The organism is Pseudomonas sp. NFACC41-3, from assembly GCF_900109505.1.
Taxonomy (GTDB): domain Bacteria; phylum Pseudomonadota; class Gammaproteobacteria; order Pseudomonadales; family Pseudomonadaceae; genus Aquipseudomonas; species Aquipseudomonas chlororaphis.
On record NZ_FOAE01000001.1, the window covers coordinates 11631 to 126973 of the forward strand.

The window sequence follows — 115343 nt, forward strand, 5'->3', positions numbered from 1 at the left end:
GTAGCCGCTGCCGCAGGCTGCGATAAGGCCGAAGGCCTTCAGCGATCTTGAAGTCGCTGCGGCCGTTCGGCCGATCGCAGGCCTCGCCAGCGGCTACAGGGTTTCGTTTTCCCCCTAATACCCCGCCGACCGCTCTAGTACAGGCTTTTTGCCTTATTTCGTTTGGGAGTAAAAAAGTTCCGCTGTCATCAAATCTTTATCTATCGGCAACTCCCCTGAAATAACCCGCCGCCAAGATTCCCTCCCAACACAAGCGGGCCTGACTCGCGTGTTTTTTCCAGCGCTACAGACCACCAATTAGGGGAAATCTTCGATGATCCGTAAGCACTTCGCCGGTTTTGCCGCCAGCGCCCTGGCCCTGGCAGTTACCGCCCAGGCTTTCGCTGGCACCGTCACCACCGATGGCGCCGATATCGTAGTCAAGACCAAGGGCGGCCTTGAGGTCGCCACCACAGACAAAGAGTTCAGCTTCAAGCTCGGTGGTCGCCTGCAAGCCGACTACAGCCGCTTCGACGGTGTCTACACCAAGAACGGTGACACCGCCGACGCCGCTTACTTCCGTCGCGCCTTCCTCGAACTGTCCGGCGTGCTGTACACCGACTGGGCCTACACCATCAACTACGACTTCTCCCACAACACCGGCGACTCCGATAACGGCTACTTCGACGAAGCCTCGCTGGCTTACAACGGCTTCAAGCCGGTGTCGATCAAGGTCGGTCGCTTCGACCCGGACTTCGGCCTGGAAAAAGCCACCAGCTCCAAGTGGGTGACCGCGCCGGAACGTAACATCGCCTACGACATGGTCGACTGGGCCAACACCCACCAGAACGGCCTGGGCCTGCAGGCTTCCAGCACCTTCGCCGATTCCTTCTATGCCTCGGCCGGCGTGTTCAGCAAGGACACCGACGACACCGACGGCGACAGCGTCAAGCAGGTCAACGGTCGCTTCGTCTTCGCTCCGATGCACGATGCCGGCAACGTCCTGCACTTCGGTGTGAACGTGGCTTCGCGTGATGTCTCCGACACCGCATTCGACTCCCGTTATCGCACCCGCATGGGCATGCGTGGCGTCGAGACCCTGGGCGGCAACGATGCCGGCACCAACGGCAACCGTCCGGTGCTGGGCGGCAGCTCGACTTCGCCGGCCGGTTCCTTCGACCGCGACACCGCGCTGGGTCTGGAAGCCGCGTTCGCCATGGGCCCAGCCTCGATCCAGGGTGAATACATCACCCGCAAGACCAAGGCTGATTCCAACGCCTACGAAGACATCAAGGGCCACGGCTTCTACGTGCAGGGCGCTTACACCCTGACCGGCGAATCCCGCGGCTACAAGGTGGGCAAGTTCGACGCCATCAAGCCGGCCAACAAGGCTTTCGGCGCCTGGGAACTGTTCTATCGCTACGACAGCATGACCGTCGAGGACGACAACATCACCACCGCCAGCCTGACCCGCGACGTCGGCGATGCCGAAGTCAAGGTGCACAACCTGGGTGTGAACTGGTACGCCAACGAAGCGGTGAAAATCTCCGCCACCTACGTCAAGGCCAAGACCGACAAGGTTACCAACGCCACGGCCGCCAGCGGTGGTACTCCAGCCGCGCGTACCGGTGACGACGACGGCGACGGCTTCATCGTTCGCGCGCAGTACGTGTTCTAAGGTTCATTTACCGCTGTAAAGAGCTCTTCCTCATCCGTTAAAGCTCCTTTCGTTTCAGCCCCGCTCCGGCGGGGCTTTTTTTTGCCCGTCTCCCGGCTAACGCCAGACCGGTAGCAGGTCGAAGCTGAACAGCAGGTGGGCCAGGGCGTTGGCCAGGCCGAACAGCAGCACCAGAACGATCATCGGCGTGCCGCCCCAGACCCGGTACAGCGGGCTGGCGAAGCGCTTGCGCGAGGCGCGGGCGAGCAGGGCCGGGGTGATCACCGCCCAGACGGTCGCCGCCAGGCCGGCAAAACCGATGGCAAGGATGAAGCCTTCCGGCCAGATCAGCGCGCAGCCGATCGGCGGGGCGAAGGTGACCAGCGCGCTTTTCAGGCGGCCTTGGGGGCTGTCGTCGAAGCCCAGGGAGTCGGCGATGTAGTCGAACAGTCCGAGGGTGACGCCGAGGAACGAACAGGCCACGGCAAAGTTGGAGAACAGGGTCAGCAGCAGGTCGACCCGGGCGCTGTCGAGCATGCTGCCCAGGGCGCTGATCAGCACATCGATGGTGCCGCCCTGGCGGGCGATGTCCTTGAACTGCTCGCGGGGCAGGGTGCCCATGGTGCAGAGCATCCACACCGTGTACAGGACCAGGGCGATCAGGGTGCCGATCAGCAGGCAGTTGCGGATGCGCTGCGGGTCCTTGCCGTAGTGCTTCATCAGGCTCGGCACGTTGCCGTGAAAGCCGAAGGAGGTCAGGCAGAACGGCAGGGTCATGAACAGATAGGGCAGGTAGTCCGGCTGTGGGTTGCCGCGATCGAGCAAAACCTGTGGCTGCACCTGGCCGAGCAGGCCGCCGAAGGTCAGGAAGAAGGCGAGGATCTTGGCGCCGAACACCAGGGTGGTGATGCGGCTGACTGCCGCGGTGCTGAGCCAGACCACCAGGGCCACCGCCAGGGCGAACAGCAGGCCGCCGTTGCGCGAGGAAATCTCCAGGCCCAGGGTGTGGGCGGTATGACGGATCACCGAGCCGCTGGCCGAGATGTAGGCATAGGTCAGGATGTACAGGACGAACACCAGGGTGGCGCCGTTGAACAGGCTCCAGCGCCGGCCGATCAGGTCACGGGTGATGGTCGAGAAGCTCGCTCCCGGCCGGTAGTTGAGGTTGGCTTCGAGGATCATCAGCCCCGAGTGCAGGGTGCAGAACCAAGACAGCGCCAGCACCGCGAGGGAACCTTGGAACCACAGGCCCGACATCATCACCGGCAGCGAGAACATGCCCGCTCCGACAATGGTGCCGCCGATGATCATGGCGCCGCCAATGACCGAAGGCCGGCGTTCGGCGACCGTGCAGTGGGAGGGCGAAGGGGATGAAGCGATGGACGTACCGCGCATGGCAAGGCCTGCAATGAAATTGTTATTGGAGGTAGCGAGGGGGTCGCCTCGGATGTGCGGAAAACCGGCAGGCCGGCTCCCGCGCACCCGGGCGCTGAATCAGCGCAGAGCCAGCAGGCGGCCCAGTTGCTGCGCCATCTGTAGCAACTGGTGGTCCTGCCCGGGCAAGGCGTCGAACGACAGCCCGACCGGCAGGCTGCCCGGCTCGGCCACCGGCACGCTGACACTCGGCGCCGCCAGGTTGCTGGCCGGGTCGGTGTTGCGCACGAAACGCTCGAAATGCTCCTGGGCGCCGCTGTCGCTCAGCAGCGGCGCGGTGCAGCTGACGGTCGGGTAGGCGATCAGGTCCAAGCGGTGCTGCTGGAACAGCCCGGCGTATTCCCGATCCAGGCGGATCTTGCTCATCAGGGCCTGCACGTAGTCCTCGTAGGAAATGGCCGGGCTCTCCAACTGCGCCATCAGGGTCTTCTTGATCTGCGGGTCGCGGATCTGCGCCAGGATCTCGAGGAACCGCTCGCCACAGCCGGCCTTCAGCAGGAAGCGCGGGAAGTCGATGAAGAACTCGAAGATCGGCAGCGGGAACTGGATGCTTTCGTTGATCTCGCCGATCAGGCGGTCGTCCACCGGCACCATCTCCACGCCCTGATCGGCCAGGCTATCGATCGCCGCGCGGCAATCGCTGTGCACCTTGGTCTCCAGCTCGGACCAGAAGAACCGCTGGGGAATGCCGATGCGTAGGCGCTTGGGCTCGGTCGGTGCGGTGAAGGAAGTGCCGGTCAGATGCCGATGGACGAACAGCGCGTCTTCCAGGCTGCGGGTCAGCAGGCCCGGTGAGTCCTTGGTCTGGGACACCGGGACGATGCCGTCGCCGGGGTAGGCCCCGGTGCTCGGCCGGAAGCCCACCACGCCGCAGAAGGCTGCGGGAATCCGCACCGAGCCGCCGGTGTCGGTGCCCACCGCGCAGGGCACCAGGCCGGCGGCCACGGCCGCGGCACAACCACCGCTGCTGCCACCGGCGCTGTGTTGCAGGTGGCGCGGGTTGACCACCGCGCCGTAGCTCAGGTTGGCCGAGGTCACGCCGAACGACAGCTCGTGCATGTTGTTCTTGCCGGCGACCCGCGCGCCCAGCGTCCTGAAGCGCCGGACAATGCCGGCGTCCGCGGCCGGGTGGTAGTCGGCCAGGCCAGGGGTGCCGGCGGTGGTCGCCAGGCCACTGACATTGATGTTGTCCTTGAACGAAACCGGGATGCCGTAGAGCGGCGCCTGGCGCTGCTCGGGCGTGCCGGTGTCGCCGCTGAACGCCTGCGCGGCGAAGCTGATGAAGCTGTTCAGGTGCCTGGCGTCGGCGTATTGCTCGAGCAGCGCGCGGTGCCAGGAATCCAGGCAGAGGCTGCCCTGGCGAAACCCGTCAACGAGCGCTTCGATCGAAAGCTGGCTGTACATGAAAAAGTCTCAACGAAAGTCGGTAGGGGCCTGGGCTCAGCAATAGCGGAAGTGCGATTGCAGATCGAACAGCGGGTTGCCTTCGAGCAGTTCGCCGCCGAGGCTGGCGATCACCGCGCAGGCACCGTTCAGGGCGGTCTGCACCGCGCCTTCGGCCCAGCCGCCGGTAAACGAGCTGCCGCAGCCGGCCAGGTACAGGCCGGTGTCCTGCTGCGGGTCGAGGGCGGTCTTGAACTGATAGAACAGGCGCTGGGAGTACAGGTCGTCGCCGGGGAAGTTCAGCTTGAAGGCGCCCAGGGCCTGCTTGTCGGTGAGCCAGTCGTATTCCAGTACGTAACGCTGGTAGTCGCCGTCCAGCGGCACCAGGTGGCTAGCGAACTGCGGCGCGCTCATCGCCAGTTCGTCCACCAGGCGCTTGCAGCGCTGGACCTTGTCGGTCATCGAAACCATTTTGTGCGAGTCGTCTTCCCAGGTGTAACTGATCAGCACCACGCCCCAGGAGTCCGGGTCCTGCGGGGCGTAGTCCAGGCAGTAGACGCCCTTGACCAGGGTGTCGGTCTGGATGTTCTGCGCCAGGCCATGTTTGAGCCAGAACTTGTCGCGGGTCAGGATGAACAGCTTGGACGAGCCGACCATGTGGGTTTCGTTGATCGCCCGGGCCACGTCGCGATTGACGAACTGCTCGGCCTGGGTGAGGCGCATGTTGACTTGCAGGGCGCGGGTGGTGGCGGTGGTGATCACCCGGTCGCAACCATAGGTTTCACCGTTGCAGCCTTGCAGCAGGATCTGCCCGTCGGCGCCCTTGCTGATGGATTCGATGCGGGTGCGGCAGATCCGGTCGCGTAGGGCGATGCCATGGAATTCCTCGTCGGCGATCCGCTCCCAGAGGGTGGAAATGCCATTGGGCACCAGCCGCTGGTTGACTTCGAAGGCGTTGATCACCAGCCGCAGGATCTCGGTGAACGAGGCCCGGTACACCGACTGGAACCCACCCGAGCCGATGCCCAGGGAACCGAACAGGTGGAAGTCTTCCGGCTTGCGCCAGCGCTTGCCGCCCGGCGGGTTGTTCGAGGTGAAGATCTGCACCATGGCCGAGTAGAAGGAGTGGTCGCCAAAGCAGTCCAGGTAGCGTTGCCACTCCGGCTGCACTTCGGCGTATTGCTGTTTTTCCAGCAGGTCGGTGAGCAGCAGCGGCGGCGCCAGGAAGGTGCCGTCGTCCAGGCGCACGCCCTCCTTGAGAAAGGCGTTCCAGCCCTGGTGCACGGTGTTGAAGATCGGCGGTGGATTTTCCCCGGCCGGCCAATGGTGGGTTTCGCCGCGGTAGTGGATTTCGGTGTCGACCACGCCGGGGTCGGGGAAGGCCTCGGTGGTGCCGATGCCGAAGCGGTCCAGGTAATGGAACAGGCCGACTTCGCTCGGCGGGAAGCGCATGGCGCCCATCTCGGCGATGAACTGCGGTTGTGTTTCGTCGAAGCATTGGGTCAGGAAACGCCCGCCAAGGTGGTCTTTCGAGGCTTCGAACAGGGTGATGCGGGTGGCGCCGGCGCGCAGCAGTTCATAGGCCGCGATCAGGCCGCTGAGGCCGGCGCCGACGATGCCGACGTGCTTGTCGGCGATCGCCGGCGGCAGGTGACCGATGGCCTGGGTGGCACGGCGCAGGAACTGCCCATAGTCGTACAACAGGTCGATGTTGGGGAACGAGCGGGTGCCTTGGGTTTCTTCGAAACCGGAGTGGGAGGAGTTCACAGGTAAGGGTCTCGGAAATCAGATGATGAGCTGCAGGCTTTCAAACGCGCGGGAAGGGTTGAGCAGGAGGACTTTCTTGCGCTGGATCTTCCACTGGCCGGCGAGGCACAGCAGTTGGTGTTCCACGGTCACCGGGTAATGCCATTCGCTGTCGCCCCGGGCTTCGCAATACAGCATGGGGGTCCGGCAATGGGCACTCAGGCCATCCGCATCGAGGCTGATCGTTGGCCGCTGGGCAATGTGCAGGCCGCGGCTCTTGGGCTGCTGCGAGAAGTTGCGGGCGCTGGCCAGGCGGTTGATGCGCAGGGTGGTGAGGAAGCGGTCCTCATACAGCAGCGAGGATTCGCGCAACGGGCAGGGTTGGTCGTGGCGCAGCGGAATCCAGTAGTGGAAGTCGTCGCACAGCAGCTGTTGCCAGGCGTCGAAATCCTGTTGGTCGAGAAGCGCGATCTCTTGGTAGATCAGCTGTTCGAGGGGCGAGTTATCCATGGGCGGTCGATCCGTCTGGGGCCTGCATCAGTTGCTGCCAGGTGTTGTAGAAGTTGCGCATGGCCCGTTCGCTGGTGCCGGACACCACCTGGGTCTGCTCAAAGGCTTCGCCCGGTTCGAACAGGCGGGCGACATTCACCCAGTCGTTGGCCTGGCTGCGCAGCCCGTCCATGGCCCGCTCGTACATCTCCACGTCGTCGTGGGCGACCATCGAGCATGGCGAGTTGATCAGGTTGTTGTACTGCACGGTTCTTTCCAGCAACTGCACCGGCGCGCCCACCAGTTCGAAGATCCACGATTCGACCACGGTTTCGCTGGCCGAGATCGGGCGGATCACCCGCAGGGTCTGGATCGGTCCCTTGACCATCAGGTTGGGGAAATACACGGTGTTGTGCCGGGTGTCGTCGAGGATCGCCGCGGCCTGGGTTTCGCCGTAGCTCTCGACCATCAGCTCCCAGTAACCGGGAATGCTCGAATAGGCCTTGTGGATCGAGTTGCTGACACCGGTGTGGCCATGGCCGTTGGGCCAGGTGCGGATGCCCATGGCGCTGAAGAACTCGTAGGACGCCATGAACGGCGAGAACAGTTCCACGGCCATCGGCGGCTGGCCGTCGTGCCCGGTTTCCTTCCACAGGCGAATGGCTTCGCCGGCCGAGGATTCGTGGGCGACCATCGGGTGGCAGGTGTCGGTCTGGTTGTCGACCACCATCTTCCAGTTGCAGCGATGGCGGTGCAGCAAGGGCTGGCCGATGGCGCGCAACTGCCCCTGGGGCGAGCGCATGACCATGTTGTCCAGGGTTGACAGCGAGTCGCCGAAGAACTCGCTGAAGCCGACGCCTTGCTCCTTGAGGCGCACGAACACGAAGCCCCGGTAGTTCTCCATCGCCGCCACCGGCTGCATGCCCTTGTGGGCGGCGCAGCTGCTGAGGTCGCAGTCGTCGTATTCCTTTTTCACCGGGATGCTCAGCAGCTGGCCGTCGGTCTTGAAGGTCCAGGCGTGATAGGGGCAGCGGATAAAGCGCCCGACATTGCCTTGCGGCTCGGCCAGCACTTTCACGCCCTTGTGCGGGCAGCGGTTGTGCAGCACGACGATCTCGCCGTTTTTCTGCCGGACCATGGCCAGCGGTTGGCCGGCGATGTCGCCGGTGAAGAAGTCGCCGGTTTCCGGGACCAGGCTTTCATGGCCCAGGTAGCACCAGCTGGCGGCGAATACCTGTTGTTGTTCTCGCTCGAAGAGCGACGGATCAAGGAACAGCGTGCGATGCACTTCCTTGCCGTTGAAGTAGTTGTCCAACGAGGTTCTCTCTTTAGATGACCAGTTTCAGGCTTGGGCTTTTGGCCCGGGATACGCAGGGGTAGATCTTGTTGCTGCAGGCGGCCTGCTGCGGACTCATGATGAAATCGCGGTGATCGACTTCACCTTCCAGCACGTCCAGCTCGCACACCCCGCATTCGCCGCGACGGCAGTCGTAGAGCGGCTCCAGGCCGGCCTCTTCGAGGGCGTCGAGCAGGGACTGGCCGGGCTGCACCCGCAGGTCGACGCCGGAGTCCGCGGCGTGCACGGCGAAGCCGGGGTCATCCTCGGCCAGGCAGGTGTTGAAGACTTCGAAGTGGATGCGCTCGCGGGGAAACCCCAGGCTCTGGGCATGGCTGAACACGTCGTTGAGCATGGCTTGCGGGCCGCACACATACAGGCGGTCCCGGGGTTGCAACTGGCCCAGCACCGCGGCCACCGACGGGCGCCCTTCGGCCGAGTCGGAGCAGTGCAGGCTCAGGCTGTCCTGCAGCAGCTCGCGCATCTGCGCGGCGTAGGCGGCGTCGCCCGCGCTCTTGGCGAAATAGTGCAGCCGCGCCGGACGCTGCCGGGCTCGCAGATGCCCGAGGATGCCGGTCAACGGGGTGATGCCGATGCCGCCGGCGAGGGCGATGTCGGCGCCGTCGCTGTCGTCCAGCTGGTAGTCGAAGGCATTGAACGGGCCGTCGAGCCGTACCGGGTCGCCGGCCTTCAACTGGCGGATATAAGCGCTGCTGGGCGAGTCGGGGTTCAGGCGGATGGCGAACACCAGGCTGCCCGGGGGCAGCTCATGTTCGGCCAGCTCGACCCGGGAGTAGTGACGCCATTGCTCGAGCGTGGGAATCCACCATTTGAAGTGGGCCCCGGCGGTGGTCTCGCAGGGAGCCGGGACAAGAGGCTCCAGAGTGATTTCCTTGATGCTTGGCGAGAGCATCAGGCACTGGGTGATCTGGTAATTCATGGGGTGACTCGCTGTCAGCTTAACGGTGTTTCATGCAGGTACAGCCACTGGGCCGAGTGCTCATGGATGCGGATCACCACCACCGAGAGGCGCGAGGTTTCCTTCTGGTCCAGGCGATGGGTTTCCTTGTAGCGGATCGCCGCGCTGTGGCCTTCGTGCCACACGGTGTGCAGGTCGCTGACAAGGATCTCCAGGCCGGGGCGGGCACCGACGGCGCCGCGGAACATCTGTTCGACCTGCTCGCGGCTGACGATGGCGCCTGCGGTGGTGACCATGCTGAAGTGCTCGGCGAAGGCCGGCAGCAGGCGGTCGATGGCGGCGGCACCGTTGCCGTCCTGGTCGGTGAAGACCGCGTGGATCAGGTCGTGGACCGCATGGATGCTGTGTTTGGCCTGTTCAACGATTGTGTTGTGCATGACATTCCTTTTGCGTGGTCAGGTTGCTCATCTGCAACAGGGGTAACAGACCCATCACCGCCGCGATGACGAAGGTCAGGTGATAGGCCGGGGTAGACGCCAGGCGGGCGAGCAGCAGGTTGTAGATCATCAGGAACAGCGCGGCGCCGATGCTGAAGGACATCTGCCGGTTGATGTTCCAGATCACGCTGCCCTTGTGGGTATCGGCACCTTCGAAATCCATCAGCGAAGTGGTTTGCGCGGTATTGGCGCCGATGCCGCCGCCGATGCCCATCAGGCAGTAGGCGATGACGATGATCGGCAGGTCGGCGGCGCTGTCGACCAGGTAGAGGGTGGCGATGCCGGCGCTGTGCAGGAGCATGCCGAGGGTGAACAGGCGCCGGGCGCCGAAGCGGTTGTAGACCCGGCCGCAGACCAGCATGGCGATGAAGGCGCCGCTGGCGTAGAGGATCATGAACATGCCGGTCAGCTGGGCGCTGAAGTGCAGGCTGTTCTGCAGGAAGAAGATGCTCAGCAGGTTGACCCCGGTGAACACCCCGGGAATCGCGTAGTAGATGAAGATCGAGGTGCTGAGTTTCTTGCTCTTGAGCAGGCTCAACTCGACGATGGCGTTGTCGCAGCGGCGGTAGTGCAGGACATACAGCACCACGCAGGTGACCCCCAGCATCAGGCAGCTCAGGGCGGCCAGCGGCGGGTAGTCGCCGCCGTACAGCGACATGCCCATCAGCAGGCTGCCCAAGGCCGAGCTGACCAGCAGCAGGCCCTTGATGTCCGGGCGCGCCAGGCTGGCGGGCCGGGCTTCCTTGATCCACAGCCAGGACAGGGCGGAGGCGATCAGCGAGAACGGAATGTTGCTGTGGAACACCCAGCGCCAGGAGCTGCTGTCGACGATCACGCCGCCGATGGTCGGCGAAATGGCCGGGGCGATCAGCGCGACGGCCATCACCAGGGTGGAGATCTTGGCCCGCTGCGGGCCCTGGAACAGGTTGAAGGTCAGGGCCTGGCCCACCGGGATCAGCAGGCCGCCGCCGATGCCCTGGACGAAACGCCAGATCACCAGTTCATGGAAGCTGCCGGCCATCCCGCACATCCACACGGCGGTGCTGAACACCAGCATCGAGGCGGTGAGGGTTTCGCGGCTGCCGAATCGTCCGGCGAGCCAGGTGCTCACCGGAATGATCAGGGTCAGGCCGAGAATATAGGCATTGGCCACCCAGGCCACGGATGAAGTCGAGACGTGCATCTCATGGGCAATACTCGGTAAAGCCACGGCCGACATGAATATGTTTATACAGTCGATAAAGAATCCGATGAGGAATATAAGAGCCACTTTGTAGCGATAAGTCATATGATCTCCCTTTTGCGGCGGGATCATAGGAGCGATAGACCGAGGGTGTCGATACGCCTATACTTGAAACATTGTTTGGTGGAATTTGACAATGATTTACAACACGGTGAGCTACAACATGCACACGCATCTAAATCGCGTCCAGACATTCCTGGCGGTTGTCGATTTCGGTTCCTATACCAAGGCGGCCAACTACCTGTGCATCAGCAAAGCCATGGCCAGCCTGCATGTCAAGGCGCTCGAGGAAGTTTTGTCGGCGACCTTGTTGATCCGCAATACCCGCAATATATCCCTGACGGAAATAGGCCAGGACTTTTATAACGAGTTCAAGGGGATTGTCGCGGATATCGACAATGCCTTCGAGAATGTTCTGCATGGGCATAATCGTATTTCCGGAAAGTTGCGTTTCAGTTCAACTAGTGAGTATGGCGAGCGCTATATACTGCCGATTATTTCCAAGTTCACCGAGCGTTATCCGGAGATCCGTCTTTGTTATAACTTCAACTCTTCGTTGAATGATCTGGTGGCGGAAAAACTCGACCTGGTGATCCGCCTGGGCAACCTCGCCGACTCGGCTTTCAAGAGCCGCAAGCTGGCCGATTACGACATCGTCCTGGTGGCCACTCCGGACTTTCTGGCGCGTCATCCGGTGGGCGAGCCACAGGACCTGAACAACGTGCCGTGGATCGCCAACAGCAACCTGCAAGGGCCGACCAACTGGACCCTGAGCCACCCGCAACGGGGCCAGGTCGAAGTCAGCGGGCCCAATCATTTCGAATCCAATTCCTCCACCGCCATTCGCGCCATGACCCTGTCGTCCCTCGGGGTGTCGGTACTGCCCGGCTGGGTGGTCGAGGACGACCTGGCCAGCGGCCGGCTGGTGCGCCTGCTGCCCGACTACGCCTTGCCTTCGCAGTCGGTGAACGTGGTGTTTCCCAACAGTTCGCACCTGCCGCACAAGTCGCGGGCGTTCATCGATTTCCTGTTGCTGCACCTGGGGCAGTGATCGGCGATACTCGGCGCGTTCGTGGACCACACTCGCGGGGAACCCAATGCCGTTGCAATCCTTGACCAGCCTGGCCGCCGTCGATCCGCAGCAATGGGACGGTTTGCTCAGTGACGGCCAGCCGTTTCTGCGTCACGCCTTTCTCAGCGCGCTGGAAGACAGCGGCAGCCTCGGCCCGAACTCTGGCTGGCAGGCCGAGCACCTGCTGCATGTGCAAGACGGACGCCTGATCGCGGCGCTGCCCAGCTACCGCAAGTGGCATTCCTATGGTGAGTACGTGTTCGACCATGGCTGGGCCGACGCCTGCGCCCGGGCCGGCATCGAGTATTACCCCAAGCTGCTGAGCGCCGTGCCCTTCAGCCCGGTCAGCGGCGCGCGGCTGCTGGCGGCAAGCCTGGAAGACGGCTTCGAACTGCTGCAAAGCCTGCCCGGTTACCTGGAGATCGAAGGGCTTTCCAGCGCCCATATCAACTTCACCGACGCCTTCACCGATGCCGCCCTGGCCGGGCACCCCGGCTGGCTTGAACGCCTGGGCTGCCAGTTCCATTGGCAGAACCGTGGTTACCGGGACTTCCAGGACTTTCTCGATACCCTCAGTTCGCGCAAGCGCAAACAGATGCGCAAGGAGCGCGAACAGGTGGCGGGGCAGGGCATCGAGTTCGAGTGGCTCGAAGGCCGGCAACTCAGCGAAGCGCAGTGGGATTTTGTCTACGCCTGTTACGCCAACACCTATGCCGTGCGGCGCCAGTCACCCTACCTGACCCGGGCCTTTTTCAGCCTGCTGGCCGAACGCATGCCCGAGGCCATTCGCGTGGTGCTGGCCAAGCAGAACGCCAGGCCGGTGGCCATGGCCTTCAGCCTGATCGGTGGCGACAGCTTCTACGGGCGTTACTGGGGCTGCCTGGCGGAATTCGATCGCCTGCATTTCGAAACCTGTTTCTACCAGGGCATGGATTACGCCATCGCCCAGGGGGTGCAGCGTTTCGACGCTGGGGCCCAGGGCGAGCATAAGTTGATTCGGGGGTTCGAGCCGGTGATTACCCGATCCTGGCACTACCTGCGACACCCCGGCTTGAAAGCGGCGGTGAAGGATTTTCTCCAGCAGGAGCGGGTGGGCGTGCTGGCTTACGCCGAAGAGGCGAGGGTCGCGCTGCCGTATCGGCAGGCGTGACCCTCGGGGGTTGCTGTCAGCTGTCTTCCTTGCCCAGCCAGCGATAGATGCCACCGCCGACCACTGCGCCGAGAATCGGCGCCAGCCAGAACAGCCACAGTTGCTGGATCGCCCAGCCGCCGACGATCAAGGCCGGCCCGGTGCTGCGCGCCGGGTTGACCGAGGTGTTGGTCACCGGAATCGAGATCAGGTGGATCAGCGTCAGCGCCAGGCCGATGGCGATCGGCGCGAAGCCCACCGGCGCACGTTTATCGGTGGCGCCGAGGATGATCACCACGAACATCCCGGTCATCACCAGCTCGCTGACAAAGCCCGCCGCCAGTGAGTAGCCCCCTGGCGAATGTTCGCCATAGCCGTTGGAGGCCAGCCCGCTGGCCAGCTCGAAGCCGGGCTTGCCGCTGGCGATAAAGTACAGCAGCGCCGCGGCGATCACCCCGCCTATCACTTGCGCGATCACATAGGCGGGCAGTTCCTTGAGTGGAAAACGCCCGCCGACCACCAGGCCGACGGACACCGCGGGGTTGAGATGGCAGCCGGAGATATGGCCGATGGCGAAGGCCATCGTCAGCACGGTAAGACCGAAGGCCAGCGCCACGCCCAGCAGGCCGATGCCGACCTCCGGAAACGCGGCCGCCAGTACGGCGCTGCCGCAACCACCCAATACCAGCCAGAAGGTACCTAACAACTCAGTGACTGAACGTTTGAACAGCGACATAGAAGTTATTCCTTATCGATCCGATAACGCCGTTATGCAGCCGTGCAGCCTGGCTACAGGCCCTGTTCCAGAACCTAGGCTCAGTACAGCAGGCTTTTTTTACAAATCCAGTGCGAAAAAAAACGCCAGGGCCCTGTTCACGGGGCTCTGGCGTTTTCTGTAGCCGCTGGCGCAGCCTGTGATGGGCGGGTAGCTGTAGCCGCTGCCGAAGGCTGCGATCGACCGCGCAGCGGTCGTAAATCTTGCAACCTTGATCTGCCTGAAGGAGCGCATTCACCGGTTTGCGACTGCTTCGTCGGAATGCCGCCCAAGCCGATCGCAGCCTCGCAGGCTCGGCAGCGGCTACAGGGAGCGGAAAAATGTCGGGCCCTGATGTGGCGTTTTTGTAGCCGCTGCCGAAGGCTGCGATCGAGCGCGCAGCGGTCGCAAAGCCTGCAACCGTGATTTGCCTGAAGGAGCGCATTCGTCGGTTTGCGACGGCTGCGCCGCCGAGCGCAGCCTCGCAGGCTCGGCAGCGGCTACAGGTACAGGTCAGTCGATACCGACGAACCCCCCGGTCTGGTGCTGCCAGAGGCGCGCATACAAACCGCCATGGGCCAGCAGCTCGGCATGGCTGCCGGTCTCGGCGATGCGGCCTTTTTCCAGGACCACCAGGCGGTCCATGCGGGCGATGGTCGAGAGGCGGTGGGCGATGGCGATCACGGTCTTGCCCTGCATCAGGGTCTCCAGGCTTTCCTGGATCGCCGCCTCGACTTCCGAGTCCAGGGCCGAGGTGGCCTCGTCCATGATCAGGATCGGCGCGTCCTTGAGCAGCACCCGGGCAATGGCGATGCGCTGGCGCTGGCCACCGGAGAGTTTCACCCCGCGCTCACCGACGTGGGCATCGAAGCCGGTGCGGCCCTGGGCGTCGGAAAGCAACGGGATGAACTCGTCGGCGCGGGCCTTGCGCACCGCTTCCCAGAGTTCTTCGTCTGTGGCGTCGGGCTTGCCGTACAGCAGGTTGTCGCGGATCGAGCGGTGCAGCAGCGAGGTGTCCTGGGTGATCATGCCGATCCGTTCGCGCAGGCTTTCCTGGGTCACGTCGGCGATGTTCTGGTTGTCGATCAGGATGCGACCGCTCTCCAGGTCATAGAGCCGCAGCAGCAGGTTGACCAGAGTCGACTTGCCGGCGCCGGACGGGCCGATCAGGCCGATCTTTTCCCCGGGCCGGATGGTCAGGTTGAGGTCGCTGATGACCCCGGCCTTTTTCCCGTAGTGGAAATCCACATGCTCGAAACGCACTTCGCCGCTGGCCACCGCCAGGCGTGGCGCCTGCTCGCGGTCGCTGACGCTGATGGGCTGGGCGATGGTCTGCAGGCCGTCCTGGACCATGCCGATGTTCTCGAAGATGCCGTTGACCACCCACATGATCCAGCCGGACATGTTGACGATGCGGATCACCAGGCCGGTGGCCAGGGCGATGGCGCCGACCGAGATCAGCGACTGGGTCCACAGCCACAGGGCCAGGCCCGTGGTGGAGACGATCAGCAGGCCGTTCATGGCGGTGATCACCACGTCCATGCTAGTGATGACGCGCCCGGCCAGCTGGCTTTTCTCGGTCTGCTCGCCGATGGCTTCGCGCGCGTAGTTCTGCTCGAAGTGGGTGTGGGCGAACAGCTTGAGGGTGGTGATGTTGGTGTAGCCGTCGACGATCCTGCCGACCAGCTTGGAGTTGGCGTCCGAGGAAATCACCGAGCGTTCCTTGACCCGCGGCACGAAGTACCAGAGCGCACCGATGTAGCTGGCGATCCAGATCAGCAGCGGGATCATCAGGTGCCAGTCGGCCTCGGCGAACAGCACCAGGGAACTGACCGCATAGATCAGCACGTGCCACAGCGCGTCCACCGCCTGCACCGCCGAATCGCGCAGCGAGTTGCCGGTCTGCATGATGCGTTGGGCGATGCGCCCGGCGAAATCGTTCTGGAAGAAGTTCAGGCTCTGCTTGAGCACGTAGCTGTGGTTCTGCCAGCGAATCAGGCTGGTCATGCCCGGGCTGATGGTCTGGTGCACCAGCAGGTCGTGCAGGGCGACGAACAACGGGCGGAAGATCAGCGCGACCACCGCCATCCAGGCCAGTTCGAGGCCGTGGGTCTTGAAGATCTCGACATTCGGCGTGCCCTGGGCCAGGTCGATGATCGTGCTCAGGTAGCTGAACAGCGACACCTCGATCAGCGCCACGAACAGGCCGACCACCAGCAGGGCGACGAAGCTCGGCCAGACCTGCTTGATGTAGTAGAGGTAGAAGGGCAGTACGCGGTTGGGGGGAGCGGCAGTGGGAGCGTCGCGGAAAATATCGATCAGCTGTTCAAAACGACGATAGAGCATGGGATCTGACGCCCGCGTGGCGGGCTCTCCTTATCAGTAAGCAGGCGCAGCGCCGTGTCAGCGCCGCGCCGGGACTCCCGGTGACACATTAGTCGATGCGCTTGGCCGACTTGATTAGCACGGGGTCGATCGGCACGTTCTGCATGCCTTGTTTGGTGGTGGTCTGCGAGTTGACGATCTGGTCGACCACGTCCATGCCGCTCACCACTTTGGCGAACACCGCGTAACCGGCATCGCGACCCGGATCGAGGAAGGCGTTGTCGGCGACGTTGATGAAGAACTGGCTGGTGGCCGAGTTCGGGTTCGAGGTGCGGGCCATGGACAGGGTGCCACGTACGTTATGCAGGCCGTTGCTGGCTTCGTTCTTGATCGGGTCGCGGGTTTCCTTCTGCACCATCTGCGGGGTGAAGCCGCCGCCCTGGACCATGAAGCCCGGGATCACCCGGTGAAAGATGGTGTTGGTGTAGAAGCCACTGTCGACGTAGTCGAGGAAGTTCTTGCTGGAGATCGGGGCCTTGACCGGGTCCAGTTCGACTTCGATCTTGCCGAAGCTGGTGTCCAGCAGGACGTGAGGCGCCTTGGCCGGTTGGGCGGCCATCAGGTTGGCAGCGAACAGAACGGAGCCGGCGACGAGGGCGATTTTTTTCAGCATGGGTCAGTGATCCTGGGTGGTGGTGTCGACTGCGGTTAAAAACTCGAGCAGGGTTTGGTTGAAGCGTTGCGGCTGGTCCAGCGGCGTGGCGTGACGCGAATCGGCGATCACCACCAGGCGTCCGTCGGGCAGCAGTTTCACATAACTTTCTTTCAGTGCGACCGGGGTGTAGTCACGGTCGGCGCTGATGACCAGGGTTGGACAGGCGACTTGCGAAAGTCGTTCCTGGACCCCCCAGCCAACGATGGCATCGAAGCTTGCGAGATAAGCACGTTTGTCGTTTTTTGCCCAGCGCTCGGCCATCTTTTGCCGCAGCTCGGCCTGCGCAGGTAGGGGGAACAATTTGCCGGCCAGGGCAATGCCGATGGTTTCCAGGCTGAGCAGGCGCATCAGGCTCCAGCGCTTGAACCATTGCCAGGCGTCGTTGGCGCTGCGGATCTTCACCTCGGGTGCGCTGTTGACGATGCACAGGCTTTTCAGCAGCCCGGGCTGATCCACCGCGACCTGGAAGGCGATCATGCCGCCCATGGACAGGCCCACCAGATGCACCTGCGACAGGTTCAGGTGCTCCAGCAGGGCGATGAGGTCGGCGCTGAAACCGGCGATGCTGTAGGGCCCACGAGGTTTGTCGGAGCGACCATGGCCGCGCACGTCGGGCAGGATCAGGCGGTAATGGGCGGACAGCTCGGCGATCTGCTTTTCCCAGTCACGGGTGCTGGAGCCGAGCCCGTGGACCAGCACCAGCGGTTCGCCATGGCCGTATTCCTCATAGTGCAGGGTGCATCCTTCGTGTTCGAAATAGGCCATGGCTGAATTCCTGTTCAGGCGCGTGGAGGGTTCAAGTACGGGGTCAGGCTTGTTCCGGGGCGGCGAACGGCGCGTCCAGCGGCGCGGTGTCGAAGGTGCGCAGCAGCTCGACGAGGATCTGCGTGGCCGGGCCCAGGGGTTTGTCCTTGTTCGAATACAGGTAGAAGGTCGGGTGGCGGCTGCCGCCCTGGTCCAACGGTAGCACCTTGAGCAGGCCCTCCCGGAGTTCGCGTTCGATCATATGCCGCGGCAGCCAGGCAAAGCCCAGGCCGCTGCCGACGAAGGTGGCGGCGGTGGCCAGGCTGCCGACGGTCCAGCGCTGTTCGGCGCCGAGCCAGCCGACGTCCCGCGGCTGTTGGCGGCCGGAGTCGCGGATCACCACCTGCAGCTGGCTTTCCAGGTCCTGGAAGTTCAGCTCGCGGTTCAGACGGTGCAGGGCGTGTTCCGGGTGGGCCACGGCGACGAACTCCACCGAGCTCATTTCCGTGCCCAGGTAGCCGGAGATATTGAAGCCGCTGATGGCCAGGTCGGCCACGCCTTCGAGCAGCACCTCTTCGACCCCGGACAACACTTCTTCGCGCAGGCGTACCCGGCAGCCACGGCTTTGCGGCATGAAGGCGGTCAGGGCGCGGACCAGGCGCGCGCTGGGGTAGGCGGCGTCCACCACCAGGCGCACTTCGGCTTCCCAGCCCTGTTCCATGTGGTGGGCCAGGTCTTCCAGCTGGCTGGCCTGTTTCACCAGTTGCCGCGAGCGGCGCAGCAATACGCCGCCGGCCTCGGTGAGCACGGCCTTGCGCCCATCGATACGCAGCAGCGGCACGCCCAGTTGGTCCTGCATGCGCGCCACGGTGTAACTGACAGAGGATTGCGAACGGTGCAGCGCTTCGGCCGCCTGAGCGAAGCCGCCGTGGTCGACCACGGCCTGCAGCGTTCGCCATTGATCGAGGGTAACGCGGGGCGCTTTCATGAGGAGCTCCTCTTGTCCTAAGCTGGCGCTCCTTATTGGAGACTGCCGAATGAGAAAATTCTGTTGTGTGTTGCTGGCCCTGCTGCCGCTCAGTGCGTTCGCCTATCCCATCGACGTGAAGAAACACCTCGAAGGCGTGAGCATCGACTACACCGCCTACGACACCGATGCCGACATCGGTTCGATCCAGGTGAACAACTACGGCACCACCGACGCCGCCTGCACGGTGGTCTTTCGCAACGGTCCCGAAGCCCCGCGCACGCGCAAGGTGGAAGTGGCGGCCGGCAAGTTCAAGAACGCCACGGCCAAGTTCAACCGCAGCATTATCAAGCTGCGCATCGACCTGACCTGTACCGCCAAATAAGCGCAAAGCGGAGCAGGGCGCGCGACCTGCTCCGCTTATAAACGAATTTATTGATTGGTTGTAGCAGTTATTTGCGCTTTTTCATCGATATGACTCTGTTTAATCTGCGCTCCATCGACCTACAGCGTTCCCGATGGAGGCTACATCCCATGTCCCGCGTTCTGATCATCGAAAGCAGTGCCCGTCAGCAGGATTCCGTTTCCCGTCAGCTGACCCAGACCTTCATCAAGCAATGGCAAGCGGCCCACCCGGGCGACCAGATCACCGTGCGTGACCTGGCGGTAACCCCGGTGCCGCACCTGGACATCAACCTGCTGGGCGGCTGGATGAAACCCGCCGGGCAGCGCAACGAGATCGAAGAGACCTCGCTGCAGCGCTCCAACGAACTGACCGATGAGCTGTTGGCCGCTGACGTGCTGGTGATGGCCGCGCCGATGTACAACTTCGCCATCCCGAGCACCCTCAAGGCCTGGCTGGACCACGTGCTGCGTGCCGGCGTGACCTTCAAGTACACCGCAACCGGTCCCCAGGGCCTGCTCAACGGCAAGCGTGCTTATGTACTGACCGCCCGTGGCGGTATCTACGCCGGCAGCACCGCGGACCACCAGGAACCTTACCTGCGCCAGGTCATGGGTTTCATCGGGATCCACGACGTCGAGTTCATTCACGCCGAAGGCATGAACCTGGGCGGCGACTTCCAGGAGAAGGGCCTGAACCAGGCCAACGCCAAACTGGCCCAGGTCGCCTGATCCGTTAATCGCCAGATAATCGCGCAGTGGTCTAGTAGGCCCTGCGCTCCCCTTCAAGTTTGTTTGCGCATCGAACCTCCCTTTGCACTTGTTGCTCCTGAGTGCTCCTGCCCGATTGAACGCTTTGCGAGATCGGGCTTTTTTTTGCCCGCGATTTCACCTCGTTCCCGGGGCGGGCTGGCCTACCCATTCGTGACGACTCGGCCCCTGTAGGAGCGAGCTTGCTCGCGATAGCCGCGACGCGGAACGTTTGGCCCACCGCGTTATCGTTCATCGCGAGCAAGCTCGCTCCTACAGGGGCGGGATATTGTCTGTCCGGTTTTATTATTCGGGGCAAAACCGCTATCGTCGCCTCCCTTCGAGACGAGGCGAGCAATGGGCTATCTACTTTTTGTCACGCTGATCCAGGCGTTTTCCTTCAGCCTGATCGGCGAATACCTGGCCGGGCATGTCGACAGTTACTTCGCGGTGCTGGTCCGGGTGCTGCTGGCCGGTCTGGTGTTCATCCCGCTGACCCGCTGGCGCCAGGTGGAGCCGGCGTTCATGCGCGGCATGCTGCTGATCGGCGCCTTGCAGTTCGGCGTGACCTACGTCTGCCTGTACCTGAGTTTCCGCGTGCTGACGGTGCCGGAGGTGCTGCTGTTCACCATCCTCACGCCGCTGCACGTGACCCTGATCGAGGACGCGCTGAACCGGCGCTTCAACCCCTGGGGCCTGCTGGCGGCGCTGGTGGCGGTGGCCGGGGCGGCGGTGATCCGCTACGACCGCATCAGCCCGGACTTCTTCATGGGCTTTTTGCTGCTGCAACTGGCCAACTTCACCTACGCCGCCGGGCAGGTGCTGTACAAGCACCTGGTGGCGCGCCATCCGAGCGACCTGCCGCATTACCGGCGTTTCGGCTACTTCTACCTGGGGGCGCTGGCGGTGGTGTTGCCGGCTTTCCTGCTGTTCGGCAAGCCGGACTTCCTGCCCGAAGCGCCGTTGCAATGGGCGGTGCTGCTGTTTCTCGGGCTGGTGTCCACCGCGCTGGGGCTGTACTGGTGGAACAAGGGCGCCTGCCTGGTCACTGGCGCGACCCTGGCGGTGATGAACAACCTGCATGTGCCGGTGGGGCTGCTGATCAACCTGTTGATCTGGAACCAGCACGAAGAACTGGGGCGCCTGTTCCTGGGGGCGCTGGTGATTCTGGCGGCGGTGTGGATCAGCCGTCGCGGTACAAAAGCTGCTTCAGCAGAATAAGAGGGGTGATCGCCCCGGGGGACGGGGCGATCGGCAGGATTACAACGCGCGTTTTTCCGCCTCGGGGATATGGCTGGCGCCCAGTACCGCTGGCAGCAGGCCAGCGCGCAGGTCGTTGCCGCTCGGCTGTTGATACAGGCTCAGGCCGAATTCCGGCATCACCGCCAGCAGGTAATCGAAGATATCGCCCTGGATACGCTCGTAGTCGGTCCACGCCGTGGTGCGGGTGAAACAGTAGATTTCCAGCGGAATGCCCTGGGCGGTGGTCTGCATCTGGCGGACCATGCAGGTCATGTTCGGCTGGATGTCCGGATGACTCTTGAGGTACGCCAGGGCATAGGCGCGGAAGGTCCCCAGGTTGGTCATGCGACGGCGGTTGGCCGACATGGCGGCGACATTGCCCTGGGCTTCGTTCCAGCTCTTGAGCTCGGCCTGCTTGCGACTGATGTAGTCGGTGAGCAGGTGGACCTTGCCCAGGCGTGCTTCTTCCTCATCGTTGATGAAGCGCACGCCGCTGGCGTCGATGTACAGGCTGCGCTTGATCCGCCGGCCGCCGGACTGCTGCATGCCGCGCCAGTTCTTGAACGACTCGGACATCAGGCGCCAGGTAGGGATCGAGACGATGGTCTTGTCGAAGTTCTGCACCTTGACCGTGTGCAGGGTGATATCCACCACATCGCCGTCGGCGCCGACCTGGGGCATTTCGATCCAGTCGCCGACCCGCAGCATGTCGTTGCTGGTCAGCTGCACGCTGGCGACGAACGACAGCAGGGTGTCCTTGTAGACCAACAGGATCACCGCCGACATGGCGCCCAGACCGGACAACAGCAGCAGCGGCGAGCGGTCGATCAGGGTGGCGACGATGATGATCGCGCCGAACACGAACAGCACCATCTTCGCCAGTTGCACATAACCCTTGATCGAACGGGTACGCGCGTGTTCGGTGCGCGCGTAGATGTCCAGCAGGGCGTTGAGCAGGGCGCTGATGGCCAGCACCTGGAACAGGATGGTGAAGGCCAGGGCCAGGTTGCCGAGGAACACCAGGCTGGTCTTGCTCAGCTCCGGCACCAGGTGCAGGCCGAACTGGACCACCAGCGACGGGGTCATCTGCGCCAGGCGATGGAACACCTTGTTCTGGCGCAGATCGTTGAGCCAGTGCAGGGACGGCTGGCGGCCGAGCAGCTTGACCGCGTGCAGGATCAGGTAGCGCGCCACTCGTCCGACGAGCAGCGCCACCACCAGCAGGATGACCAGGGCCAGGCTGGAATGCAGGAGCGGGTGCTCATCGAGCGCCCCCCAGAGGTCTTGAACGTTGAGCCAGAGCTGTTTGAAATCCATGGGGTCAGAAGCTTCCTCTATGAGACGAGACGGATCGATTAGAACATTTAAGCCGTTGAAAGTTACCGTTAAGGACAAATCGCTGACAAAAACCAATTGTTTACCGTGGTTTGCGTGAAAGAAACTCGGCCTTCGCGCCCGAAACCGTTACCCTATGCAGCTGTTTTTTTGCATATCTTCGAGGTAGCACCCGTGTTTTCCCAATTCGCCCTGCACGAACGCCTGCTCAAAGCCGTGGCCGAGCTTAAATTTGTCGAGCCAACGCCTGTGCAGGCAGCGGCCATTCCGCTCGCGCTCCAGGGGCGTGACCTGCGGGTGACGGCACAGACCGGCAGCGGCAAGACCGCCGCGTTCGTCCTGCCGATTCTCAATCGCCTGATCGGCCCGGCGAAGATCCGTGTCAGCATCAAGACCCTGATCCTGCTGCCGACCCGCGAACTGGCGCAGCAGACCCTGAAGGAAGTCGAACGCTTCTCGCAGTTCACCTTCATCAAGGCCGGCCTGATCACCGGTGGCGAAGACTTCAAGGTCCAGGCCGCGATGCTGCGCAAGGTGCCGGACATCCTGATCGGCACCCCGGGCCGCCTGATCGAGCAACTGAACGCCGGCAACCTCGATTTGAAAGAAGTGGAAGTGCTGGTCCTCGACGAAGCCGACCGCATGCTCGACATGGGCTTTGCCGACGACGTGCAGCGCCTGGTGGACGAGTGCCCGAACCGGCAGCAGACCATGCTGTTCTCCGCCACCACCGGCGGCTCGGGCCTGCGCGAGATGGTCGCCAAGGTCCTGAACAACCCTGAGCACCTGCAGCTCAACGCGGTCAGCCAGCTGAACGACACTACCCGTCAGCAGATCATCACCGCCGACCATAACCAGCACAAAGAGCAGATCGTCAACTGGCTGCTGGCCAACGAGACCTACCAGAAGGCCATCGTCTTCACCAACACCCGCGCCATGGCCGACCGTATCTACGGCCGCCTGGTGGCCCAGGAGTACAAGGCGTTCGTCCTGCACGGTGAGAAAGACCAGAAGGACCGCAAGCTGGCCATCGACCGCCTGAAGCAGGGTGGGGTGAAAATCCTCGTCGCCACCGACGTCGCCGCCCGCGGCCTGGACGTCGATGGCCTGGACCTGGTGATCAACTTCGACATGCCGCGCAGCGGCGACGAGTACGTGCACCGCATCGGCCGTACCGGGCGTGCCGGCAACGACGGCCTGGCCATCTCGCTGATCTGCCATGGCGACTGGAACCTGATGTCGAGCATCGAGCGCTACCTCAAGCAGAACTTCGAGCGCCGCACCATCAAGGAAGTCAAAGGCACCTACGGCGGGCCGAAGAAGGTCAAGGCGTCCGGCAAGGCCGCAGGCGTGAAGAAGAAAAAGACCGACGCCAAGGGCGACAAGAAAAAAACCGCGGCCAAGGCCCCGACCAAGCGCAAGACCGCCAACCGACCGAAAAGCGATGCCCTGGTCAGCCAGGACGGCATGGCGCCGCTCAAGCGCCGCAAGCCAGCACCGGCTGCCGAATAAGCCGTAGCGCAACAGAAAAAGCCCGGACCCCGTCCGGGCTTTTTATTGGCCGGCGATCAGCTGTCGGCCTTCTTCTCGGCCGCGCCCAGCTCCTTCAGGCGCTGGTCGATCAACTGGCACTTGTCCGGCAGATCCTTGCTGGCCGTGCTCAGGTCCATCTTCTGCAACTCGTCGTTGATTTCCTTGGCCTTGGCCGGGTTCTGCTCGGTGAGCCTGGCCACTTCCTGGGCCAGTTGCTCACGCTTGGCGGTGGCCTCGTCGAGGGTGCAGGCCCAGGCGGGCAGGGTGCAGAGCAGGGTGGTGGCGATGACGAGCGGACGTACTAAAGCGTTCATGGCAGGTCTCGGCTTCAGGGCAGGGGTTTATGAAGGTTGAGGGGCCGCGCAGGTTAAAAGTTCAGAGTTTTACGGGGGCGGCCGCCCGGCTCATTCCAGCGCTGTTGCTTGCCCTGCTGGTGGTCGGGCGCCAGTTGCACAAGAACCCTAACCGCCTTGGTGGCTGACGCCTGTCGGTATGATTTACAACGCCTTCACCGGAATACAGATTTCACACTCCAATTCCCCCGTCTTCATGTCGTATTTCGCGTCCACCGGATAACGCTCGAACGCTGGCCGGGCATCGAATTGCATGCCGCTCTTGGGCAGCCAGTCGCGGCACAGTTCGGTCCAGGCGTCGGCGATGTCGGGGCCTTTGCCTTGGTAGTGGGCGATGGCGTAGAGGCCGCCGAGCAGGGTGGTGACGACGGCGGGGGCGCTGGCCTTGAAGTCGTCGGGGACTTCGACGCAGGCGTCGTAGCGGCATTTTTCGGGTGGGGTGACGTAGGGGTCGTCGTGGCCGATGCCGTAGCGCACGCGGTCCAACAGGCCGTTTTCGACCATCCAGGGGGCGACGGTGTCGCGCCAGAAGGTGCCGATACCCGGCCCGTAGGGGCCGATATAACGCAGGTAGGCGACGCGGACCGGTGGCAGTTCCTTGAGGGTGACGTTCATCAAAGGCTCCTTCAGGTGAATGAAGGCGTCAGGATCGTCGAAGGCCGGGATGTGCGTCTGATCAGGATTGCTCAATTCCCGCAGGCGCCGTTCGCGGACGTCGCTGAGGCGGCGGTGCCAGCGTTTGGGTTCGATGCTGCGCCAGGTGCTCGGGGTGACCGAGAAATGCTGCTTGAACGCCCGGGAGAACGCTTCGCCGGAGCTGAAACCGACCTCCAGCGCCACCTCCAGAATGCTCAATTCCGGATGGCTGGCCAGCTGATAGGCGGCACAGGCCAGGCGGCGTCGGCGCAGGTAGTCGCCCAGGGTTTCGCCGACCCAGGCGGTGAACAGGCGATGAAAGTGAAAGGGCGAAAAATGCGCGACCTGCGCGAGTTCCGCCAGCTCCAGCGGCTGGTCCAGGTGTTGGTCGATATGCTCCAGCACCCGGTTCATGCGTTGGGTGTATTCGTGGAGGCTGTGATAGGCGGGGCTCATGGAGCCAAGTTTAGCCGGGGGCAGGCCACGGGTTTGTGCCGGGCGGTTTTTTTCCGCCGGCCGGACGAACATGATCGCGAGCCGGCTCCTGCAGGCCCGCGATCGCGGTCCGGTGCTCAGGAGCCGCCATGGCAGCAACTGGCGGCCGGTTTGTCGTCATAACGATCATGGTGCCTGACCCAGTCCATGATCTGTTCTTCGTTGCGCCCCTTGGGCGTCAGGTCCAGGTAGTTGTAGGCCCCCACCAGCAGGTCCAGGCCACGGGCGTAGGTGGAGTAGGTGTGGAAGATCTCACCGGCTTCATTGCGGTAGAACACGCTGAGGCCGGGCAGCTCTTCTTCGGCGCCGTCGGTTTTTTCGTAGTTGTAGGTGGCGGTGCCGGCGGCGACCTCGTCGGCCCGGGCGCAGACCCCGAAGTCGTAGTTGAAATCACAGCCGGCGGACGAAACCCAGTCGAATTTCCAGCCCATGCGCCGCTTGAACGCCTGGAACTCGGCGAAGGGCGCGTGGGACACCGCCACCAGCGCGATGTCGTGGTGGGCCAGGTGCTGGTTGGCGCCGTCAATATGATCGGAGAGGAAGGAGCAGCCCGGGCACCCTTCGTCCCAGCCTTCGGCGAACATGAAGTGGTAGACCACCAGCTGGCTGCGGTCGCCGAACAGGTCGGCCAGGCTCAGTTCGCCATGGGGCCCCTGGAAGCGGTAGGGCTTGTCGATTTTCACCCAGGGCAGGGCACGCCGCTCGGCGCTGAGCTGGTCGCGTTGGCGGGTGAATGCCTTTTCGTGAATCAGGTGCTGCTTGCGGGCCTGTATCCATTGTTCCCGGGATACGACCGGATGATCGTTGAGGTGCATGACGTCTTCTCCTGCGGCAAAGGTGGCGCGGCGACAGTGCCTACACAGGCTAGTCGTTTCGCCCACGGGCAAATCGACAGCTGCCGGACGGTTCCGCCCAACGGTCGCCCGCCTGCTCGATGCTGCTGAACGGCCATAGGTGGCGCCTGTCACAACCTGGGTACAGGCATCTCTCTTTCATGAATGGAGGCAGAACAGGATGGCGACTTATAACTGGGATCTGATCGAACGATTGCTGCATGAAGTACAGAACGGCGCGGGCCACAGCTTCACGCCGCGACCCTATGCCGAGCAGCATGCCGCGGCCAAGGCGGCCGAGGGTGAATCCACGGGCAATCTGGATGAGCTGAAAAGCACCGCCGCCGAGTACGAAAAACTGTTGCTGGACCGGGGTTTCATCGAGCCGCGTCCCGAGGAGGAAGGCGGCAATGGCGAGAACTTCAGGCTGACGCCGCGCGGTTCCAGCCTGCTGTGCATGATCGACAGCTGCATTCCGGGCAACGATCACCCGCGCCAGGTGCTGGACGAACAGGCCGATGCGTTGGAACCGACGGTGTTCGATGAGTTGGCGAGCAAGGCGCAGATTGCCTGACGCGTATCACGAACATCGCGAGCAAGTTCGCTGCTGCGGGGAATATGCCTTGCAGCAGCGAGCGCGTTGGCGCAAGACGCGCGCCAGTGTTACTCCTGGCGTAGCGTCTTCATGCATTTCAACGCTTCGAACTCATTGCGCACGTTCTGCAGCTTGTTGCGCAGATGCTCGCGCTGGGCTGGCGTGCTTTTGGCCATCACGTCCACCAGCAGGCTGCGCGCCGCCTGTTCGCTGTTGGCGTAGGCCTGGCGATAAGCCGGTGTCCAGAAGCTTTCGCGATCCACCAGCAGGCGCTCGATGCGTCTGTCGAAGTCGCTTTTCTGGCGTTGCTCCAGCGCGGCGCTGAACTGCGCCTGCCAGTTGGCCCGATTGGCGAGCCAGAGCTGGTTCTGTTCGCCGAGGGACGTTGACCAGTCCGTCACCCGCTGGGCCTGCTCGGGAGTGAGGGGGCCGAGCCAGGTAGTCAGGCGCTTGTCCATTCGTTCGGCACGCAGCCTGATCTGTTGCTCCAGTGGTGGCTTGAGGTATTTGCTGCGACGTTGGCGCATGTCCTTGGCGAAGGCCGCCTTCATTTCCGCGACCTGTCGGTCGTCCAGGCCCCGCAGCAACTCGATGGCCGAAGGCGCGATCGCGCGGGCGGTCTGGGCAATGGCCTGCTTGGCTCCGCGGGTGAGCTCTTGCAGCTCGGCATCGTTGACCTGATTGCGTGCGACCATCTGCTGCAGACGGTCCAGGTAGTCCAGGTAGCCGGGCAATTGCGTGCTGCAGTGCCAGCTCAGGTGTTCCTTGAGGCGCTCGTTGAACCAGGTTTTCTGCTCGCGGTTCATTTCCAGGTAGTCATTGAGCGTCCAGGGAATGATCACATCGAGGTTGCGGTAAGCCAGGCCGACCCGATTGCAGGAGGTCAGCACCAGACTCAACAGCAGTAGCAGGGTGAGGTGTTGCAGCCGGCGCGACATGGCAAGTCCTTGCGAAGGCCTGGGTTTGTAAGCATGGGTTTCTTATCTGAACCCGGAAAGCTTCCAGCAGTTCAGCCGCTCAATAGAACGAATGCTCGGCCTTGAAGGTGAGCAGACCGTCGCATTGCGCGTTATGTCCAGAATAGGCCGAACAATCGCTGCCGTTGAGGTTGGAGTCGCTGTAGATCAGTTTCAGGTCGATGCCCATCCAGGGGCGGGAGAATTTGATCGACCAGTCGTTGAAGCTGCTGACGTAGCCGCTGCTCACCGAAACCGGGTTGCCCAGCTGATGAGTGGTGTACTTGATGCTGACGCCAATGCCGAAGGGCTGGTTGCCGCCCAGGTCGGCGAACAGGGTGCTGTTGCGCTTGTCCGATTCCTGGCTGAACGCGGCGCCGAAGCGGCTGCCCAGCAGCGTCAGGCCGCCATAGAACTCCTGGCTGTCCTGTGGGGCCAGTTGCGGGTAGTTGTACTGGATCATCCCCACCTCATAACCCAGGGTCTGATCGAAGGGGCGCTTGAAGCCCAGGTAGGAGTCCACTTCCAGGTCGCTCTCGCCCAGGCCCATGCTCGGCGACCACTGGCCGATGTACCAGCCGCTGTCATGGGTCAGGTCCAGGCCACCATGGAACGAGCCGGTGGCCGAGGGTTTGACCAGGCCCTGGGCCATGCTGCGGCTCGGGGTGCTGCTGAGCTTGAGGTCGAAGTCCCCCAGTTCGCGCTGGAAGATCTGCCCGTGGGCCAAGGGGCTGGCGAGAAGGCTGGCAAGCAGCACATGAGAGGGTTTGAGCATGCTTCACTCCATGAAACGCGAGGAGCAGGAACCGCGGAACCTACTGGAATGCTCGATCTAGACGTGTGAAAAGGATACCGGCGAAACCTCGGGGATGAGGGCCGTTCGTCGATTTTTACGGGAGAGGAGAAGTCAGAACTCTAGTCCTAGCGCTTTGAGGCTCAAAGCGCATAGGGACCAGGAGGTATTGCGGGGGATTACTTCTTGCCCAGGCTGATCTGCTTGGACGGGCCGAAAGTCTGGCCGCTGACGCCTTTGGCAATTTGCTGGATCTCGCCGCCGGATTTCAGGAAAGCAGCAATCTGATCGTTGATCGATTCGCTGGTTTCAACGGCTGGAGCTGGCTTTGCTTTGCTGTTGGATGCTTTTACACGCATGGCGGCCATTAACCTTCAGAAAATTAATTTGGCCAGCCATCATACATGAAATGCTTGACAATTGCTTGGTAAATATCCTCCTGAAATAACAGTGGAAAACTCCCGAATAATCCTAAGTTGATCTCGGGAATATCCCCATAAGCTGCTGTTTTAAATAAAGACAATGGCACAAAGAGCGGCTTGCTCGGCGGCGCTGAGGCAAAAGTCGCTGCCGGCTGGCCTGACGGGCGGAACCGGTTGCTGGCGCAAAGCCAGAAAAATCAAGGCATTCAGGAAAATATCCGCTGCTATCCGGCGACGCGGGCCAACCAGGAGCGGAAAACCGGGTAGAATGCCGCCCACGCAATGAGGGTATTGGAAATGGCTTTAGTCGGGCGCTACAACAGTTTGCAAGTGGTTAAACACACTAACTTCGGTTTATATCTGGACGGCGGGGCGGATGGCGAAATATTGCTGCCCAATCGTTATATTCCCAAGGATATTCCCAGTGAAGATGAAGACTGGTTGAATGTTTTTGTTTATCTGGATAGCGCCGACAAGTTAATTGCAACTACCGAAAAACCAAAAGTTCAAGTCGGTGAATTCGCCAGTCTTAAAGTCGTGGAAGTTAACAGTATCGGTGTGTTCCTCGACTGGGGCCTGCCCAAGGACCTGCTGCTGCCGTACTCCGAGGAAAAGCGCCAGCTGACCGCCGGCGAGTATTGCGTGGTGCACGTCTACCTCGACAAGCACACCCGTCGCATCACCGCCACGGCCCGCCTGGACCGCTACTTGGACAAGGCTCCGGTGACCTACAAGGTCGGCCAGGAAGTCGATCTGCTGGTGGCCGAGAGCACCGACATGGGCTTCAAGGCAATCATCAACAACAAGCACTGGGGCCTGATCCACAAGAACGAAGTGTTCAAGTTCCTGCGTCCGGGCAAACAGGAAAAGGGCTTCATCAAAGAAATCCGCGCCGACGGCAAGATCAGCCTCAGCCTGCAACCGGTGGGCGAAGAACTGGCCAGCAGCCTGAACGCGAAGATCCTTGCCAAGTTGCGGGAAAACAATGGCACCTTGCCGGTCAGCGACAAGAGCGATCCAACGGTGATCAGTGGCCTGTTCGGCGTCAGCAAGGGCAACTTCAAGAAGGCCATCGGTGCCTTGTACAAGAATGGCCAGATCGTTATTCATGCCGATCGCATTGAACTGACCTGATTCGTTCCTCCCTGGCGTAGTTGCGGTCGAAGAACCCTTCGGCGGCGCTAACGACCCGCTGGACTGTCCGAAAAAACCGCTGCCGGAACCGGCAGCGGTTTTTTATTGCCTTTTTTTCTGGCTGCGTTGAGGGACGTCAGAGTCGGCGTCTTCGATTGTTGTCGATGTATACAGTTTTCAGCCATTCCTGATGCACTGATATCAGGCAGTCGTGCACAGCCAGTGGGCATGCCTGCTGCTGATCCCGCCTGCTGATCATCGTTGTGTAGCCAAGGCCCAGCCCTTGATGGACAAGCGATCCGCGCCGTTCGCCTACAGTTTTTTTCGGTATGGCACGCATTCTGCGTAGCACTTCGTATACAAGTCATGCTAGCTCCCGTACGCAGTGTGGTCGCAAGGTCAATCGCGGGGGCAGAGCCTGTCCAACAAGGAGCCTTGCAATGACCGAGCAACTACCGAAGGGCTACAGCCCGCGCTTGTACAACCAGGACCTGGGGCCGCTGCCGCAGAAGTGGAACTGGTACAACATCTTCGCCTTCTGGATGAGCGACGTGCACAGCGTCGGCGGTTATGTATTCGCCGCCAGCCTGTTCGCCCTCGGGCTGGCCAGCTGGCAAGTGCTGGTGGCCCTGTTGGCGGGGATCTGCATCGTGCAACTGATCGCCAACCTGGTGGCCAGGCCCAGCCAGCAGGCGGCGGTGCCGTACCCGGTGATCTGCCGACTGGCGTTCGGCGTGTTCGGGGCGAATATCCCGGCGGTGATTCGCGGCCTGATCGCGGTGGCCTGGTACGGGATCCAGACCTACCTGGCGTCCAGCGCCCTGATCATCGTGGTGCTGCGCTTTTTCCCGGCCATGGCGGCCTATGCCGAGCCGCATTTTGCCGGGCTGTCCTACCTGGGCTGGTTCGGTTTCCTGGCGCTGTGGCTGGTCCAGGCCCTGGTGTTCTGGGCCGGCATGGAGTCGATCCGGCGCTTTATCGACTGGGCGGGGCCGGTGGTCTACGCGGTGATGTTCCTCCTCGCTGGCTGGATCGTCTGGAAGGCCGGCTGGAGCAACATCAGCTTCACCCTGGGGGAGAAGTCGCTGTCGGGCTGGCAGGCATTCGGCCAGGTGATCGTCGCCACGGCGCTGGTGGTGTCCTACTTCTCCGGCCCGACCCTGAACTTCGGCGATTTCAGCCGCTACTGCCGCAGCATGCAGGATGTACGACGTGGCAACTTCTGGGGGTTGCCGGTGAACTTCCTGGCGTTCTCCCTGGTGACCGTGGTCATCGTCTCCGGCACCCTGCCGGTGTTCGGTGAAATGCTCCATGACCCGATCGCCACCGTGGCGCGTATCGACAACGACGTCGCGGTGTTGCTCGGCGCCTTCGCCTTTGTCACCGCCACTGTCGGCATCAACATTGTCGCCAACTTCGTCTCGCCGGCCTTCGACTTCGCCAACGTCGCCCCGAGCCGGATCAGCTGGCGCACCGGCGGCATGATCGCGGCCCTGGCGTCGATCTTCATCACCCCCTGGAACCTGTTCAACAACCCCCAGGTGATCCACTACACCCTAGACGTGCTGGCCGCCTTTATCGGCCCGCTGTTCGGCATTCTGCTGGTGGACTACTACCTGATCAAAAAGCAGCAGATCGATGTCGACGCGCTGTTCAACGACGGCCCGGACGGGCGTTATTACTACAGCGGCGGCGTCAACTGGACCGCGGTCAAGGCGCTGGTGCCGGCGACCCTGGTGGGCGTGGCGATCACCTTCACGCCAGCCTTGCAGCCGATGGCCAACTTCGCCTGGTTCACCGGGTGCTTCCTCGGTGGCGCGCTGTTTTTCCTCCTCGCGCGCCGTGAGGCCTCGCCATCCCTGAGGTTGAGTCCAACGGCCTCGAGCTGACGATCAGGATAAAGGTCTTTTTCCAGGCGTCTTTTTCTGTCCGTTTGGTTGATAATCGACAGCATATTCATTCTTCGCCCCGGACCGGTTCCGGGGCTTTGTCGTTTCTGTCGAGTAACTGCCATGTCTATGAATCTGCCCGAGGGGCTGCGGTGAGCATCGAGCGGCGCAGCGCCGACGGTTTTGCACTGCAAGTGATGTTGGGGCTGTGCCTGATCTGGGGCGTGCAGCAGGTGATGATCAAGTGGGCCGCGGCGGATATCGCGCCGGTGATGCAGGCGGCCGCGCGTTCGGGCATTTCGGCGCTGCTGGTGGCCTTGCTGATGTGCTGGAAGGGCGGCTGGTCGCAGATCGGCAGTACCTGGCGCGGCGGTTTGCTGGCCGGCAGCCTGTTCGGCCTGGAGTTCCTGTTTATTGCCGAAGGGCTCAAGCTCACCAGCGCGGCGCACATGTCGGTGTTTCTCTATACCGCGCCGATCTTCACTGCGCTGGGGGTGAACTGGCTGCTGCCCAGCGAGCGCCTCAGGCCCTTGCAGTGGCTGGGGATTCTGCTGGCGTTCATCGGCATTGGCGTGGCCTTCGCCGGCGGCATTTCGCTGGATAACCTGGACACGCGCATGCTGCTTGGCGACGCCCTGGGCGTGCTGGCCGGCCTGGCCTGGGGCGCGACCACGGTGGTGGTGCGCGCGTCGCGCTTGTCCGAGGCGCCAGCGACCCTGACCCTGTTCTATCAGCTGATCGTCGGTTTTGTCGGCCTGCTGCTGATCGCTGCGCTGAGCGGCCAGGCCACCCATATCAGCCTGACCCCGGTGGCGGTGGCCAGCGTGCTGTTCCAGGGATTGGTGGTGTCCTTTTTCAGTTACCTGACCTGGTTCTGGTTGCTGCGCCGTTACCTGGCCGCCAACCTGGCGGTGTTTTCCTTCATGACGCCGCTGTTCGGTGTCACCTTCGGGGTGCTGTTGCTGGGCGAACCCCTGAGCCTCAATTTCGTCATCGGCGCGGTGCTGGTGTTGCTGGGCATCACCTTCGTCAGCGCCGAACAGTGGCTGCGCAGGCGGATTCGCAACCTGTTGTAACCCCAGGCTCAGGCAGTGGCGTGGCATTCCCGGGCCAGCGGTTGTTGCTTCGACGGCAAGACACCCGCTAGCGGCAGGCCGATCAACGGGCAGCGCTGCGGACGGGGGCCTGAAACGGGCTGGCTGATTCGGATTAATCCGGTAACAGATCATTGCTATCCGGGGGGAGCACTGGGCGAAAGTTAGCGCTATTATCAGAGCTAAGCGGCTTCAGAACCCAGCCGCCGGGCACGACCCTTAAGGGGGGCACTATGAAAGAGAAACTGCAAAACTGGCTTCACGACCTCGGGGTCGCACTGGGGCTGATCGAGCCGCCATTGCAGCCGGTGCCAATCCGTACAGACGACGAACAACGGCGTCGGCAACAGCGCCGCCGCTAACCATCGGCTCGGGAATGGGGCAGGCATCCAGCCTGCTCCCGTCACTTTTCAGCCGCGCGAGGGCAGGTTCACTCGCGAACGGTTGCCGCCTTCTGATCCAAACCCGTCCACTCGCAACCCGCCCATGGTGCTTGGTGCCATGGAGTCCTCAGTGCCGTGAAATCTTCAGCAGAAACCGGCTCAAGTCATTGGCGCTGTTCGCCGCCTTGAGCATCTGGTCTTCTTCGTGGGTGAAGGCGGTCAGTCCAAACTGATCTTCCAGGTGGAAGATCAGGTCCTCGATATCCTGCTTGTCCAACCCCAGCTCCTGCAGGCTCACATCGTCGGCAAATCCGTCGTTGCCATCGAGCAGGCGGCTGATGAAGTCATGCACGGCTTGTCGGACTTCGGCTCTTTTCATCTTGGCTCTTTTCGCCAGGGGCCTGCGCATGGTCTTTGAAGATGGCGCGATTGTGTGCAGTACAGCACAGCTTCATGGGTGCCGGCGGATCCAATCCTCGATCATCCTGCGCAGCTGCGTTCCCGAAAAACTGCCGAAATGGCCGCCATGCACAGTCCGCACCGGCAGCTCGTACAGGCGTCTCAGGCTGGCGGCGTAGTCCTCCAGATTGGAGTGGTAGGCGTCTTCGATCAGTGGACCGTCGTAGATGATGTCGCCGCTGAACAGGGTGCCGCTGACGGCTTCCCAGAGGCTGATACCCCCGGGGGAATGGCCGGGCGTATGCAGCACCTGGAGGCTACGGTTGCCCAGGTCGAGCACGTCGCCTTCCTCGATCAGGCGCGTCGCCGGGGCGGCCTTGACCCGATATTCGGCGTAGCACAGCGGGCAATCCGGGTGGGCCTCGAACATCGCATCGCCAACGAAGGCGGCCGACAAGGTATTGGCCCCGTCGGGCGCGGCGAGAATCTGCGCCTCGGCCGGGTGCACCAGGCGTTCAGGGAATTCGTGATGCCCGGCGATATGGTCGAAATGGCAATGGCTGGCCACCGCCAGCAAGGGCCGTTCGGTGAGCCAGGGCAACTGTTCGCGCAAGCTGACCAGGCCGGAGCCGCTGTCCAGCAGCAGGTCCCTGTCGCGACCCTGGATATGCCACAGGTTGCAGCGATAGAACGGCCGGATATAGGGCTCGTGGATCAGCCGAATCCCGTCGCTCAGGCTTCTGACTTCGAACCAGCGGTCGCGGCTGACAATCTTCATCGGCTTTCCTCCAGGCGAAAAAAAACGGGTGCAGCCACCGACGCTGCACCCGCCGAAGAAAAATGTACGGCGTCTGACCTGAGGTTAGATCGCGTTGGCCAGGGTTGCCGGGCGACGAGACAACAGGCTCACCACCACGAAGCTGATCAGGCCGACAGCCAGGCTGTAGTAGATCGGGGTGTTGGCATCCAGGCCGTCCTTGAACATGAACGCCAGCGCGGTGAGGAAACCCAGGCCCATGCTGGCGATGGCGCCGGCGGTGGTCGCGCGTTTCCAGAAGATCGCCCCGATCAGCGGGATCAGCATGCCGCCCACCAGCAGGTTATAGGCCAGGGTCAGGGCGCTGATTACGTCGTTGACCACCAGGGCGATGCCCAGGACCACGATGCCGGTCAGCAGGGTGAACAGACGGTTGATCCCCAGGCTCGACTGCTTGCCGCCACGCAGCTTGGGCAGCAGGTCTTCGGTCAGGGTGGTGGAGGCGGCCAGCAGGCCGGCGCTGGCGGTGGACATCATGGCGGCCAGCGCCGCGGCGATCACCAGGCCACGGATGCCGTCCGGCAGGGAGGCCTTGACGATGGCGGCGAAGGCGTTGTTGACGTTGTCCAGGTCCGGCAGCAAGACATGCGCGGCCATGCCGATCAGGGCGCAGGCCAGACCGTAGAGGATGCAGTAGAAACCGGCGACGGTGCCTGCGTATTGCGCGACTTTTTCGGTCTTGGCGGTGAACACCCGTTGCCAGATGTCCTGGCCGATCAGGATGCCGAAGAAGTAGATCATGAAGTAGGTGACGATGGTGTCCCAGCCGATGGCGGTGAAGCTGAAGCTGGACGCCGGCAGCTTGGCCACCAGCTCATCCCAGCCGCCGACGCGGTACAGGCAGATCGGCAGCAGGATGAACATCAGGCCGACGGTCTTGATCACGAACTGGACGATGTCGGTCAGGGTCAACGACCACATGCCGCCGATCGCCGAATAGATCACCACCACGCCGCCGCCCAGCAGCACCGAAATCCAGAACGGCAGGCCGAACAGCACTTGCAGCACGGTGCCGATGGCGAGGATCGAGGTCACGCCGATCATCAGCGCATAGGCCAGCATGATCACCGCGCTGGCCTGGCGGGCCATCGGGTTGTAGCGTTTTTCCAGGACCTGGGTAACGGTGAAGATCCGCAGCTTGAGCAGCGGTTTGGCCAGCAGCAGGTTGAGGGCGATGATGCCCAGGCCCAGCGCCGCGCACAGCCAGAAGCCGGAGATGCCGTGGACATAGCCCAGGCGCACGGTGCCGACGGTGGAGGCACCGCCCAGCACGGTGGCGGCCATGGTGCCCATGTACAGGGTCGGGCCCAGGTTGCGGCCGGCTACCAGGTAGTCCTCGTGGGTCTTGGCCTTGCGCATGCCGTAGTAGCCGAGCACCAGCATGCCGGCGGCGTAGATGAGTACGACGAATAGATCTAAAGCCATGATGGCGTGTCTCCGATTGTCTTTCTTATAGTGGCTTGCTGTAGATGCGAGGCTTGCTGCGATCAAGGCGACGGGGGGCTGGATCCGTCGTGTGGGGCGTGATCGCGGGCGAGCCTGCCGCTACAGGTCATGCATGAGTCAGGCGGTTTCGCGCATGACCGGTTTACCGAGCGAATCCGTGCTCTTGCTGCGTGGATCGTTGGGGCCGTAGACCGCGGCCGGCTCCGGGAACAGGTTGAGCAGGGCCAGGTACACCAGCGAGGCCAGGCCCAGGGTCACCGGCAGGCTGATATCGATGCCGTTGGCCAGGTTGCCCAGCGGACCGACGAACTGCCCGGGCAGGTTGACGAAGCACAGGCCGACCAGCGCGCTGGGGATCCAGGCCCCCAGGCCACGCCAGTTCCAGCCGTGCTGGAACCAGTAGCGGCCACCGTGCTCGCCACGGGTGAAGACTTGCAGGTCGTCCGGGCAGTAGAAGCCGCGACGCACCAGCAGGCCGATCAGCATGATCACCATCCACGGGGTGGTGCAGGTGATGATCAGCACGGCGAAGGTCGACACGCTCTGCACCAGGTTGGCGGCGAAGCGCCCGATGAAGATGAAGGCGATCGACAGCACGCCGATCAGCAAGGTCGCCTTGACCCGCGACAGCACCCGCGGGAACACGCTGGACATGTCCAGGCCGGTGCCATACAGCGAGGTGGTGCCGGTGGACATGCCGCCGATCACCGCGATCAGGCACACCGGCAGGAAGAACCAGCTCGGCGAGACCGCCAGCAGGCCGCCGACGTAGTTGTTGGCGGCGATGTAGTCGGGCGCCTTGATCGCCACGATGGTGGCGGTGGCCAGGCCGAACAGGAAGGGAATCAGGGTGGCGATCTGCGCGGCGATCACCGCCAGCATGATCCGGCCTTTCGGCGTTTCGCGGGGGATGTAGCGCGACCAGTCGCCGAGGAACGCGCCGAAGGAAATCGGGTTGCTCATGGCCACCAGCGCGGCACCGATGAAGGCCGCCCAGAAACCCGCCTGGCCGAGGGCCACGGTCCCGGCGAACTGGCTGTCGAAGGCCGGCGCGAAGGCGAAGATCCCCAGCAGGAACAGCAGGCTCGCCGCCCAGACGGCAATGCGGTTGACCCACAGCATGAAGCGGAAGCCGTAGATGCACACCGTCAGTACCAGGATCGCGAACAGGCCGTAGGCCAGGCCCAGGGTCAGGTCGGTTTCCGGCAGGTCGACCAGGCGCTTGGCGCCGCCCACCAGGGCGTCCCCCGAACTCCATACGGAGAGGGAGAAGAAGGCGATGGCGGTCAGCAACGACAGGAACGAGCCGACGATCCGCCCGTGCACGCCGAAATGCGCACCGGAAGAGACGGCGTTGTTGGTGCCGTTGATCGGCCCGAACAGACCCATCGGCGCGAGGATCAATGCCCCCAGGATCACCCCCAGCACGATCGCCCAGACACCCGCCTGGAAGGACAGGCCGAACAGCACCGGGAAACTGCCGAGCACGGCGGTGGCAAAGGTATTGGCGCCACCGAAGATCAGGCGAAACAGGTCGCTGGGCCGGGCGTCGCGTTCATGGTCGGGGATCTGTTCGACCCCGTTTGTTTCGATGCTGCTAAGGCTTTTTTCTTTGTTGTTGTTATTCATGATCTGCTCCGATCACAAAGGCGCGCTCATTGTTTGTGAGCGTCACCTGTCTGGCTAAGGGGGTGGCAGCCCTTCCGGCATTGCGGACAAATGTTCGTGGCAGGCCAGCCATAGGCCTTGTTGTTGTGTGCCGGACCCTTGTTTGCAAAAAACAATGGTCTCGCGCTCCTGGCTGAAGTGTTGCTCCCCTTGCATGCGCAGCTCGGTGGCGACGTTATGAATGAATACCGCGGTGTCCCCCTGCAGGCTGACAAACGCGTTGCTTGAGGTGCAGGACAGCACCTCGAAGCCATCCTCGCGGCGCCAGCTGTCCCACAGCGCCTGGTAGGCGTCGCGGGACAGCAGGGGCTGGGCGAGGGTGTGGAAGACGAAGCTGGCGTCGGTGCTGAATGCACCGAAGTAGGCTTCGCGATCGTTACGGGCGAAGGCCGCTACCAGTTCGGCGGCGGCTTTGAGGACCTGCTCGCGCTCGCTCATGGCCGGGCCTCAGCGACGCGCCACGCCCGGCAGCACGCAGAGCATTTCGTACAGCAGGTTGGCGCCCAGCAGCGAGGTGTTGCCGGTGGTGTCGTACGGCGGCGAGACTTCTACCAGATCGCAGCCGACCAGGTCGAGGCCCTGGCAGCCACGGACGATCTCGATCGCCTGGATGGTGGTCAGGCCGCCGATTTCCGGGGTGCCGGTGCCTGGCGCCCAGGCCGGGTCGATGCCGTCGATGTCGAAGCTCAGGTACACCGGGCCGTCACCGACCTTCGCCCGTACTTCGGCCATCAGCGGGTCCAGCGACTTGTGCCAGCACTCTTCGGCCTGCACCACGCGAAAGCCCTGCTTGCGGCTCCAGTTGAAGTCTTCGGCGGTGTAGCCCTGGGCGCGCAGGCCGATCTGCACCACGCGGTCGCAGTCCAGCAGGCCTTCTTCGACGGCGCGGCGGAAGGTGGTGCCGTGGGCGATCTTCTCGCCGAACATGTGATCGTTGACATCGGCGTGGGCGTCGATGTGCACCAGGCCGACCTTGCCGTGTTTCTTGTGGATGGCGCGCAGGATCGGCAGGGTGATGGTGTGGTCGCCGCCCAGGGTCAGCGGGATCACGTTGTGCTCGAGGATGCCGTCGTAGGCTTCTTCGATGATGCGCACGGCGTCCAGCAGGTTGAAGGTGTTGATGGCCACGTCGCCGATGTCGGCCACGTTCAGCGAGTCGAAGGGCGCGGCGCCGGTGGCCATGTTGTACGGACGGATCATCACCGATTCGGCGCGGATCTCACGGGGTCCGAAGCGGGTGCCGGCGCGCAGCGAGGTGCCGATGTCCAGCGGTACGCCGACGAAGGCGGCATCCAGGCCGGCCGGGGTCGGCACATGGGGAAGACGCATCATGGTGGCGATGCCGCCGAAGCGCGGCATTTCGTTGCCGCCCAGTGGTTGGTGGAGAATCTTGTCCACGGGATTGGCCTCATCGTTGTTTTATTTATGGGGTTTGTGGCGCGGCGATGACTGCCGGCGAAACCGAGTGGGGCCGATTCTGCGAAATGTAGTGGGCGGGAAGAATCGCTACGGGCAAATACTTAGTTCAGATTTTTCTAAACTAATGCTGGGCGTAAAGGATAGACTTTGGCCTCTGCGAGCGCGGCGTTGTTCACGCCGAGCAGGTGGCGCCCACGCCTCGCTCGTGCTTCTGCAGGAGCGAGGCTTGCCCGCGATTGGCCGCACAGCGGTCATAATCGGCGCCGCGACGCTGTTCATGAAGGAACGCCAATGAGGTCTGGATGACCCTGACACCCGATCCCCGTTGTCGATTTTCCTTGTGGAGCTCCCATGGCCAACGCTTTACCTGATCTGAAACTATTGCGCATCTTCGTCAGCGTGGTGCGGCATCAGGGGTTCGCCAATGCCCAGCACGAACTGAACCTCTCCACGTCGGCCATCAGCACCTACATGAGCCAGCTCGAGTCGGCCCTGGGGCTGGTCCTGTGCCACCGTGGCCGCGGCGGTTTCAGCCTGACCAGCAAGGGCGAGCTGTTCCATCAGGAAACCCTGCGCCTGCTGGGCGAGCTGGAGGGTTTCGAGCAGTACGCCGCGGCGCTCAAGGGCGAACTGCGCGGCACCCTCAACCTGGGGGTGATCGACTCGACGGTGAGCGACAAGGCCCTGCCGTTCGCCGAAGCCATCGGCGCCTACAGCCAGGAACACCCGGCGGTGCATTTGCATCTGTCGGTACTCAGTCCCTACGAATTGCAGCTCGGCGTGCAGGACAACCGCCTGGACCTGGCCATCGGTGCGTTCTCCACGCGCATGAGCGGGCTGGTGTACATGCCGCTGTATCGCGAGCAGCACTGGCTGTATTGCAGCAGTCGGCACCCGCTGTTCAACGAGCGGCGCATCCCCGAGCAGGTGATCACCCAGCAGCGCATGGTCGGCCGTGGCTACTGGAGCCAGGCCGAGCTGGCGCGCCACGGCTTCAAGCACAGCGCGGCGACGGTGGAGAGCATGGAGGCGCAGCTGATCCTGGTGCTGTCCGGTGCCTATATCGGCTACCTGCCGGAGCATTACGCCCAGGCCTGGGCCGACAAGGGCGATTTGCGCGTGCTGCTGCCGGCGACCTTCGGCTATCAGGCGCCGTTTTCGATGATCGTGCGCCGTGGGCGCAGCCGCGAACCGTTGATCCAGACGTTCCGTGACCTGCTCAAGGCGCAGCTCAATCAGGCCTGAGGAGGCGTCCATGTCGAGAATTCAATGCCCGCGTTGCCTGCGCCCGAAAACCCATTGCCTGTGCCCGCTGATTCCACGGCTGGACAGCCGCACCCGGATACTCCTGTTGCAGCATCCCAGCGAAGTGAACCACGCGCTGAACACTGCGCGGCTGGCGGCGCTGGGGTTGAACAATGCCGAGTTGATCGTCGGCGAGGTGTTTGCCGATCTGCCGAAGCTGTTGAACTGTCCCGGGTATCAGGCGCGCCTGCTGTTCCCGGCGGAGGACGCGCAGCCGCTGCAGGCCTATTCCAGCGTGCCGGACGAGCAGCCCTTGCTGCTGGTGGTGCCCGACGGCACCTGGCGCAAGGCGCGCAAGTTGCTGCACCTCAATCCGCTGCTGGCCGCGTTGCCGCGAGTGACCCTGGCCGCAGGCGCGGTGTCCCGTTACCGGCTGCGCAAGGCGCCCGGGCCGGGGGCCCTGTCGACCATCGAGGCCATCGTCCAGGCCCTGCAGGTCCTGGAGGCACCGGCCACGTTCGCGCCCTTGCTGAAGCCCTTCGAAGCCTTGATCGACGGACAGATCGCGGCAATGGGCGAAGACACCTACCAACGTAACCACCAACAGACAAAAGACCTGTAGCCGCTGCCGCACAGGCTGCGATCGACCGCGAAGCGGGCGCCGATCCAGGCGGCGTGGTTTTTCAGGAGGTACGCGGTGTCAGGCCCAGGGGTCGCTGCGCGCCCCGGCGCAGCCTGCGGCAGCGGCTACAGGGAGGTGGCAGCGTTTGCGTATCTTTGATCGATGGGCGGATTGCGGCGATGGGGGAGGAGCCTTGCAACGTAGGCAATGGCAGGCGAAAGACCTGTAGCCGCTGCCGCAGGCTGCGATCGACCGCGAAGCGGGCGCCGATCCAGGCGGCGTGGTTTTTCAGGAGATACGCGGTGTCAGGCCCAGGGGCCGCTGCGCGACCCGGCGCAGCCTGCGGCAGCGGCTACAGGGAGATGGCAACGTTTGCGCATCCTTGATCGACGGACAGATTGCGGCGATGGACGAGGATCCTTGCAACGTAAGCAATGGCAGGCGAAAGACCTGTAGCCGCTGCCGCAGGCTGCGATCGACCGCGAAGCGGGCGCCGATCCAGGCGGCGTGGTTTTTCAGGAGGTACGCGGTGTCAGGCCCAGGGGCTGCTGCGCGCCCCAGCGCAGCCTGCGGCAGCGGCTACAGGGGGATGTGTATCAGCGCTCGCGCATCGCCTCGGTCCGCGCCTTGAGCACCGGCTTGAGCAGGTAGTCGAGCACGCTTTTCTCGCCGGTGATGATGTCTACCGTGGCGACCATGCCGGGGATGATCAGCAGCGGCTTGAGGTCGCCGCCCAGGTGGTTCTTGTCGGTGCGCACCTGGATCAGGTAGAAGCTGTTGCCCTTGTCGTCGGCGATGGTGTCGGCGCCGATCAGTTCCAGCCTGGCGCTCAGGCCACCGTAGATGGTGTAGTCGTAGGCGCTGAACTTGACCATGGCTTTCTGCCCGGGATGGAGGAAGGCCACGTCCTGTGGCCGCACCTTGGCCTCGATCAGCAGGTTGTCCTCCAGCGGCACGATTTCCAGCATGTCGCTGCCCGGCTGGACCACGCCGCCGATGGTGTTGACCTTGAGCTGCTTGATCACCCCGTGCACCGGCGAAGTCACGGTGGTGCGGGTCACCCGGTCGTCGATGGCGATGCTCGAGGCGGTGATTTTCGACAGGTCGGTGCGTTTCTCGTTGAGTTCCTTGGCGGCATCGGAACGGAAGCCCTGTTCGGACTCGTCGATCTTGCTCCTGATTTCGTTGATCGCCGATTCCGCCCGGGGAATGGCCAGGGTCGTGGCATTCAGCGAGCCGCGGATTTCCACCGCGCTGCGTTTGAGACGCAGGATCTCCACCGGTGACACCGCGCCGGTACTCACCAGCGGCGCCGACATGTTCATTTCCTGGTTGAGCAGGGCCAGGCTGGAACTGAATTGCCCCTGTTTCGAACGGAATTCCGCCAGTTCCTGAGTCTTTTGCCGCAGCTGTTCGCTCAGGGTCCGCTGTTCGCTGGCCAGGCGGCGCTGGCGCTGTTCGTACAGCGAGCGTTCGTCCTCCGCCACCTGGGGCGCCTTGGCCACCACTTCGTCGGACGGCTTGAACGGCCGGCCTTCGGCTTCGGCGGACAGGCGTTCGACCTGGGCCATCAAGGCATAGCGGTCGGCCTCGCTTTCGCCCTTGTTCGACAGGAAACGCGTGTCGTCCAGGCGCAGCAGGGTGTCGCCCTTGTTCACCATCTGCCCTTCGCGCACGAAGATCTCGGTGACGATGCCGCCTTCCAGGTTCTGCACCACCTGCACCTTGCTCGACGGGATGGCCTTGCCTTCGCCGGTGGTGACTTCCTGAAGCACCGCGAACTTGGCCCAGAGCAGGGCGCTGATGAGCAGCCCGGTGGTCAGCCAGACGACGATGCGCGAGCCGCGGGGCGAATCCTGCAGCGAGGCGCCGGCGGTTTCGGGCATGAACTCGCTTTCCGCGCTTTTGCGCAGGCTGGCGAAGTAGCCGCGTGATTGCGATGAGGCAGGCATGGGGCGACTCCTAGACCGCCGCAGAGCCGACACGGCCCTTGCGCAGTGCATCGATGACCGCTTCTTTCGGCCCGTCGGCGACGATCCGCCCGTTGTCCAGGACCACCAGCCGGTCCACCAGGCTAAGCATCGAGGTGCGGTGGGTCACCAGCAGCAGGGTCTTGCCTTGCACCCAGGCGTGCAGGCGCTGGCGCAGGGCGTCTTCGCTGCTGTTGTCCATGGCGCTGGTGGGTTCGTCCAGGAGCATGATCGGCGGGTCCAGCAGTAGCGCCCGGGCCAGCAGCACGGCCTGGCGCTGGCCGCCGGACAGCAACTGGCCACGCTCGCCCACCGGCCGGTCGAAGCCCTGGGGATGCTGGCGGGCCAGCTCGGTGACTCCGGTCAGCTCGGCGACCTCGAGCATGCGCGCATCGCTGATGTAGCGGGCGCCGAGGGTCAGGTTGTCGCGCAGGCTGCCGGCCAGCAGCGGCAGGTCGTGGGCGACATAGCCGATCTGCTGGCGCAGGTCGGCCACGTCCAGTTGGCGCAGGTCCAGGCCGTCCAGCAGCAACTGGCCTTCCTCGGGGGCATAGAAACCCATGACCAGGCGCCCCAGGGTGCTCTTGCCGGAGCCGCTGCGGCCGATGATGCCGATGCGTTCGCCGGGCTGCATGCTGAAGCTGATATTGCTCAGGGCCGCGGCATTCTGCCCCTGATACCGGAAGGTCACCTGATTGAGCGCCAGCGCGCCTTGCAGTTGCGTGCGCTCCAGGGGGCGCTGGCGGGCATCGCGTTCCTGGGGCAGGGCCATCAGGGCGTCGGTGCTGCGCATGGTCAGTTGCGCCTGCTGGTAGCGGGTGATCAGCCCGGCGATCTGCCCCAGCGGCGCCAGGACCCGGCTGCCGAGCATGTAGGTGGCCACCAGCGCGCCGACGCTGAGGTTGCCGGCGATGATGCTGTAGACCCCGGCGACTATGGTCGCCATGCCGCAGAACTGCTGGATGAACAGGGTGCCGTTGGTGGCCAGGGCCGAGAGATTGCGCGCGTGGCTGTCGAGGCGGGTGAGGGCGCCGTGGGTGCTTTCCCATTTGTGCTGGCGTTCGCTTTCGGCGCTGCAGGCCTTGAGGGTTTCCAGGCCGCCGAGGGTCTCGATCAGCAGCGCCTGGCGTTCGGCGCCCAGGCTCAGGCTCTTTTGCACGGTGTCGCGCAGGCGGGCCTGGATCAGCATGGCGAAGACGATGGTCAGGGGAAACGCCAGCAGCGGGATCACCACCAGCCAGCCGCCGAGCAGGCCGATCACCAGCAGCATCAGCACGGCGAAGGGCAGATCGATCAGGCTGGTCAGGGTCACGGCGGTGAGAAACTCGCGCAGGCCCTGGAAGTCATGGATGCTCTGGGCGAAGCCGCCGATGGTCGCCGGCTTGGCTTTCATCGCCATGCCGGTGATGCGCTCGAACAGGGTGGCGGAGAGGATCACGTCGGTGCGCTTGCCGGCGCTGTCCAGCAGATGGGCGCGCACCACCCGCAGCACCAGCTCGAAGCCGGTGCCGATCAACAGGCCGATGGCCAGCACCCAGAGGGTCGAGGTGGCCTGGTTGGGCACCACGCGGTCGTAGGTCTGCATGACGAACAGCGGCACCATCAACCCCAGCAGGTTGATCAGCAGGCTGGCGAGGATCGCGTCGCTGTACAGCCAGCGCGAGAGTTTCAGGGTGTCGCGGAACCAGGCTTCGACCCGCGGCACCAGGGAATTGCGCAGTTCTTCCAGTTCGTGGCGTGGCCGGGCGAACAGCGCCTGGCCACTGTAGTCATCGTTCAGCTCCGCCTGGCTGACCCACTGCTCGCCGCCTTCGGCTTCGCTGGGCAGGATCAGCGCCTGGCCGTCATCGCCCCAGCGGCGCAGGACCGCGCAGCGGCCATGCTTGAGGATCAGCAGCACCGGCAGGTTGAGCCTGGAAATCGCCGACAGCTCACGACGCAGCAGGCGGGCCTGCAGGCTGGCGCGGGCCGCGGCGCGGGGCAGCAGGTCCAGGCTCAGGCGTTGCTGGGCCAGGGGCAGCCCCGCGCTGAGGCTGGCCCGACTGACGGTGCAGTCGTGCAGTTTGCAGAGGATCAACAATCCGTCCAACAACGGGTCATCAAAGCTCAGGCGCGGATCGACGCCTGAGCTCCCGGGTTCCATGCTGGTCACATTGAAGTCCTCCGCGGACTTAACGCATCTCAGGCAGACGGGCTTCGCTCTTCACTTCGGTCTGGGCGATCGCTTCGGCTGGCACCACGACTTTTTCCTTGTTCAACAACTCGCCCATGTTCGCCAGCACGCGATACATCGAGAACTCCTCGGTGTAGCGCACCTCGGTGTAGCGGCGGTTGGCGTTGTACAGCTCGTTTTCGCTGTCCAGCAGGTCGAGCAGGGTGCGCTGGCCGAGACCGAACTGGTCCTGGTAAGCGGCCCGTACGCGGGTGGTGGTTTCAGCGTATTCGCGAGCGGTGGGGGTCTGCTTCTTGGCGTTGAGCATGGCGTTCCAGGCCAGGGTGATGTTCTCGTTGAGCATGCGCAGCGCGTTGTTGCGGATGTCCATGGCCTGGTTGATCTTGTGCGCGTCCGATTGCAGGCGGGCCTTGTCGCTGCCGCCGCGGAACAGGTTGTAGTTCATCACCACGCCCACTCGCCATTCATTGTCGTGGCCCTTGTCGCCCTGCACGTTGTCGTTGGCGCCCACCGCGGCCTCGGCATCGAAGCGTGGGTAGAACGGCGACTTGGCGACCTCGTACTGGCTCTCGGCCGCTTGCACGTCGGCCTGGGCCGATTTCAGGTAGGGGTTGTTCTCCAGCATGCTCTGCCGGGCATCCGGCAGGCTGGCGGGGATCTCGCCACGCACCGAAGGCAGGCTTTCCAGTTCGTCGGGCATACGGCCCACGGCGCTGAAGAAGTTGGCCTCGGCGTCGGCCAGGTCGACCTGCGCCGTGTCGTAGTTGTTTTCCGCCAGGGCGCGACGGGCCTTGGACTGGTCGAGGTCGGCGGTGCTGCCGACGCCGCGTTCGCTGCGCAGGCCGATCTGGTCGTTGACCCGCAGGTGCGCCTGCAGGTTGTTCTTGGCCAGGGTCACCAGTTCGCGGCGCTTGAGCACTTCCAGGTACACCTCGATGGTGCGCAGGGCCAGGCTCTCGGCGGTACCGCGGGTGTAGTAGGCCCGCGAGTTGGAGACCGACTGGGTACGCCCGACTTCGTTGGCGGTATTGAAGCCGTCGAAGAGCATTTGCCGCAGGCGCAACTCCGACTGGGTATAGGTCAGGGTCTCGGTGTGATGGTTGCCCAACGCGCGCGTGGTGGTGTTGTCGCTGTAGCCACGGCCATAGGCAGCATTCAGGTCCAGCGATGGATAGAAGCCCCCTTTGGCGACCTTGACGTCCTCATCCGCCGACAGACGGTTGTTCTGGCTCGCGCGCAGTTCCGGGTGGTTGTCCAGCGTGCTTTGAATCGCCTCCGTCAGAGACATGGCTTGGGCCTGATGAATGCAGGCCATGGCTAATAAAATCGCGCTACTGAGGGGGGTAAAAACGCGCATGAGGTACATCTCCCTGGTCCATGTATGGTGCTTTGCAGTCGCCAAAAAAATGACGAAATTTGAAGGTCAAACCGTTTCAGGCTTGTAACAACAGAGCTAAGAACATCCTGAGCGCAAGCTAAGAAGAATTTCTCATAAGCCTTATGCTGAAAAAAACTTATGCACTCTGTGAAATCCAGCACATTGTTCAGTTCGCAAGCCCCGTATTTATAGGCTCTAGGGAGCTTTTCAGGGACTTCAAAAGGTTCAACAAAATTTGCGACATAGGGCGGAAGAGGAGCGGTGGGGAGGGTGCGATACGGATTTCAATGCGACATTTTTTTGTCACTCGCAGTGTTTGAATCCGTGTCGCGACTTTCGCGGGAGGGCTGTCCGAAGCCTGGATGCGTTTGATTGCATTCGGTTTTACCTTCGGCAGAAACAGCAGGCCAGCGAGGGACGAGCGAGAGGGAAGGCCGGTGCGCAGGTTCGACTGAGCAAAAGTCAGCGAACCTTCAGGCTGGCGTTTCCCGTCGGTGACCCGATAACGCCATAGCACTTTTCCGTGCAACCAGATGCCGATAGCGGTCGGCAGCGGAGGAAGTGCTCATGGCTAGGTTAATCGGTGTCGTCAGTAAGGTAATCGGGCAGGTGGTAGCGGTCGCGGCGGATGGCAGCCGGCGCGTTCTGGTAGAAGGCGATCGTCTGTTTGCAGGGGATCAACTGGTGACCGGTGCGCAAGGCGCGGTAGCCGTGCATCTGCAGAACGGCCAGGAACTGACCCTCGGGCGCGACAGCAGCCTGCAATTGACCCCGCAACTGCTGGCGAACCAGGCGCCCCATGTGCAGGCTCCTGAAGCCGTGACCCCCAGCCAGGCGCAACTGACCGATGTCGAGCAACTGCAAAAAGCCATCGCTGCCGGCGCCGACCCGACGCAGACCGGCGAAGCCACCGCGGCCGGCCCCGGTGCTACGGGTGGCACCGCCGGCGCCCTGGGTGGCGGGCATACCTTTGTACTGCTTGAAGAAGTCGCGGGTCGGGTCGAGCCGATCATTGGTTTCCCCACCGCGGGCTTCAACGGAATCCCTGAGTTCGTGCCTGAGCGGATTGCCGCGGTACCGCCTGGCGACGACGGCGGTATCGCGCCGCCACCTCCACCGAACAACCCGGTCACCCTGGGCGGCCTGTCGGTCGCCAATGGCGAGTTGACCCTCAGCGAAGCCAATCTGCCCCAAGGCTCGGCGAGCAATCCGGCGGCGCTGGTGCAGAACGGTACCTTCAGTGTCTCCGCGCCCGACGGGCTGCTCAGCCTCAGCGTGGGCGGGATCGCTGTGGTCAGTGGCGGGGTGGCCGCCGGCTTCCCGCAGTCTATTACCACCGCCCTCGGCAACACCCTGACCATCACTGGTTTCGATCCTGCCACGGGTACGGTCAGCTACAGCTACACCCTGGTCGGCAACGACATCCATTCCGCCGCCGACGGTGCCAACAACCTGAGCGAACATTTCACCGTGGTCGCCAGCGACAGTAATGGCGATTCGGCGAGCAACTCGCTGGATATCAACATCACCGACGATGTGCCCCAGGCGTTCAACGACAGCAATGGCGTCGCCTCGGAAAGCCAACTGACCCTGAGCGGCAATGTCCTGACCAACGATGTGCAAGGCGCCGACCGGGTGCCCAGCGGACCGATCATCGCCGGTACCTTCAACGGCACCTACGGCACCCTGGTGCTGGCCGCCGACGGTACCTATACCTACACCCTGCACCCTGGTGATTCGGCGTTCCTCGCCCTCCAGGGCGGCGGAAGCGGCACCGAGACCTTTACCTACACCCTGACCGATGCCGACGGCGACAGCAGCACCGCCAACCTGGTGTTGCAGGTGCACAACAACGACGACACGGTGGTGATTCAGGGCCTCAATGCCGAAGGCGGCGAAATCACGGTCTACGAGAAGAACCTGACGGACGGCAGCAGCCCGGATGCGGGCGCGTTGACCCAGAACGGCATCTTCACCGTGACGGCGCTGGATGGCCTGCAAACCCTGACGGTGGGCGGGATCAACGTGGTAACGGGCGGGGTGGCCGCAGGCTTCCCGCAATCGGTGACCACGGCCCTGGGCAATACCCTGACCATCACGGGCTACAACGCCGCCACCGGGGTGATCAGCTACAGCTACACCCTGGCCGACAATGAGGCCCACCCGACAGCCAATGGCGCCAACAGCCTCAGCGAACACTTCAATGTGGTCGCCACCGATGCTGATGGCAGCACGGCCAGCGGTTCACTGGATGTGAATGTGGTGGACGACCTGCCAACGGCGGTCAACGACAGCAATGGTGTCGCCTCGGAAAGCCAGTTGGTGCTCAGCGGCAATGTATTGACCAACGACATCCAAGGTGCGGATCGTGTGCCAACCGGTCCAGTCACACCCGGCACCTTTACCGGTACCTACGGCACCCTGGTCCTCGCAGCCGATGGCACTTACACCTACACCCTCAACACCGCGGACGCCGACTTCAAGGCCTTGCAGGGCAATGGCAGCGGTACCGAAACCTTCGCCTACACCCTGACCGACGCCGACGGCGACCCGAGCACCGCCAACCTGGTGCTGAACATCCATAACAACGATGACGGCGTGACCCTCGATGGCCTGGATACCAACGGCGGCGAACTGACGGTCTACGAAAAGCATCTGTCAGATGGCAGCAGCCCGAATGCCCCGGCCCTGACTCAGAGCGGCACCTTCACCGTTACGGCCCTGGACGGCCTGCAAACCTTGACGGTGGGTGGCATCACTGTGGTCAGCGGTGGAGTCGCCGCCGGTTTCCCACAATCGATCACCACCGACCTGGGCAACACCCTGACCATCACCGGCTACAACGCCGCCACCGGGGTGATCAGCTACAGCTACACCCTGGCCGACAACGAGGATCACCCAACCGCCAATGGCGCCAACAGCCTCAGCGAACACTTCAATGTGGTGGCCACCGATGTCGATGGCAGCACCGCCAGCGGTTCGCTGGACGTGAACGTGGTGGACGACCTGCCAACGGCAGTCGATGACAGCAATGGCGTGGCCTCGGAAAGCCAGTTGGTGCTCAGCGGCAATGTGTTGACCAACGACATCCAAGGTGCGGATCGTGTGCCAACCGGTCCAGTCACACCCGGCACCTTCACCGGTACCTACGGCACCCTGGTCCTTGCGGCCGATGGCACTTACACCTACACCCTCAACACCGCGGACGCCGACTTCAAGGCCTTGCAGGGCAATGGCAGCGGTACCGAGACCTTCGCCTACACCATCACCGACGCCGATGGCGATCCGAGCACCGCCAACCTGGTGCTGAACGTCCATAACAACGACGACTGCGTGACCCTGCACTGCCTGGATATCGAGGGCGGCGAGCTGACGGTCTACGAGAAGCACCTCAGCGATGGCACCAGCCCCAACGCCCCGGCCTTGACCCAGAGCGGCTTCTTCCTGGTCAACGCCCCGGACGGCCTGCAAACCCTGACGGTGGGCGGGATCAATGTGGTGACCGGCGGGGTGGCCGCGAGCTTCCCGCAATCGATCCTGACGGCCTTGGGTAACGTGCTGACCATTACCGGCTACGACGCCAGTATCGGTGTCGTCGCCTACAGCTACACCCTGCTCGACAATGAGAGCCATCCGACGGGGCTGGGGGCCAACAGCATCGCCGAGCATTTCACTGTGTTCGCCAGCGATGGCGATGGCAGCAGTGCCTCCGGGGTACTCGATGTGAATATCGTCGATGACCTGCCCACCGCTCATCCCGATGTGGCGATGGCCGATGAAGGCACGACCATCAGCGGCAACGTGCTGGGTAACGACATTGGCGGCGCCGATGGCCCGGCAATCACTGGCGCGGTGGTCGGCGTGCGCGCCGGTAGCGACACCTCGACCTCGGCCATTGGCGGCTTGAACACCACCATCAACGGCCTGTATGGCACGCTGACCCTGGACGCCTTCGGCAATGCGACCTATCACAGCTATCCAAACTCGGTCACCGCTCACGATTCGCAGGATGTGTTCGTCTACACCGTGCGTGACGCGGACGGCGATGAAAGCACCACCACCATCACCATCCAGATCTGCGACACCGAGCTCAGGGCCGTCAATGACCAGGATGTCACTGTCTTCGAAAAAGCCCTGGACCTGAACAAGGACGGCCAGGACCTGGCGGCCGGCACGGTGATCGGCAGTGACCCGGGCAACACCGGCGAAACCGCCACCGGCACCCTGGTCGGCTCGGTCATCGGCGGCAGCGGTGCGATTACCTACACGCTGGTCGGCAGCGCCACCGGCACTTACGGGCAGATCCTGCTCAACCCCGACGGTACCTACCGCTACACCCTGACCTCGGCGCCAAAAACCGCGCCGACCGCCAACGACGGCCCCAACGTGCTGAGCGAAAGCTTCACCTACAAGGCCACCGACGCGGTGGGCAATACCACCACCAGCACCATCCAGATCAGCATCGTCGACGATGTGCCCCAGGCGGTCGCCAGCGAGCGGGCGGTCACCGCGCTGGAGGTCGATTCCAACCTGCTGCTGGTGATCGATGTCTCCGGCAGCATGGCCGACCCGTCGGGCGTCCCCGGCCTGTCGCGCCTGGAACTGGCCAAGCAGGCGATCAGCACCTTGCTCGACAAGTACGACGACATGGGCGATGTGAAGGTGCAGATCGTCACCTTCAGCAGCAGCGCCACGGACAAGACGCCGATCTGGGTCGATGTGGCGACGGCCAAGTCGATCATCGCCTCCCTGACCGCGGGCGGCGGCACCAACTACGATGCGGCCGTGGCCGCGGCGAAGCTGGCGTTTGTCACCAGTGGCCAGATCAGCGGGGCGCAGAACGTCGGTTATTTCTTCTCCGACGGCAAGCCCAACGATGGCCAGGAAATCGGCACCGCCGACGAAACCGCCTGGAAAGCCTTCCTCGACGCCAACGGCATCAAGAACTATGCAATCGGCCTGGGCAGCGGCGTCAGCAACAGCAATCTCGACCCGCTGGCCTATGACGGCAGTACCCACATCGATACCAATGCCGTGGTGGTCACCGACCTGAACCAGCTCGACTCGGTGCTGGCCGGTACGGTACAGGGCACCCCGGTCACCGGCAGCCTGCTCGGCGAAGGTGGCTCGTTCGGCGCCGACGGCGGTTTCATCAAGACCCTGGTGGTCGATGGCACCACCTATACCTATGACCCCAACGGCAATAGCAACCAGGGCTCGCTGAGCTTCAGCGGCGGGGTCAACCATGGCACCTTCAATACCCTGGACAACAGCCTCAGCATCGCCACCAACAACGGCGGCACGCTGGTGGTGAAACTCGACACCGGCGATTACACCTACACCTCGCAGAAAGTCACCAGCGTGGTGCTGACCGAGACAGTCGGCTTCACCGTCAGCGATAACGACGGCGACCTGGCCAGCGCGACCCTGGTGGTCAAGGTCAATCCGAACGCGGCGCCGGTGGCGGGCGACGACCACATCATCACCAACATTCTGTCGGGCACTATCGTGGTGCCGGCCGATGCCCTGCTGGCCAACGACAGCGACGCCAACGGCGATCCGCTGACGGCCGCGCCGACCAGCTTCAACACTGGCTGGCAGTCGCCTGGCTCCGACTTTGCCGCCGCCAGCCTGCAGACCATTGCCTTCACCGGGGGTACCAGCCAGACCCTGAGCGTCGCCCGGGCCTCCTTCAATGCCAATTCCCTGGCCATGACCGCCGTGGTGGTGGTCAGCGGCTTGCTGGGCAGCATCAACAACGGCAATGACAATGACGAGGATGTGATCAGCGTCAGCCTGAAACAGGGCGAGACCCTGACCCTGGATCACAACGTGGTGGCGGGCCGGGTGGGCATGGAGTACGCCTTCAATGGCGGGGTCTACACCGCGATCGCCGATGGCGGCTCGTTCACTGCGGGGGCGGACGGGATCTACCAGATCCATCTCATCAACTTGCCCAACCCCAGCGGCAGCAACGCCAACGGTTCGGAAAACTACCAGCTGACCATGACCGTCAACTACGCGGGCGGCCAGGAGTCCACGCCGGATTACCACGGCACCTACACCGCCAGCGACAGCCATGGCGGCAGCGACAGCGCGGCGGTGAGCATCAGTTATCAGGACGGCCATACCCTGACCGGCACCGCTGGCGACGATGTGCTGCTGGCCGGCAGCGGCGATAACCTGATCAATGCCGGCGACGGCAACGACGTGCTCATCGCCGGCAGCGGCAACAACACCCTGCACGGCGACGCGGGTAACGACCTGCTGTTCGGCGGGCCGGGCAACGACCTGCTCGACGGCGGCACGGGCAACGACACCGCCAGCTACGCCCATGCCAGTGCCGGGGTCACGGTCGACCTCTCGCTGCTCGGTGCGCAGAACACCGGTGGCGCCGGGACCGATACCCTGACCGCCATCGAAAACCTGATGGGCTCCAACTACAACGACACCCTGACCGGCGACAACAACGCCAACATCATCACCGGCGGCCTGGGCAACGATGTGCTCAACGGCGGTGGCGGTGACGACCTGTTGATCGGCGGGATGGGCAACAACACCCTGACCGGTGGCAGCGGCAGCGACACCTTCCAGTGGCAGCAGGGCAACAGCGGGCATGACCTGGTCACCGACTTCACGCCGGGCATCGACAAACTCGACCTGTCGCAACTGCTGCAGGGCGAGAACGCCAGCAGCGCATCGCTGGATGATTACCTGCACTTCACGGTCACTGGCAGCGGTCCGTCGCTGATCACCAGTATCGACGTCAGCGCGGCGGCGGGGGCCTTGCCGAGCCAGACCATTGATCTGGCCGGGGTCAACCTGGCGGAGCACTACGGGGTGACACCGGGCGCAGGCGGAGTGATCGCGGGTGGCGCGGATACCGCGACCATCATCAACGGCATGCTCAACGACCATTCGTTGAAGGTCGATACCGTCTGAGGCCCGGCGGGCCTGGCGCCAGCCTCGACCGAGGTTGGCGCCGGGGCTGTGCGGGGAAGGGGCTACATCGGTTCCGGTGGGCCGATCAGTCGCCCCATGACCCCGAACAGGCCCAGGGCCTTGAGGGTGTCCAGTTCGCCCTGGGTCTCGACCCGTTCGGCGATCAGCGGCAGGTCGATGCTGTGGGTGGCGCGAAATATCGCCTCGATGAACAGCTGTTTGTCGCTTTGCCGGTCGATGTCGCGGATGTAGCTGCCATCGACTTTCAGGTAGGCCAGGCCGAGGTGGGCGAGGTTGCCGATCTGGCTGAAGTTGCCGCCGAAATGTTGCAGGCCGATACGATAGCCGCTATCCCGCAGGCGCTGGCTCAAGTGCTGCAGCTCGCTGGCCGAGGGCAGTTGGCGTTCGTCGATCTCCAGGGTCAGTAACTTGGCCAGGTCGGGCAGGGCCTTGAGCTGGTCGAGGATCCGCCGCAACGCGTCGGGGTCGCGCAGGGTGCTGCCAGACAGGCTCAGGGCCAGCGGCCAGGTATGCTCGAGCAGATAATCCAGGGTGTGTTCGAGCATGGCCAGGTCGAAGCGTGCCGACCAGCCCAGGCGCTCGATCCACGGCAGGAAATGCCCGGCGGCAATGGCTTCGCCCTGCGGGTCGAGCAAGCGCGCCAGCACTTTGTGATGCAGCACCTCGCTGGTGTCGGCGCACTGCACCACCGGCTGGAAATACAACTTCAACTTGCCGTTGCTCAGGGCGTCGTCGATCCAGGCGCGCCAGTCATGCTGCGGCTGGCTGGGGCCGGCGGCGAACTCCTGCAGCAATGCCCAGGGACGCTCGGGGTGCTGCTGGGCCTGCGCCAGCGCCTGGTCCAGGCGCAACCATACGCCGCTCAGCGGGTCGCCGGGCCGGTAGGCGACTATGCCCAGGTGCGCCACCGGTGTGCAGTCGCTGGCCCCGGTCAGGCGCAGGTTCTCCAGGGTGGCGCTGATTTCCATGGCCAGGCGCTCGGCGCCGCGGCTGTCCAGGCCCGGTGTCAGCAGGCTGAATTCGCCGCCGCGATTGCGCGCCGCCAGCCAGTGGCGTCGGTCGGCCTGGGCGCTGATGCGCTTGAGCAGATCGCCGATGCTCTTGATCAGGGCGTCGGTGCGCTGGCCGCCCAGGCGCTGGTTCAGGCCACTGAGGTCATTGACCCGCAGCATCAGCAGATAACCATCGCCACTCTGCTCGTTGAGCAGCAACTGATCGCCGAGCTGTTCGTCCAGCAGGCGCCGGTTGGCCAGGCCGGTCAGGCTGTCCTGATAGGACTCGGCCCGCAGTTTCTCGCTGCGCGCGGCCTCTTCGGCGAACAGGGCTTTGAGTTTTTCCACCATCTGGTTCATGGCCAGGACCACCCGCTTGAGCTCGGGCGTGCGCGGCACCGTCGGCAGGCTGAGGAACTCGCGGTGGCTGATGGCTTCGGCCTGCCTGACCATGGCGTCCAGCGGTCGCAACTGGCGCCGCAGCAGCCAGCCGCCGAACACCGCGCTGAGCAAGCCGCACACCAGCAGCCAGAGCAGGCTGCCGACGCTGCTGTCCCAGAGCCTGGCCAGGGCGAACTGCGGGTTGCTCAGCACTTCCACCCGCGCCACCTGTTCCCAGCCACGCATGACCAGGGCGTCGCCACCTTGCGGGCGCAGGCTCACCAGCCTGACGAACCACTGGGGTATGCCCTCGATCCTGGCAGGCACCGAACGCTCCAGCAGAATGCTTTCGTCTTCGATGTTCACCACCCGGATGCTGTTGTAGTAGCCGCTGTCGAAGATCGAACTGACCATCAGTTCCATCATCGCCGGGTCGTCGACCTGGCTGGTCAGGGACAGGCCCAGGGCGGTGGCCGCATCCTGGGCGTGGGAGCGCAGCTGGTTGAGCATCTGCTCGCGGGAGCTTTCCAGGCTGACAAAAAAACTGCCGCTGAAGGCCACCAGCAGGAACAGGCAGATGGCGATGAACAGTTGCTTGAGTAGCGACATTCGGCACTCCTTGTCGGATCAGCCATTACCCACCGTGAAGCCCTCGTCCCGCATCTTTTTCAGTACGTCCTGCCAGCGCGAGAGTTTTTTCGGGTCGATGCTGCGCGTGTCGCCAGCCACTCCGGGCAGGTACAGCCCCTCGGCATTGAAGGCGTATACCGGGTTCGGATCCTGGCGCTGGGCGGCGGAACGAATGTCGCTGCTGAGGTTGTCCAGTATCAGCGGTCCGGCGCCGGGGCTGGGGTAATAGGCCAGGACCATGTGCGGCCGGTTGCCGCGCCTGGCCTTGACGTAAGTGAGGCGCAGTTTGTCGCTGGAGACCCCCAGGCTGCGCAGGCTGAAATACTTGGCCAGTGCATAGTCCTCACAATCCCCGGCGCCCTTGAGCAGGGCCTCGATCGGCGTGGCCCAATAATCGCCCTGCTGCCAGGTGCGCTGGTCCTCCTTGAAGCTCAGTTGCTGGTTGAAGAAGCGGTTGATGGCATTGAGTTGTTCGTATTCCGGTCGCCCAGTCAGGTCCTGCAACAACTGGTTCCAGGCCTCGAGACGCTCCCGGGCCGGGCCCAGGACCTGATGACGGTACTCGAAGGTGCTCAGGGCAGAAACGAATTCCCAGTTCGCCCGCACATTGCCCGGGTCGGTCCACAAACAGACCAGCAACAGCGACCAGCCGGCCAGCCGAAACCGGAGCAGTGTCCACTCGGGGCGACGCGAACGTGCGGGCATGGCGGGCTGCTCGAATGCAGGTGTCTGAAGTCTAGGCGGTATTTTTCGCGAGCATGGGCAGCTGGTCGGGTTGCCACGAACGGAGGAAGGCGGCGCGCAGGGCCGGGTTCAAGGCTTGTGCAGGGTCTTCTGGCGCAGGATGTAGATCGTCACCAGCACCGCGCTGGTCAGCATGAAGCCGCGGGCCCAGGGCAGGGGCACCAGATAGCAGGACAGACCGATGCTCAGCCACATCAGACCGATGGCGTAAACCTTGCCTTTGAGCGGGATACCGTGGCCGTCCAGGTAATCGCGGATCCACGGGCCGAGCCGCGGATGTTCCACCAGCCACCGATAGAAGCGCGGCGAACTGCGGGCAAAGCAGGCGGCGGCCAGCAGCAGGAAGGGGGTAGTGGGCAATACCGGGAGGAAGATGCCGGTCACCCCCAGCACTACGCTCAGCCAGCCGATGGCCAGCAGAACGTAACGCAGGATCAGGGGGCGGTTGCCTATGGGCTTGGCCATAGGCGGTGACTCAGTGGTGACGGGGCTTGAGAATGGCCGGTTTTTCGTCCGGCGCGTTGCACAGCAGGTACAGCGCAGTCAGGGCTTCCGGGATCTGCACGATCATGTCGTCCATCAGGTTGGCATCGCTGGCGATGTCGGAGAACTCGGGTTGTTCGTCGAACAGGCCGGAGCCGACCATGATCGGCAGGAGCATCTCGCTGACTTCTTCCTCGGCGGTTTCGAACCAGGCCGCTTCGCGCAGGAACACGCCTTCCATGAAACCGATGCACCAGCCGCGCAGGTCGGAGTCGTCCGGCTCGTCGCCGAGGTCGAGGTCGCACGGCAGCTCGAACTCTTCGTCGGAAGCCAGTTGGCGGGCGATGTGGGCCTTGAGGGCAATCAGGGTGGACTCGATCTCTTCGCGCTGGGCGGCGTCGCTGTAGTGCGGCTCCTCGGCGAACAGGGCGTCGATCCACTCACGGTCGGGAACGCTTTCGGAACAGATGGACAGCGCAGTCAGGTAGCCGTGGGCGGCCACATAGTCCAGCGCCTCGTCATGCAGCTCATCGGCGTCGAGGAAGGCTTGCAGGCGGGTTAATTGCTCAGCGAAGGACATTGAAGGACTACCTTGGGAATAAACGATGCTGAATTCTAGGCTTTCTTGAGCGCCCAGGCCAGCCGCCGCGCAGATTTGCGCGCTTCTAAAGGTTACCAGCGGTCCATTGTCGGCACCCTTCGCCGGCAAGTGCTCGGGTATACTTGCGCGTTTTGTGATGCCCGGCAGGCGTCATGACGGTCCAGGAAAAGTCCGCTAACGGATTTGTCAGTGAAAACCGTGGTCTTTTCGGCCAGCCTGCGCACAGGGATTTCAGCGATTTTTGGAGTTTTTCATGCTCGAACAGGCTCAACGCGTCCTCAAGGACATCTTCGGCTACGACAGTTTCCGTGGCCGCCAAGGTGCGATCATTGAGCGTGTGGCCAGTGGCGGCGACGCCCTGGTACTGATGCCTACCGGCGGCGGCAAGTCGTTGTGCTTCCAGGTCCCGGCCCTGCTGCGCGAAGGCCTGGCGGTGGTGGTTTCGCCATTGATCGCGCTGATGGACGATCAGGTCGCGACCCTGGAGGAACTCGGGGTCGCCGCGGCGGCGCTGAACTCCACCCTGAGCGCCGAGCAGCAGCGTGACCTGGCCGCGCGCATCCGGCGGGGCGAAGTGAAGATGCTGTACCTGGCGCCGGAGCGCCTGGTGCAACCGCGGATGCTGGCGTTCCTGCAGAACCTCGACATCGCCCTGTTCGCCATCGACGAGGCGCATTGTGTGTCCCAGTGGGGGCATGACTTCCGTCCGGAGTACCTGCAGTTGGGCCAGCTGGCGGAAATGTTCCCCCAGGTGCCGCGCATCGCCCTGACCGCCACCGCCGACAAGCGCACCCGCGAGGAAATCGTCAATCGCCTGCACCTGCAGGATGCCGAGCGTTTCCTCTCCAGTTTCGACCGTCCGAACATCTTCTATCGCATCGTTCCCAAGGAGCAGCCGCGCAAGCAGCTGCTGGCGTTCCTCAGCGAACGGCGCAGCGACGCCGGCATCGTCTACTGCCTGTCGCGCAAGAAAGTCGACGAGGTGGCCGCCTTCCTCTGCGAGCAGGGCTTTCCGGCGCTGCCGTATCACGCCGGGTTGCCCAGCGAGCTGCGGGCCTATCACCAGAAGCGTTTCCTCAATGAGGAAGGGCTGATCATGGTCGCGACCATTGCCTTTGGCATGGGTATCGACAAACCCAACGTGCGCTTCGTGGCGCACCTGGACCTGCCCAAGTCCCTCGAGGCCTATTACCAGGAAACCGGGCGTGCCGGGCGTGACGGCCTGCCTGCCGATGCCTGGATGGCCTACGGCCTGCAGGACGTGCTGATGCTCAAGCAGATGCTGCAGAATTCCGAGGGCGACGAACGCCACAAACGCCTGGAGCAGCACAAGCTCGACGCCATGCTGGCGCTGTGCGAGGAAACCCGCTGCCGGCGCCAGACCCTGCTGGCCTATTTCGACGAAGACATGCCACAGCCATGCGGCCATTGCGACAACTGCGTCGACGGCGTGCAGACCTGGGATGCCACCGAGCCGGCGCGCCAGGCGCTGTCGGCGATCTATCGCACCGGCCAGCGGTATGGCGTCGGCCACCTGGTGGACGTGCTGCTGGGCAAGGACACGGAAAAAGTCCGCAGCTTCGGCCATCAGCATCTTTCCGTGTTCGGCGTGGGCAAGGCGCGCAGCGAAGGCGAATGGCGCTCGTTGTTCCGCCAACTGGTGGCCCGTGGCCTGGCCGACATCGATCTGGAAGGTTATGGCGGCTTGCGTCTGAGCGACAGCTGCCGACCGCTGCTCAAGGGCGAGGTGAGCCTGGAGCTGCGCCGCGACATAAAGCCGCAGACCGCCGCCAAGAGCAGCACCAGCCAGGCCAGCCAACTGGTACGTGGCGAAGAGCGCGAACAGTGGGAAGCCTTGCGCGCCCTGCGGCGCAAGCTGGCGGAAGAACATGGCGTGCCGCCCTATGTCATTTTCCCCGATTCCACCCTGCTGGAAATGCTCCGCAGCCAGCCCGGCTCCCTGGCGGAAATGGCCCGGGTCAGCGGCGTCGGCGCGCGCAAGCTGGAGCGCTACGGCGAGGCCTTCCTCGAAGTGTTGGGCGGCCAGGTGGAAGCGCCGAAAGTGGTGGCCGACATCCGCCACGAGCTGATTACCCTGGCCCGCGCCGGCATGACGCCACTGCAGATCGCCGGGCAATTGCAGTGCTCGGAAAAGAACGTTTACACGATGCTCGCCGAAGCCGTGGGCAAGCAGCAGTTGTCCCTGGAGCAGGCGCTGGATCTGCCGGAAGACCTGCTCGGCGAGATCCAGGACGCTTTTCTCGACGGCGAAGGCGAGCTGCCCTCGGTGAGCGAAGTGGCCGAGCTGTTTGCCGGTCGCGTGCCGGAAGGTGTGCTGTATTGCGTGCGTGCGGCGCTGGAATCGGAATTCGAGATGTGAGTTGCCCGACGGCAAGATGTAACGATTCAGTTCATGGCAAACCTTGCCACTCGGCAACTGTCATGCTTAGCTGACTAATAATTAGTTTTTCTTAATTTTCAGTCTACTAACTCATGAGTTGTTTATGCCGTTAACCGATCAACACCGTTTTGGCATGCAGTTGGCGCAGATGTCCCGAGGCTGGCGCGCCGAACTGGATCGCCGTCTGGCTGGACTTGGCCTGTCCCAGGCCCGCTGGCTGGTGCTGCTGCACCTTGCCCGTTTCGATGAAGCCCCGACCCAGCGTGAACTTGCCCAGAGTGTCGGCGTCGAAGGACCGACCCTGGCGCGGCTGCTCGACAGCCTGGAAACCCAGGGTTTGGTGCAACGGCAGTCGGTGGTCGAGGATCGCCGGGCGAAGAAGATCGTTCTGTGCGCTCCGGCGCTGCCCTTGATCGAACAGATCGAAACCATCGCCACAGCCCTGCGCAGTGAATTGTTCGTCGGTGTCGATGAAGAGGATATGCGGGTCTGCATGCGGGTTCATGCGCACATCCTGGCCAATCTGGAAAAGTCTTGAGGCATAACTAGCGCCGCGGATTTTTGAGCTACCGACACCGGCGGACTATAAGAAATACCAGGTCCACAGCGGCATGCGCAGCCAGCGTATCGCCGCTGTGGTCGCTTTCGGTCCTCAAAAAGGGTGCTCATGTTCCAGAGTCTGCTGGCCGCTCTGCGCGGTTTCGTCGGGTCGTCCTGGGTGGCGAAGAATCGTTCCTTGTTCCTTCTGCCGGTGCTGGCGGCCCTGTATTCGTCCCTGGCCTCGGCGGTGGGCCTGGGTGAAATCACCGTGCATTCGGCGCTGAACCAACCGCTGGAGGCGGAGATCGCCCTGGTGCAGGCACAAGCTCTGGAGGAGGGCGAGTTGTCGGTCAGCCTGGCGACGGCCAGCGAGTTCAAGCAGGCCGGTATCGAGCGCTTGCCGTTTCTCGAAGACTTGCGTTTTACCCAGGTTTTGCAGGGCGAGCGCAGGGTGATCCGGGTAGTGTCGAGCAAGCCGGTGAACGAGCCGTTCCTGGATTTCCTGCTGCAGGTGAACCAGGCCAATGGCCGGCAGTTGCGCGAGTACACGCTGCTGATCGATCCCCCGGGAAGCCCCGAGATAGTGCCGGCCCCGGCCAGGGACATAGCAAAACCCGAACCGGCGATCGCCACCCAGGCGCCACCTGCGGCCCCCAAGGCGAGCGATCCTGCGGCCGGACAATTGGCGCAAGCCCCGCAGGCCAACCAGCAATTGCAGGACCAGGCCCAAGAGCTGCGCAACACATTGCAGCAGCGGGACGAACAACTGGCGCGCCAGCAGCAACAGCTGGTGGAGCTGCAACGTCAGTTGGTCGAAGCCCGGAGCAAGCCTGCCGATAATCCTGCCCCGGCTCCCGCGGCCGCGACACCCACCGCCGTTAGCCCATCCCAGCCAGCCGAACAGGCCCCAGAGACTGATGAAGGCTCGAATCCCTGGCTGATGCTTGCTGCCTTGCTGCTGACGGCCTTGCTGGTGGTGTTGGTCATGCGTCGCCGTCGTCAGTCCGCCGCCGTACCGGAGGCACAGACGGCCCCCGAGAGTCGGCCCACACGAACGCTGGCCAGTGCCGTGACGACCGTGGCAGCCCGGGAGTCGTTCAGATCAACGCCCCCTGTTGCTCCGGTACAGCCCGTGGCAGGAGATCGGTTGGCTGATCGCGAGCCGTCGATCGATGTCGACTGGGACCTGATCGCACCTTCCGAGCCCTCCAGCGCTCCGCCGTCTCCTACCGCAGCACCGGCGCCATTCAATACCGATTCGATCGTCTGGCGCCTGGAGGAGCCAGACGAACCGGGCTCCGGCAGCCAGGCCGAAGCCGAGTCGGACGCCAAGCCTCAGAACGTCTGGCCCAAGTTGAGGTAGACCGCTTTCTGGTTGTCGTCGTTGATGCCGTAACTGAAATTCAGCGGCCCCAGCGGCGTGTCGAAACCAAGGAAGATGCTGGCGGCGTTGATGTAGCCACTGTCGAACTCGTTGTCGTTGTTCCAGGCCCGCCCTCGCTCCAGGGAGCCGCCGATATACAGCGGGAAGTCCAGGGGCAGGTAGGAGCGGGGTGTCAGTCGCCGGTAGTAGACGCCCCGCATCAGGCTGACGTTCTGGCCCGAGAGCGCATCCTGGCGGAAGCCCGACAGCTGGCGGGCGCCGCCCAGCACAAAGCTTGAGGTCACCACTTCGGCCTCATCCAGGGTCCGGCCATACCGACCGCCGAGGATAAAGGTGTTCGGGCCGCTGCTCAGGGCCTTGTCCAGCTTGAACTCCCACTGCCGGTAGCGCTTGTCCGAGCCCAGGCTGGGTTCGAACTGGCGCAGCGACAGGCCGATGTCCTCGCCCGCGTGGGGGAAGTAGACATTGTCCAGGGAGTCGAACGAGTAGCGCAGTTCGTAGTAACCCTCGTTGAAGCTTTCGCTGGGCAGGTCCTGGTCGCCGACACGGACATCGGCCTTGCCCCAGGCCTCGCCGACACCGAAACGGATCTCGCCGCTGTTGCCGATCTGGCGCCCGATATTGAGGCCGAAACCATAGCGTTCCAGGCGGTACTCGGCGATCGGGTCGTTATCCAGCACGGCTTCGATGTTCTGTGATTCAAGACCGATATACGGCGCGATGAAGTAGCGCGAGCCGACGTCCAGCGGCTGATAGAACTCGCTGTAGAGCTCCTGCTGATCACCGATCTGCACCCGGGTCAGCCATTCGGCGCCGAGGCTGTTGATGCCGTTGACCCGGTAGCTGGCACCCAGGTTGAAAGCACTGTCGCCGCGCATGTCGTCGGACAGGTTCAGCCCCAGGCGCAGGTAATCGGTGCCGCTGCGTTTGCCCCGGGCGTTGATCACCAGGGTGTGGTCATTGCCCTTGTGGACCACGCGGTATTGCACCTGCTCGAAGTAGTCCAGGCCATACAGCGTGCCCATGTCGGTCTGCAGCCGGCCCAGGTCCAGAGGCTCGCCGATGTGCTGGCGGATGTAGTAACGGATCACGTCGTCGCTGACCTTCGAATCGTTTTCCACCCGGATCGCGGTGATGATCGGGGTGCGCTGGCTGGGCGTGCGCGCGGCGCTGAGTTCGGCATCCATCGGTTCGGCCCGGCGCAGCGGCGCCAGGCGGGCGTCGAGGATGCGGGTGGCGCGATAACCGGCGTCGATCATTTCCTGGGCGCGGCCGAAGTCGGTGACCCCGAAACTGGCCAGGGGCGGCTGGATCAGCACGTCATTCTTGTGCAGGGTCGCCAGTTGTTCCTCGGAGTTGCGCCGGGTCATCAGGGTGATGGACTGGTTCAGCACATCGACCACGGTCGCCAACTGCTGGCGCGAGCGCAGCGGGGTGCCGATGTCGACCACGATGGCGATGTCCACGCCCATGTCGCGGGCCACATCCAGCGGAATGTTGTCGGTCATGCCACCGTCCACCAGCAGCCGGCCATCCATTTCCACCGGGGCGAACACCGCCGGGATCGACATGCTGGCGCGAATCACCCGGGGCAGGTGGCCCTTGCGGAACACTACTTTCTCGCCGCTGGCGATGTCGGTGGCGACTGCACGGAAGGGGATCGGCAGCTTGTCGAAGTCCCGGGTATCGCTGGCATGGGCCAGCATGCTTTCCAGCAGCAGCGCCAGGTTCTGGCCCTGGATGACCCCCAGCGGCAGGCCGAGGCTGCCGTCGTCGCGGAAGCTGAGTTTCTGTTTCACCAGGAAGTCGCGGTCATCCTGCTTGCGCCGGAACGGTATGTCTTCCCGGGGCGGCGCGTCGGACAGCGCCTGTTGCCAGTCGATGCCCAAGGCCAGTTTTTCCAGCTCCTCGATCTTGTAGCCCGAGGCGTACAGCCCGCCAATCACCGCGCCCATGCTGGTGCCGGCAATCGCATCGATCTTCACGCCTTGCTCCTCCAGGGCCTTGAGCACGCCGATATGCGCCAGGCCACGGGCGGCGCCGCCGGACAACACCAGGCCGATCTTCGGCCGTGGCGCTTCGGCGGCGTGCAGGAACACGGGGAGCAAACACAGGAGCAGGCAGGACAGCAAACGACGCATCATGGATCTCGGGGCGAGCGATAAAGGCGGCTATTATAACGACGCCCTTGAGCCCAGGAGTCGGCAGCACCATGTCAGAACGTAAACCCGAAGTGGTCATTACCTATTGCACCCAGTGCCAGTGGCTGCTGCGTGCTGCCTGGCTGGCCCAGGAACTGCTGAGCACCTTCAGCGACGACCTGGGCAAGGTGTCCCTGGAACCGGCCACCGGCGGCACGTTCCGCATTACCTGCGACGGCGTACAGATCTGGGAGCGCAAGGCCGATGGCGGTTTCCCCGAAGCCAAGGTGCTCAAGCAGCGGGTGCGCGACCAGATCGACCCGCAGCGCGACCTCGGCCACAACGACCGCACTCAGTGAGACGCGGCTTCCGCCACTGGCGCTTTTTTGCTTGAGCCGGACAGGCTGCTGGAGACCACGATGGCGAGGATGATCAAGACGCCGCCGATCAGCATGCGCAGCGTCGGCGTCTCGTTGAACAGCAGCCAGGCCACGGTAATCCCGTAGACCGGCTCCAGGGCGAACACCACCGCCGCGGTGCGCGCCTTGATCACTGCGAGGCTGGCGACGAACAGGCTGTGGGCCAGACCGGTGCAGAAGATGCCGAGCAGGCTGATCCACAACCAGTCGATGGCCCGGACCTCGCTCAACCCCGGCGCCGCCACCGGCAGCAAGCACAAGGCAACCACCACGTTCTGGCACAGCGCCGCCTGCACCGCCGGGATGCGTGCGGAACTGGCGCGATTGTTCAGTGACAGCAGGGCGAACAGCAGGCCCGATCCCGCGGCCCAGAGCAGCCCGATGGTGGCTTGGCTGGCGAGGTCGAAGTCCGGCGTGACCAGCACCAGGCCGACGCTGACCAGGGCCACCAGGACAATTTCGTTGAGGCGGATCCGCTCACGAAAAATCAGCCCTTCGAGGATCACCGTGAAGGCCGGGAAGCTGGCGAAGCCCAGGGTGGCGATGGCCACGCCGGCGACTTTCACCGCGATGAAGAAACTCACCCAGTGCCCGGCCAGCAGCAGGCCGCTGAGCAGCAGGCGCCACCCGTCCGTGGCCTGCAGCCGTTGCCAGCGGATGCTGCTGGCGCAGCGGGCGAAGAACGCCAGGGCGAGCACCGCGAACGCCGCGCGACCAAAGACGATGATGGCCGGCGAAGCGGCGGCGAGTTTGCCGAATACACCGGTGAGGCCGAACATCAATGCGCCGATATGCAGGGCGCCAAGGGCAGTACGCGGAGTCATTTCAATCCTTCAAAACGGTTGAGCGGAGCGGTGCCAGTCTAAAAGCCTGGGCAGGACCCGGTCTGTCGCGATCCTCGCGTTTTTTGTCGACAGCCTAGCGCTGGCCTGTCGCGCGCCGCAGCTTGCCGGGGGAGACACCGAACTCGCGCAGCACCGCGGCGGCGAAAGCGCTCTGGGAGCTGTAGCCGACGCGGCTGGCGATTTCGCTGATGGGCAGTGCCGAATCGCGCAACAGCCCGGCGGCCATGTGCAGGCGTCGGCTGCGGATATAGTCCATCGGCGTCTGCCCGCATTCGGCGACAAACCGCGCATGCAGGCGAGCGCTGGACAACCCGGCGATTTGCGCCAGGTCGGCCACTTGCAGCGGATGGGCGGCGTGTTTATCGATATGGGCATTCAAGGCGGCATAGGGCAGGCGTCGGCCGCCGACGCTGGCGGGGCTGGCCTGGTTGAGGCTGGCCAGCAACAGCACGGCGCCTTGCTGGGCAATCAGCGGGTCGTTGACCGGGCTGCCGGCGAGCCAGTTGACCAGTTGGCTCTGCGCCGTATCCAGGGGCAGGCGCCCAGGGTTGTCGAGCAGGCGGCGACTGGCATCGGCGTGATCGCCCAGCGACTGCAGCAGCCAATGTTCGTCGGGCACATCGAGCACCAGGCAGCGACTGCCGTTGGGGCTGCCGCAGGCATGATGGGCGCCGGAAGGCACTACCACGAAGCTCTGCTGGACCACCTGGCTGCCCTGGCCGTCGACCTCGAAGTCGAGCTGGCCCGACAGGCCGAACACCAGTTGCGCGTGTTCGTGGCTGTGGACGATCAGGTCGTGGCTGTATTGGCGTAGCGTGAGGATCGGTCTCATCGCAGTCTCCTTGGCAGAACGGCAGTCTACACCGGCGGCCCGGGCTTCAGCGTTGTCATCGGACTGCCGTATTTCTGTCACAGGCAATTAATCGCTGGGGTGCAAGCTCGCAGAAAATGCAGGAGCGTGCCCATGACCAGTGCCGAACTCGCCAGACCCAGCCGTAAACAACGCGTGCGCACCCTGTGGATTTCCGATGTGCATCTGGGCACCCGGGATTGTCAGGCGGAGCATCTGTCGCAGTTCCTCAAGGGCTATCACGCCGACCGGATCTACCTGGTCGGCGACATCATCGACGGCTGGAAGCTGCGCGGCGGCATGTACTGGCCCCAGGCACACACCAACGTCATCCGCCGCTTGCTGACCATGAGCAAGCGCGGCACCGAGGTGATCTATGTCACCGGCAACCATGACGAATTCCTGCGCCGTTATTCGAAGCTGATCCTGGGCAATATCCAGTTGGTGGACGAGGCGGTGCACGTCACCGCCGACGGCCGGCACCTGCTGGTGATCCATGGCGACCAGTTCGATGTCATCACCCGCTACCACCGCTGGCTGGCCTTTCTCGGCGACTCGGCCTACGAGTTCACCCTGACCCTCAATCGCTGGCTGAATCACTGGCGGGCGCGCTACGGCTACGGTTACTGGTCGTTGTCGGCCTACCTCAAGCACAAGGTCAAGACCGCGGTCAGCTTTATCAGCGACTTCGAGGAAGCCATCGCTCACGAATGCGTGAAGCGCGAGCTGCACGGCGTGGTGTGCGGGCACATTCACCATGCCGAGATCCGCAAGGTCGGCGAGGTGGACTATCTCAACTGCGGGGATTGGGTCGAGTCGTGCACCGCCCTGATCGAGCATTGGGACGGCACCATCGAGCTGTATCGCCTGGCCGACGCCCAGGCGCGGGAGGCGCAGCGCAAGGCTGAACTGGCCAAGGTCGCGGAGCTGGCCTGAAGAGTATCGCGAGCAAGCTCGCTCCTACAAAAACCAGAGATCCCCCCTGTAGGAGCGAGCTTGCTCGCGATGGCCGCGCAGCTGTCCTCAGGCCGGCGCGTGTTCCTTCATGGCGGCCTTGTAGATCGAGTTTTTCGGCTGGGCGAACAGACGTTCGAGCATGGGTTCGAAAAAGCTCAGGGGCAGGCTGTCGTAGCGTGGATCGAATGCCGCGGCGTCGTACTTGGCACAGAATTCGGCGGTCTGCAGATACAGTGGGTGGTCCTTGAATTGCTCGCGCAGGTGCCGGTCCATGCCCAGGTGATGGAAGAAGTAGTAGCCCTGGAAGATCCCGTGCTTCTCCACCATCCACAGGTTCTCGGGGCTGACGAAGGGCTTGAGGATCGCCGCGGCGATGTCCGGGTGATTGTAGGAACCCAGGGTGTCGCCGATGTCGTGGAGCAGGGCGCAGACCACGTATTCCTCGTCGCGGCCGTCATGCCAGGCCCGGCTGGCGGTTTGCAGCGAGTGGGTCAGGCGGTCCACCGGGAAGCCGCCAAAATCGCCCTCGAGCAGCTTCAGGTGCGCCACGATGCGCGCTGGCAACTGCTTGGCGTAGGCGCTGAAGTCCGCGGCGATGATCGCCCAGTCTTCCTGGGTACCATCCTTCATGTGGGTGAAACGGGCGTGAGCGTTCATCGGCCATCCTCTTGTTGTTTTTGTGCGCAACGATGGGAGTCTATGCCTTGGATCCAATCCTGCACTGGCTGTGCAGGACGCCTTGCTGTCCGGCCAGGCCTAGAACGGCACCTTGCCGGTCAGCATGTCGCGGTACATGACGAAATCGCCCAGAAGGCTGTAGAGCGGATGCTGAAAGGTGGCCGGGCGGTTCTTCTCGAAGAAGAAATGACCGACCCAGGCAAAGCTGTAGCCGGCCACCGGCAGGGCCAGCAGCAATAGCCAGGCGCCTTTGCCGATGGCGAAGGCGAGGATGAAAATTACCAGGGTCGTGCCCACGAAGTGCAGGCGGCGGCAGGTGCTGTTGCTGTGCTCGCTCAGGTAATACGGATAGAACTCGGCGAAGCTATTGAATTGCTTGATGTTATCCACGACTGCGATCTCTGTGGTTGTTGTTCTGCCAGCGGGATGCTCTGCGGGGAGCTTATTTGAGTCTAGAGTCATCAATGGCTGGGGCCAGTGACAATAGGCGCCACTTTAGTATCCTTGGGAAATCGGCCGTAGCATGCGGCTCATCATGTAAAAGAACCCACCATGAGCGAACGAACGACTTCTGCAAGCTGGGCGATGGGAATTGTCAAAGCTCTGGAGATGGACGGCCTGGATTGCCGTGCATTGTTCAAGCAGATCGGGCTCGACTATGCCGCGCTGGACGACCCGGACGCACGCTTCCCCCAGGACTCGATGACGCGTCTCTGGCAGCGTGCGGTGGAGCAGTCCGGCAACCCGGCGATCGGCCTGAACATGGGCAAGGTGGTGCGACCGGCCTCCTTCAATGTGGCCGGGTATGCCCTGATGTCCAGTCGTACCCTGGCCGAGGGTTTCCAGCGTTTGGTGCGCTATCAGCGGATCATCGCGGAAAGCGCTGATCTGAGTTTCCGACTTTTACCTGAAGGTTATGCGTTGATTCTGACGGTGCACGGCGATCATCTGCCGCCGACCCGGCAAAGTGCCGAGGCCTCGCTGGCCTGTGCGCTGGCGCTGTGTGGCTGGTTGACCGGGCGTACGCTGCAGCCGCGCCAGGTCCTGATGCAGGGGGCGGTGCCGGTCGATCTGGAGCCCTACAAGCAGGCGTTTCATGCGCCGCTGGTGTTCAACGCGCCTTACGATGCGTTGATTTTCGAGCGGGCCGATATGGAAGCGCCGTTGCCGACCGCCAATGAAGCCATGGCGCGGCTGCATGACCGCTTCGCCGGTGAGTACCTGGCGCGCTTCTCCGAAAGCCGGGTGACGCACAAGGCGCGCCAGGCACTGTGCCGGTTGCTGCCCCAGGGCGAGCCGAAGCGCGAAACCGTGGCCCAGACCCTGCACCTGTCTCAGCGCACCCTGCAACGGCGTCTGCAGGAGGAGGGCACCAGTTTCCAGACCCTGCTCGACGACACCCGTCGTGAACTGGCCGAGCAGTACCTGGCGCAGCCGAGCATGACCCTGCTGGAGATTGCCTATCTGTTGGGGTTTGCCGACCCGAGCAACTTTTTCCGCGCTTTCCGCCGCTGGTTCGATGCCACGCCCGGCGAATACCGAGCGCGGTTGCAGGAATCCGGGGCCGCTGTCAGTGACGCCAGAATGCCGGAATACACAGCACGAATACGGTGATGATCTCCAACCGGCCGAGCAGCATGCCCAGGGACAGAATCCACTTGGCGGCGTCCGGCAGGGTGGCGAAGTTGCCGGCCGGGCCGATGGTTTCGCCCAGGCCCGGGCCGACCCCTGACACCGTACTGGCCGCGCCGGTCAGGGCGGTCATCCAGTCCACCCCCAGCAGCGACAGCGCCAGGGCGATCACGCAAATGGTGATGGCGAAGAAGAACGAGAAGGTCAGGATCGAACGGACGATTTCCTCGTCGAGGCGGTGACCGTTGTATTTCTGCTTGATCACCGCGCGCGGGTGGATCAGCTGGTTCAAGTTGGCCTTGAGCAGGATATAGGCGACCTGGAAGCGGAAGATCTTGATCCCGCCGGCGGTCGAGCCGGAACAGCCGCCGACGAAGCCCAGGTAAAAGAACAGCATCAGCGAGAAGTTGCCCCACAGGCTGTAGTCGCCCAGGGCGAAACCGGTTGTGGTGACCACCGAGGTGACGTTCAGTGCGACGTGACGCAGGGCCTCCAGCCAATGCAGCTGGGTGGTCCACCAGTACCAGGTGCCGAGCACCAGCCAGGTCACCAGCAGCATGCCGAGCAGGCCCTGGACCTGCTGGTCCTTGATCAGCGCCCGGCGGTTGCCGCGCAGGGTGGCGACGTACAGGGTGAACGGCAGGCTGCCGAGGATCATCACCACCACCGCCACCCAGTGCACCGCCGGTTGCGGCCAGTGCGCCAGCGAGCTGTCGGAGGTGGAGAAGCCGCCGGTGGAAATCGCCGACATCGCGTGGTTGATCGCGTCGAACAGGCTCATCCCGGCCCACCAGAAGGCCAGGCTGCCGAGAATGGTGATGCCGACATACGCCGCCACGATCAGCCGCGCCACCATGTGCGAACGCGGCATGACCTTTTCCGAGCGGTCCGAGGATTCGGTCTGGAACAGGCGCATGCCACCGATGCGCAGCAGCGGCAGGATCGCCACCGCCATGCCGATGAAGCCGATGCCGCCGAGCCAGTGCAGCAGGGAGCGCCACATCAGGATGCCCGGCGACATGTTGTCCAGGCCGCTGAGCACGGTGGCGCCGGTGGCGGTGATGCCGGACATGCTTTCAAAGAACGAGTCGGTGTAGCTGATGTGCTGGGTCAGCAAAAACGGCAGGGCGGCGAAGATGCACACCACCAGCCAGCTGGACACCGTCAGCAGGTACATGTCCCGCGGACGCAGGTGCACATGTTCCGGACGCCCCGGTATCACCAGGGCCAGGCCGGCGACGAAAGTGATCATGCTGGCCCAGAGGAACGACGGCAGGTCGCCGGTGCGTTCGAACAACACCAGCGTTGCCATCGGAATGACCATGGCGATGGCCAGGGTGATCAGGAAAATGCCGATGATGAAACCAATGATCCGTAGGGTCGGCAACGCCATGAGGTCCGCTCGGGGCTGATAAGGAGGGCGCCATTCTACCTGCGGCGCAGAGCATGTAAACCGGCACCCGGAAGGCACTTCCCGGTAGAATGGCCGGACATTTTTTTCAGGAGGTGGCCGATGGAGGCTCTCGACGCATTGCTCAACCGTGTTTCCGTACCGCGTCTGGTGGACCCGGCGCCGACGGCGGCGCAACGCGAAGCGCTGTTCGCGGCGGCATTGCGCGCCCCGGATCATGGCCAGTTGCGGCCGTGGCGCTTTCTGACGGTGGAAGGTACGGCCCGCGAGCAGTTGGGCGAGTTGCTGGTGGAAGCGGTGCAATTGCAGGGGGGCGAAGTGACCCAGGCGGCCCTGGACAAGGCCCGTGCCATGCCGCTGCGCGCGCCGTTGGTGGTGGTTGTGGTGGCTCGCCTGCAGGAGCACGTCAAGGTGCCGAAGTCGGAGCAACGGCTGGCGGCCGGCTGTGCCGCCCACGGCATCCTGCTGGCGGCCTATGCCCAGGGTATCGGTGCAGTGTGGCGTACCGGCGAGCTGTCCTATTCACCCCATGTCGCCCAGGGCTTTGGCCTGGGCGAAGGTGAAGAAATCATCGCCTTCCTGTACCTGGGCACGCCGCTGAACGAGCCACGGGTCGCGCCCAAGGTGGATACGGCGGAGTTCGTCAGCGCCTGGTCGGGCAAGGCCTGATCCTGAGGCTGCTCAGGCCTGGGCAGTAACGCCTGGCACCAACGGCAACTCCAGGCTGGCGATAAAGCCACCCTGCGGATGATTGTCCAGGGTCAGGCTGCCGCCATGGCGTTCCGCGGCGCGCCGGGCGATGGCCAGGCCCAGCCCGTGACCCGGCGCGGCCTGGCCCGGGGCGCGGTAGAAGGGTTCCCCCAGCTGGCGCAAATGTTCGGCCTCCACGCCGGGGCCGTGATCGCGGACGCTGAGTACGATCCTGTCCCCCTGACGCAATGCCTGCACTTCGATCGGCTGTCCGGCCGGGTTGAAGCGCTGGGCATTGCGCAGCAGATTGTCCACCGCCCGCTCGATCATGGTCGGCCAGCCCCTGAGGCTGAGTTGCGATTCGGCCTGGATGTTCACCGGCTGTTCCGGGCAGGCCAGTTGGGCATCCTTCTGCAGGTTATCGAGCAGGGCGTTGAGGTCCACCTCTTCGGCGCTGGCGTTGTCGGCATCGACCCGGGCCAGCACCAGGATCTCGCTGATCAGCGCTTCCAGGCGATCGCACTCGCGGGTCAGGCGCGGCCACAGGCGCTCGCGCTCCTCGGCCGTGGCGCGCTCGGCCAGCGCCAGGGCGATGCGCAGGCGCGCCAGCGGCGAGCGCAGTTCGTGGGAGACATCGCGCAGCAGCTGGCGCTGGCTGCCGATCAGGCTTTGCAGGCGCGAGCCCATGCGGTTGAAGTCCTTGGCCAGCACGCCGAACTCGTCGCGGCGGGCGGCCAGGCGGGCCAGGCTGTTCTGTTGGTAGGTGGCTTGTCCCAGGTCATGCACCGCACCGCGTAAACGGCTGAGGGGGCGGGTGATGGACAGGGTCACCAGCAGGCTGAACAGGGTCAGCACCACCAGCGCGATGGTCAGGGCACTCAGCGGCCACAGCAGGCTGTCGCGGTGCCAGGCGTCCAGTTCCGGGTGGGGGATGCGGTAGATCAGCAGGTAGGTTTCGCCGGTTTTCGGGCTGGTGTATTCGGCGGTCAGGCGCCGCCAGGGCAGGCGCCGGTCATCGTTGTTCTGGCGGGCCTCCAAGGCGGCCGCGCGGCGCGGGAAGGTGCCGCGGACCACCGGGTCGCCGGCGTCGTTCAGCACTTGCACGTTGACGTGATACTGGTGCTTGCGCTGCTCCAGGATATCCTGGGCGGCGTCTTCGCCTTGTTCTTCGTAGGTGCGCGTCCACTCTTCGGCCAGGGTATTGAGGCCCGGATGGCGACTGAGGATCCAGGCATCCTGGTTCAGCATGTGGCCAAGCAGAATCGACAGCCCTGCAACCAGGGTGATGGCCAGCCAGAAGCTGGCGAGGATGCGCCAGAACAATGAACGCACGGAAAGTCCTCAAATAAGGAAAGCCCAGTGGGGGCCACTGGGCTGGGCTGTGGGATAAGCGCTAAAGCATTATTGCGCTTTTTGCGGCTGCTGCGCTTTCCAGGCCTTGAATTCGGCCCATTCGGCGCGGCGCTCGGCGTGTTTCTTCTGGATGGCGTCAAACTCTTTCTGTTGTTCCGGCTTGAGCAGGGCGCGGATATCGGCTTCGGTTTTCTGGCGCTTGGCGGCGATCTCGTCCTTCATGGCTTTCTGGTCGGCCGGCGACAGTTTTTCCAGGTACTTCTGCACCAGCTGCTTGCGCTCGTGCATCTGCTCACCCATCAGCTTGCGGATCTGTTGGCGCTGTTCGTGGCTCAGGTCCAGCTGGCTGTAAGGGCCTTTGCCGCGCATGTGTTCGCTGTGGCGCGGGCCATCCATCGGCCCCGTGGGACCTGCGCCTTCCGGCATGGCCATGGCCACGGTCGGCAGGGCGGCGGCGAACATCAGAGCGATTAGGGTCTTGCGCATGGTGTATCTCCTTGTCTCATTCCCGGTCAGTTCCGGATGTGTGCAGATTACGCAGAGCAAGGTCAGCGGCGGTCAGCGAAGGGTAAAGCTTGGGTAAAGACGTTTTTTGGCGAAACTGACATAACGCCTGTAGCCGCTGCCGAGCCTGCGAGGCTGCGAACGAGCGGTACGCTCGCAGGGATCTTGCGAATGCAGGAGGGTCTGGCCCTATCGCAGCCTGTGGCAGCGGCTACAAGGATCAGGGATCTGTTCAGAGGCTGTAGTAGTAGCCACGGCTGCGCAGGGCGACGATGCGTGGGCGGCCGTCGGGGTGCGGGCCGATCTTCTTGCGCAGGTTGCTGACGTGCATGTCCAGGCTGCGGTCGTACAGGGTCAGCTTGCGGCCCAGGGCGATCTGCGCCAGTTCCTGCTTGTCCAGCGGTTCGCCCGGTTGCTTGAGCAAGGCTTCCAGCAGGCGGCTTTCGGAAACGGTGAGGGTGATGTCCTGTTCGTCGATGCTGACCACGCCGCGCACCGGGCTGAAACACAGGTCGCCCAGCTCCATCTGGCTGGACACCGCGGTCGGGTGGCTGCGGCGTAGCACAGCGCGCAGGCGGGCGGTCAGTTCACGCGGATCGCAGGGTTTGGCCAGGTAGTCGTCGGCGCCCAGCTCCAGGCCGAGGATGCGGTCCAGGGGCTCGCCGCGGGCCGAGAGCATCAGCACCGGCAAGTCCGGGTGGTCGTTGCGCAGTTGCTTGAGCAGTTCCAGGCCACTGCCGTCGGGCAGCATCACGTCCAGCACCACCGCCGCCGGGGCGTGATCGGCCAGGGCGCGACGGGCGCTCAGGCCATCGTGGCAGGCCCGTACCTGAAAACCTTCCTGGCCCAGCCAGCTGGTCAGGAGCTCGCAGAGTTCCTGGTCATCGTCAATCAGTAACAGGTCGCTCATGAATCACTCAATTTAGCCATTGTCGACGCTTTCTATGTCCACCACTGGCGAAGATACCGCAGAGCAGGGCCAATAGCGCTACCCCGGCGCCGGTGACGAACCACTGTTGCTGATCGGTCAGCAGGCGTGGCACGGAACTGGCCTGGGCCTCGCGCAGTTGCAGCTTGAGGCGTTGGTTCTCCTGGCGCAGGCGGCTCAGCTGGGCGCTTTCACGCTCGCTGTCGGCGCTCCGCAATTGCCGGGTCAACTCTTCACGCTGGCGCTCGCTGTCTTTGAGGCGCTGCTGCAATTCGCTGATCTGGCTGCCGGCACTCAGGGACAAAGACGTGGAATGCCCCGGGTCCGTGGTTTCTTCGGCGGAGGCGCTCGCCCCGATCGTTAACATGACCAACAACAGGCACAACAGACCTTGGCGCATCGCAACTCCTGATTCCAATCGAGTGTTGGGCAGGTTGTCGGCAGTCAAACGAGAATAATGAGCGATTGAGAGCGCGATGAACCCATAAGGTTCACCGCGCAGGAGAGGATTTACGGCAGGACTTGCTTGAACGGCTTGACCACGACGCTGGCATAGACACCGGCGGCGACGTAAGGGTCGGCGTCGGCCCAGGCCTGGGCGGCGCTCAGCGAGTCGAATTCGGCGACGATCAGGCTGCCGGTGAAACCCGCGGCGCCAGGATCATTGCTGTCGACGGCAGGGTGTGGCCCGGCCAGTACCACGCGACCTTCGGCCTTGAGCTGCTGCAACCGCTCCAGATGCGCCGGGCGCGCGGCCAGGCGGTTTTCCAGGGAGTTGGCGACGTCTGTAGCAATGATTGCGTAAAGCATGTCAGTCCTCGGTTTTCGACGTGGTGGGTTCGGTGTCGTGAAGATGGCGCGACAGGTAGATGCCCTGGCCGACCAGGAACAGCACGGTCATGCCCAGGCTGCCGAAGACCTTGAAGTCGACCCAGATGCTCTGGAAGGTGAAGGCGACGAACAGGTTGGCGGCGCCGCAGAACAGGAAGAAGGCGATCCAGGCGATGTTCAGGCGGGTCCAGACCGGATCCGGCAGGGTCAGCGCGTGGCCCATGATGCGCTTGATCAGCAGGCGGTCGCCGATGAAGTGGCTGCCGATAAAGGCCAGGGCGAACAGCCAGTTGACCACCGGCGCCTTCCACTTGAGGAAGGTCTCGCTATGGAAGGCCAGGGTCAGGCTACCGAACACCAGGCAGGCGACCAGGGTCAGCCACTGGCTTTTCTCCAGCTTGCGCTGGGAGATGAACAGCGCGCCGTAGACCACCAGGGAGCTGATGATCAACACCGCCGTGGCGCTGTAGATACCGCCTACGGTCAGTTGTTGACCGGCAATGTCGACGACTCGGGGATCGATTTTGTAGACGATGAAAAACAGGAACAGCGGGATGAAGTCGATGAATTGTTTCACAGTGGCAGCCAGAAGCAGGATGTGGCGGCATAATAACAAACATCCATGGTAGCGAAAGCGCCAGCTGACTTGAGGTTGAACAGTCCCGTGAATGTTGATTTGCACTGCCACAGCACGGCCTCCGATGGCGCCCTGGCGCCCGCGGCTCTGGTTGCGCGTGCGTTCGAGAAAGGCGTGCGAGTCCTGGCCCTGACCGATCATGACACCCTGGAAGGCCTCGACGAGGCGCGCCTCGCAGCGCAGGAGCTGGGCATGCAACTGGTCAATGGCGTCGAATTGTCCTGCACCTGGGGTGGGGCGACCATTCATGTGCTGGGCTACGGCTTCGACGTCAATGCGCCGTCATTGGTCGAAGCCATCGGCAAATTGCACGACGGTCGCTGGCTGCGGTCCGAAGAAATAAGCCGCAAGCTGGCGCTCAAAGGCATGCCGGGCGCCCTCGAAGGGGCCCGGGCGATCCAGCAGGAACTGGGCGACAGCGGCAATGCGCCGGCCCGGCCGCACTTCGCCGATTACCTGGTGCGCGCCGGTTTCGTGAAGGACCGCGCCGAGGCTTTTCGCAAGTGGCTGGGGGCCGGCAAGCTGGGCGATGTCAAGCAGCACTGGCCGACCCTCGAGGAAACCGTCGAGACGCTGCGCGCGGCGGGGGCCTGGGTCAGCCTGGCGCATCCCTGGCATTACGATTTCACCCGCAGCAAGCGTCGCCGCCTGATTGCCGACTATATTCAAGCAGGTGGCCACGCGATCGAAGTGGTCAACGGCCATCAACCCGCCGAGCAGGTGGGCAGCCTGGCCATCCTTGCTCGGGAGTTCGGTCTGCTGGTGAGCGCCGGCAGTGATTTTCATGGTCCTGGAGGCTGGTCCGAGATAGGCGAGTATCGCCCGGTTCCGGAGGATCTGCCGCCGCTTTGGTGTCGGTTCAAACATGACCCAATTATTGCCGCCGTCTGAACAGGTAGAGAATGTGAGTCAATTTTTCCAGATTCATCCGGAAAACCCGCAACCGCGCCTGATCAAACAGGCCGTCGAAATCATCCGCTCAGGGGGCGTGGTGATTTACCCGACCGACTCGTCCTACGCCATTGGCTGCCAGATCGGCGACAAGAGCGCGGTCGAGCGCGTGCGGCGCCTGCGGCAACTGGATGACAAACACAACTTCGCGCTGATTTGCAGCGACCTGTCGCAGCTGGGCCTGTTCGCCAAGATCGATACCGGCACCTTTCGCCTGCTCAAGGCGCATCTGCCTGGGCCTTACACCTTCATCCTCAACGCCACCCGCGAAGTGCCACGGCTGTTGCTGCACCCGAAGAAACGCACCATCGGCCTGCGGGTGCCAAGCCATCCGATTGCCCTGGCGCTGCTGGCCGAACTCGGCGAGCCGCTGATGAGTGTCAGCCTGATCATGCCCGGCGAAACCGAGCCGATGAACGACCCTTATGAAATGCGCCAACTGCTCGAGCATCAGGTCGACCTGATCATCGATGGCGGTTTTGGCGGCATCATGGCCTCCACCGTGATCAACCTGGCCGATGGCGAGCCGGAAGTGATCCGTATCGGCTGCGGCGACCCGGCTCCCTTCATGGTCGAGGCCTGAATGTCCGCAGTGGAACACGTCGACGACCAGGCCGGAGCGCAGCAGGAACTGCCCTTTGCGATGGTCTACGGCCAGGCGGTTATGGAAATGCCGCAGGACCTGTACATCCCGCCGGACGCCCTGGAAGTCTTTCTCGAAGCCTTCGAAGGTCCGCTCGACCTGCTGCTATATCTGATCCGCAAACAGAACATCGACATCCTCGACATCCCGGTGGCGGAAATCACCCGCCAGTACATGGGCTATGTCGAGTTGATGCAGTCGGTGCGCCTGGAGCTGGCCGCGGAATACCTGGTGATGGCGGCCATGCTGGCCGAGATCAAGTCGCGCATGCTGTTGCCGCGCTCGGCCGAGGTGGAAGAGGAAGAGGAAGACCCGCGCGCCGAACTGATCCGCCGCCTGCAGGAGTACGAGCGCTTCAAGGCCGCCGCCGAAGGCATCGACGGCCTGAGCCGGGTCGGTCGCGACGTCATAGTGCCCAAGCTCGACGCCCCGGAAGCCCGGGCGCGCAAGCTGCTGCCGGATGTCGCCCTGGAAGAGGTGCTGATGTCCATGGCTGAGGTGCTGCGCCGTGGCGACATGTTCGAAAGCCATCAGGTCAGCCGCGAGGCGCTGTCCACCCGCGAGCGCATGAGCGAGGTGCTGGAGCGGCTCAAGGGCGGTGGTTTTGTGCCCTTTGTCGAGCTGTTCACCGCAGAAGAGGGGCGCCTGGGGGTGGTGGTGACCTTCATGGCGATCCTCGAACTGGTCAAGGAATCCCTGGTCGAGCTGGTACAGAATGAGCCCTTCACGGCTATCCATGTGCGGGCGCGAGCCGAATAACGAGCTGAAACAATGAATCTGAATGAACCCCGCGAGCTGGCGCCACTGCTTGAAGCCTTTCTGTTGGCCTCGGGAAAACCCCAATCCATGGAGCGCCTGTTCGAGCTCTTCGAGGAAGGCGAGCGTCCGGACCCCGCGGTCTTCAAGAAGGCCCTGACCATTCTGGGCAAATCCTGCGAAGGTCGGGCCTTTGAACTCAAGGAAGTGGCCTCCGGTTATCGCCTGCAGGTGCGGGAAAAGTTCGCGCCCTGGGTCGGCCGGCTGTGGGAAGAACGGCCCCAGCGCTACTCCCGGGCGATGCTGGAGACCCTGGCGCTGATCGCCTACCGCCAGCCGATCACCCGGGGCGAGATCGAGGATGTGCGGGGCGTGGCGGTCAATAGCCAGATCGTCAAGACCTTGCTGGAGCGCGAGTGGATTCGGGTGGTCGGCTACCGTGACGTGCCGGGCAAGCCGGCGATGTTCGCCACCACCAAGGCGTTTCTCGATCACTTCAACCTGAAGAACCTCGACGACCTGCCGCCGTTGGCTGAGCTGCGCGAGATCGAGACCGAGCCGGTCCTCGACTTCGACGACGTGCCGGTGCCCGCCAGCCTGCAAGCCCTGGCCGACGCCAGCGCCGAACCGGAAGAACCGAAGGAAGAGACCAGTTTCCACACCTTGCTGCTGGAGCTGGACTCGATGGAGGAGGGGATCAAGACCGACTTCGACGATCTGCATCGCGATGGCGCGGTCGAGCCGTCCGGGGACGATGTGATTGCCGGCGCCGAGGTGGATGCCGAGATCAGCGCCGAAGCGCAAACTCGTATCGAAGCCGAAGCCGAAGCCGAAGCCGAAGCCGAAGCCGAAGCCGAAGTGCAAATCGAGCACGAAGCCGAACACGAGGCCGAACTCGAAGCGGATGCACGCGACGAGCGGGAGCGGGAGCAGGAAGTCGATGACGATGTGCTCGGCGTCGCCGAAGCCCGCCCCAAGCTGCTGGCCGCCGTCGCAGCGCTGGAACCGCCGGCTCCGGAACTGAGCGACGAAGAGGCCGAAGCCCTGGCGCTGGCCGAAGCCATCGAGAACGAAAGACGCCTGCTCGAAGACGATTGAGACGCCTCGGTCGCCCAGGTGCCTGCGCTGCCACCGGCCAGCGGAAAAACCGCTGAGCCGCCACTTATCGGCTAGTCTCTGATGCGCAATCGGCGCCATGAGCGTATGATTCGCGACCCTTTGGCGATCCCTTCGCCACAAGACCTGTTTTTACTACCGTTCAGGCCGCTCAAGCCTGAATCGACACACCGGGAGGTGCCCAGATGAGTGAAGATCAGCAAGACCAACAGGAAATCGGCCCAGCAGGCGAAAAACTGCAGAAAGTCCTCGCCCGCATCGGCGTCGGCTCGCGCCGTGACGTGGAATCCTGGATCAGCCAGGGCCGGATCAAGGTCAATGGCAAAGAGGCCACCCTTGGCCTGCGCGTCGACCTGCATGACGCCATCTCCATCGATGGCAAGGTGATCAAGCGCGAAGAAGCGTCCGAATCGGTCCGCCGCGTGATCATGTACAACAAACCCGACGGCGAAATCTGCACCCGCGACGACCCGGAAGGCCGTCCGACCGTGTTCGACAAGCTGCCGCGTCCGCGAGAAGGCCGCTGGATCAATATCGGTCGCCTCGACATCAACACCACCGGCCTGCTGATGTTCACCACCGACGGTGAGCTGGCCAACCGCCTGATGCACCCGTCCTATGAAATGGACCGTGAGTACGCGGTACGTGTGCGTGGCGAAGTCGACGACGAGATGATCGAGCGCCTGAAAGCTGGCGTGATGCTCGAAGACGGCCCGGCCAAGTTCACCGACATCCAGCAGGCGCCCGGTGGTGAAGGTTTCAACCATTGGTACCACTGCGTGGTGATGGAAGGCCGCAACCGCGAAGTACGTCGCCTGTGGGAATCCCAGGGCCTGGTGGTCAGCCGCCTGAAACGCGTGCGTTTCGGTCCGGTGTTCCTCAACTCCGACTTGCCGATGGGCCGCTGGCGCGAAATGAGCCAGTACGAAGTGGACGTCCTCAGCGCCGAGGTTGGCTTGACGCCGGTGGCGATGCCGCAGCTCAACGCCAAGAGCAAGGACAAGCTGGAACGCATGCAGCGCAAATCCTCGCGCCCGGTGGGCAAGAGCGAGCGCGTGCGGACCCTGCGTCCGGCCCATGGCGCGCCTGCCTCCGGTGCCCCGCGCCCATCGCGCGAGCCGCAGATCGAAGGCGAGCGTCCGGGCCGCAAGCCCGCGCCACGCCAGGATGGCGAGCGCGCTCCACGGGCGCCGCGTCCGGCTGCCGGTCGGGGTGAGTCGGGCCGCGGTACGCCAGTGGCGGATCGTCCGAGCGACACCAAGCGCCCGGCCAAGCCAGCGCCGAAGTCCAAGCGTCCGGGCATTGTCCTGGTTGACAAGGACGCACCGTCGGGCAAGCGTCGTGGCGCTCCGGCCGGTTCCGGCCAGCGCCCGGGTTTCGGTCGCCGCAAGCCTGAGTGAGGCAGCCTGAGCCGCAAGCTGTAAGCAACAAGAAAAAACGCCAACCTCAGGGTTGGCGTTTTTTTTGCCTTTATGTAGCCGCTGGCGAAGCCTGCGATCGGGCTGGGCGGCATTCCGACGTAGCGGCCGTAAAAGCCGTCAACAGAGGTCTGGCGGGCTATTCGCGTTCCGGCATCCTTGCGACTGCTACGCAGCCGATCGCAGGCTGCGCCAGCGGCTACAGGCTCAGAACACAAACCTGCCATCGAACACCGGCTGGTCGTCCAGCGCCAGCACCCCGCTGGCAAAGATCAGGTCCAGGTGATGGCTGCCCTTGGCCCCGCCGCCCAGCCCCAGGTGCAGGCCGCAATGGCGCTCCTCGAAACCCGAGTTGCGCGCGTAGAGGTCTTTCACCCCTTCGTTGGTGCCGATGCCCAGCTCTTCGATGCGCCGGTTGGACGGGTTGGCATCCAGGTATTTGTTGAAGTCGTCCGCCAGCCCCGGCACGTCGGTGGCGATGCGGCTGATGGTGGAGTTCTCGATCCACAGTTCCAGCGGCGATTGCAGCACGCCGTACTTGCGCGCGAAGGGGATGGTGCCGAGGAAGGTGCCGACGAATTTCACCCGGCCATTGATGGCCTCGCTGTGGCTGGCGATTTCTCCGGGCGCCAGGTCGTAGTTGCCCACGCCGTTGATGTTGGTCCACTTCTTGATGCTGTCCAGCGGCGCTTCGAAGTACGAGCCGTGGTCGTCGCGAAAGCTCAGGGTGGTGGCCTCGGACATGTGGCGGATCAGGGTCGCGTTGAGCTCGGCGATGCGCTGCGGCTCGACGCTGAAGGTGTCGTAGAAGTAGTCGCCGTAGTCCTTGAACAGCAGCGACTTCTTCCAGTTCTCGGCCATCACGCCCTGCAGCGCCTGGATAAACTCCGGGCCTTGCGGGCGGGGCGGCGAGAGGGTGGAGGAGTCGTAGAAGAAGATATACAGGTCGCAGTCGGCGATGGCTTGGGCCAGAGCCGAGGTGGGTTCGAGGTCGAGACGCAGGGCTGTGAAACTGAAGGGTTCACCGGCCTGCTCGATGATGGCGGCGCTGGTGGCGGCATATTCGGCGGTGTGGCCGATCAGGACCCTGGCGCTCTGGCGCTCGGCCAGGGCCGGGTGGTGTTCGAGGTAGTAAAGGAAATGCCGGATGGCAGCGGTGTTGTCCATGGATCCTCCCTGACAGACAGCGGATGGAGGCAGGGGCGACCGCCGGGCCGCTCCTGCCTGAAGGCCCTTTTTACAAAGGCCACATCGCCGTGCCGAACGGTACTACCGCATCGGCCTGCATCATTTCCACCGCGGCCTCGTGGGTCGCTGCTTCAAACCAATCGTCCAGTTGCAGTTCAGTGTCCAAGTCTTTTTCCAGTGCTTGCATCGTGAATCTCCTAGATGACTTTTTTCGGATAAAAGCAGTTTCGGATAAAAGCAGTCGATGAGACGGCTCGGGCGTTCTACGGGGAGTATTTGAAAGCCCCAACTGTTCAACGTGGCCGCTCGGCTTGCCGGGGGTGTGGTCCGGCAAGTGGCTGGAAACCTAGTCCAGGGTTTTTTGAATTGCAAAAAAATAATTGAAATATTTTTATTAAACTTTTTGTTCTGTTTTTGTGTTGAAAAATTATCAAGAAAAAACAAAAAGCTGAGCGAGCAGACAGATAAAAAAGCGCTGGCCGTCAATTTGCAGTCGCCGATGTCACTGATCTGAGGTGGAAAAAATACGTTCCGCCTTGTAAAGAAATACTTACGAAAAGTCCGCTATCGATTCATCGAATCGACCCTTGTTCGGCGCTGTAAGAAAAACCTTCCGTTGTTGCCTCGATACGGCCCGCCGCCGGGCGCCAAGCCGCTTGTTCCGCGGCCTCAAGGCAGGTGTGATGCAGCCCATGCCTGTGTGCAGGTGCATAACAAGAAGGAGGCGCAATGAACGCCGTGGCTCACCTCAACCTATTCCCTCCGAAGGGCGATTGCTGTCGTACCTTCGCCGACGACCCCGACGGGTCTGTCCCGAACCTTGCCGCCGATGCCGAGCATCGAGCAGGCCCCGTGCGATTCCGGCACCCGACGCGCTGATAAGCCGCGTCTGGCGGCAGGGAGTCAGGGGTGTACAATGCGCGGCGTTTTAACTGTGACTCAACTGCGTATCCGCGCATTTTGCGCCCCAACGACTGGTTTCGACGCGTGACGAGCCCTGGCTCGAATGCTCGAGACACGCTCCCAAGGCCAATAATCTCAAGGCTATCCGCCTTGTTCACTCCGCCACGTCACAAGCGTGGTGGGTTCGATTTCGTCACAGATAAAAACAAACAGGTGACGCATGACCGTTAAACAAACGCTGAACTCCTGGTGCCTGCGCTGGGGTTTGATCCGCGCTGCTTAAGCCTGCTGTCGGCTGCAACGTCTATCGAACATCATCAAACCTTGCGTGAGACCCTTTTCATGAGTGGACAAAACTCGCATTCAGGCGAGCTGAAGCGCGGCCTGAAAAATCGCCATATTCAACTGATCGCCCTGGGCGGCGCGATCGGTACCGGATTGTTCCTGGGCTCCGCCGGCGTGCTCAAGTCGGCCGGTCCGTCGATGATCCTCGGCTACGCCATCTGCGGCTTCATCGCTTTCATGATCATGCGCCAGCTCGGCGAGATGATCGTCGAAGAGCCGGTGGCCGGTTCCTTCAGCCATTTCGCGCACAAGTACTGGGGTGGTTTCGCCGGTTTCCTGTCGGGCTGGAACTGCTGGATTCTGTACATCCTGGTGGGTATGTCGGAACTGACCGCGGTCGGCAAGTACGTGCACTACTGGTGGCCGGACGTGCCGACCTGGGCCTCGGCCGCGGCGTTCTTCGTGCTGATCAACCTGATCAACCTGGCCAACGTCAAAGTCTTCGGTGAAGCCGAGTTCTGGTTCGCGATCATCAAGGTGGTGGCCATCGTCGGCATGATCGCCCTGGGCAGCTACCTGCTGGTCAGCGGTCACGGCGGCCCGCAGGCTTCGGTGAGCAACCTGTGGGAGCACGGCGGGTTCTTCCCCAATGGCGTCAGTGGCCTGGTGATGGCCATGGCGATCATCATGTTCTCCTTCGGCGGCCTGGAGATGCTCGGGTTTACCGCGGCCGAGGCCGACAAGCCGAAGACCGTGATTCCCAAGGCCATCAACCAGGTGATCTACCGCATCCTGATTTTCTACATCGGTGCCCTGGTCGTGCTGTTGTCCCTGACTCCATGGAACAGCCTGCTGGAGACCCTGAATGCCTCCGGCGATGCCTACAGCGGTAGCCCGTTCGTCCAGGTGTTCTCGATGCTGGGCAGCGATACCGCGGCGCATATCCTCAACTTCGTGGTCCTGACCGCGGCCTTGTCGGTGTACAACAGCGGCACCTACTGCAACAGCCGCATGCTGCTGGGCATGGCCGAGCAGGGCGACGCGCCGAAAGTCCTGGCGAAGATCGACAAGCGCGGCGTGCCGGTGATGTCGATCCTGGCCTCGGCGGTGGTGACCTTCGTTGCCGTGGTGCTCAACTACCTGATCCCGCAGCACGCCCTGGAGCTGCTGATGTCGCTGGTGGTCGCGACCCTGGTGATCAACTGGGCGATGATCAGCTACTCGCACTTCAAGTTCCGCCAGCACATGAACCGCACGAAACAATCGCCGCTGTTCAAGGCGCTGTGGTACCCCTACGGCAACTACGTCTGCCTGGCGTTCGTGGTGTTCATCCTCGGCATCATGCTGATGATTCCGGGCATCCAGATCTCGGTGTACGCGATTCCGGTGTGGGTCGCCTTCATGTGGGTCTGCTACGGCATCAAGAACAAGCGCAGCGCGCAGCACAGCCTGCAGGCGGCCAACGCTGCGCTGAAGTGAGGCTCGCGCGGTAACGGAAAACCCGGCTTCGGCCGGGTTTTTTGTGGGCGCTGCAAATCCGCAGGCGCGGTATCCTGAACGCCCTGAAAGCGGATGTCTTTTCCATGCTGGTGATTTCCAACAACGTGCATCTGCCGGATGCCGAGATCGAGTTGACCGCCATTCGCGCGCAAGGCGCGGGTGGGCAGAACGTCAACAAGGTTTCCAGCGCGGTGCACCTGCGCTTTGACATTCCGGCCTCGTCGCTGCCGCCGTTCTACAAGGAGCGGCTGCTGGCGCTGCGCGACAGTCGCATCACCAGCGACGGGGTGATCGTCATCAAGGCCCAGCAATACCGCACCCAGGAACAGAACCGCGCCGATGCCCTGGAGCGTCTGGTGGAGCTGATCCTCGACGCCATCAAGGTGGAGAAGAAGCGCCGGCCGACCAAGCCGACCCTGGGCTCGAAGACCCGGCGCCTGGAGTCCAAGAGCAAGCGCGGCAACATCAAGGCCGGCCGCGGCAAGGTCGACTACTAACGCTCGCCGCGCTCCTCGCGATACTTCGGCGCCTGGCGGTACAGGTAGAGGCTCAGCAGCAAACCGCTGCAGGCGGCGAGGGCGGCGAACAGGAAGATCGAGGCAAAACCGAAACCGGCGGCGATCGCCCCGGCCAGCGGTCCGGTGATTCCCAGCGACAGGTCGATGAACAGCGAATAGGCACCCACCGCCGCGCCACGGCTGGAGGCGGGAACCAGGTTGACCGCCTCCACCCCCAGCGCCGGGAACACCAGGGAGAAGCCGAAACCGCTCAACGCCGCGCCGGCCAGGGCCCAATGGGCATCCGGCGCCAGCCACAACAGCAACAGGCCCAGGGTTTCCACCGACAGGCAGGCGATTGCCACGCGAAAGCCGCCGAGGCGGTTGATCAGGTTGCCGAACAACAGGCGCGCGCCGATGAAGCTGGCGCCGAACAGGCTCAGGCACAGCACCGCGTTGGACCAGTTCTGGGTGGCGTAATACAGGGTGATAAAGGTGGCGATGGTGCCAAAGCCGATCGAGCCCAGGGCCAGGCCGCAGCCGTGGGGGAATACCCGGCCCAGGACATGGAGGAACGGCAGGCGCTCGCCGGCGACGATCGGCGCCGCCAGTTTCGGCCAGGCCAGCGCCAGGCCGAGGAGCGCCAGCAGAATGATGCTCACGCCCATGCTCCACAGCCCCAGGCGATCCACCAGCAGCACCCCCAGCGGCGCGCCAACGGCCAGCGCGCCATAGCTGGCGATGCCGTTCCAGGAAATCACCTTGGCGGTGTTCTGCGCGCCGACGCGGCCGATGCCCCAGCCGATGGAGCCCGAGCCCACCAGGCTCTCGGCGCTGCCCAGCACCAGGCGCCCGACCAGCAGGCTGGCCAGGCTCAGCACCGGCAGGCTGTGCAGCCATGCCGACAGCAGCATGAACACACCGCTCAGACCGCAGCCGGCCAGGCCGTACATCACTGCGCGCTTGCTGCCCAGGTTGTCGATGATCTTCCCGGCATAGGGGCGGCTGAGCAGGGTGGCCAGGTATTGCACGCTGATCACCAGCCCGGCGATCACCGCGCCGAAGCCCAGCTCGCTGTGCACGTAGCCCGGCAGCACGGCCAGGGGGATGCCGATGTTCAGGTAGCCGATAAAGGTGAAAAGGACAATGGAGACGACTTGCAGCGTGACCGCCAAGGGGCGCTGGGTATCTGGCATGGGAAAGGTCCACGGGCGCGGCAGAGATAGATAGGCTGCTTATGATACCGAGGCTTGAAACGATTCTGGTGGAGAAATCGATGTTCTGGCGCAAGTTTTTGCGCGTCGCGAGGTCAGGCTTGGGCTGGGGCCAGCAATTGCGTGGTGACCAGGGCGGCCAGGGCGTTTTCCTGGGTACCGAAGCGCGCCAGCAGGGCGGCCTGTTTTTCCGGCGTCAGGCGGTTCCAGATCTCGATCATCTTTTCGGCGGTGCCGATCAAAACGCTGGCTTGGGTTTCGCTGAAGGCGTCGGTCATGGAGGCGGTTCTCGAAAGCGGGTTTCAGGCGGTGTGGAAAGCGCATCAAAGAGCGCTTTCCACACGGTCTGGGTGTTGCGGTCAGTCTTCGCTGTCGGCCTTGTGACCGGGTGCGGCTTCTTTCGGCTCGGGCTGTTGGGCGCCGGCTTGTTGCGGGGTTGTCTGCTCAGTTTCGTGCAGGCTTGGGAAGGGGAGATTAGGAATCTCGTGCATGTTCGTTGCTCCTCGCAAGGTCTGTTTTTTAAATCGCTGGGTAGATCCGCGCTTTTAAAAAGCCTGGGCAGGATACAGCACTGGAAATGACAAAAAGATTTTTATCTGGGGTTTTGGGATGAAAGGTGTTTCATCGGGCGGGGGATCGTTGAAGAGCATCGCGAGCAAGCTCGCTCCTACAAAAGCACCTGCCTGTAGGAGCGAGCTTGCTCGCGATCAGGGTGTCACTTGCAGACTGCGGCGATGGCCTCGGCCAGCAAATCCAGGCGGGTGGCGTCGATGCCAGCGACGTTGGCCCGGCCGGAACTGACCATGTACACGCTGTGCTGATCGCGCAGTTTGCCGACCTGTTCCGGCGTCAGGCCGGTGTAGGAGAACATCCCGCGTTGCACACCGATATGGGCGAAGCGCTCGGCCAGGCCGAAGGGTTGCAGCGCCTCCACCAGGCCTGAACGCAACTGCGCGATGCGCAGGCGCATGGCTTCCACTTCGTCCGCCCAGAGGCTTTTCAGCTCCGGGTCGCCGAGGATGGTGGCGACTACAGCGGCGCCGTGATCCGGTGGGGTGGACCACAGGTTGCGGGCGATATGGGCCAGCTGGCTGCGTACGTCCAGCAGCTTTTCCACGTCCCGGGTGCAGACGATCAGCGCGCCGGTGCGGTCGCGGTACAGGCCGAAGTTCTTCGAGCAGGAACTGGTGATCAGCAGCTCGGGTAGTTCGGCCGCGAACAGCCGTACCGCCCAGGCATCCTGCTCGAGGCCGTCGCCGAAGCCTTGGTAGGCGAAGTCGATCAGAGGCAGCAGGTTGCGGCTGCGCACCACGTCCAGCACCCGATGCCAGTCGTCATGGCTCAGGTCGAAACCGGTGGGGTTGTGGCAGCAAGCGTGCAACAGCACCACGTCGCCCTTGGGCACCTGGTTCAGGGTCGCCAGCATGGCCTCGACGTCGAGGCGGTTGTCGCTGCCGACGTAAGGGTAGTGGCTGACCTGGATGCCGGCGGCGGCAAAGATGGTTTCGTGGATCGGCCAGGTCGGGTTGCTCAACCACACGCCACGGCCCGGCAGGCAGTGGGCGATGAAGTCGGCGCTCAGGCGCAGCGCGCCGGTGCCGCCCGGGGTCTGGGTGGCGCCGGCGCGGCGTTCGGAGATCAGCTGCGAATCGGCGCCCAGCACCAGTTCATTGATCACCTTGCCAAAGGCCGCGTCGCCGTGGCCGCCGATGTAGATCTTGGTGGTCTGCCGGTCGACCAGGCGCTGCTCGGCCAGCTTGACCGACCGGGGGATCGGCGTCAGGCCCTGGGAATCCTTGTAGACACCGACGCCGAGGTCGAACTTGCGTGGGTTGCTGTCCGACGCATAGGCCTCCATCAGGCCAAGAATCGGGTCGCCGGGTACTCGGCCTATGGCGTCGAAATGCATTACTTGCGTCCTTCTGCGGTCTTGGCCACTTCGTCGGTGCGGGCGGCCATGATGAAGTCGTTGCGGTGCAGGCCCTTGATGGAGTGGCTCCACCAGGTCACGGTGACCTTGCCCCATTCGGTGAGCAGGCCAGGATGATGACCTTCTGCCTCGGAAATTTCACCTATTGCGTTGGTAAAGGCCAGGGCGAACTTGAAGTTTTTGAACAGGAAGACTTTTTCCAGTTGCATGACGCCATCGCGTACTTCGATGTTCCAGTCGGGGATCTGCTTGATCAGTACCGGCAGTTCTTCGTCGCTGACTTGTGGAGCATCGGCGCGGCAGGCTTCGCAATGGGCTTGGTTGAGAGCGGTCATGGTGGGTTCCTGAAGTCGGTTCTTGTTGGAAATTACGGGTTTTATGAGCGCCGCGCGAGGGCAGGGTGCTCAGGCCGCCTTGGGTTTGGGCGGAAACTTGGGTGCGTGCAGGCCCATCTGCATGCCCTGGTGCACCAGGGCCATGATGTCTTCATGGGCCAGGTCGAACAGGCGCTTGAGGTTGGGCAGCACAAAGTAGATAGGTTGCAGGATATCGATGCGGTACGGGGTGCGCATCGCTTCCAGCGGGTCGAAGGCCTGGTGCTCGGGCACGTCCGACAGGCAGTAGACGGTTTCCTTCGGCGAGGAGAGGATGCCGCCGCCGTAGATGCGCTGGCCTTGCGGGGTGTCCAGCAGGCCGAATTCGATGGTCATCCAGTACAGGCGCGCCAGGTACACCCGTTCTTCCTTGGTGGCCTGCAGGCCGAGCTTGCCGTAGGTGTGGGTGAATTCGGCGAACCAGGGGTTGGTCAGCAGCGGGCAGTGGCCAAAGATCTCGTGGAAGATGTCCGGCTCTTGCAGGTAGTCCAGTTCTTCGCGGGTACGAATAAAGGTCGCGACCGGAAACTGTTTGCTGGCGAGCAATTCGAAGAAGGTCTGGAAGGGGATCAGCGCCGGCACCCGGGCTACCTGCCAGCCGGTGGTTGCGTCCAGCACCTTGTTGATTTCGCCCAGCTGCGGGATGCGGTCGTGGGGCAGGCCGAGTTTCTCGATGCCGTCCAGGTATTCCTGGCACGCGCGACCCTCGATCACTTTCAGCTGACGGGTGATCAGGGTGTTCCACACCGCGTGTTCTTCATCGGGGTAGTGGATAAAACCTTGCGCGTCGGGCTCGCGGGCCACGTACTGCGTCTGCTTCATGCTGCTCTCCTGTCAGGGGCTGCTTCTTGTTATCAGTTGACGCTAGAGATAACCCAAGGTTGCAGCCCATGCAGCAGGTTGACGTGAACGTAATGGGCGGATCTGGGCTGATTTCGTAAAGTTTTCGTTACGAAAACATCGCGGGGCCGCTAATACTGAGAATAGTCGATTTGAAAAGGCCGACGACTGTCACATAATCTTGACGATTATCTGCGTCACACCGCAGAAAGTTCCTGTCGGACGGTGGCAAAAACGCCGCTTTCTGGCATTCACGCCCTCCATTACCTGCCTCGGGCCTTCCTTCTATGCGTATCAAAGTCCACTGCCAGAATCGCATCGGCATCCTGCGCGACATTCTCAACCTGCTGGTGGAGTACGGCATCAACGTGGCCCGGGGCGAGGTGGGCGGCGAGCATGGTAATGCCATCTACCTGCATTGCCCGAACCTGATCAATCTGCAGTTCCAGGCATTGCGGCCGAAGTTCGAATCGATCGCCGGGGTGTTCGGGGTCAAGCGGGTCGGGCTGATGCCCAGCGAGCGGCGGCACATGGAGCTCAATGCGCTGCTTGGGGCGCTGGAATTCCCGGTGTTGTCCATCGACATGGGCGGCTCCATCGTCGCCGCCAACCGCGCGGCGGCGCAGCTGTTGGGCGTGCGGGTGGACGAGGTGCCGGGGATTCCACTGTCGCGCTATGCCGAGGATTTCGACCTGCCGGAACTGGTGCGGGCCAACAAGTCGCGGATCAACGGCCTGCGGGTCAAGGTCAAGGGTGACGTGTTTCTGGCGGACATCGCGCCGCTGCAATCGGAGCACGACGACAGCGAGGCCATGGCCGGCGCGGTGCTGACGCTGCACCGCGCGGACCGGGTCGGCGAGCGCATCTACAACGTGCGCAAGCAGGAACTGCGCGGCTTCGACAGCATCTTCCAGAGTTCGAAAGTCATGGCCGCGGTGGTCCGCGAAGCGCGGCGCATGGCACCGCTGGACGCGCCGCTGCTGATCGAGGGCGAGACCGGCACCGGCAAGGAACTGCTGGCGCGCGCCTGCCACCTGGCCAGCCCGCGCGGGCAATCGCCGTTGATGGCGCTCAACTGCGCCGGCCTGCCGGAATCCATGGCCGAGACCGAGCTGTTCGGCTACGGGCCGGGGGCCTTCGAAGGCGCGCGGGCCGAAGGCAAGCTCGGGCTGCTGGAGCTGACCGCCGGCGGCACGCTGTTTCTCGACGGGGTGGGCGAGATGAGCCCGCGCTTGCAGGTCAAGCTCCTGCGTTTTCTGCAGGACGGCTGCTTCCGTCGGGTCGGCAGCGACGAAGAGGTGTACCTGGACGTGCGGGTGATCTGTGCGACCCAGGTCGACCTGTCCGAGCTGTGCGCCCGCGGCGAGTTCCGCCAGGACCTGTATCACCGGCTCAACGTCCTGTCGTTGCATATCCCGCCGCTGCGCGAATGCCTCGACGGCCTGACACCGCTGGTGGAGCACTTCCTCGACCAGGCCAGCCGACAGATCGGCTGCGCCTTGCCCAGGCTGGCGCCGGCGGCCATGGAGCGCCTCAGTCACTACCACTGGCCGGGCAACGTGCGGCAGCTGGAAAACGTGCTGTTCCAGGCGGTGTCCCTGTGCGACGGCGGCACGGTCAAGGCCGAGCACATTCGCCTGCCGGACTATGGCGTGCGCCAACCCCTTGGTGACTTCTCCCTGGAAGGCGGGCTCGACGACATCGTCGGGCGCTTCGAAAAGGCGGTGCTCGAACGCTTGTATTCCGAGCACCCCAGCAGCCGTCAGCTCGGCAAGCGCCTGGGCGTGTCGCACACCACTATCGCCAACAAACTGCGCGAATACGAAGTCGGCAAGAACGCCGACGAAAGCTGAATCCTGTAGCCGCTGCCGCAGGCTGCGCAGCAGGCGCCAGATCTTAAGTCTGCGATCGGGTCGAGGTCATGCGTTGCCAGCCTGCGAGTCCTGCGGCCTCGATCGCAGCCTGCGGCAGCGGCTACAGGAGCAGCGGCGAGGCTGGGGAGTGCCCTGGAGGCCGAGGCTTGCCGTAAGCGGCATATCTGCGCCGGTTTTTCGTCTCTGACACAATCCCCCGATTCCCTTCGAAGGTCCTCAAGCTCCCGGATTTCCTGCCTTCGACCGCCCGAAAAACAAGTTGGTGCGCTTATTGCTTATGGCTCAGCAGTACAGCGGTGGACGGCAAACGTCCGACATGCAGAGGAAAGACTGTGGACAAGTACCTTTATGTGGCCATGACCGGTGCCAGCCAGAATGCGCTGGCGCAAAAGGCGCATGCCAACAACCTGGCGAACATCTCCACCAACGGTTTCCAGCGCGACCTGGAGCAGGCGCGTTCGATGCCGGTGTTTGGTGACAGCTTTCCGGCGCGGGCCTTTGCCATGTCCGAACGGCCGGCTACCGATTTCACCCCGGGCTCGCTGGTGGAAACCGGTCGCGACCTCGACGTGGCGGTCAGCGGCAATGGCTGGATCGCCGTGCAGACCCCGGAGGGCGGTGAAAGCTACGTGCGCACCGGCAGCCTGAATATCGACGCCCTGGGCGTGCTGCGCGCCGGCAACGGCATGCCGGTGATCGGCAACGGCGGCCCGATCGCCGTGCCGCCGGAGCAGCAGGTGGAAGTCGGCCAGGACGGCACCATCAGCATCCGCGCCATGGGCGAAGGCCCACGGGTGATGGCCGAGGTCGACCGCATCAAGCTGGTCAACCCGGACCTGAAGAACATGACCAAGGGTCTGGACGGTTCGATCCATACCAAGGACGGCAAGCCGGCAGCGGCTGACGCCAATGTGCAACTGGTCTCGGGATTCCTCGAGTCGAGCAACGTCAATGCGGTCGAGGAGATGACCTCGGTGCTGGCGCTCTCCAAGCAGTTCGAACTGCACATCAAGATGATGAACACCGCCAAAGAAGACGACCAGGCCATGGCTCGGGTCTTGCAGATCAGCTAATTACCAGTACGTCGCGCCGTAAAACAGGCGCACGAGGAGAATCGAATGCTTCCGGCTCTGTGGGTTGCCAAAACAGGTCTGTCCGCCCAGGACACTAACCTGACCACTATTTCCAACAACCTGGCGAACGTTTCGACCACGGGTTTCAAACGTGATCGCGCCGAGTTCCAGGACCTGCTGTATCAGATCAAACGCCAGCCTGGCGCCCAGTCGACCCAGGACAGCGAGCTGCCGTCGGGCCTGCAACTGGGTACCGGTGTGCGCATCGTCGGCACCCAGAAGAACTTCACCGCCGGCAGCCTGCAGACCACCGAGCAGCCGCTGGACATGGCCATCAACGGCCGCGGTTTCTTCCAGGTCCTGCAACCGGACGGCACCACGTCCTATACCCGCGACGGCACCTTCCACCTGGACTCCAACGGCCAGATCGTCACCGCCAACGGCTTCGCGCTGGAGCCGGCGATCGTCGTGCCGAACGATGCCCAGACCTTCACCGTGGGCCAGGACGGCACCGTCTCGATCACCACCGCCGGCAACCCGGCCTCGCAAGTGATCGGCAACCTGCAGACCGCCGACTTCATCAACCCGGCCGGCCTGCAAGCGACGGGCAACAACCTGTTCCTGGAAACCGCCGCGAGTGGCGCGCCGCAAGTCGGTACCCCAGGCCTCAACGGTTTCGGCACCACCCTGCAGAACACCCTGGAGACCTCCAACGTCAGCACCGTTGAGGAGATGGTCAACATGATCACCACCCAGCGCGCCTACGAGATGAACTCCAAGGTGATCTCCACCGCCGACCAGATGCTCTCGTTCGTCACGCAGAATCTGTAATCAAGTCCTGGGGCGGCCCAGCGGCCGCCTGCAACACCATGAGGTAGGGTCATGAATCGCTTTGTATCTGTTCTCGCACTGAGTGGGTTCGTCGTGCTCGGAGGCTGCGTGGCCCCGACGCCGAAGCCCAATGACCCGTATTACGCTCCGGTGTTGCCACGTACTCCGTTGCCGGCTGCGGCCAACAACGGCTCGATCTACCAGGCCGGCTTCGAGCAGAACCTGTACAGCGACCGCAAGGCGTTCCGCGTGGGCGACATCATCACCATCACCCTCAACGAGCGGACCCAGGCGAGCAAGAACGCCAACTCGCAGGTCGACAAGAACAGCAAGACCGGCATCGGCCTGACCTCGTTTTTCGGTGGCGGCCTGAGCACCAATAACCCGGTGGGCGGCGGCGACCTGAGCCTGGACGTCGGTTACAGCGGCGACCGGGCCACCAAGGGCGACAGCAAGTCCGGCCAGAGCAACAGCCTGACCGGTTCGATCACCGTGACGGTGGCCGACGTACTGCCCAACGGCATCATCGCCGTGCGCGGCGAGAAGTGGCTGACCCTCAACACCGGCGACGAGCTGGTGCGGATTGCCGGCCTGGTGCGTGCCGACGATATCGCCACCGACAACACGGTGTCCTCGACCCGCGTCGCCGACGCCCGCATCACCTATTCGGGCACCGGTGCCTTTGCCGATGCGAGCCAGCCGGGCTGGTTCGACCGTTTCTTCCTCAGCCCGCTGTTCCCTTTCTAGGTGGCTACGTTGAATTTCAAACGCCTCATGCTGGCCGCGCTGTTGCTTTCGGCGGCCTGCCACGCTCAAGCCGAACGGCTGAAGGACATCGCCAGCATTTCCGGCGTGCGTTCCAACCAGTTGATCGGCTACGGCCTAGTGGTCGGGCTTAACGGCACCGGCGACCAGACGACCCAGACACCCTTCACCCTGCAGACCTTCAACAACATGCTGTCGCAGTTCGGCATCAAGGTGCCGCCGGGTTCCGGCAACGTGCAGTTGAAGAACGTCGCGGCGGTATCGGTGAGCGCCGATCTGCCGGCGTTCGCCAAGCCGGGGCAGCAGGTGGATATCACCGTGTCCTCCATCGGCAACTCCAAGAGCCTGCGTGGCGGCACCTTGCTGCTGACGCCACTCAAGGGGATCGACGGTAACGTCTACGCCATCGCCCAGGGCAACCTGGTGGTGGGCGGTTTCGACGCCGAGGGCCGTGACGGTTCGAAGATCACGGTCAACGTTCCCTCGGCCGGTCGCATCCCGGGCGGTGCCTCGGTGGAGCGCGCGGTACCGAGCGGTTTCAACCAGGGCAACAGCCTGACCCTGAACCTCAACCGTTCCGACTTCACCACCGCCAAGCGCATCGTCGACAAGATCAACGACATGCTCGGCCCGGGCGTGGCCCAGGCCATCGACGGCGGTTCGATCCGCGTCACCGCGCCGCTCGATCCGAGCCAGCGCGTTGACTATCTGTCGATCCTCGAGAACCTGGAAATCGATCCGGGGCAGGCGGTGGCCAAGGTCATCATCAACTCGCGTACCGGCACCATCGTCATCGGCCAGAACGTCAAGGTGTCGCCAGCCGCCGTGACCCACGGCAGCCTCACCGTGACCATCACCGAAGACCCGATCGTCAGCCAGCCGGGTCCGCTGTCCAACGGCCAGACCGCGGTCGTGCCACGCTCGCGGGTCAACGCTGAGCAGGAAGCCAAGCCGATGTTCAAGTTCGGCCCGGGCACCACCCTCGACGAGATCGTGCGTGCGGTGAATCAGGTCGGCGCGGCACCGGGCGACCTGATGGCGATCCTCGAAGCCTTGAAACAGGCCGGCGCGCTGCAAGCCGACCTGATCGTGATTTGAGGTAGGGGCCATGGATATTCGCAAGAGCGGCCTGGTCAGCAGCGGCGATTCGGGTTCCTACTCGGACCTCAACCGGCTTAACCAGCTCAAGGTCGGCGACAAGAACAGCGACGCCAACATGCGCAAGGTGGCGCAGGAGTTCGAGTCGCTGTTCCTCAACGAAATGCTCAAGTCCATGCGCTCGGCCACCGAAGCGCTGGGCAAGGACAACCCGCTTAACACTCCGGCGGCCAAGCAATACCAGGAAATGTACGACCAGCAACTGGCGGTTTCCATGTCCCGCGAGGGCGGTGGCATCGGCCTGGCCGATGTGCTGATGCGCCAGATGTCGAAGAACAAATCCACTAATCCTGCCGCGGCGGCGACCTTGCCTGGCGCCCAGACCGAAAAGGTCGCGACGCCAACCGCCATCGCTGCCGGCACCACCGCTTTGGGCGGGCCGTTGTCGCGGGTCAATGGCCAGCGTCCGTTGTGGGCGTCTCGTGCGCTGGAACCGCAGCGCGCCGCCGACAGCGGTACCCATAACGATATGGCGCTGCTCAACCAGCGGCGTATTTCCCTGCCGAGCAAGCTGACCGATCGCCTGCTGGCGGGCATCGTGCCGTCGGCCGACAGCGCCGCCGTCAACAGGACGGCCTTGCCGGAACGCACCACGGCCGCTACCGACGCGCTGGTCAAGAACAGCTCGCGCAGCTTTGCCGCGGTGCCCCACGGACGCATGCAGATCTACGGTCGCGCCGTGGCCCAGCCACCGTTGGCGCCGGCGAAGAAAGCCTTCAGCTCGGCGGACGAATTCGTCGCCACCATGCTGCCGATGGCGCAGCAGGCGGCCGACCGCATCGGGGTCGATCCGCGCTACCTGGTGGCCCAGGCCGCGCTGGAAACCGGCTGGGGCAAATCGGTGATGCGCCAGCAGGACGGCAGCAGCAGTCACAACCTGTTCGGTATCAAGGCCGGCAGCAGTTGGAAGGGCGACCAGGCGCGGGCGATCACCAGCGAATTCAGAAATGGCCAGATGGTCAAGGAGACGGCCGAGTTCCGTTCCTATGCCTCGTATCAGGACAGCTTCCATGACCTGGTGACCTTGTTGCAGAGCAACAATCGCTATCAAGAAGTGCTGAAGTCGGCCGATAACCCAGAACAGTTTGTACGCGAGTTGCAAAAGGCCGGGTATGCAACCGACCCGGACTACGCAAGCAAGATTTCGCAGATTGCCAAGCAGATGAAGAGCTACGAGAACTACGCTGCGGCGGGCGCTTCCACGAATTTATAAGGTCTGAATCATGAGTTTGCTCAATATCGGGATGTCGGGGCTGTCAGCCAGCCAAACGTCGTTGATGACCACGGGTAACAACATCGCCAACGCCGATACCGCCGGTTATTCGCGCCAGCAGACCGTGCAGGGCAGCAAGGCTTCGAACCAGTACGGCAATGTCTTCATCGGCAGCGGTACCACCCTGGCCGACGTGCGCCGGGTGTACAACAGCTACCTGGACGCCCAGCTGCAGACCACCACCTCGCTGAACAGCGATGCCGCCGCCTACCTGGGGCAGATCACTCCGGTGGACAAGCTGCTGTCGGACAGCGGCACCGGCATCACCGGCGCGCTGACCAAGTTCTTTGCCTCGATGCAGAACGTCAACGCCAAGCCGGCCGACGATGCTTCGCGCCAATTGCTGCTCAGCGATGCGCAAGCCCTGAGCAACCGCTTCAACTCGGTTTCCAGCCAGTTGAACGAGCAGAACGCCAATATCAACGGCAACCTGAGCAGCATGGCTGATCAGGTCAACAAGCTGGCGGCCACTGTCGCCCAGCTGAACCAGAAGATTTCCGAAGTCTCCAGCGGCGGCGGCATGCCCAACGACCTGCTCGACGCGCGCAACGAGACGCTGCGCCAGCTGTCGACCTTCGTCAAAGTGGATGTCTCGGAGCGCGGCTCGAGCGTCGACCTGTACCTGGGCAGCGGCCAGCCGCTGGTCGTGGGCAACACTTCCAGCAAGCTGGAAGTGGTTGCCGGCAAGACCGACCCGACCCGTTCCTCGCTGCAGCTCAATCGCGGCTCGAGCACTATCGATGTGACCTCGGTGGTCACCGGTGGCGAGATCGGCGGCCTGCTGCGTTATCGCAACGAGGTACTGGACCCGGCGATGAACGAACTGGGGCGCGTGGCCCTGGTGATCGCCGACCAGGTCAACAGCCAGCTCGGACAAGGCATCGACAAGAACGGCGAGTTCGGCGCGGCGCTGTTCAACAACATCAACAGTGCGGCCCTGATCAGCCAGCGCAGCATTGCCAACGGCAACAACAGCGCAGGCTCGGGCAACCTCGACGTGACCATCAAGGACACCGGCAAGCTGACCATCAGCGACTACCAGGTGACCTTCACCAGCGCCACCGACTACACGGTCAAGCGCTCCGACGGCACCAGCCTGGGCGCGTTCAGCACCACCACCACGCCGCCACCGGTGATCGACGGTTTCACCCTGAGCCTCAACGGCGGGGCGATGAGCGCCGGCGACAGTTTCAAGATCACCCCGACCCGTAACGCGGCGACCACTATCAAGACCGAGCTGACCGACGCCAAGCGCCTGGCCATCGCCGCGCCGCTGAATGCCGAGGTACTGCCGGGGGCCACCGGTTCGCTGAGCATTCCGGGCCTGCCGACAGTCAAGCCGGCGCTGGACATCTACAACTCGGCCGCCAAAACCGAGATGCAGACCGCGATCAAGAACTCGGTGCCGGTCAAGCTGGTCTTCGACGCCCCCGCGGGCGGTAGCCAGGGCTACAAGTACTATGATGCCAAGGGCACGTTGATGGGCACCGGTTCGATCGTCCCGGGGCAGAACAACACCCTGAACCTGCAGATCAAGATGGTCGATGCCAGCGGCAACCCGATCACCGACGGCGGCACACCGCCGGTACAGAAAACCTTCACCGTAGAAATGAGCGTCGCCGGCTCGCCGAAGGAAGGCGAAGGGCTGAACGTCAAGTTCAACGGCGCCGGTTCCACCGACAACCGCAACGGTACCGCCCTGGCGGGCCTGCAGAGCAAGCAGACGGTGGATACCGGTTCGGCCAGCAAGGGCATCACCCTGGTCGACGCCTACGGCAAGCTGGTGGAGAACGTCGGTGCCAAGGCCAGCCAGGGCAAGCTCGACAGCGCGGCCACCGAGACGATCCTGGCCAACGCCAAGGGCGCGCGGGATTCGTTGTCCGGGGTCGACCTGGATCAAGAGACCGGCAACCTGGTCAAGTACCAGCAGTACTACACCGCGTCCTCGCAGATCATCAAGGCGGCGCAGGAAACCTTCGCCACCCTGATCAACAGCCTTTAAGGAGTCGTAGTCCATGCGTATTTCCACCGCCCAGTTTTACGAGTCCTCGGCTGCCAACTACCAGAAGAACTTCGCCAATGCGGTCAAGAGCAGCGAAGAGGCCAGCAGCCTGGTTCGCGTCAACACCGCGGCCGATGATCCGGTAGGCGCCTCGCGCCTGCTGCAACTGGGCCAGCAGGCTTCGCTGTTGAGCCAGTACTCGGCCAACACCACCTCGATCAAGGCGTCCCTGGGCCAGGCCGAATCGGTCCTGACCAGCATCACCAACGTTCTGGCGCGTGCCCAGGAACTGGCGACCGGCGCGGGCAGCGCCGGTTACACCGACGCCGACCGCAAGGCCAACGCCGCCGAGCTGGCGCAGATCGAAGAGCAGCTGTTGAGCCTGATGAATACCCAGGATGAAAACGGCAAGTACATCTTTGCCGGTTCCCAGGGCGACACCGTGCCGTTCACCCGCAACTCCGACGGCACCTACAGCTACAACGGCGACCAGACCACGCTGAACCTGCCGGTGGGCGACACCATGTCCATGGCCACCAATACCACCGGCTGGGCCGCCTTCCAGCAAGCCATCAACACCAGCCGCAGCCAGGTCAGCATGACCGCCCCGGCGGTGGATGATGGCCGGGTGACGCTGTCCAACGGCCAGGTGTCTTCGAATCCGAAGTACAACAGCGAGTTCCGCAGCGGCGAGCCGTACACCATCAGCTTCCTCAGCAGCACTCAGTTCAAGATCACCGACAGCGCCGGCAACGACGTGACGTCCGAGGCCAGCCAGAATGGCTCCTTCAGCTCCAGCAAGGGCGCCGAGGCACAGACCGTCAGTTTCCGTGGCGTCGATCTGCGCCTGAGCATCAACCTGAAACCCGGCGATGCCACCCCCCCGAACACGGAGATCGCCGGTCACAGCTTCACCCTGGCGGCCAAGCCTGACTCCTTCAACGTCTCGCGTAGCCCGGGCAACCCGTCGACCGCGGTGGTGACCGGTGCCAGCGTCAGCAACAGCAACGCCTACAACGCCAGCTTCCCGAGCGGCGGTGCGATCCTCAAGTTCACCAGCGCCACCGACTACGAGTTGTATGCGTCGCCGTTGACCGCCGACAGCAAGCCGGTCTCCACCGGCACCATGGCCGGCTCCACTGCCACGGCGTCTGGCGTGGGCTTCACCTTCAGCGGTACGCCGGCGGCGGGCGACCAGTATGTGGTGGCGGTCAACAACCACCAGACCCAGAACGTCCTCGACACCATCAGCCAACTGCGTACGGTGCTGGATACACCGACCAACGGTGATCCGATCGCCATCCAGAAACTCAACGCGGGGTTGCAGGCGGGGATGGCCAACCTGGCCAGCGGCGCCAACCAGGTGGCGAGCGCGGTCAGTGATATCGGTGGTCGTGGGTCGGCGCTGGATATCCAGAACGAGACCAACCTGAGCCTGAGCGCCGCCAATACCCAGACCCAGTCGGCAATCCGCGATTCCGACCCGGCCGAGGTGTTGACCCGCCTGACCCTGCAACAGACCATGCTGCAAGCCTCGCAACTGGCCTTCAGCAAGATTACCCAGCTGGGCCTGTTCAACAAGGTCTGAGCCTGAGCCCGGTCGCGCTCCTGTGAGCGCGGCCGCACCGCCGAGCCGCCAACCGTCTTCATTAAGCGGTTCCGCGGCCCGCCTGACCAGGCCGGGCCCGCCGCTCGAGAGTTTCCCGTCGTGAATCAACGCCCGCTAGTCAGCATCGTCATCCCTGCCTTCAATCCGCGCTTCTTCAGCCAGGCGTTCGAGAGTGCGCTGGCCCAGACCTGGGAGCGGATCGAAATCGTCATCTGCGACGACTCGGCTGGCGATGAGATCCGTGAGGCGGTCGAGGCCATCGCCGAGCCGCCCCATCCGGTGCGTTATCTGCGCAATCCGCAGTGCCTGGGCATGCAGAAAAACCTGCTGCGCTGTGTCGAAGAGGCGCGGGGCGAACTGATCAAGATCCTCTGCGACGATGACCGTCTGTTCGCTCCCTGCATTGCCATGCAGGCGCAGGTGTTGGCCGATCACCCCGAGATCAATCTGGTCTGCGGTTTGCGGGTGTTGAGCGACGCCGGCAATTTCATTCTGCCGCCGCGGGTCGAGAATGCCCGGCTGTCGCCGAACGACGCGATGCTCAAGGGCGACGACATGCTGGCGATCCTCGAGAGCACGCCACGCCACTTCCTCGGTAATTTCAGTTCGACCCTGATGCGCCGTGTCGACGTGCTGGAGCTGTTGCCAGCCCTGACGCAAGAGGGCGCAGGCTTCCTCGCGCTGTTGGATCTGGCGCTGTTCGTGTGCCTGATGCGGCGTGGCAACCTGGCGCTGCTCAATACCGTGCTGAGCACCGAGCGCCTGTACCCGGAGCGTCTGAGCAAGCAGCCGCAAGTGCAGCGCGTGGCGAAACTTGAATGGGACTGGCTGGCGCAGATGCTCGCTGCGCGCAGCGGCGAGTCGGCCCCGGCGGAGGGCTGGGTACGCTATGTGGACCTGGAGAACATGGCGCAGCCCGGCTGGCAGTGGGACGAGCTGTGCGTGACCCGGGTACTGGGCAACCGCAGTACGGTGGTCAATGGCCGGGTCGGCGGCGAGAGTGAAAGTTACGCCGAGTTCTACAAGGAGTGGTTGGCGATCCGGCGTTTTACCGACACCGAGAAACGCCACCTGCCACAGCGCATCGCCAGCTGGCCGACACGTCCGCAGATCGTGCCCGTCGTGATCGACGTGGACGCCGATAGCGTGGCCCTGGAGTCGACCCTGCAGAGCCTGGCGCGGCAGCTGTATGCGCCGCAGGCGATCCTGGTCCTGTCCGATGCCGAGTGCGCGGAGCACGAACGCGTGCTGCAACTGCCGCTGGAGGCGCAGTGGCCACAGCAGCTCAATGCGCTGGTGCCGCAGCTGGAAGGTTGCCACTGGTTTTACTTGCTGCGCGCGGGTGACACCTTGAAGGAGTCGGCGCTGCTGATCCTTGCCGAACGCATTGCCGCGAGCCCGGGCGCGCTGTGCGTCTACAGCGACGAAGGCGCGCTGGTCAAAGGCGAGTCCAGCGACCCGGTGTTCAAGCCTGATTTCAACCTCGACCTGATGCGCGGTTACCCCTACGTCGGCCGGACGCTGGCATTCGAGCGCCAGCGCTTTCTGACCCTGGGCGGTTTCGATCCGGCCTTCGGCGAGCTGGCCCCTCATGACCTGCTGTGGCGCCTGGTGGAAGAGGCGGGGCCGCAGACCATCGAACATATTGCAGAAATCCAGGTCGAGAGCCCGTTCAATTTCGCCGACTGGCTGTCGCTGCCGGCAGTGATCGAGGGCAACGCCGGCCTGGTCGGTGCGCATCTGGACAGAATCGGCGTCGAGCACCGCATCCGCCACGACGAATTGCCGCTGCTCAACCACATCGACTACCTGTTCCCGCAGCGGCCGCTGGTGTCGATCATCATCCAGGCTGGCGATTCACTGGCGGCTTTGCAGCGCTGCACCGAAAGCCTGATCGAAAAGACCTCCTACAGCCATTACGAGATCCTGATCGTCGACAGCGGCAGCCGCGACCCGGCCATGGCCGCGTGGCTGGAGGCCATGGCGCAGCTCGGTGCCGACATGTTGCGGGTGTTGCCGTTTGCCGGCCGCGGCACTGCGGCGGCGGTCCGTAATTACGCGGCGCAACAGGCGCGCGGCGAATACCTGCTGTTGCTCGACGCCAATGCCTTGATCTGCTCCGGCGACTGGCTGGACGAACTGCTCAACCACGCCCGGCGCCCGGAGGTGGGGGTGGTGGGCGCGCGAATACTCGGGCCGGACGGCTCGATCGTGCACGCCGGGTTGATCCTCGGCCTGGCTGGAGCCGCCAGTTCGCCGTTCCATGGCGAGGCCGCCAGCGCCCGCGGTTACATGCAGCGCTTGCAAGTGCCGCAGAGCTGGAGCGCGGTCAGCGGCGACTGCCTGCTGGTGCGCAAGGAGGTATTCGACAGTGTCGGCGGGCTGGATGAGGTCAACTATTCCCAGGGCCTGAGTGATGTCGACCTGTGCCTGCGGATCAATCGCGACGGTTACCTGGTGGTCTGGACGCCTCATGCCAGCCTGGTGTTGATTCCGGCCGAGACGGCGCCAGCGGAGCCCGAAGCGCTGGAGGCGCTGGAAGACACGTTCTACCGCAGCTGGATGCCTCAGGTCGCCCGTGACCCGGCCTACAACCCGGCCCTGAGCCTGGGTTACTCAAGCTTCAGCCTGGAAGTGGGGTTGCGCGATAACTGGAATCCGTTCTCGACCCGGGCCTTGCCGCTGGTGCTCGGCTTGCCGGTGAACAACATGGCGGTGGGTCATTACCGGGTGATCGCGCCGTTGACGGCGCTGGAAGAGGAGGGACGGCTGATCGGTCGAGTGGCCCACGAGTCCCCGGCGAACGTGGAAATCGAGCGCTTGTCCCCCGATTCGATCATCTTGCAGTGCCGCTACAGCGACGGCGCGGTGAGCGATATCCAGCGCATGAAAAAGTACTCCAGTGCCCTGCGGGTCTTCGAGCTGGACGACTACGTGGTCAGTGCGCCGAAGAAAAACAGCCACGCGCGCAACATACCGCTCAATACCGAAGCCCTGCTGCGCCAGGGCATCGCCCTGTGCGACCGGGTGGTGGTCACCACCCAGCCGCTGGCCGATGCGCTGTCGGGCATGCACAGCGACATCCGGATCGTGCCGAACATGCTGCCGGTCGACCCCTGGGGCAGCCTGACCAGCCGCCGTGGTACCTCAAGCAAGCCGCGGGTGGGCTGGGGAGGGGGGACCAGCCACACCGGCGACCTGGAAGTCATCGCCGAGGTGGTGCGCGAACTGGCCAATGAAGTCGAATGGGTGTTCTTCGGCATGTGCCCGGACGAACTGCGGCCGTATGTCCACGAGTTCCACGCCTTGATCAGCCTGCAGGCTTACCCGTACAGGCTGGCCAGCCTCAACCTCGACCTGGCCCTGGCGCCGCTGGAGTTCCACATCTTCAACGACTGCAAGAGCAACCTGCGGCTCCTGGAGTACGGGGCTTGCGGTTACCCGGTGATCTGCACCGACACCGCGGCCTATCGCGGCTACCTGCCGTGTACCAAGGTCGTCAGCAACAGCACCCGGGAATGGATCGAAGCGATCCGCATGCACCTGGCCGATCCCGCTGCCAGCTACCGCATGGGCGATGCGCTGCGCGAGCACGTGCTGCGCGATTACATGTTGCGGGGCAATAACCTGAATCTGTGGATGAAGGGCTGGTTGCCGGACTGACAGGGTCTGCGGGGACAAAAAAGCCAGGCTTTCGATGCCTGGCTTTTTTATGACGGTTATCCCGGTTTTTTTGCTGCTCAAGCCTACGATCCGTTGCGTTACCCGCTCTGATTCACGACGCCGAGGTCATGCGTCAGCCCCGCCAGGAGCTGGCGCGTTTCCTGCAAGCCCCCCTCGATATCGCCATAAAACGAGCGTTTCCGCTGAAAGGAAGGCGCCGCCAAGGGCACAAGGTTTTATCCAGAAGGTCCGCAAAAAGCTCGCTGCAGCTTGGCAGGGCCCTGTGAGGAACAAGAGGGGAGACGATGAAGGCAGTTATTTTGGCGGGTGGCCTGGGCACGCGCATCAGCGAAGAGTCCCATCTCAAGCCCAAGCCGATGATCGAGATCGGCGGCAAGCCAATTCTCTGGCACATCATGAAGCAGTACTCGGCCCACGGTATTCACGACTTCGTGATCTGCCTGGGCTACAAGGGGTACGCGATCAAGGACTTCTTCGCCAACTACTTCCTGCACACCTCCGACGTCACCTTCGACATGCGGGAAAACCGCATGGACGTTCACCAGAACTACAGCGAGCCCTGGCGCGTGACCCTGATCGACACCGGTGAGGAAACCATGACCGGCGGCCGTCTGCGCCGGGCCGGGCGCTACCTGGAGAACGAAGAAGCCTTCTGCTTTACCTACGGCGACGGCGTTTCCGACCTGAATATCGGCGCCCTGGTGGACTTCCACCTGGCCCATGGCAAGCACGCGACCGTCACGGCGGTGCAGCCGCCCGGTCGTTACGGCGCCCTGGAGCGCGACGGCGACAGCGTCCTGGGCTTTACCGAAAAGCCTCGCGGTGACGGTGGCTGGATCAATGGCGGTTTCTTTGTCTTGTCGCCCAAGGTGTTGCCGCTGCTGACGGCCGACGACACGGTGTGGGAAGCCGGCCCGCTGGCCACCCTGGCCCGGCAAGGCCAGTTGCATGCCTTCCAGCACGACGGCTTCTGGCATCCGATGGACACCCTGCGTGACAAGAACCACCTGGAGCAACTCTGGCAGAGCGGGGAGGCCCCATGGAAGCAATGGGCCTGAGCGCGCAATTCTGGCGTGGCAAGCGGGTTTTGCTGACCGGCCACACCGGTTTCAAGGGCAGCTGGCTGACCCTGTGGCTGCACAGCCTGGGGGCCGAAGTCAGTGGCTTCTCCCTGGACCCTGCGACCGAGCCGAGCCTGTTCGAGCTGGCGCGGGTCGCCGAGGGTATCAACGACCAGCGCGGCGACCTGCGCGACCTTGGCGCCTTGCTGGAACTGATCGCCGAGATACAGCCGGAAATCGTCCTGCACCTGGCGGCTCAGCCGCTGGTGCGCGAAGGCTATCGCGACCCGCTGGGTACTTACTCCAGCAACGTGATGGGCACCCTCAACCTGCTGGAAGCGATCCGTCAGGTCGGTGGCGTGCGTGCCTGCGTGCTGGTGACCACCGACAAGGTCTACGCCAATCAGGAATGGCTGTGGCCGTACCGTGAAAACGAAGCCCTGGGCGGGCATGACCCCTACAGCAGCAGCAAGGCGTGCTGCGAGTTGCTGGCGCAGTCCTATGCCGCTTCATTCTTCCCGGTCGAGCGTCATGCCGAGCATGGCCTGGCCCTGGCCACGGCGCGCGCCGGCAACGTGTTGGGCGGTGGCGACTTTGCTCCTGAACGGTTGATCCCCGATGTGCTCAAGGCCTGGTCGGCCGACGAGCCGGTAACCCTGCGTTATCCGCAGGCGGTGCGCCCATGGCAGCACGCCCTGGAGCCACTGGCCGGCTACCTGCAACTGGCCGCCGGCCTCTACGAACAAGGGCCGCGGTTCGCCGGGGCCTGGAACTTCGGGCCAAGCGAAGCGGACATGTGCAGCGTCGGCGAAGTGGTCGAGTTGCTGGCCGCGCGCTGGCCGGCCGCCCCCGGGCTGCGGATCGAACCGAGCGAGCTGCACGAAGCCGGCCTGTTGCGCCTGGACAGCAGCCGCGCACGCCAGCTGCTGGCCTGGCAACCGCGCTGGTCGCTGCAGCAATGCCTGGCGCAGACCCTGGACTGGCACCTGGCCTGGCAGCGTGGCGACGATATGCGCGCCGTCACCCTGGACCAGTTGAACCTCTATCGGGGGGCGCTGTGAGCGAGTTCCTGCTACACGCCTTGCCGCTGGACGGCCTGTTCAGTGTCCAGCACAAGCGCCATGAGGATCAGCGCGGGCAGTTCTCCCGTCTGTTCTGCGAAGGCAGCCTGAGCGCCTTCGGCCAGCCGTTCCATATCCGCCAGATCAACCATTCCTGCACCCGTTTACGCGGCAGCGTGCGCGGCCTGCATTACCAGACCGCGGCGCGCCCGGAAGCCAAGCTGATCACCTGCCTGCGCGGCGAAGTCTGGGATGTGGCGGTGGACCTGCGCCAGGGCTCGCCGACCTTCCTGCAGTGGCACGCCGAGCACCTGCGCGCCGGCGACGGCCGCAGCCTGCTGCTGCCAGCCGGGTTCGCCCACGGTTTCCAGGCCCTGAGCGACGACGCCGAGCTGCTGTACCTGCACAGCGCCGATTACGCCCCGGAGCATGAGGCCGGGCTGTCGGTGCTCGACCCGCGCCTGGCGATAAGCTGGCCGCTGCCTGTCAATAATCTGTCGGCCAGGGATGAGCGTCATCCCTGGCTCGATGCCGAGTTCGCTGGAGTGCGTTTATGAACTGCCGCGGTTGTGGCACCCCGCTGCGTCTGCCCCTGATCGACCTGGGCACCTCGCCGCCGTCCAACGCCTACCTACGCGCCGAACAGCTCGAGCAGGCCGAGCAGTGGGTGCCGCTGAAAGTCCTGGTGTGCCAGGCCTGCTGGCTGGTGCAGACCGAGGACTACACCCGCGCCGACAGCCTGTTCGATGCCGACTACGCGTATTTCAGTTCCTTCTCCAGCACCTGGCTCAAGCATGCCGAGCGCTACGTGTCCGAGATGGTCGAGCGTTTTGCGTTAGGGACCGACAGCCGTGTGGTGGAAGTCGCCGCCAACGACGGTTACCTGTTGCAGTACGTGGCCGCTCGCGGGATCAAATGCCTGGGCGTCGAGCCGACCCGCAGCACCGCGCAAGCCGCGCGGGAAAAAGGCCTGGAGATTCGTGAGCTGTTCTTCGGTCGCGACACCGCCGCGCAGTTGAAAAACCAAGGCTGGGCCGCCGACCTGATGGCCGCCAACAATGTGCTGGCCCATGTGCCGGACATCAACGATTTCCTTGGCGGTTTCGCGACGCTGCTCAAGCCGACCGGCGTGGCCACCTTCGAATTCCCGCAACTGCTGACGCTGATGGCCGGCGCGCAGTTCGACACGCTCTATCACGAACACTATTCCTATCTGTCGCTGACCGCGGTGCAGGCACTGTGCGAGCGCAACGGCCTGGAAGTCTTCGACGTCTGCCAGCTGCCGACCCATGGCGGTTCGCTGCGGGTTTTCGTCCAGCGCAAGGACGGCGAACGCCGCGCCGTGCAACCGGCGGTGCAGCAGCAGTTGCAAACCGAGTTCGACGCGGGCGTGAAGACCCCCGAGTACTACGCAACCCTGGCGCCGGCCGCCGAGCGCATCAAGCATGAGCTGCTGCGCTTCCTGCTCCAGGCCAAGGCCGAAGGCAAGCGCGTGGTGGGTTACGGCGCCGCGGCCAAGGGCAACACTTTGCTCAATTACGCCGGGATCAAGCCGGACCTGCTGGCCTGGGTTGCCGACGCCAGCCCGCACAAGCAGGGCAAGTTCCTGCCCGGCAGTCGAATTCCGGTAGTCGCGCCCGAGCGTATCGACAGCGAGCGCCCGGACTATGTGCTGGTGCTGCCGTGGAACCTGCTGTCGGAAGTCAGCGAGCAACTGGCCCACGTTCGCCAGTGGGGCGGGAGTTTCGTGATCGCCGTGCCCGAGTTGAAGCTGCTGTGAGTGGCCTGAAGGTACTGGTCACCGGGGCCAGCGGGTTTGTCGGCCGGCATCTGGTCGCCGCCTTGCTGGCCCGCGGCTGCCAGGTGCGGGCGCTGGCCCGTGACCCACAAAAGCTGGCCGCCATGCCCTGGGCTGGAGCGGTGGAGCGGGTGGCCGCGGACGTGCATGCCGCCGACACCGATATCGCCGCCCTGGTCGAGGGCGTCGATGCCCTGGCGCACCTGGCCTGGCCGGGGCTGCCGAATTACAAGGCGCTGTTCCACTTCGAGCACAACCTGATGGCCGACTACCGGTTCATCAAGGCCGCGGTCGAGGCGGGCGTGCCCCAGGTCATGATCACCGGCACCTGTTTCGAATACGGTATGCAGAGCGGTCCGCTCGACGAGCAGACGCCGGCGCAGCCGAGCAATCCCTATGGGTTGGCCAAGCACAGCCTGCGGCTGTTCCTGGAAAACCTGCAGCAGCAACTGCCGTTCACCCTGCAATGGGCGCGGCTGTTCTACCTGCATGGCGCCGGGCAGAACCCCAACAGCTTGCTGGCCGCCCTGGACCGGGCGATCGACGCCGGCGATGCGGTGTTCGACATGTCCGCCGGCGAACAGCTGCGCGATTACCTGGCCATCGAAGACGCCGCCGCCAGCCTGGCGGCGTTGCTGCAACGGCGGGATTTTTCCGGGGTGGTCAACTGTTCCAGCGGCCAGCCGATATCGGTTCGTGCGCTGGTCGAGCGACGGGTACGCGAGCGTGGCTCGATGATCCGCCTGAACCTGGGGCATTACCCCTATCCCGCCCACGAGCCCATGGCGTTCTGGGGGGCGAACCAGCGCCTGCAACAACTATTGGGAGCCGAACATGGGGCATGAGTTGTATCGGGTCATGGACCTGCCGGTGCTGCAGAATCGCACCTTCGCCGACGCGCAGAGCGCCAGGGCGTCGGCCTGTGCCGACATGGTGCTGGTGCAGGACGAGGAGAGCGGCCTGATCTTCAACCAGGCCTTCGACCCCGACAAGCTGAGCTACGACAGCGACTACCAGAACGAGCAGGCGCACTCGGCGCAGTTCCAGCGTCACCTGCTGGATGTCGAGGGCATCATCGCCCGGCATTTCAAGGGCCGCGAGCTGATCGAGGTCGGTTGCGGCAAGGGCTATTTCCTTGAGCTGCTGCGTGAGCGGGGCTACCGCATCACCGGCATCGACCCGGCCTACGAAGGCGATAACGCCGATGTGATCAAGGCGCCCTTTACCTCTGGCCTGGGCCTGTCGGCCGATGCCGTGGTGTTGCGCCATGTGCTGGAGCATATCGCCGACCCGCGGGCGTTCCTGGCACAGATGGCCGAGGCCAACCGGGGCGGGCAGATCTACATCGAAGTGCCGTGCTTCGACTGGATCGTCGAGCATCGCGCCTGGTTCGACGTGTTCTACGAGCACGTCAACTACTTCCGCCTGGACGACCTGCGCCGGATGTTCGGCAGTGTGCACGAAGCCGGCCACCTGTTCGGCGGCCAATACCTGTACGTGGTGGCCGACCTCGGCACCTTGCGCGAGCCCGGCGAGACGCCGGTCGAGCGCCTGGAGATGCCGCTGGATTTCACCGCCAGCCTCGAGCGCGCCAAGCAGATCATCCAGGCCCAACCCGAGGCGGGCTCGGCGATCTGGGGCGCGTCTTCCAAGGGCGTGATCTATTCGCTGTTCCTGCAGCGCGCGGGCGTTTCGGTGGACCAGGTGGTGGATATCAATCCGGCCAAGCAGGGCCGTTACCTGCCCCTGAGCGGCGCCCGCGTGTCGTCCCCCGAAGAGGCCATGGCGACCTTGCCCGAGGGCGCCCAGCTGTTTGTGATGAATTCCAACTATCTCGACGAAATCAAGCGCATGACCGATGGGCGTTATGTCTATCACGCGGTCGACAGCGCTTGGTTCAAATGACGTTTATTGAGACCCGACCATGACCGACAACAGCATCATCCAAGCCTTCGAAGCCGAGTGTCAGGAGCAGATCCGCGCCCAGGGCGAAGATCAGAAACTCAAGGGCCTGGCGCGCGATTTCTTCAACGAGTCCGCCGGCCACAAGTACAGCTATCACTTCTCCTGGATGGGCCGCCCGATCATCCAGCTGCCCCAGGACATGATGGCCATGCAGGAGATCATCTGGCGGGTCAAGCCGGACCTGGTGATCGAATGCGGCATCGCCCACGGTGGCTCGATCATCTACTACGCCTCGCTGCTCGAACTGCAGGGCCACGGCGAAGTGCTGGGCATCGACCTGGATATCCGCGCGCATAACCGCGAAGCCATCGAAAGCCATCCGATGAGCAAGCGCATTTCGATGATCGAAGGCTCGAGCATCGATCCGGCGATTGCTGAGCAGGTGCGTGCGGCGGTCGCGGGCAAGAAAGTCATCCTGGTCCTGGACTCCAACCACACCCACGAGCACGTGCTCGAGGAGCTGCGTTTGTACGCGCCGCTGGTGTCGGTGGACAGCTACTGCGTGGTGATGGACACCGTGGTCGAGGACATGCCGGCGGACTTCTTCCCGGACCGCCCATGGGGCCCGGGCGACAACCCGAAAACCGCGGTCTGGGCCTATCTGGAAGAGAACCGCGACTTCGAGATCGACTACCAGATGCAGAACAAGCTGCTGATCACCGTGGCGCCGGATGGCTATCTGCGTCGCGTTCGTTGAATTCAATGGTTTGCAGGTAACAGCACTTTGCCGGTTGTGGGGAAACACTGATGCAGGTTCAAGACAAGGCTCAAAACACTAGCGCACCGTTGAGCGAGCGTTTCACGCTGGTGGTGATGTCCCACAATCGCAAGGCGTTCTTGCGCCGCACCTTGCAGTACTACAGCACCTACCCCTGCAAGATCCTGGTGCTGGATTCTTCGCAGCACGCCGACGAAAGCCTGGCCGGGCAGTTCCCCCAGGTCGACTACCGGCATCTGCCGCAGTACACCTACAAGGGCCTGCAGGACAAGCTCACCTACGGTGTCGGGCAGGTGACCACGCCGTACATGGTATTTGCCGCCGACGACGACTTCCTGCTGCATGGCGCGCTGACCGAGTCGGTGGAGTTTCTCGAAGCCAACCCCGACTACGGCCTGTGCCATGGCTACGGGATGATGTACCTGGCCCGCGCCGCCGAGGTGAACTACTACCGGCGCGATTGCCGGGTGATCGAGGACTACGCCTCGGCAGATGCCGGCGAGCGGGTCATGGCGTTCATGAGCCATTTCCTGCCGCCGTTCTACGCGGTGACCCGCACCGACCTGCTGCAACAGTGGTACAGCCTGCTGCCGCCGGGGACCAGTTTCGAATGGCAGGAAATCGGCCACACCTTCTTCCTGCTGGCCTCGGCCAAGGCGCGGATCCTGCCGATCCCGTTCGCCGTGCGCGAAGTCAACTACAACGCCTCGGAGCACAACACCGATGTGTTGACGGTGCTGACCTACGGCGACGCCAAGTCGGTGGCCCAGCGCGAGGCGTTCGCCGGCTTCCTGGCGTCGTTGCCCACCGGCTTGAGCGGCCTGGACCCACAGCGGGCCAAACAGGTTGCCCTGGACAGCTTCACGGCCATGGCCGAGTGCCTGCTCAGCGGGCGCTCGCTCAACGGCAAGATGATTTTCCGTTCGGCTTGGCTTGAGCCGGGGGCCGAGCCGGTGCGTTCGTTCGGCCCGGAACAGTTCGTCGAGATGCCGTTCTACAACAAGCCGATGTTCGACCTGTTGACCGAATTCGAATTCCTCATGCATGGGATGCCGGCCGGCCGCCTGCAACTGCAGGAACTCGAAGGCGTGTTGCTCAAGCAGCAGGAGTTGATGCAGATACAACCCAACGACACCGAGCGTACCCTGCGCAGCCGCCTGTGGGAGGCGCTGTCGTGCAACCTGTTCAACCTTGAGGTGGTCCAGCGTCTGGCGGCCTCGCTGCAGGCTTGCGAGGGGCAGGACCTGCAGGAGCAGAACGATGCCCGCAAATTGCAGGCCTGGGCCGAGCGCCTGGCGTCGCTGCCTTTCCAGGACAGCCCGGGGCTGCTGGAGAACATGCCTTCGGGGCGCCTGCTGAAGTGGCTGGAGGCGCGCAACCCCGAGGCGCAGCAGCTCAAGGCGATCAACGAGCACCTGGCCCGGCACAACGGTGGCCCGAGCTTCGGCATCCTGCTGCTCGACCTCGACGCGGACATGGTCAAGCTGCAGGCGACCTTCGACAGCCTGGTCAACGGCCATTGCCGGTCTTTCCAGGTGGTGGTCTTCACCACGGGCGACCTGCCGGCGACCACCACCGCCCAGGACACCGTGCATTTCGTCAAGGTCAGCACCAGCAACTATGTGGAGCGCATCAACCAGGTCGCGGCGCAATCCTCCCGTGACTGGTTGCTCCTGGCCCGTGCCGGCGAGCGTTTTACCGCCAGCGGCCTGCTGCGCACGAGCCTGGAACTGCTCGGCGCGCAAGGGTGCCGCGCGGTGGCCATGGACGAAATCCACTACGGCGCCGATGGCGCGCTGAAGGATGTGTTCCGCCCGGGCGTCAACCTCGACCTGCTGCAAAGCGTGCCGGACCTGATGGCCGGCCACTGGCTGATTCGCCGGGATGTGCTGGCGGCTGCCGGTGGTTATTCGACGGCCTTTCCACAAGCCATGGAATACGACCTGCTGCTGCGCCTGATCGAAGACGGCGGGCTGGCCGGCCTGGCCCATCTGGCCGAGCCGCTGTTGATCGGCCAGGCCGCGGAGGTGGAGGAGAACACCCAACAAAGCCAGGCGTTGACCCGCCATCTGGGCAACCGTGGCTACCGGGCCCAGGTCAGCGCGGCGCAGCCTGGGGTTTACCAGATCAACTACGGCCATGCCGAGCGTCCGCTGGCCTCGATCATCCTGCGCAGCGAGGACAACCTTGAGCAGCTGCAGCGTTGCCTGGTCAGCGTGCTGCAACGCACGCGCTACCAACGCTACGAAGTGATCATCGCCGACAACCATAGCCAGTCCGAAGAGTTGGCCAGCTGGCTCGCCAGCCTGGAGCAGAAGGGCGATCGTATCCGCGTGCTGCGCAGCCCGCGGCGCCTGAGCGCCTCGGCGCTGTACAACGCGGCGAGCCAGGAGGCCCGGGGCGAATACCTGGTGCTGCTGGCGGCCGACGGCGAAGTGGTCAATGCCGACTGGATGGAGAGCCTGCTCAATCAGGCGCAGCGGCCGGAGGTGGGGATTGTCGGCGCGCGCCTGGTCGACGCCAAGGGCGCGACCACCTCGGCTGGCCTGGTTCTCGGGTTGAACGGGCATCTGGGCGCGGCGTTCGCCGGTGAGCCGAAAGGCGCCAGCGGCTACCTGAACGGCTTGCTCGCCGAGCAGGACTATTCGGCGGTCTCCGGCGCCTGCCTGATGATTCGCAAGGACGTCTACAACGCCGTCGGTGGCCTGGACGAAGAACACTTCGCCGAGGCATTCGCTGATGTCGACCTGTGCCTGAAAGTGGCCGATGCCGGGCTGCTGACGGTCTGGACCCCGCAGGTGCAGATCCTCCATCCGGGCATCCTGGCGGACGATACCCAGGTCGCGGCGGCGCTGCGTGACAAATGGCAGGCGCGCTTCGAACACGATGTAACTTACAACCAGAACCTGAGCCGGACCGGCAAGGGCTTCACTCCTGGCGCTCCTGCCAGTGTCGACTGGGCGCAACTGCTCGCATAAGCCTGGCTGACAGGAAAAAGGACTCAAGACATGTTCAACGGCAAATCGATTTTCATCTCTGGCGGCACCGGCTCGTTCGGGCGCAATTTCATCCGGCGCCTGCTGGAGCAATACCAGCCCAAGCGGGTGGTGGTGTTCTCCCGCGATGAACTGAAACAGTACGAAATGCAGCAGACCTTCAATGCGCCCTGCATGCGTTATTTCCTTGGCGACGTGCGTGACGCCGAGCGTCTGCGCCAGGCCATGCGCGGGATCGACTATGTGGTGCACGCTGCGGCCCTGAAACAGGTGCCGGCGGCGGAATACAACCCCACCGAGTGCATCCGCACCAACGTCAACGGCGCGGAAAACATCATCGCCGCGGCCATCGACAACGGCGTGAAGAAAGTCATCGCCCTGTCCACCGACAAAGCGGCGAGCCCGGTCAACCTGTACGGCGCGACCAAGCTGCTGTCGGACAAACTGTTCGTCGCGGCGAACAATATCGCCGGCGACCAGCCGACCCGTTTTGCCGTGGTGCGCTACGGCAACGTGGCCGGCTCCCGGGGTTCGGTGGTGCCGTTTTTCAGCCAGCTGATCGCCGAAGGCGCCCGCGAGTTGCCGATCACCGACGCGCGCATGACCCGTTTCTGGATCACCCTGGATCACGGGGTGCAGTTCGTGCTCGACAGCTTCTCGCGCATGCATGGCGGAGAGGTCTTCGTGCCGAAGATTCCGTCGATCCGGATCGTCGACCTGGCGCGCGGCATGGCGCAAAACCTGCCGCACAAGCAGGTGGGCATTCGTCCGGGGGAAAAACTCCACGAGCTGATGGTGCCGCTGGATGACGCGCGCATGACCCTGGAGTTCACCGATCACTACACCATCCAGCCGTCGATCCGCTTTACCAACGTCAATGTCGACTTTGCCGTGGACGGCCTGGGCGAACAGGGGCGGCCGGTGGGCGAGGCGTTCGAATACCGCTCCGACACCAATCCGCATTTTCTCTCGGTGGGCCAGATCGCCGAGCTGCATGCCAGGTTGCCGGCATGATTCCCTACGGGCGCCAGAGTCTCGACCAGGCGGACATCGATGCGGTGGTCGCGGTGCTGCGGTCCGACTGGCTGACCCAGGGGCCGACCATCGAACGCTTCGAGCAGGCCATGGCCGCTCGCTGCGAGGCCGGCCATGGCGTGGCGGTGTGCAATGCCACGGCGGCCTTGCACATCGCCTGCCTGGCCGCCGGCCTGGGGCCGGGAGACCGGCTGTGGACCACGCCCAATACCTTCCTCGCCTCGGCCAACTGCGGACGTTATTGCGGCGCCGAGGTGGACTTCGTCGATATCGACCCGCACACCTGGAACATGGATGCCCGGGCGTTGGCGCACAAGCTCGAGGCCGCCGAGCGCACGGGCAGACTGCCCAAGGTGGTGGTGGCGGTGGCGTTTTCCGGGCAAAGCTGCGACATGCGCGCCATGGCGCAACTGGCGCAGCGTTATGGCTTCGTGCTGATCGAGGATGCCTCCCACGCGGTGGGCGCGTCCTATGCCGGGCGGCCGGTGGGCTGCGGCGAATTCGCGGCGATGACGGTGTTCAGCTTTCATCCGGTGAAAATCATCACCAGCGCCGAGGGCGGCATGGTCCTGACCAACAGCCCGCAACTGGCGGACCATCTGCGCCGCTTGCGCAGCCACGGCATGACGCGCGACCCGGCGCAAATGACCGAGCCCAGCCACGGCCCCTGGTACTACCAGCAGACCGAGCTGGGTTTCAATTACCGCATCACCGATCTGCAGGCGGCCCTGGGCTTGTCCCAGCTGGACAAGCTCGACGCTTTCATTGCCCGGCGCCGGCAACTGGCGGCTCGTTATGACCGCCTGCTGGCCGATCTGCCGCTGACCCTGCCGCAGGCTCAGGAGCAGGCGCAGTCGGCCTGGCATCTGTACGTGGTGCGCCTGCAGCCCGAGCGCATCCGCCGCACCCATCGCGAGGTGTTCGAGGCATTGCGCGAGGCCGGGGTCGGGGTCAATCTGCATTACATCCCGGTGCATCTGCAGCCGTATTACCGCGACCTGGGATTTGCCGCGGGGGATTTCCCCGAGGCCGAGCGCTACTACGGCGAAGCCATCAGCCTGCCGCTGTTTCCGGCGCTGGACGATGAGCAGCAGACGTATGTGGCCGAGCAATTGCGCCAGCTTATCCAGGAGCCCGCCCAGCCTTGAGTGCCATCGCGATCATTCCCGCCCGTGGCGGCAGCAAACGCATAGCGCGCAAGAACCTCAAGCCGTTCGACGGCGTGCCGATGATTGCCCGCTCGATTGCCACGGCGCTGCGCTGCGGGTTGTTCGATCAGGTGCTGGTCAGTACCGACGACCCGGAGATCGCCGAGCTGGCCAGGGCCAGCGGCGCCACGGTGCCATTCATGCGTCCGGCCGAGCTGGCGGACGATTTCACCGGCACCGGGCCGGTGATCGTGCATGCCTTGAATGCGTTGCGCGAGCGTGGCGAGACCTTCGATTACACCTGCTGCATT

102 protein-coding genes (1 of these 102 only partly in view) are annotated in these 115343 nt (G+C 63.6%); 49 read left to right on the forward strand and 53 right to left on the reverse strand.

Features of this window, described 5'->3' with window-relative positions:
• Positions 1-313: 313 nt before the first annotated feature.
• Positions 314-1657, forward strand: coding sequence for an OprO/OprP family phosphate-selective porin (locus BMY68_RS00040; RefSeq protein ID WP_062823313.1), 1344 nt, complete (start codon positions 314-316; stop codon positions 1655-1657).
• Between the two features lie 96 nt (positions 1658-1753).
• On the opposite strand, the gene mtr is transcribed toward BMY68_RS00040, so the two are convergent.
• The 8 genes from mtr to BMY68_RS00080 all read right to left on the reverse strand — a co-directional run bounded on the left by mtr (position 1754) and on the right by BMY68_RS00080 (position 10728).
• On the reverse strand, positions 1754-3031 hold the full coding sequence (gene mtr / locus BMY68_RS00045; RefSeq protein ID WP_085530103.1) for a tryptophan permease: 1278 nt from the start codon (positions 3029-3031) through the stop codon (positions 1754-1756).
• Positions 3032-3130: 99 nt separating this feature from the next.
• On the reverse strand, positions 3131-4474 hold the full coding sequence (locus BMY68_RS00050; RefSeq protein ID WP_085530104.1) for an amidase family protein: 1344 nt from the start codon (positions 4472-4474) through the stop codon (positions 3131-3133).
• A 36-nt stretch (positions 4475-4510) separates the two neighbouring features.
• Positions 4511-6220, reverse strand: a complete 1710-nt coding sequence (locus BMY68_RS00055; RefSeq protein ID WP_085530105.1) for an NAD(P)/FAD-dependent oxidoreductase — start codon at positions 6218-6220, stop codon at positions 4511-4513.
• 18 nt (positions 6221-6238) lie between these two features.
• Positions 6239-6709 (reverse strand): aromatic-ring-hydroxylating dioxygenase subunit beta, encoded by a 471-nt coding sequence (locus BMY68_RS00060; RefSeq protein WP_009042645.1) that lies wholly within the window; start codon positions 6707-6709, stop codon positions 6239-6241.
• Complete coding sequence (locus tag BMY68_RS00065; RefSeq protein WP_085530106.1) at positions 6702-8003, reverse strand: aromatic ring-hydroxylating dioxygenase subunit alpha; 1302 nt, start codon at positions 8001-8003, stop codon at positions 6702-6704. The genes BMY68_RS00060 and BMY68_RS00065 overlap by 8 nt, the downstream gene beginning before the upstream one ends.
• Before the next feature lie 13 nt (positions 8004-8016).
• Entirely contained in the window at positions 8017-8964 is a 948-nt protein-coding gene (locus BMY68_RS00070; protein ID WP_085530107.1) for a flavin reductase family protein, read from the reverse strand.
• Between the two features lie 14 nt (positions 8965-8978).
• Entirely contained in the window at positions 8979-9380 is a 402-nt protein-coding gene (locus tag BMY68_RS00075) for a hypothetical protein (RefSeq protein ID WP_007920620.1), read from the reverse strand.
• Positions 9361-10728 (reverse strand): MFS transporter, encoded by a 1368-nt coding sequence (locus BMY68_RS00080; RefSeq protein ID WP_085530108.1) that lies wholly within the window; start codon positions 10726-10728, stop codon positions 9361-9363. The genes BMY68_RS00075 and BMY68_RS00080 overlap by 20 nt, the downstream gene beginning before the upstream one ends.
• A gap of 118 nt (positions 10729-10846) precedes the next feature.
• Between BMY68_RS00080 and BMY68_RS00085 the strand changes: the two genes are divergently transcribed.
• Together BMY68_RS00085 and BMY68_RS00090 are read left to right on the forward strand one after the other, a co-directional pair.
• Positions 10847-11734 carry a LysR family transcriptional regulator gene (locus BMY68_RS00085; RefSeq protein ID WP_085530500.1) on the forward strand — a complete coding sequence of 296 codons (888 nt, stop codon included), beginning with the start codon at positions 10847-10849 and terminating at the stop codon, positions 11732-11734.
• Between the two features lie 46 nt (positions 11735-11780).
• Complete coding sequence (locus BMY68_RS00090; RefSeq protein WP_085530109.1) at positions 11781-12905, forward strand: GNAT family N-acetyltransferase; 1125 nt, start codon at positions 11781-11783, stop codon at positions 12903-12905.
• 16 nt (positions 12906-12921) lie between these two features.
• On the opposite strand, the gene aqpZ is transcribed toward BMY68_RS00090, so the two are convergent.
• The 5 genes from aqpZ to BMY68_RS00115 all read right to left on the reverse strand — a co-directional run bounded on the left by aqpZ (position 12922) and on the right by BMY68_RS00115 (position 18410).
• Positions 12922-13620, reverse strand: coding sequence for an aquaporin Z (gene aqpZ / locus BMY68_RS00095; RefSeq protein ID WP_009042651.1), 699 nt, complete (start codon positions 13618-13620; stop codon positions 12922-12924).
• Positions 13621-14151: 531 nt separating this feature from the next.
• Entirely contained in the window at positions 14152-15984 is a 1833-nt protein-coding gene (locus tag BMY68_RS00100; RefSeq protein WP_009042652.1) for an ABC transporter ATP-binding protein, read from the reverse strand.
• Positions 15985-16072: 88 nt separating this feature from the next.
• Positions 16073-16636, reverse strand: a complete 564-nt coding sequence (locus BMY68_RS00105; protein WP_007920626.1) for a peptidylprolyl isomerase A — start codon at positions 16634-16636, stop codon at positions 16073-16075.
• 3 nt (positions 16637-16639) lie between these two features.
• Entirely contained in the window at positions 16640-17443 is an 804-nt protein-coding gene (locus BMY68_RS00110) for an alpha/beta fold hydrolase (protein WP_085530110.1), read from the reverse strand.
• A gap of 43 nt (positions 17444-17486) precedes the next feature.
• Positions 17487-18410 carry a PA3225 family LysR-type transcriptional regulator gene (locus tag BMY68_RS00115; RefSeq protein ID WP_007920628.1) on the reverse strand — a complete coding sequence of 308 codons (924 nt, stop codon included), beginning with the start codon at positions 18408-18410 and terminating at the stop codon, positions 17487-17489.
• 49 nt (positions 18411-18459) lie between these two features.
• On the opposite strand from BMY68_RS00115, the gene BMY68_RS00120 reads away from it, so the two are divergent.
• From BMY68_RS00120 to BMY68_RS00130, 3 genes are all read left to right on the forward strand, one after another.
• On the forward strand, positions 18460-18774 hold the full coding sequence (locus BMY68_RS00120) for a hypothetical protein (protein ID WP_007920629.1): 315 nt from the start codon (positions 18460-18462) through the stop codon (positions 18772-18774).
• A 149-nt stretch (positions 18775-18923) separates the two neighbouring features.
• Positions 18924-19523, forward strand: a complete 600-nt coding sequence (locus BMY68_RS00125; protein ID WP_085530111.1) for an FMN-dependent NADH-azoreductase — start codon at positions 18924-18926, stop codon at positions 19521-19523.
• A 375-nt stretch (positions 19524-19898) separates the two neighbouring features.
• Positions 19899-20762, forward strand: a complete 864-nt coding sequence (locus tag BMY68_RS00130) for a carboxylate/amino acid/amine transporter (RefSeq protein WP_062823300.1) — start codon at positions 19899-19901, stop codon at positions 20760-20762.
• Positions 20763-20801: 39 nt separating this feature from the next.
• Here the strand turns inward: BMY68_RS00130 and BMY68_RS00135 are convergent, their stop codons facing one another.
• Entirely contained in the window at positions 20802-22100 is a 1299-nt protein-coding gene (locus BMY68_RS00135; protein WP_038581308.1) for a mechanosensitive ion channel family protein, read from the reverse strand.
• Positions 22101-22292: 192 nt separating this feature from the next.
• On the opposite strand from BMY68_RS00135, the gene BMY68_RS00140 reads away from it, so the two are divergent.
• Positions 22293-23630 (forward strand): DEAD/DEAH box helicase, encoded by a 1338-nt coding sequence (locus BMY68_RS00140; protein ID WP_007920640.1) that lies wholly within the window; start codon positions 22293-22295, stop codon positions 23628-23630.
• Positions 23631-23686: 56 nt separating this feature from the next.
• On the opposite strand, the gene BMY68_RS00145 is transcribed toward BMY68_RS00140, so the two are convergent.
• From BMY68_RS00145 to BMY68_RS00155, 3 genes are all read right to left on the reverse strand, one after another.
• On the reverse strand, positions 23687-23965 hold the full coding sequence (locus BMY68_RS00145; RefSeq protein ID WP_009042658.1) for a hypothetical protein: 279 nt from the start codon (positions 23963-23965) through the stop codon (positions 23687-23689).
• A gap of 183 nt (positions 23966-24148) precedes the next feature.
• The gene (locus BMY68_RS00150; protein WP_085530501.1) at positions 24149-25096 is read right to left on the reverse strand and encodes an AraC family transcriptional regulator; all 948 of its coding nucleotides are present in this window, start codon (positions 25094-25096) and stop codon (positions 24149-24151) included.
• Between the two features lie 116 nt (positions 25097-25212).
• The gene (locus BMY68_RS00155; RefSeq protein ID WP_007920657.1) at positions 25213-25950 is read right to left on the reverse strand and encodes a DUF899 domain-containing protein; all 738 of its coding nucleotides are present in this window, start codon (positions 25948-25950) and stop codon (positions 25213-25215) included.
• A gap of 199 nt (positions 25951-26149) precedes the next feature.
• Between BMY68_RS00155 and BMY68_RS00160 the strand changes: the two genes are divergently transcribed.
• Positions 26150-26542, forward strand: a complete 393-nt coding sequence (locus tag BMY68_RS00160; protein ID WP_009042661.1) for a hypothetical protein — start codon at positions 26150-26152, stop codon at positions 26540-26542.
• 89 nt (positions 26543-26631) lie between these two features.
• Here BMY68_RS00160 and BMY68_RS00165 read toward each other — a convergent pair whose 3' ends face one another.
• The 3 genes from BMY68_RS00165 to BMY68_RS00175 form a co-directional block, all read right to left on the reverse strand.
• Entirely contained in the window at positions 26632-27501 is an 870-nt protein-coding gene (locus BMY68_RS00165) for a DUF6279 family lipoprotein (RefSeq protein WP_085530112.1), read from the reverse strand.
• A 79-nt stretch (positions 27502-27580) separates the two neighbouring features.
• Positions 27581-28294 (reverse strand): TorF family putative porin, encoded by a 714-nt coding sequence (locus tag BMY68_RS00170; RefSeq protein ID WP_085530113.1) that lies wholly within the window; start codon positions 28292-28294, stop codon positions 27581-27583.
• Positions 28295-28491: 197 nt separating this feature from the next.
• Positions 28492-28680 carry a hypothetical protein gene (locus BMY68_RS00175; RefSeq protein ID WP_016702300.1) on the reverse strand — a complete coding sequence of 63 codons (189 nt, stop codon included), beginning with the start codon at positions 28678-28680 and terminating at the stop codon, positions 28492-28494.
• A 351-nt stretch (positions 28681-29031) separates the two neighbouring features.
• On the opposite strand from BMY68_RS00175, the gene BMY68_RS00180 reads away from it, so the two are divergent.
• From BMY68_RS00180 to BMY68_RS30235, 4 genes are all read left to right on the forward strand, one after another.
• Positions 29032-29868, forward strand: coding sequence for a CvfB family protein (locus tag BMY68_RS00180; protein WP_023968236.1), 837 nt, complete (start codon positions 29032-29034; stop codon positions 29866-29868).
• 440 nt (positions 29869-30308) lie between these two features.
• Positions 30309-31757 (forward strand): NCS1 family nucleobase:cation symporter-1, encoded by a 1449-nt coding sequence (locus BMY68_RS00185; protein ID WP_085530114.1) that lies wholly within the window; start codon positions 30309-30311, stop codon positions 31755-31757.
• Positions 31758-31909: 152 nt separating this feature from the next.
• Positions 31910-32833 (forward strand): DMT family transporter, encoded by a 924-nt coding sequence (locus tag BMY68_RS00190; RefSeq protein WP_085530115.1) that lies wholly within the window; start codon positions 31910-31912, stop codon positions 32831-32833.
• Between the two features lie 251 nt (positions 32834-33084).
• Complete coding sequence (locus BMY68_RS30235; RefSeq protein WP_009042667.1) at positions 33085-33213, forward strand: PA1414 family protein; 129 nt, start codon at positions 33085-33087, stop codon at positions 33211-33213.
• A gap of 148 nt (positions 33214-33361) precedes the next feature.
• Here the strand turns inward: BMY68_RS30235 and BMY68_RS00195 are convergent, their stop codons facing one another.
• The 6 genes from BMY68_RS00195 to speB form a co-directional block, all read right to left on the reverse strand.
• Positions 33362-33613: a phosphopantetheine-containing protein gene (locus BMY68_RS00195; RefSeq protein ID WP_007920673.1), complete on the reverse strand. Its 252-nt coding sequence runs from the start codon at positions 33611-33613 to the stop codon at positions 33362-33364.
• 72 nt (positions 33614-33685) lie between these two features.
• Complete coding sequence (locus tag BMY68_RS00200; RefSeq protein WP_085530116.1) at positions 33686-34411, reverse strand: MBL fold metallo-hydrolase; 726 nt, start codon at positions 34409-34411, stop codon at positions 33686-33688.
• Between the two features lie 84 nt (positions 34412-34495).
• Entirely contained in the window at positions 34496-35875 is a 1380-nt protein-coding gene (locus BMY68_RS00205; RefSeq protein WP_085530117.1) for a sodium:solute symporter family protein, read from the reverse strand.
• Positions 35876-36013: 138 nt separating this feature from the next.
• Positions 36014-37525: a purine-cytosine permease family protein gene (locus BMY68_RS00210; protein WP_085530118.1), complete on the reverse strand. Its 1512-nt coding sequence runs from the start codon at positions 37523-37525 to the stop codon at positions 36014-36016.
• 54 nt (positions 37526-37579) lie between these two features.
• Positions 37580-38002, reverse strand: coding sequence for a YybH family protein (locus tag BMY68_RS00215; protein ID WP_085530119.1), 423 nt, complete (start codon positions 38000-38002; stop codon positions 37580-37582).
• 9 nt (positions 38003-38011) lie between these two features.
• On the reverse strand, positions 38012-38962 hold the full coding sequence (gene speB, locus BMY68_RS00220; protein WP_007920678.1) for an agmatinase: 951 nt from the start codon (positions 38960-38962) through the stop codon (positions 38012-38014).
• Positions 38963-39334: 372 nt separating this feature from the next.
• Here speB and BMY68_RS00225 point away from each other — a divergent pair, with 372 nt between their 5' ends.
• The gene (locus BMY68_RS00225) at positions 39335-40228 is read left to right on the forward strand and encodes a LysR family transcriptional regulator (RefSeq protein ID WP_007920680.1); all 894 of its coding nucleotides are present in this window, start codon (positions 39335-39337) and stop codon (positions 40226-40228) included.
• A 10-nt stretch (positions 40229-40238) separates the two neighbouring features.
• Positions 40239-40850 (forward strand): tRNA-uridine aminocarboxypropyltransferase, encoded by a 612-nt coding sequence (locus tag BMY68_RS00230; protein ID WP_085530120.1) that lies wholly within the window; start codon positions 40239-40241, stop codon positions 40848-40850.
• Positions 40851-41446: 596 nt separating this feature from the next.
• Here BMY68_RS00230 and BMY68_RS00235 read toward each other — a convergent pair.
• The 3 genes from BMY68_RS00235 to BMY68_RS00245 are packed head-to-tail and all read right to left on the reverse strand — an operon-like array spanning position 41447 to position 46350.
• A complete protein-coding gene (locus tag BMY68_RS00235; RefSeq protein WP_085530121.1) occupies positions 41447-42802 on the reverse strand; it encodes an HlyD family type I secretion periplasmic adaptor subunit in 1356 nt (451 codons plus the stop codon).
• A gap of 10 nt (positions 42803-42812) precedes the next feature.
• Positions 42813-44972, reverse strand: a complete 2160-nt coding sequence (locus BMY68_RS00240) for a type I secretion system permease/ATPase (RefSeq protein WP_062823286.1) — start codon at positions 44970-44972, stop codon at positions 42813-42815.
• 19 nt (positions 44973-44991) lie between these two features.
• Positions 44992-46350 carry a TolC family outer membrane protein gene (locus BMY68_RS00245; protein ID WP_007920684.1) on the reverse strand — a complete coding sequence of 453 codons (1359 nt, stop codon included), beginning with the start codon at positions 46348-46350 and terminating at the stop codon, positions 44992-44994.
• 588 nt (positions 46351-46938) lie between these two features.
• Here BMY68_RS00245 and BMY68_RS00250 point away from each other — a divergent pair.
• Positions 46939-53313 (forward strand): retention module-containing protein, encoded by a 6375-nt coding sequence (locus tag BMY68_RS00250; RefSeq protein ID WP_085530122.1) that lies wholly within the window; start codon positions 46939-46941, stop codon positions 53311-53313.
• 62 nt (positions 53314-53375) lie between these two features.
• On the opposite strand, the gene lapD is transcribed toward BMY68_RS00250, so the two are convergent.
• The 4 genes from lapD to BMY68_RS00270 form a co-directional block, all read right to left on the reverse strand.
• Positions 53376-55316 carry a cyclic di-GMP receptor LapD gene (lapD, locus tag BMY68_RS00255; RefSeq protein WP_085530123.1) on the reverse strand — a complete coding sequence of 647 codons (1941 nt, stop codon included), beginning with the start codon at positions 55314-55316 and terminating at the stop codon, positions 53376-53378.
• Between the two features lie 18 nt (positions 55317-55334).
• Positions 55335-56042: a transglutaminase-like cysteine peptidase gene (locus BMY68_RS00260; protein ID WP_037004550.1), complete on the reverse strand. Its 708-nt coding sequence runs from the start codon at positions 56040-56042 to the stop codon at positions 55335-55337.
• Positions 56043-56150: 108 nt separating this feature from the next.
• Positions 56151-56546 (reverse strand): YbaN family protein, encoded by a 396-nt coding sequence (locus BMY68_RS00265; protein ID WP_007929758.1) that lies wholly within the window; start codon positions 56544-56546, stop codon positions 56151-56153.
• Between the two features lie 10 nt (positions 56547-56556).
• Positions 56557-57144 carry a UPF0149 family protein gene (locus tag BMY68_RS00270; protein ID WP_007929756.1) on the reverse strand — a complete coding sequence of 196 codons (588 nt, stop codon included), beginning with the start codon at positions 57142-57144 and terminating at the stop codon, positions 56557-56559.
• A 274-nt stretch (positions 57145-57418) separates the two neighbouring features.
• On the opposite strand from BMY68_RS00270, the gene recQ reads away from it, so the two are divergent.
• The 3 genes from recQ (at position 57419) to BMY68_RS00285 (ending at position 61469) form a co-directional block, all read left to right on the forward strand.
• Positions 57419-59545, forward strand: a complete 2127-nt coding sequence (gene recQ / locus BMY68_RS00275) for a DNA helicase RecQ (RefSeq protein WP_007929753.1) — start codon at positions 57419-57421, stop codon at positions 59543-59545.
• Between the two features lie 124 nt (positions 59546-59669).
• Positions 59670-60104, forward strand: coding sequence for a MarR family transcriptional regulator (locus tag BMY68_RS00280; protein ID WP_007929752.1), 435 nt, complete (start codon positions 59670-59672; stop codon positions 60102-60104).
• Between the two features lie 129 nt (positions 60105-60233).
• A complete protein-coding gene (locus BMY68_RS00285; RefSeq protein ID WP_085530124.1) occupies positions 60234-61469 on the forward strand; it encodes a type IV pilus assembly protein FimV in 1236 nt (411 codons plus the stop codon).
• Here BMY68_RS00285 and BMY68_RS00290 read toward each other — a convergent pair.
• On the reverse strand, positions 61442-63631 hold the full coding sequence (locus tag BMY68_RS00290) for a patatin-like phospholipase family protein (RefSeq protein WP_009042680.1): 2190 nt from the start codon (positions 63629-63631) through the stop codon (positions 61442-61444). The two genes, BMY68_RS00285 and BMY68_RS00290, sit on opposite strands and share 28 nt — an antisense overlap.
• 71 nt (positions 63632-63702) lie before the next feature.
• Between BMY68_RS00290 and BMY68_RS00295 the strand changes: the two genes are divergently transcribed.
• Positions 63703-63990 (forward strand): Rdx family protein, encoded by a 288-nt coding sequence (locus tag BMY68_RS00295; protein WP_007929749.1) that lies wholly within the window; start codon positions 63703-63705, stop codon positions 63988-63990.
• On the opposite strand, the gene BMY68_RS00300 is transcribed toward BMY68_RS00295, so the two are convergent.
• Together BMY68_RS00300 and BMY68_RS00305 are read right to left on the reverse strand one after the other, a co-directional pair.
• Positions 63984-64874, reverse strand: a complete 891-nt coding sequence (locus BMY68_RS00300) for a DMT family transporter (protein ID WP_085530125.1) — start codon at positions 64872-64874, stop codon at positions 63984-63986. The two genes, BMY68_RS00295 and BMY68_RS00300, sit on opposite strands and share 7 nt — an antisense overlap.
• Positions 64875-64968: 94 nt before the next feature.
• The gene (locus BMY68_RS00305) at positions 64969-65727 is read right to left on the reverse strand and encodes a helix-turn-helix transcriptional regulator (protein ID WP_085530126.1); all 759 of its coding nucleotides are present in this window, start codon (positions 65725-65727) and stop codon (positions 64969-64971) included.
• Between the two features lie 132 nt (positions 65728-65859).
• On the opposite strand from BMY68_RS00305, the gene BMY68_RS00310 reads away from it, so the two are divergent.
• Complete coding sequence (locus BMY68_RS00310) at positions 65860-66681, forward strand: UDP-2,3-diacylglucosamine diphosphatase (RefSeq protein ID WP_009042684.1); 822 nt, start codon at positions 65860-65862, stop codon at positions 66679-66681.
• An 87-nt stretch (positions 66682-66768) separates the two neighbouring features.
• On the opposite strand, the gene BMY68_RS00315 is transcribed toward BMY68_RS00310, so the two are convergent.
• Positions 66769-67359, reverse strand: a complete 591-nt coding sequence (locus BMY68_RS00315; protein WP_085530127.1) for an HD domain-containing protein — start codon at positions 67357-67359, stop codon at positions 66769-66771.
• Between the two features lie 99 nt (positions 67360-67458).
• Positions 67459-67770: an Mpo1-like protein gene (locus BMY68_RS00320; RefSeq protein ID WP_007929744.1), complete on the reverse strand. Its 312-nt coding sequence runs from the start codon at positions 67768-67770 to the stop codon at positions 67459-67461.
• Positions 67771-67932: 162 nt separating this feature from the next.
• On the opposite strand from BMY68_RS00320, the gene BMY68_RS00325 reads away from it, so the two are divergent.
• Complete coding sequence (locus tag BMY68_RS00325) at positions 67933-68994, forward strand: AraC family transcriptional regulator (RefSeq protein WP_009042686.1); 1062 nt, start codon at positions 67933-67935, stop codon at positions 68992-68994.
• Here the strand turns inward: BMY68_RS00325 and BMY68_RS00330 are convergent.
• On the reverse strand, positions 68951-70405 hold the full coding sequence (locus tag BMY68_RS00330; protein ID WP_009042687.1) for a TrkH family potassium uptake protein: 1455 nt from the start codon (positions 70403-70405) through the stop codon (positions 68951-68953). The two genes, BMY68_RS00325 and BMY68_RS00330, sit on opposite strands and share 44 nt — an antisense overlap.
• Positions 70406-70525: 120 nt before the next feature.
• Here BMY68_RS00330 and BMY68_RS00335 point away from each other — a divergent pair, with 120 nt between their 5' ends.
• A complete protein-coding gene (locus tag BMY68_RS00335; RefSeq protein ID WP_062823275.1) occupies positions 70526-71092 on the forward strand; it encodes a nitroreductase family protein in 567 nt (188 codons plus the stop codon).
• A gap of 12 nt (positions 71093-71104) precedes the next feature.
• Here BMY68_RS00335 and BMY68_RS00340 read toward each other — a convergent pair whose 3' ends face one another.
• The 6 genes from BMY68_RS00340 to BMY68_RS00365 all read right to left on the reverse strand — a co-directional run bounded on the left by BMY68_RS00340 (position 71105) and on the right by BMY68_RS00365 (position 75306).
• Positions 71105-72445, reverse strand: coding sequence for a sensor histidine kinase (locus BMY68_RS00340; protein WP_085530128.1), 1341 nt, complete (start codon positions 72443-72445; stop codon positions 71105-71107).
• Positions 72446-72514: 69 nt separating this feature from the next.
• On the reverse strand, positions 72515-72952 hold the full coding sequence (locus BMY68_RS00345; RefSeq protein ID WP_085530129.1) for a Spy/CpxP family protein refolding chaperone: 438 nt from the start codon (positions 72950-72952) through the stop codon (positions 72515-72517).
• A 250-nt stretch (positions 72953-73202) separates the two neighbouring features.
• The gene (locus BMY68_RS00350; protein ID WP_038581213.1) at positions 73203-73880 is read right to left on the reverse strand and encodes a response regulator transcription factor; all 678 of its coding nucleotides are present in this window, start codon (positions 73878-73880) and stop codon (positions 73203-73205) included.
• 7 nt (positions 73881-73887) lie between these two features.
• Positions 73888-74298 (reverse strand): SH3 domain-containing protein, encoded by a 411-nt coding sequence (locus tag BMY68_RS00355; protein ID WP_085530130.1) that lies wholly within the window; start codon positions 74296-74298, stop codon positions 73888-73890.
• A gap of 110 nt (positions 74299-74408) precedes the next feature.
• On the reverse strand, positions 74409-74708 hold the full coding sequence (locus BMY68_RS00360; protein ID WP_007930077.1) for a YciI family protein: 300 nt from the start codon (positions 74706-74708) through the stop codon (positions 74409-74411).
• 1 nt (position 74709) lies between these two features.
• The gene (locus tag BMY68_RS00365; RefSeq protein ID WP_009042692.1) at positions 74710-75306 is read right to left on the reverse strand and encodes a septation protein A; all 597 of its coding nucleotides are present in this window, start codon (positions 75304-75306) and stop codon (positions 74710-74712) included.
• An 87-nt stretch (positions 75307-75393) separates the two neighbouring features.
• Here BMY68_RS00365 and BMY68_RS00370 point away from each other — a divergent pair, with 87 nt between their 5' ends.
• The 5 genes from BMY68_RS00370 (at position 75394) to rluB (ending at position 80232) form a co-directional block, all read left to right on the forward strand.
• Entirely contained in the window at positions 75394-76257 is an 864-nt protein-coding gene (locus tag BMY68_RS00370) for a PHP domain-containing protein (RefSeq protein ID WP_085530131.1), read from the forward strand.
• Positions 76258-76270: 13 nt separating this feature from the next.
• On the forward strand, positions 76271-76900 hold the full coding sequence (locus BMY68_RS00375; RefSeq protein WP_009042694.1) for an L-threonylcarbamoyladenylate synthase: 630 nt from the start codon (positions 76271-76273) through the stop codon (positions 76898-76900).
• Positions 76901-77020: 120 nt separating this feature from the next.
• Positions 77021-77719: a segregation and condensation protein A gene (locus BMY68_RS00380; protein ID WP_172962981.1), complete on the forward strand. Its 699-nt coding sequence runs from the start codon at positions 77021-77023 to the stop codon at positions 77717-77719.
• Positions 77720-77731: 12 nt separating this feature from the next.
• Positions 77732-78814 carry an SMC-Scp complex subunit ScpB gene (scpB, locus tag BMY68_RS00385; RefSeq protein ID WP_085530132.1) on the forward strand — a complete coding sequence of 361 codons (1083 nt, stop codon included), beginning with the start codon at positions 77732-77734 and terminating at the stop codon, positions 78812-78814.
• 203 nt (positions 78815-79017) lie between these two features.
• Complete coding sequence (gene rluB, locus BMY68_RS00390; RefSeq protein WP_085530133.1) at positions 79018-80232, forward strand: 23S rRNA pseudouridine(2605) synthase RluB; 1215 nt, start codon at positions 79018-79020, stop codon at positions 80230-80232.
• A gap of 225 nt (positions 80233-80457) precedes the next feature.
• Here the strand turns inward: rluB and BMY68_RS00395 are convergent, their stop codons facing one another.
• Together BMY68_RS00395 and BMY68_RS29780 are read right to left on the reverse strand one after the other, a co-directional pair.
• Positions 80458-81417 (reverse strand): CgnE/CgnB domain-containing protein, encoded by a 960-nt coding sequence (locus BMY68_RS00395; RefSeq protein WP_062823270.1) that lies wholly within the window; start codon positions 81415-81417, stop codon positions 80458-80460.
• Positions 81418-81487: 70 nt separating this feature from the next.
• On the reverse strand, positions 81488-81625 hold the full coding sequence (locus BMY68_RS29780) for a hypothetical protein (RefSeq protein WP_007930088.1): 138 nt from the start codon (positions 81623-81625) through the stop codon (positions 81488-81490).
• A gap of 1058 nt (positions 81626-82683) precedes the next feature.
• Here BMY68_RS29780 and BMY68_RS00400 point away from each other — a divergent pair.
• Both BMY68_RS00400 and arfB read left to right on the forward strand, forming a co-directional pair.
• A complete protein-coding gene (locus BMY68_RS00400; RefSeq protein ID WP_085530134.1) occupies positions 82684-84105 on the forward strand; it encodes an amino acid permease in 1422 nt (473 codons plus the stop codon).
• A gap of 104 nt (positions 84106-84209) precedes the next feature.
• Complete coding sequence (gene arfB, locus BMY68_RS00405) at positions 84210-84623, forward strand: alternative ribosome rescue aminoacyl-tRNA hydrolase ArfB (protein ID WP_085530502.1); 414 nt, start codon at positions 84210-84212, stop codon at positions 84621-84623.
• Here arfB and BMY68_RS00410 read toward each other — a convergent pair.
• The 6 genes from BMY68_RS00410 to phhA all read right to left on the reverse strand — a co-directional run bounded on the left by BMY68_RS00410 (position 84620) and on the right by phhA (position 88963).
• Positions 84620-85819, reverse strand: a complete 1200-nt coding sequence (locus BMY68_RS00410; protein WP_085530135.1) for an MFS transporter — start codon at positions 85817-85819, stop codon at positions 84620-84622. The two genes, arfB and BMY68_RS00410, sit on opposite strands and share 4 nt — an antisense overlap.
• A gap of 113 nt (positions 85820-85932) precedes the next feature.
• Positions 85933-86115, reverse strand: a complete 183-nt coding sequence (locus tag BMY68_RS00415; RefSeq protein ID WP_053277930.1) for a hypothetical protein — start codon at positions 86113-86115, stop codon at positions 85933-85935.
• A gap of 81 nt (positions 86116-86196) precedes the next feature.
• The gene (locus BMY68_RS30240; RefSeq protein ID WP_007930094.1) at positions 86197-86328 is read right to left on the reverse strand and encodes a hypothetical protein; all 132 of its coding nucleotides are present in this window, start codon (positions 86326-86328) and stop codon (positions 86197-86199) included.
• A gap of 224 nt (positions 86329-86552) precedes the next feature.
• Positions 86553-87746: an amino acid aminotransferase gene (locus BMY68_RS00420; RefSeq protein ID WP_085530136.1), complete on the reverse strand. Its 1194-nt coding sequence runs from the start codon at positions 87744-87746 to the stop codon at positions 86553-86555.
• Positions 87746-88102, reverse strand: coding sequence for a 4a-hydroxytetrahydrobiopterin dehydratase (locus BMY68_RS00425; protein ID WP_009042703.1), 357 nt, complete (start codon positions 88100-88102; stop codon positions 87746-87748). Before BMY68_RS00425 ends, BMY68_RS00420 begins: the two co-directional genes overlap by 1 nt.
• Before the next feature lie 69 nt (positions 88103-88171).
• Positions 88172-88963, reverse strand: coding sequence for a phenylalanine 4-monooxygenase (phhA, locus tag BMY68_RS00430; RefSeq protein WP_085530137.1), 792 nt, complete (start codon positions 88961-88963; stop codon positions 88172-88174).
• A 305-nt stretch (positions 88964-89268) separates the two neighbouring features.
• Between phhA and BMY68_RS00435 the strand changes: the two genes are divergently transcribed.
• From BMY68_RS00435 to pseF, 20 genes are all read left to right on the forward strand, one after another.
• Positions 89269-90834, forward strand: a complete 1566-nt coding sequence (locus BMY68_RS00435; protein ID WP_009042705.1) for a sigma-54-dependent phenylalanine hydroxylase transcriptional regulator PhhR — start codon at positions 89269-89271, stop codon at positions 90832-90834.
• Positions 90835-91187: 353 nt separating this feature from the next.
• Complete coding sequence (locus BMY68_RS00440) at positions 91188-91928, forward strand: flagellar basal body rod protein FlgF (protein WP_009042706.1); 741 nt, start codon at positions 91188-91190, stop codon at positions 91926-91928.
• Between the two features lie 45 nt (positions 91929-91973).
• On the forward strand, positions 91974-92759 hold the full coding sequence (gene flgG, locus BMY68_RS00445; protein WP_009042707.1) for a flagellar basal-body rod protein FlgG: 786 nt from the start codon (positions 91974-91976) through the stop codon (positions 92757-92759).
• Positions 92760-92810: 51 nt separating this feature from the next.
• Positions 92811-93506: a flagellar basal body L-ring protein FlgH gene (flgH, locus tag BMY68_RS00450; RefSeq protein ID WP_007922701.1), complete on the forward strand. Its 696-nt coding sequence runs from the start codon at positions 92811-92813 to the stop codon at positions 93504-93506.
• Between the two features lie 27 nt (positions 93507-93533).
• Positions 93534-94622, forward strand: a complete 1089-nt coding sequence (locus BMY68_RS00455) for a flagellar basal body P-ring protein FlgI (RefSeq protein ID WP_080748366.1) — start codon at positions 93534-93536, stop codon at positions 94620-94622.
• A gap of 10 nt (positions 94623-94632) precedes the next feature.
• Positions 94633-95895 (forward strand): flagellar assembly peptidoglycan hydrolase FlgJ, encoded by a 1263-nt coding sequence (flgJ, locus tag BMY68_RS00460; protein WP_085530138.1) that lies wholly within the window; start codon positions 94633-94635, stop codon positions 95893-95895.
• A 10-nt stretch (positions 95896-95905) separates the two neighbouring features.
• A complete protein-coding gene (gene flgK / locus BMY68_RS00465; RefSeq protein ID WP_085530139.1) occupies positions 95906-97957 on the forward strand; it encodes a flagellar hook-associated protein FlgK in 2052 nt (683 codons plus the stop codon).
• A 13-nt stretch (positions 97958-97970) separates the two neighbouring features.
• Positions 97971-99545, forward strand: coding sequence for a flagellar hook-associated protein 3 (locus BMY68_RS00470; RefSeq protein ID WP_009042711.1), 1575 nt, complete (start codon positions 97971-97973; stop codon positions 99543-99545).
• A 120-nt stretch (positions 99546-99665) separates the two neighbouring features.
• Positions 99666-103229 carry a glycosyltransferase gene (locus BMY68_RS00475; protein ID WP_085530140.1) on the forward strand — a complete coding sequence of 1188 codons (3564 nt, stop codon included), beginning with the start codon at positions 99666-99668 and terminating at the stop codon, positions 103227-103229.
• A gap of 305 nt (positions 103230-103534) precedes the next feature.
• Positions 103535-104308, forward strand: coding sequence for a glucose-1-phosphate cytidylyltransferase (gene rfbF / locus BMY68_RS00480; RefSeq protein ID WP_009042713.1), 774 nt, complete (start codon positions 103535-103537; stop codon positions 104306-104308).
• On the forward strand, positions 104290-105372 hold the full coding sequence (gene rfbG / locus BMY68_RS00485; RefSeq protein ID WP_085530141.1) for a CDP-glucose 4,6-dehydratase: 1083 nt from the start codon (positions 104290-104292) through the stop codon (positions 105370-105372). The genes rfbF and rfbG overlap by 19 nt, the downstream gene beginning before the upstream one ends.
• Positions 105369-105929 carry a dTDP-4-dehydrorhamnose 3,5-epimerase family protein gene (gene rfbC, locus BMY68_RS00490; RefSeq protein ID WP_085530142.1) on the forward strand — a complete coding sequence of 187 codons (561 nt, stop codon included), beginning with the start codon at positions 105369-105371 and terminating at the stop codon, positions 105927-105929. The genes rfbG and rfbC overlap by 4 nt, the downstream gene beginning before the upstream one ends.
• Positions 105926-107152, forward strand: a complete 1227-nt coding sequence (locus BMY68_RS00495; protein ID WP_085530143.1) for a class I SAM-dependent methyltransferase — start codon at positions 105926-105928, stop codon at positions 107150-107152. The genes rfbC and BMY68_RS00495 overlap by 4 nt, the downstream gene beginning before the upstream one ends.
• Positions 107153-107157: 5 nt before the next feature.
• A complete protein-coding gene (locus BMY68_RS00500; RefSeq protein WP_175534819.1) occupies positions 107158-108015 on the forward strand; it encodes an NAD-dependent epimerase/dehydratase family protein in 858 nt (285 codons plus the stop codon).
• On the forward strand, positions 108005-109075 hold the full coding sequence (locus BMY68_RS00505; protein ID WP_009042718.1) for a class I SAM-dependent methyltransferase: 1071 nt from the start codon (positions 108005-108007) through the stop codon (positions 109073-109075). Before BMY68_RS00500 ends, BMY68_RS00505 begins: the two co-directional genes overlap by 11 nt.
• A gap of 19 nt (positions 109076-109094) precedes the next feature.
• Positions 109095-109832: a cephalosporin hydroxylase family protein gene (locus tag BMY68_RS00510; protein ID WP_085530145.1), complete on the forward strand. Its 738-nt coding sequence runs from the start codon at positions 109095-109097 to the stop codon at positions 109830-109832.
• Between the two features lie 50 nt (positions 109833-109882).
• Complete coding sequence (locus BMY68_RS00515; RefSeq protein ID WP_085530146.1) at positions 109883-112831, forward strand: TIGR00180 family glycosyltransferase; 2949 nt, start codon at positions 109883-109885, stop codon at positions 112829-112831.
• Between the two features lie 30 nt (positions 112832-112861).
• The gene (gene pseB, locus BMY68_RS00520; protein ID WP_009042721.1) at positions 112862-113863 is read left to right on the forward strand and encodes a UDP-N-acetylglucosamine 4,6-dehydratase (inverting); all 1002 of its coding nucleotides are present in this window, start codon (positions 112862-112864) and stop codon (positions 113861-113863) included.
• Positions 113860-115032 (forward strand): UDP-4-amino-4,6-dideoxy-N-acetyl-beta-L-altrosamine transaminase, encoded by a 1173-nt coding sequence (gene pseC, locus BMY68_RS00525; RefSeq protein ID WP_085530147.1) that lies wholly within the window; start codon positions 113860-113862, stop codon positions 115030-115032. Before pseB ends, pseC begins: the two co-directional genes overlap by 4 nt.
• Positions 115029-115343, forward strand: partial view of a pseudaminic acid cytidylyltransferase gene (gene pseF, locus BMY68_RS00530; RefSeq protein WP_085530148.1) — the start only. It continues 393 nt past the right edge of the window; only the first 315 of its 708 coding nucleotides appear in the window; its start codon is at positions 115029-115031; its stop codon lies off the right edge, out of view. Before pseC ends, pseF begins: the two co-directional genes overlap by 4 nt.

Coding starts and splice junctions, on each gene's coding strand:
- BMY68_RS00040 (WP_062823313.1), top strand. CDS start 314: ATGATCCGTAAGCACTTCGCCGGTTTTGCCGCCAGCGCCCTGGCCCTG.
- mtr (WP_085530103.1), bottom strand. CDS start 3,031: ATGCGCGGTACGTCCATCGCTTCATCCCCTTCGCCCTCCCACTGCACG.
- BMY68_RS00050 (WP_085530104.1), bottom strand. CDS start 4,474: ATGTACAGCCAGCTTTCGATCGAAGCGCTCGTTGACGGGTTTCGCCAG.
- BMY68_RS00060 (WP_009042645.1), bottom strand. CDS start 6,709: ATGGATAACTCGCCCCTCGAACAGCTGATCTACCAAGAGATCGCGCTT.
- BMY68_RS00070 (WP_085530107.1), bottom strand. CDS start 8,964: ATGAATTACCAGATCACCCAGTGCCTGATGCTCTCGCCAAGCATCAAG.
- BMY68_RS00075 (WP_007920620.1), bottom strand. CDS start 9,380: ATGCACAACACAATCGTTGAACAGGCCAAACACAGCATCCATGCGGTC.
- BMY68_RS00080 (WP_085530108.1), bottom strand. CDS start 10,728: ATGACTTATCGCTACAAAGTGGCTCTTATATTCCTCATCGGATTCTTT.
- BMY68_RS00085 (WP_085530500.1), top strand. CDS start 10,847: ATGCACACGCATCTAAATCGCGTCCAGACATTCCTGGCGGTTGTCGAT.
- BMY68_RS00090 (WP_085530109.1), top strand. CDS start 11,781: ATGCCGTTGCAATCCTTGACCAGCCTGGCCGCCGTCGATCCGCAGCAA.
- aqpZ (WP_009042651.1), bottom strand. CDS start 13,620: ATGTCGCTGTTCAAACGTTCAGTCACTGAGTTGTTAGGTACCTTCTGG.
- BMY68_RS00100 (WP_009042652.1), bottom strand. CDS start 15,984: ATGCTCTATCGTCGTTTTGAACAGCTGATCGATATTTTCCGCGACGCT.
- BMY68_RS00105 (WP_007920626.1), bottom strand. CDS start 16,636: ATGCTGAAAAAAATCGCCCTCGTCGCCGGCTCCGTTCTGTTCGCTGCC.
- BMY68_RS00110 (WP_085530110.1), bottom strand. CDS start 17,443: ATGGCCTATTTCGAACACGAAGGATGCACCCTGCACTATGAGGAATAC.
- BMY68_RS00115 (WP_007920628.1), bottom strand. CDS start 18,410: ATGAAAGCGCCCCGCGTTACCCTCGATCAATGGCGAACGCTGCAGGCC.
- BMY68_RS00120 (WP_007920629.1), top strand. CDS start 18,460: ATGAGAAAATTCTGTTGTGTGTTGCTGGCCCTGCTGCCGCTCAGTGCG.
- BMY68_RS00125 (WP_085530111.1), top strand. CDS start 18,924: ATGTCCCGCGTTCTGATCATCGAAAGCAGTGCCCGTCAGCAGGATTCC.
- BMY68_RS00130 (WP_062823300.1), top strand. CDS start 19,899: ATGGGCTATCTACTTTTTGTCACGCTGATCCAGGCGTTTTCCTTCAGC.
- BMY68_RS00135 (WP_038581308.1), bottom strand. CDS start 22,100: ATGGATTTCAAACAGCTCTGGCTCAACGTTCAAGACCTCTGGGGGGCG.
- BMY68_RS00145 (WP_009042658.1), bottom strand. CDS start 23,965: ATGAACGCTTTAGTACGTCCGCTCGTCATCGCCACCACCCTGCTCTGC.
- BMY68_RS00150 (WP_085530501.1), bottom strand. CDS start 25,096: ATGAGCCCCGCCTATCACAGCCTCCACGAATACACCCAACGCATGAAC.
- BMY68_RS00155 (WP_007920657.1), bottom strand. CDS start 25,950: ATGCACCTCAACGATCATCCGGTCGTATCCCGGGAACAATGGATACAG.
- BMY68_RS00160 (WP_009042661.1), top strand. CDS start 26,150: ATGGCGACTTATAACTGGGATCTGATCGAACGATTGCTGCATGAAGTA.
- BMY68_RS00165 (WP_085530112.1), bottom strand. CDS start 27,501: ATGTCGCGCCGGCTGCAACACCTCACCCTGCTACTGCTGTTGAGTCTG.
- BMY68_RS00170 (WP_085530113.1), bottom strand. CDS start 28,294: ATGCTCAAACCCTCTCATGTGCTGCTTGCCAGCCTTCTCGCCAGCCCC.
- BMY68_RS00175 (WP_016702300.1), bottom strand. CDS start 28,680: ATGGCCGCCATGCGTGTAAAAGCATCCAACAGCAAAGCAAAGCCAGCT.
- BMY68_RS00180 (WP_023968236.1), top strand. CDS start 29,032: ATGGCTTTAGTCGGGCGCTACAACAGTTTGCAAGTGGTTAAACACACT.
- BMY68_RS00185 (WP_085530114.1), top strand. CDS start 30,309: ATGACCGAGCAACTACCGAAGGGCTACAGCCCGCGCTTGTACAACCAG.
- BMY68_RS30235 (WP_009042667.1), top strand. CDS start 33,085: ATGAAAGAGAAACTGCAAAACTGGCTTCACGACCTCGGGGTCGCACTG.
- BMY68_RS00195 (WP_007920673.1), bottom strand. CDS start 33,613: ATGAAAAGAGCCGAAGTCCGACAAGCCGTGCATGACTTCATCAGCCGC.
- BMY68_RS00200 (WP_085530116.1), bottom strand. CDS start 34,411: ATGAAGATTGTCAGCCGCGACCGCTGGTTCGAAGTCAGAAGCCTGAGC.
- BMY68_RS00205 (WP_085530117.1), bottom strand. CDS start 35,875: ATGGCTTTAGATCTATTCGTCGTACTCATCTACGCCGCCGGCATGCTG.
- BMY68_RS00210 (WP_085530118.1), bottom strand. CDS start 37,525: ATGAATAACAACAACAAAGAAAAAAGCCTTAGCAGCATCGAAACAAAC.
- BMY68_RS00215 (WP_085530119.1), bottom strand. CDS start 38,002: ATGAGCGAGCGCGAGCAGGTCCTCAAAGCCGCCGCCGAACTGGTAGCG.
- BMY68_RS00225 (WP_007920680.1), top strand. CDS start 39,335: ATGGCCAACGCTTTACCTGATCTGAAACTATTGCGCATCTTCGTCAGC.
- BMY68_RS00230 (WP_085530120.1), top strand. CDS start 40,239: ATGTCGAGAATTCAATGCCCGCGTTGCCTGCGCCCGAAAACCCATTGC.
- BMY68_RS00235 (WP_085530121.1), bottom strand. CDS start 42,802: ATGCCTGCCTCATCGCAATCACGCGGCTACTTCGCCAGCCTGCGCAAA.
- BMY68_RS00245 (WP_007920684.1), bottom strand. CDS start 46,350: ATGCGCGTTTTTACCCCCCTCAGTAGCGCGATTTTATTAGCCATGGCC.
- BMY68_RS00250 (WP_085530122.1), top strand. CDS start 46,939: ATGGCTAGGTTAATCGGTGTCGTCAGTAAGGTAATCGGGCAGGTGGTA.
- lapD (WP_085530123.1), bottom strand. CDS start 55,316: ATGTCGCTACTCAAGCAACTGTTCATCGCCATCTGCCTGTTCCTGCTG.
- BMY68_RS00260 (WP_037004550.1), bottom strand. CDS start 56,042: ATGCCCGCACGTTCGCGTCGCCCCGAGTGGACACTGCTCCGGTTTCGG.
- BMY68_RS00265 (WP_007929758.1), bottom strand. CDS start 56,546: ATGGCCAAGCCCATAGGCAACCGCCCCCTGATCCTGCGTTACGTTCTG.
- BMY68_RS00270 (WP_007929756.1), bottom strand. CDS start 57,144: ATGTCCTTCGCTGAGCAATTAACCCGCCTGCAAGCCTTCCTCGACGCC.
- recQ (WP_007929753.1), top strand. CDS start 57,419: ATGCTCGAACAGGCTCAACGCGTCCTCAAGGACATCTTCGGCTACGAC.
- BMY68_RS00280 (WP_007929752.1), top strand. CDS start 59,670: ATGCCGTTAACCGATCAACACCGTTTTGGCATGCAGTTGGCGCAGATG.
- BMY68_RS00285 (WP_085530124.1), top strand. CDS start 60,234: ATGTTCCAGAGTCTGCTGGCCGCTCTGCGCGGTTTCGTCGGGTCGTCC.
- BMY68_RS00290 (WP_009042680.1), bottom strand. CDS start 63,631: ATGCGTCGTTTGCTGTCCTGCCTGCTCCTGTGTTTGCTCCCCGTGTTC.
- BMY68_RS00295 (WP_007929749.1), top strand. CDS start 63,703: ATGTCAGAACGTAAACCCGAAGTGGTCATTACCTATTGCACCCAGTGC.
- BMY68_RS00300 (WP_085530125.1), bottom strand. CDS start 64,874: ATGACTCCGCGTACTGCCCTTGGCGCCCTGCATATCGGCGCATTGATG.
- BMY68_RS00305 (WP_085530126.1), bottom strand. CDS start 65,727: ATGAGACCGATCCTCACGCTACGCCAATACAGCCACGACCTGATCGTC.
- BMY68_RS00310 (WP_009042684.1), top strand. CDS start 65,860: ATGACCAGTGCCGAACTCGCCAGACCCAGCCGTAAACAACGCGTGCGC.
- BMY68_RS00315 (WP_085530127.1), bottom strand. CDS start 67,359: ATGAACGCTCACGCCCGTTTCACCCACATGAAGGATGGTACCCAGGAA.
- BMY68_RS00325 (WP_009042686.1), top strand. CDS start 67,933: ATGAGCGAACGAACGACTTCTGCAAGCTGGGCGATGGGAATTGTCAAA.
- BMY68_RS00330 (WP_009042687.1), bottom strand. CDS start 70,405: ATGGCGTTGCCGACCCTACGGATCATTGGTTTCATCATCGGCATTTTC.
- BMY68_RS00335 (WP_062823275.1), top strand. CDS start 70,526: ATGGAGGCTCTCGACGCATTGCTCAACCGTGTTTCCGTACCGCGTCTG.
- BMY68_RS00345 (WP_085530129.1), bottom strand. CDS start 72,952: ATGCGCAAGACCCTAATCGCTCTGATGTTCGCCGCCGCCCTGCCGACC.
- BMY68_RS00350 (WP_038581213.1), bottom strand. CDS start 73,880: ATGAGCGACCTGTTACTGATTGACGATGACCAGGAACTCTGCGAGCTC.
- BMY68_RS00355 (WP_085530130.1), bottom strand. CDS start 74,298: ATGCGCCAAGGTCTGTTGTGCCTGTTGTTGGTCATGTTAACGATCGGG.
- BMY68_RS00360 (WP_007930077.1), bottom strand. CDS start 74,708: ATGCTTTACGCAATCATTGCTACAGACGTCGCCAACTCCCTGGAAAAC.
- scpB (WP_085530132.1), top strand. CDS start 77,732: ATGAATCTGAATGAACCCCGCGAGCTGGCGCCACTGCTTGAAGCCTTT.
- rluB (WP_085530133.1), top strand. CDS start 79,018: ATGAGTGAAGATCAGCAAGACCAACAGGAAATCGGCCCAGCAGGCGAA.
- BMY68_RS00395 (WP_062823270.1), bottom strand. CDS start 81,417: ATGGACAACACCGCTGCCATCCGGCATTTCCTTTACTACCTCGAACAC.
- BMY68_RS29780 (WP_007930088.1), bottom strand. CDS start 81,625: ATGCAAGCACTGGAAAAAGACTTGGACACTGAACTGCAACTGGACGAT.
- BMY68_RS00400 (WP_085530134.1), top strand. CDS start 82,684: ATGAGTGGACAAAACTCGCATTCAGGCGAGCTGAAGCGCGGCCTGAAA.
- arfB (WP_085530502.1), top strand. CDS start 84,210: ATGCTGGTGATTTCCAACAACGTGCATCTGCCGGATGCCGAGATCGAG.
- BMY68_RS00410 (WP_085530135.1), bottom strand. CDS start 85,819: ATGCCAGATACCCAGCGCCCCTTGGCGGTCACGCTGCAAGTCGTCTCC.
- BMY68_RS00415 (WP_053277930.1), bottom strand. CDS start 86,115: ATGACCGACGCCTTCAGCGAAACCCAAGCCAGCGTTTTGATCGGCACC.
- BMY68_RS30240 (WP_007930094.1), bottom strand. CDS start 86,328: ATGCACGAGATTCCTAATCTCCCCTTCCCAAGCCTGCACGAAACTGAG.
- BMY68_RS00420 (WP_085530136.1), bottom strand. CDS start 87,746: ATGCATTTCGACGCCATAGGCCGAGTACCCGGCGACCCGATTCTTGGC.
- BMY68_RS00425 (WP_009042703.1), bottom strand. CDS start 88,102: ATGACCGCTCTCAACCAAGCCCATTGCGAAGCCTGCCGCGCCGATGCT.
- phhA (WP_085530137.1), bottom strand. CDS start 88,963: ATGAAGCAGACGCAGTACGTGGCCCGCGAGCCCGACGCGCAAGGTTTT.
- BMY68_RS00435 (WP_009042705.1), top strand. CDS start 89,269: ATGCGTATCAAAGTCCACTGCCAGAATCGCATCGGCATCCTGCGCGAC.
- flgG (WP_009042707.1), top strand. CDS start 91,974: ATGCTTCCGGCTCTGTGGGTTGCCAAAACAGGTCTGTCCGCCCAGGAC.
- flgH (WP_007922701.1), top strand. CDS start 92,811: ATGAATCGCTTTGTATCTGTTCTCGCACTGAGTGGGTTCGTCGTGCTC.
- BMY68_RS00455 (WP_080748366.1), top strand. CDS start 93,534: ATGCTGGCCGCGCTGTTGCTTTCGGCGGCCTGCCACGCTCAAGCCGAA.
- flgJ (WP_085530138.1), top strand. CDS start 94,633: ATGGATATTCGCAAGAGCGGCCTGGTCAGCAGCGGCGATTCGGGTTCC.
- flgK (WP_085530139.1), top strand. CDS start 95,906: ATGAGTTTGCTCAATATCGGGATGTCGGGGCTGTCAGCCAGCCAAACG.
- BMY68_RS00470 (WP_009042711.1), top strand. CDS start 97,971: ATGCGTATTTCCACCGCCCAGTTTTACGAGTCCTCGGCTGCCAACTAC.
- rfbF (WP_009042713.1), top strand. CDS start 103,535: ATGAAGGCAGTTATTTTGGCGGGTGGCCTGGGCACGCGCATCAGCGAA.
- rfbG (WP_085530141.1), top strand. CDS start 104,290: ATGGAAGCAATGGGCCTGAGCGCGCAATTCTGGCGTGGCAAGCGGGTT.
- BMY68_RS00495 (WP_085530143.1), top strand. CDS start 105,926: ATGAACTGCCGCGGTTGTGGCACCCCGCTGCGTCTGCCCCTGATCGAC.
- BMY68_RS00505 (WP_009042718.1), top strand. CDS start 108,005: ATGGGGCATGAGTTGTATCGGGTCATGGACCTGCCGGTGCTGCAGAAT.
- BMY68_RS00510 (WP_085530145.1), top strand. CDS start 109,095: ATGACCGACAACAGCATCATCCAAGCCTTCGAAGCCGAGTGTCAGGAG.
- BMY68_RS00515 (WP_085530146.1), top strand. CDS start 109,883: ATGCAGGTTCAAGACAAGGCTCAAAACACTAGCGCACCGTTGAGCGAG.
- pseB (WP_009042721.1), top strand. CDS start 112,862: ATGTTCAACGGCAAATCGATTTTCATCTCTGGCGGCACCGGCTCGTTC.
- pseC (WP_085530147.1), top strand. CDS start 113,860: ATGATTCCCTACGGGCGCCAGAGTCTCGACCAGGCGGACATCGATGCG.